The following is a 115,343-nucleotide window of genomic DNA, read 5'->3' as shown; positions in this document are numbered from 1 at the left end:
GTCAGCGAGCCCACCGCCGGGACGGTGATCTCGGCGTACGCGCTCGGCGTCGTGGTCGGTGCGCCACTCATCGCCGCCCTGACCGCCCGGATGTCGCGGCGCACCTTGCTGATCGGCCTGATGGTCGCCTTCACCGTCGGCAACGTCGCGACGGTGCTCGCGCCGTCCTTCGGCCTGCTGGTCGCGGCGCGGTTCGTGGCCGGTCTGCCGCACGGCGCGTATTTCGGGGTCGCCGCTCTGGTGGCAGCGCATATCGCGGGTCCGGGCAGGCGCGCCAAGGCGATCGGGCAGGTCATGCTCGGCCTGGCGGTGGCCAACGTCGCAGGCGTGCCGATGGCTGCCTGGCTCGGTGAGCATTTCGGTTGGCGCAGTGCGTTTCTGGTGGTTGTCGTCGTCGGCGTGGCGACCGTCGCCGCCCTGATCCGCAGCCTGCCGTCGTTGCGTGACATGCGCGTCACCAACCCGGTCACCGAACTCGGTGCCCTGCGCCGCTCGCAGGTGTGGTTCACCCTGTTCATCGGAATCGTGGGTTTCGGGGGGATGTTCGCGTTCTACACCTACCTGAACACCACGTTGACCACACTCGGTGGCCTGCCGGTGGGGCTGGTCCCGCTCGCGCTGATGCTGTTCGGGCTGGGCATGGTCGTCGGCAACATCATCGGGGGGATCGCCGCCGACCGCAGCGTGTCGCGCTCGATCCTGGTGGGACTCGTCGGGCTCGCCGCGGTCTTGCTCTGCTTTGCCCTCTTCGTTCAGATCACTTGGGCTGCACTGGCGTTGACCTTCTTGGTGGGTGTCGCCGGCACCTCGATGGTGCCCGCGTTGCAGACCCGTTTGATGGATGTCGCCGAGGACGCCCAGACGCTGGCGGCGGCGCTGAACCATTCGGCCCTCAACATCGCCAATGCCGCCGGCGCATGGCTCGGCGGCATCGTGATCGCGGCAGGTCACGGCTATCGCGCACCATCGGTGCTCGGGGCCGCGCTGGCCGTGGCGGGAGTCGTGGTCCTGGGCGTCGCCCTGGCGGCGGCGCGCCGGACCCGACGACCCGATCAGCCCACGTCGGGTGGCGTGGCGACCGTCTTGGACATGTAGAGCTGCTCCCCGAGGCGGTCCATCAGCTCCAGCTGGGTCTCGAGGTAGTCGATGTGGTGCTCTTCGTCCTTGAGGATCTCTTCGAAGAGTTTGGCCGAGGTGATGTCACCCTTGCCGCGGCACATCGCGATTCCCGGCTTGAGGCGCTCGACGACCTCGATCTCGATGGCCAGGTCGCATTCGAATTGCTCACGCAGGGTCTGGCCGATGCGCAACGGGAGGATCTGCTGATAGTTGGGCAGGCCCTCGAGGAACAGGATCCGGTCGGTGAGGATCTCCGCGTGGGTCATCTCCTCGATGGATTCGGCGCGCGTCTTGGAGGCCACCTCGGTCAGCCCCCAGTTGTCCTGCATCTTGGAGTGCAGAAAGTACTGGTTGATCGCCGTCAATTCGCTGGTCAGCTGCTCATTGAGCAGGGCGATGACCTCGTCATCTCCACGCATGCCACAACTCCATTCGGTCCAGGGACTGGTGAATCGAACGGTAGCACGAGCAATAACCCCACGCGCGTAATTCGCATGGGGTGACCTCGCGTGAGTCAGGCTGCGGTGGTGACGGAAGTCCTTTCGCTCACGATCTGCTGTAGCCGTTCGAGGCAGGTGCCACATCCTTCGCCGGCACCACAGCGGTCGCTGATCGCGTCGACGGTTCGAGCGCCCGCGGTGCAGTGCTCATGGACCTCGTCCTCGGTCACCGCGCGGCAGATACAAACGAACATGGAACTCACCTCATCTGGCTGTTAGGTGAGGATTACATAAAGTGCCGCGTCGGCGCAAGGGTTGCCTTACCTTTGGAATCACTCCAGATAACGTGTCGGTGGCCGCACGTAGGGTGGGGCACCGTGACCACGTCGATCACCACCATCAACGTCAACGGCATCCGCGCCGCCACCAAGCAGCGTTCGGAGATCAATCCCGGCTTTCTGAGCTGGCTCGATGCTTCGGGCACCGACATCGTCCTGATGCAGGAGATCCGGGCCGACACCGAGCAGACAGAAGCTGCACTGGGTCCGGCTCTCGAGGCCGGCTGGCATCTGTCGATGACCGAGTCGGTCGTCAAGGGCCACGCCGGGGTCGGTGTGCTGAGCCGGTCCGCCCCGAAAGCCGTGCGCGTCGGATTCGGCAGCGAGGAATTCGACGCGACCGGGCGCTACCTCGAGGCCGACTTCGACGTCCCCGATCTCGGAGCGCTGACCGCGGCCAGCCTGTATCTGCCAAAGGGCGCAGCCGAACCGACACCGTCGGCCACCGAGAAGGAGACCGCCAAGTTCGCCGAGAAGAAGCGCTTCCTCGACGAATTCGGCGAGTATCTCGCCGGAGCGGCCCGGCGCCGGCGGCACGTGGTCGTGGGCGGGGACTGGAACATCGCGCCCGCCGAGCTCGACATCAAGAACTGGAAGGGCAATCTGAAGAATCCCGGTTTCCTGCCCCACGAGCGCGAATGGGTGGGCGCGCGCCTCGAGTCGGGCTGGACCGACGTCGTGCGCGACCTGCACCCCGCTGTCGACGGCCCGTACAGCTGGTGGTCGTGGCGCGGCAAGGCATTCGACAACGACTCCGGCTGGCGCATCGACTACCAACTCGCCAACCGGTCATTGAGCCGACGGGCGGTGAAGGCCTTCGTCGATCGCGCCGACTCCTACGATCGCCGGTGGTCCGATCATGCCCCGGTCACCGTGGTCTACGGGTGATCCGCGGCGTCCGATCGCACCGTCGGGCTCCCGCGGTTGATCACTCGACCCGTCTGAAAGAATCGACCCATGAGTGACGTCTCCGGGTCGGTGTCCGCGCCGCGTCAACGTGTGTTGTCGGGCATTCAGCCCACCAGCGATTCCTTTCACCTCGGCAACTACCTCGGTGCCGTGCGGCAGTGGGTGGCCCTACAGGACGACTTCGACGCGTTCTACTTCATCCCCGACATGCACGCCCTCACCGCGGAATTCGATCCCGCGACATTGGCGCACCGCACCCGGGTGTCGGTGGCGCAGTTGCTCGCCGTCGGCGTCGACCCGACCCGGGCGACCGTCTATGTGCAGTCACACATCCCCGAGATCGCGCAACTGACCTGGGTTCTGCAGTGCATCACCGGATTCGGCGAGGCCAACCGGATGACGCAGTTCAAGGACAAGAGTGCCAAACAGGGCGCCGACGCCGCCGGGGTCGGACTGTTCACCTATCCGATCCTGATGGCCGCGGACATCCTCGCCTTCGACGTCGACCTCGTCCCGGTCGGTGAGGACCAGCGCCAGCACCTCGAGCTGACCCGAGACCTCGCCCAGCGCTTCAACAAACGCTTCGGCGGCGTCCTGCGGGTGCCACGTGCGCACATCGTCTCCGAATTCGCGAAGATCTATGACCTGCAGAACCCGACGGCCAAGATGAGCAAGTCCGCCGAGACCGACAAGGGTCTGATCAATCTGCTCGACGACCCGAAGCGTTCGGCCAAGAAGATTCGCTCCGCGGTCACCGACGCCGGCTCGCAGATCTCCTTCGATCCCGCCGACAAACCGGGCGTGAGTAACCTGCTCACGATCCAGTCGGCGTTGTCCGGGGTGGGCATCGACGATCTCGTCGCCAAGTACGAGGGCAAGGGGTACGGCGACCTCAAGGTGGACACCGCCGAGATCCTCACCGAATTCGTGACACCCCTGCGCGGTCGCGTCTCCGAATACCTTGACGACCCCGCCGAACTCGATGCCATCCTGGCCTCGGGCGCGGCCCGGGCCCGTGAGATCGCATCCGCCACGCTGAAGTCGGTATACGACAAAGTCGGGTTCCTGGCACCTACGGTAGGGGCGTGAGGCCCGTGCCCGGTTGATCCGGGTCGGCGGGTACCGACGCGGAGCGTCAGTAGGCGTACCGACGCGGACCGCTGTCGGGCGCACCCACGCGGAGCCCGGGCGCTTCGCCGACAGGGAGGTGAGGCGACGATGGGTTCGGTGATCGCGTGGTTCAAGAATCTGCTTGCACGCGCCAAAGAATGGTTCGCTGCCGCTCGTGAGCGCTGGCCGTGGCTTGGTCACGCCCTGCGCACCCAGGAGCGCTACACCAATCGGCGCGGCAACGTCCATGCCGCGAGCATCAGTTTCAACGGAATCCTCGCGCTCGTCCCGATCCTGATGGTTGCGTTCGCCATCGCGGCATTCGTCCTGGCGAGCAACCCCGATCTGATCGAACAACTCAAGGACGCCGTGGTCAAGCAATTGCCCGGCGGCATGGGCGACCAGATCGGCTCCGTGATCGACTCGGCGATCTCCTCACGCGCCACGGTCGGCATCATCGGTCTCGTCGGTGCCGCGCTGACCGGTGTCGGCTGGATCGCCGGTGTGCGAGCCGGGATGACCGAGATGTTCGGGGGCCGGCTGTCGCGCAATGCTCTCGTCTCGAAGGTGACCGATCTGCTCACCTTCGTGGTGCTCGGGCTGGCCTTCGCTGCGACGATGGCACTGACGACGCTGGCCAACGGCGGTGGCATCGTCAGGAAGGTCCTCGAGTGGGTCGGCGTGGACCACACCTCATGGGCTCCGGTGCTGCTGCGGGTGGTGGCGATCGCGATCTCGGTCTTCGCCAGCTGGATGCTCTTCACCCTCGTGCTGGCTCGTCTTCCCCTGGTGCCGTTGCCTTTCCGTAACTGCCTCAGCGCCGGCCTGATCACCGCGATCGCGTTCGAGATCATCAAGAACCTCGGCGGGCTCTACCTCAAGTCGGTGCTCGGCAGCCCGGCCGGAGCCGCGTTCGGGCCGATTCTGGGCATCATGGTCTTCGCCTACCTCGCGTCGCGGATCATCCTGTACGCCACCGCGTGGTGCGCCACCGATCCGATCAACGAGGATTTCCAGGTCGACGACGAGATCGACGAGACGCAGCAGCGACCGGTGGTGATGCGTCCGACCGTGGAGGTCAGTCCGATGCCGAAGGTCGGTGCACTCGCCGGTGCCGCCGCGGTCGGAGCTGCGGTGGGTATGGTGATCCGGCGCGTCCGCGGCGACTGACGATCCGCGTCGCTGCGGCGCCGGTCAACGGCGGCGCCGCCCGACGAGGCGGGTGGCCGCGGCCAGCAGGATCACGACGACGAGGGCGACGACCAGCCCGACGAGAATGCGGGTGGCGGTCGAGTGATCGGCGGCGCTCGACGGACGAGCGGTATCCGCCTGCGTCGTCATCGCCGATGACCCTGATGACGCCGGTGACCCCGATGCCGTGGTGGCCGATGTCGATGCCGATGTGTTCGGGCCCGCCACGAGCTCACCCACCCGCGTATCCGACGGTGCGTGGAATCCGTACTCCAGCAACGATTGTGCCTGGGTCCAGTAATTGTCGTCGCCGGTCGAGAGACCGTACATCTGCACGATCAGGACGGTCTTGTCGCCGTGGCGGGCGGCTCCCACGAAGGTCTTCAGTGCGTCGTCGGTGTACCCGGTCTTGCCGCCGAGCATTCCTGGATAGCCTTGCAGCAGTAGCTGATCCGAGGTCTGCATCTCGTATCCGGGGTGCGGTGTGTCGCTGGGTACGTCCGAGCGGGGTGGGTATCCGGGGAAGTGGTAGGTGGGTGTGGAGATGATCTCCCGGAACGTTGAATTGCCCATCGCGGCACGGAAGATCAGCGCCAGGTCGTAGGGCGAGGTGGACATGCCTGCGGCGTCGAGACCCGATGGCGTGGTCGCCCGGGTGTCCAGCGCGTGCAGGTGCGCGGCGAGCGAGTTCATCTTGGTGAGCGTGCTCGATACCCCGCCCAGTTCACGCGCGAGCGCGTGCGCGCAATCGTTGCCGGAGACGATCAGCAGCCCGCTGAGCATGTCGCGCACGGTGTAGTGCCCGCCCGGTCCCATGCCACACGAATCGCCCTCCTGACTCCAGTCCTCGGCGGTCGGCACGACCATCTTGTCGAGGTCGAGTCCGGCATCGAGGACGGTCAGGGCCAGCAGCACCTTGATCGTCGACGCCGGGCGGTAGCGCCCGTGCGGGTCCTTGGCGGCGATGATCGCGCCGGTGTCCAGGTCGGCGACCAGCCAGGCCGCCGAGGTGAGACGTTCGGGGATCGGGCCGGCGCCGGGATCGGCGATCACCCCGCATGCCGAGAGGCGCTCGCCGCCGACGGCCGGTGTGGGGACCGGGAGTGCAGTGGGCGTCGTCGAGCCGGGTGCGACGACCTCGGAGGTGTCGACCGGGGGTGGCGGGGTCTGCCGATGCGGGCACTGATCGGTGACCGGTGTCGCCGGCGGAACGGCGACGGCGGCCCCGGGTGCGCTCACCAGGGCCGCCGCACACACCGCTGCCAGGATCGTGCCGATCCGTCGGCCAAGGTGCGTATTCCCCCACGTCACTGCACGGACGTTACCAGCGGCGTCATCTCTCGGTGTCATGTCGTGTGGGCGACGCCGAGACCGGATGTCGGCCGGTCAGAGCAGTGTGTAGGCCTCGGTCAGCACCGAGCGCAGGATCTGTTCGATCTCGTCGAACTCGGCCTGTCCGGCGATCAGCGGCGGGGCCAGCTGGACCACCGGATCGCCGCGGTCGTCGGCGCGGCAGTACAGACCGGCGTCGAAGAGCGCCGTGGACAGGAATCCCCGCAGGATGCGTTCGGCCTCGGCGTCGCTGAACGACTCCTTGGTGGTCTTGTCCTTCACGAGTTCAATGCCGTAGAAGTAACCCTCGCCGCGGACATCGCCGACGATCGGGAGATCGTGCAACTTCTCCAGCGTTGCGCGGAACGCGGGGGCGTTGGTCTTGACGTGGTCGTTGATGCCTTCGCGTTCGAAGAGGTCGAGGTTGGCCAGCGCCACCGCCGCCGACACCGGATGCCCACCGAAGGTGTAGCCGTGCGGGAAGGTGGTCGATCCGTCGTTGAACGGCTCGAAGAGCCGGTCGCTGGCGATCATGGCACCGATAGGGGAGTAGCCGGAGGTCATACCCTTGGCGCAGGTGATGATGTCGGGCTGGTAGCCGAAGTCCTCACAAGCGAACATCGAGCCGATGCGGCCGAATGCGCAGATCACCTCGTCGGAGACGAGCAGGACGTCGTACTGATCGCAGATCTCGCGGACCCGCTCGAAGTATCCCGGCGGCGGCGGGAAGCACCCGCCGGCGTTCTGCACCGGCTCGAGGAATACCGCCGCAACGGTCTCGGGGCCCTCGAATTCGATGGCCTCGGCGATGCGGTCGGCGGCCCAGCGTCCGAACTTCTTGGGATCGGCGGCCAGATCCTCGTCGGGCGCGCGGTAGATGTTGGTGTTGGGCGCGCGGAATCCGCCGGGGGTCAGTGGCTCGAACATCTGCTTGAGCGCCGGTACGCCGGTGATCGCCAACGCGCCCTGCGGGGTGCCGTGGTAGGCGACCGCACGCGAGATCACCTTGTGCTTCATCGGTTTTCCGGTCAGCTTGAAGTACTGCTTGGCCAGCTTCCATGCGCTCTCGACCGCCTCGCCGCCGCCGGTGGTGAAGAAGACCCGGTTGAGATCACCGGGTGCGTAGGCGGCCAGGCGCTCGGCCAGCTCGATGGCCGGTGGTGTCGCGTACGACCACACCGGGAAGAAGGCGAGCTCCTTGGCCTGGCGAGCGGCCGCTTCGGCCAGCTCGACGCGACCGTGGCCGGCCTGCACCACGAACAGACCGGCGAGGCCGTCGAGGTAGCTGCGCCCGCGGTCGTCGAAGATGCGGACACCCTCGCCGCGGGTGATCACCGGCGGGGTGATGCCCTCGCCGTGTCGGGCGAAGTGGCCCCACAGGTGCGCGGCGCTGCGTGCTCCGAGAGAGGTTCCGTCGATGGACGGTTGGGTGGTTGTGGTCATCGTGTTCCCCAATTGTATTGCTGTTTGACGAGTTTCAGATAGACGAGGGTCTCCGTGCCGGTGACCTCGGGATGTTTGCGGACGGTCCGGTTGAGGATCGAGAGGAGGTGATCGTCGTCCTCGCAGACCACCTCGATGAGGATGTCGAACGAGCCGGCGGTCAGCACCACATAGTCGATCTCCGGATTCCCGGCGAGTGCCGTGGCCAGTTCCTCGGTGTCACCGGTACATCGGATGCCGATGAGGGCCTGGCGGGCGAACCCCAACTTGAGGGGATCGGTGACGGCGACGATCTGCAGTAGTCCGCTCTCGCTCAGCTTCTGTACGCGATTGCGTACCGCCGCCTCCGAGAGTCCGACCTCCTTGCCGATCGACGCATACGAACTGCGCCCGTCGGCTTGCAGTAGCTCGATGATTCTCTTCGCGGTGCCGTCGAGATGAGGGTGAGAGGCTTCAGGCACCCCCCGATCTTGACGGATTCAGTGGTAAAGCGCAACCGATACTTCTGATTTCGTCATAAAAATCCGGAAAAGAATCGCGAATCCGCATTATCGACGGTAGTATCGCAGCCGTGTTGACCACCAGCGTCCCGTCCGGATGGATCGCCGGCGCGCCGATCGACGGTGCCGGGCCGGACCATACTGTTCTCGATCCTGCCACCGGCGAGCCCGTCGCGGAGATGGCATTGGCCGGATCGGCCGATGTCGATGCCGCCATATCGGCAGCACGCGCTGCCCAAAGTGATTGGGGTGCAACCACTCCCGCGCAGCGCTCCGAGGTACTCGGGGCGCTCGCGGCCGCTCTCGGAACCCAAGCCGATCTGCTTGCCGAGCAGGAGACCGCGCACACCGGCAAGGCGATCCGGCTCTCCCGCGAGTTCGATGTGCCGGGCAGCATCGACAACGTGCGCTTCTTCGCCGGTGCCGCCCGCATCCTGGAGGGCAAGGCCAGCGGCGAGTACTCCGGTGACCACACCAGTTCGATCCGCCGTGAACCGGTGGGTGTCGTCGGGTCGATCACCCCGTGGAACTACCCGCTGCAGATGGCGGTCTGGAAGGTGTTGCCCGCGTTGGCCGCCGGGTGTGCCGTCGTGCTCAAACCGGCCGAACTGACACCGCTGACCACGCTGACCCTGGCGCGACTGGCCACCGAGGCGGGCCTGCCCGACGGTGTGCTCAACGTGGTGGTCGGCACCGGCGCCGACGTCGGTGCCGCGATCGCCGGTCATCCCGACGTGGACATGGTCACCTTCACGGGCTCGACCGCGGTCGGCCGGATGGTGATGGGTCAGGCCGCCACCCACGGCACCCGCGTGCAACTCGAACTCGGCGGCAAGGCCCCGTTCGTGGTCTTCGACGACGCCGACCTCGATGCCGCCATCGCCGGTGCCGTCGCCGGATCGCTCATCAACGCCGGTCAGGACTGCACGGCGGCCACCCGGGCGATCGTGGCCGCCGACCTCTACGACGACTTCGTCGCCGGGGTCGCCGAGGTGATGGGATCGGTGGTGATGGGCGATCCACGGGATCCGGCCACCGACATGGGGTCGCTGATCTCGACCGACCACCGCGACAAGGTTGCGCAGATGGTGGCGCGCGCCCCGGCGCAGGGCGCCCGGGTGGTCGTCGGCGGGCAGGTGCCCGACGGTCCTGGCGCGTTCTATCCACCGACGCTGATCGCCGACGTCGCCGAGTCGTCGGAGATCTATCGGGACGAGGTCTTCGGCCCGGTACTGACCGTTTCGGCGTTCACCGACGACGACGATGCCATCCGCCGCGCCAACGACACCGTCTACGGTCTCGCGGCCTCGGCGTGGACCCGCGACGTCTACCGTGCCGGCCGTGCCTCCCGGGAGATCCACGCCGGGTGCGTGTGGATCAACGACCACATCCCGATCATCAGCGAGATGCCGCACGGTGGCGTCGGTGCCTCGGGCTTCGGCAAGGACATGTCGATGTACTCGCTCGAGGAGTACCTCACCGTCAAACACGTCATGAGCGACAATACCGGTGTCGCGCAGAAGGATTGGCACCGAACGGTGTTCGCCGATCCGGGTCGGGGATCGCGATGACGTGGGCACGCACACCCGGACGCCGGGCCGTCGAGATGGTGGCACAGGCCGCGCCGACGTCGTATTGGCTCGACCGGGCAGACCGTCCCGCCCCGCGTGCACGGCTGTCGGAGGAGATCGACGCCGACCTGCTGGTCGTCGGCGGTGGCTTCACCGGACTGTGGACCGCGGTGACCGCCGCCGAACGGGACCCGGGCCGGCGGATCGTGCTGGTCGAACGTGATCGCATCGCCGAGCACGCCTCCGGCCGCAACGGCGGATTCTGCTCGTCGAGTATCACCCACGGACTCGGTAACGGCATCGACCGCTTCGAGGACGAGATGGACACACTGTTGCGTCTGGGAAGTGAGACGCTCGACGAGATCGAGGCAGCGCTGGCGCGTCTGGGCATCGACGCCGACGCCGAGCGCACCGGTGAACTCGACATCGCCAACGCCGACTGGCAGGTCGACGACCTTCGGGAGATGTCTTCGGCGGCAGCATTTCTCGGCAAGGAGATGCCGTTGCTGCCGGGGCCGCAGGCGCGTGCGCGGGTGAACTCGCCGATGGTCAAGGCCGCGCTCTTCGACCCCGAGGTGATCATGCTCGACCCCGCGAAACTCGCCTGGGGGCTGGCTGCGGCCGCCGAGCGGCTAGGGGTACGCATCTACGAACACACCGAGGTGTCCGGGCTGCGTCGCGAGAACGACCGCATGCGCGCGCGAACCGGATTCGGTGACGTCGTCGCCGATCGCGTCGTCCTGGCGACCTCGGCGAGTCCGTCTCTTGTGCGCCGACTTCGGCCCTACACGGTTCCGGTATGGGATTACGCCCTGATGACCGAGCCCCTCGACGCCGAGCGTCGGGCAGCGCTGGGTTGGGCCGGGCGCGAGGGTCTGGCCGACTGTGGTCCACGCTTCCATTACTTCCGCTTGACCGCCGACGATCGGATTCTGTTCGGCGGCTGGGACGCGCTCTACCACTACGGTTCCGATGACTCGCGACGTCATGAATACGAGCCCGCCGAGTTCGCGTTGCTCGCCGAACACCTGCTGCAGATGTTCCCGCAGCTCGAGGGCGTCCGCGCCAGTCACACCTGGGGTGGTGTGATCGACACCTGCTCACGATTCTGTGCTTTCTGGGACCGCTCACACGGTGGTCGGGTGGTCACCACGGTCGGCTTCACCGGGCTCGGCGTCGGGGCCTCACACTTCGCCGCGGCGACCGCACTCGATCTCGTCGACGGTCTGGCGACCGAGCGGACATCTCTGAAGATGGTGCGCTCCAAGCCGATTCCGTTCCCGCCGGAACCGCTGCGATGGACCGGGATCACGCTGACCCGCCACCAACTGGCCCGCAGCGAGCGTCGCGAGGGCAAGCGAGGTGCATGGTTGGCCGCGATGGACAAGGTCGGGCTCGGCTTCGACAGCTGATACATGGACGCCGATCAACCGATCTGATAGGTCCCGGTCGCTCGCGCCACGAGTGTGCCGCTGGTGGCTCCGAGCAGGTCGACGGTGCAGTGGCACAGCCGTTTTCCGTTGTGAAGACGGTCGGCGACAATGCGGAGATCCTCGGCCTGTAGGGGCCGCAGGAAGTTGACCGACATCGAGGTCGTCACGCCACGCAGCTTGTCCGGAATCTCGCGACCGGCCCATGCCGCCGCCATGATGCCGACATCGGCGCATGCGCCCAGCGCGCCGCCGTGCACCATCTCGCCGACGGTGGTCAGTTCGTGCCGAAAGGGCATCCGGAGCTCTGCTCGGCCGTCGCCGATCGACTCGAGGGTGATGCCGAGGACGACGACGAACGGTGAGGTCGGGATCAGCTCCCGCATCACCGCTGAGCCGTCGGTCGGCGCAGGCTCGGGGTGTCTCGGTCCCGGGTGTCTCGGTCCTGGGTGTGTCGGATCGGTGGGTGTGGCCGGATCGGTGGTGGTCATGAATCCTCCAGGTAACACTAGTCTGACTACGATTGCGTAGTAGTACTACAATTAGCACATGACCTCGCTCCTGGACGAGCCCCGCGATCGCCGACGACGCCGCACTCGCGCCGCCATTCTCGATGCCGCCGCAGAGTTGTTCGCGCAGAACGGTTTCCGGGCGACCTCGGTCGATGGGATCGCCGAGCGTGCCGACATCGCACTGACCACCCTCTACGGCAACTTCGGCGACGGAAAGGCGCAGGTGTACGCGGTACTCGCGGTCCGGATGGCTCACGTCCACGACGAGCGGATGCGTGCGGTGCTCGCCGATCGGATCGGCAGCTCGGCCGCGCAGGCGGCTCTCGAGGAGTACGTGCGGTTCCACCGGGACGAGCCGCTGGCGTTCCGGCTGCTCGGGCTCAGCGACGTCGACGAGTCGGCGGCGCCCGCGGTGGCGGTGGCGCGCACCGAGATCGCCGACCGGCTGCGTGCTGTCGTCGAGATGGTCATCGACGCGATCGACGGCCGGCCGGGTGGCGGCGCCGCACGCCGGTCACCGGCACGGCGCACCCGGATTCGGCGGGCGGTGGTGATCGCGTGGGCCGGGCTCAACGGACTGCTCGCGCTCGGCGGGCGGGGGCTGGTCGAGGAATCGGAGGCCGGCGACCTGATCGACGAGGCGGTGCGCCTGTACCTCGCTCGGATCGACGAGGTGCTCGACGCGTGAGGGTTATCCGATGACGAAGGAGTCGAACCAACGTCGGATCAGCGTCGCCGCGAGTGGCGCGGTGATCGTCTGTGCGGCAGCGACATCGGCGGCGACGGAGGCCGGTGCCCCGGGACCGAGGGCGGCGACGAGTTCACCGCGGTAGTCCTCGACGTCGAGCCATGCGCGCAGCAGATCGGTGTCGACCTCGAGGTGGAACTGGACCCCGTAATGCGGTCCGTGGCGGTACAGCTGATTCTCGTATCGCTGCGAGCCGGCCAGTCGGGTCGCCCCGTCGGGGAGTGTGAACGTGTCGTAATGCCAGTGCATCGCCGGGAACGTCGATTCGGTGATCGCCGAGAACACCGGGTCGGTGCGAGCGTCGTCGGTGAGCGTCACCTCGGCGACACCGACCTCGCCGGCCGGCCCGGTGAACACGCGCGCCCCCAGCGCGCGGGCGAGTAGCTGTGATCCGAGGCAGACACCCCAGATCGGGACGTCGGCGGCCACCGCCGCGGTGAGGAAGGCGATCTCGGTGTCGATCCACGGCAGTGTGGCGCCGTCGTTGGCACCCATCGGGCCGCCCATCACGAGGATGCCGGCGAAGTCCCGGGGATCGGTCGGCAACTCCTCTCGCCAGGTGCGCACGGTACGGACGTCGGCGAGGCCGGCCAGTCCGGCGCCGTAGGTTCCCGGCGATTCGCATTCGGCATGGCGCAGTTCGAGAATCGTCGGCCGGGTCATGACGAGGCGGACGTGGTGTCGCCCGAGCGCGGCACCACGAGTACGGGCGCTGTGGTCCAGCGCAGGATGCGGGCTGCGGTACTGCCCAGGAACACCCGGTTCTCGGCGCCGAGGTGACCCGAGCCGACCGCCACGAGATCGTTGTCATCCCACTGCAGATTGTCGAGGGCCTCGTCGAGCGTGGGTCCGTCGGCGACGAGCACCTCGATGTCGAGGTCGGAGTCGACGGTGGCCCGCGTCTTCTCCAGCAGATCCCGGACCACCTCGACGCGACGCGCACGCGCGCTGCGCGAGACGTCGTCGTCGAAGGGCGACTCCAGCGAGACCAGGGAGACCAGACGCAGATCCAGGTGCGCCTGTTCGGCGAATGCCAGCGCGAAGGGCAGGGGATTGCTGGTGGTGGGCTTGACCGGCACCGCAACGGTGACCATGTCGAGGGCGACCCCGGTTCGGTCGGCGTACCCGCGTGGGGCGAGCGCCACCGGTAGCGGTGCCGAGTGCAGCAATTCGGTGCTGACCGTACCCAGCGTGTGCCGGCTGATCAGCCCATCCCCGGTACCGCCGACCACGATCATCTCGGCGCGGGCCTGCTGGGCCAGACCGATGAGACCGTCGGTGAACGACTCGTCGACCACCACCACCGTGCGTGTCTCGATGTCGTCGGGGATGCGTGCGGCACCTGCGGCCAGCCAGGTAGCGGCCTGGTTCTCCAGTCGAGCCTGATACTGCTCGACGCCGGGGTGTCCGTCGTAGGGGACGGGGTGGACCACGCACACGAGATCGATGGCCGCACCGGTCTTCCGGGCGATCGCGACCGCGAGGGCGATACCGTCATCGCCCGACGGCGTGGCGAGATAGCCGACGGTCAGCCTCGGGCGTGCGGGGGAGTCAGTAGACATCGGGAACCTTCACTTCGGTCGTGGCGGTCAGTGTCTTGCCCTGGAAGAACTCTCGGCGTTGGGCGAAGCAGGCCAACATGAGCGGGATGCCGAGCACCAGCATGCCGACGCCGAGGATGAACACGCCGCCGACCGGGCCGACCGAGGTGTAGCCGTAGTCGGGGTTGAACATGTCGATGGCGCTCTTGAGAAACGCCCATGTCATCGCGATGCCGCCGAGGAGCGGGAACAGACCGCGCATGAAGAAGTTGCGGGCGGAGTCGAACAGCGTCCGCCGGAAGTACCAGACCGAGGAGTAGGCGGTGATGCCGTAGTAGAACGCCACAGCGAGTCCGAGCGAGGCGATCGAGTCGGCCAATGTGTTCTGGCTTGCGATGGACAGGACGAGGTAGAAGGCCAACGCCGAGATGCCCATCACCGCGGTGCCGAACGCCGGCGTCATGTAGCGCGGGTGGATCTTCGCGAAGCGATCCGGGATCGCCTTGTACACCGCCATCGACAGGCTGCCCCGGGCGGTCGGCAGGATCGTCGACTGGGTCGAGGAGATGGCCGAGACGCTCACCGTCAGCAGCAGTGCGGCGGCGAGGATGCCGCCGGCCACCGGTTTGCCGAGAATCGTCAGCACGTCGTCGGCGTTCTCGGGGTTGTTGAGTCCGATACCGGTGTCGCCGAAGCCGGCGAAAGCCTGGACCGCATAGGCCACGAGTACATACGTCGCGACAAGGATCAGGCAGGTGATCACCGCGGCCCGGCCGGGCGTCTTCTCCGGATCCTTGGTCTCCTCGCCCACGGCCAGGCAGGCATCCCACCCCCAGTAGATGAAGATGCACAGGATCACCGCGGCCGCGATCTCGGATTGGCTCAGTCCGCTGGGCCAGAGCCAGCTCCACTCCGGTGAGATCGCTTGCGGGCCGGCATGTCCCGTGCCGACCTTGACCAGCGCGATGACACTCGCGAGGATCAGGACGCCGAACTGGATGAACATCAGGGCCGAGAGCAATCGCTCGCTGATGACGATGCCCCGGATACTCACCCAGGTCATCCCTGCGATGAACACACAACCGAGCAGCACCTTGACCCATAAGGTGTCGGCGAGGGTCTCCAGGCCGAGGAATTTGAGCAGATACACCGCGGCGATCTCGGCGACGTTGGCCAGCACGATGATGGCCGACACGGCCAGCCCCCATCCGCCGATCCAACCGACCCACGGGCCGAACGCCTTGGTTCCCCAGGTGAAGGTCGTTCCGCAGTCCGGGGTGTCCTTCGCCAGTTCGCGGTAGGCGAACGCCACCAGCAGCATCGGGATGAAGGCGACGACGAACATCGCCGGCGCCTTGGTGTGGACCGCGGCCACCACATACCCCAACGTGGCCGCCAGGCTGTAGGCCGGCGCCACCGCCGACAGCCCGATGATCACATTGCCGACGAGGCCGATGGAACCGGCTCGTAAACCCTTGTCGCCCTGGATCTCGGCGTGAACGCTTTCGGTCAATGTCTTGCTCCCACTCATGTCCGTGTGCTGGAGACAGAGTAGGGTTTCCGTCATCAGCGCGCAGCGTGATGACGGAATTAGTGACAACAATCCAGAATTATCATGGAATCCGTCGTGAACGGGATGTTTGTCGGATGTTTCACCACTCGCAGACCGCCATCGCCGCAGGCCCCTCGGCGTCGTCGGTCGCCACCGCCCGGGTGCCGGAGGTGACGGTGCAGTGTGCGACCTCGCCGCCGGAGATGAACACCACACGGTGCGTGTGCCGGCGGTCGTCGGTGGGGGTCAGGGTCAACGAGCCTGTCCATTGATCGGCCTGCGAGTCGTGATCGGTGAGCTTCACGTCGAACTGATGTCGTGGTCGGCCGTTCGCGTCGTACCAGAGCAACTGCTCGTTGACCTCCTCGTCGGAGGCGATTGTGATGGTCAGGGGTGTCGAAGGAGATTGGGGCGAAGGAGATTGGGGCGCAGGGGATCGGGGCGCAGACGGATTCGTGAGATCCGTCGATGCCGCCACCGGCGGCGGGGTGAGGCCCGCGGCTAGGCACGCCACCGATACGACGGCGAGGACGAGTAGGACGAGCGGATGCGGGCGGGCGATCAGGTGAGTCATGATCGATTGGACGCAGCGGACGCCGGATCGGTTCCGGCGGGTCGCGGGTTGTCCACAGGCAGTTGCGGTGCGGTCGGCGCGGACCGGTTGTGCATCATGCTTGTCGCCGTGAACCGGGAGGCGACTTACCATGACAACCGTGACCACCGAGATCCTGGGCCTGCCGCACGGCAGCGGTCTGACGTACGCGGACCTGGAGTCCATGCCCGATGACGGCTGGCGCTACGAGCTTCTCGACGGGGTCCTGATCGTGAGTCCGGCCCCTACGCCTCGGCACCAGCGAGTCGTGGCGAGGCTGCACCTGCTGCTACATGCCGCGTGTCCGCCGGACCTCGAGGTGTTGTTCGCCCCGCTGGATGTGGTGCTCGCCGAGGACACCTGCCTGCAGCCGGATCTCCTCGTGGCGCCCCGGTCGGCGTTCGCCGAGACCAACCTCCCACAGGCGCCGACGCTCGCGATCGAGGTCGCGTCGCCGTCGACGCGAGGAGTGGACATGCTGCTCAAGAAGGACAGGCTCCGGCGGGGCGGGTGCGCGCACTATTGGGTCGTCGATCCCGCTGTACCGACCTCGATCACCACCTGGTCGCTGGTCGACGGGGCCTACGTCGATTCCGGAACGGCCGTCGGCGAGGAATGTCTCGCGGTGACCGCGCCGTTCGCCGTCGACATCGTGCCGGCCGACCTCGTCGACTGAATCGGCACCCCGGCCTCGTCCGACAATTCAGGCCCGCACCGGAAGGGTGCGGGCCTGAATCGGGGCTGCAGAGGTGGCTTGTGTCCCGCTGCGAAACGGTCAGCTGCGAAAAGGTCAGCGCGAGAACATGAGTGCGCGCTTGACCTCCTGGATCGCCTGGGTGACCTGGATGCCACGCGGGCAGGCGTCGGTGCAGTTGAAGGTGGTGCGGCAGCGCCACACGCCGTCGATGTCGTTGAGGATGTCGAGACGCTCGACGGCGCCCTCGTCACGACTGTCGAAGATGAAGCGGTGTGCGTTGACGATCGCTGCCGGGCCGTAATAGCTGCCCTCGTTCCAGAACACCGGGCAGCTGGTGGTGCAGCACGCGCACAGGATGCACTTGGTGGTGTCGTCGAAACGGGCGCGGTCGGCCGCGGACTGGATGCGCTCACGGGTCGGCTCGTTGCCGCTGGTGATCAGGAACGGTTTGATCGCCCGGTAGGCGTCGAAGAACGGCTCCATGTTGACCACGAGATCCTTCTCCACCGGAAGCCCCTTGATGGGCTCGATGGTGATGGTGATCTCCTTGTTCTTGTCCTTCGGGAGCAAGTCCTTCATCAGCAGCTTGCAGGCGAGCCGGTTCACGCCGTTGATGCGCATGGCGTCCGAGCCGCACACCCCGTGGGCACAACTGCGCCGGAAGGTGAGCGTGCCGTCGAGGTAGCCCTTCACATAGAGCAACAGGTTCAGGAGGCGGTCGGTCGGCAGGGCCGGGACGCGGAAGCTCTCGAAACCCTGTGCGTCGGGGTTCTCCGGGTTGAACCGGTAGATCTTCAGCGTCACCATCGTCGCCTCGTCCGGAACCGCGGGCAATGGCGGATCGTCGGACGAGGGAGCCGGATTCTCCATGGTCACTGTCATCAGTACTTACGCTCCATCGGCTCGTAGCGGGTCTGGATGACGGGCTTCCAATCCAGCTCGATGTCGCTGAGCAGATCGTCGCCCTTCTTGTAGGCCATCGTGTGCCGCATGTAGTTGACGTCGTCGCGGTTGGGATAGTCCTCGCGGGCGTGGCCGCCACGCGACTCCTTGCGGTTCAGCGCGCCGACCACGGTGACCTCGGCCATCTCCAGCAGGAAGCCGAGTTCGATGGCCTCGAGCAGATCGGAGTTGAACCGCTTGCCCTTGTCGTGCACACGGATGTGGGCGTAGCGCTCCTTGAGCGCATGGATGTCGGTGAGCGCCTGCTTGAGGGTCTCCTCGGTGCGGAACACCGACGCATTGGCGTCCATCGAGGCCTGCAACTCGGTCCGGATGTCGGCGACCCGCTCGTGTCCGTGCTCGGACAGGATCGTCTCGAGCCACGCGTCGACCATCGCGGTCGGGTTCTCCGGCAGCTCGGTGAGCTCGGCGGAGTTGGCGTACTCCGCGGCGGCGATCCCGGCCCGACGACCGAAGACGTTGATGTCGAGCAGCGAGTTGGTGCCCAGGCGGTTGGCGCCGTGCACCGACACGCACGCGCACTCACCGGCGGCATAGAGGCCATGGACCACATCGGTCGCGTTGCGCAGGACCTGACCTTCGATGGTGGTGGGGATGCCGCCCATCACGTAGTGGCAGGTCGGGAACACCGGCACCCATTCGGTCACCGGGTCGACGCCGAGGTAGGTGCGGGCGAACTCGGTGATGTCGGGGAGCTTCTCGTTGAGGACGTCCTCGCCGAGGTGCGTCACGTCGATGTAGACGTAGTCCTTGTTCGGGCCGGCGCCCCGGCCTTCGAGGACCTCGAGGACCATCGAGCGCGCGACGATGTCGCGAGGCGCAAGGTCCTTGATGGTGGGGGCGTAGCGCTCCATGAAGCGTTCGCCGTCCACGTTGCGCAGGATGCCGCCCTCGCCGCGGACCGCCTCGGAGATGAGGATGCCCAGCCCGGCCAGGCCGGTCGGATGGAACTGGTGGAACTCCATGTCCTCCAACGGAAGTCCCTTGCGGAACACGATGCCCATGCCGTCACCGGTGAGGGTGTGGGCGTTGGAGGTTGTCTTGTACATACGACCCGAACCGCCGGTCGCGAAGATGATCGACTTGGCGTGGAAGACGTGGATCTCGCCGGTGGCGAGCTCGTAGGCGACGATCCCGGTGGCGACGGGCTCGCCGGCCTCGTTCTCGCTGAGGCAGAGATCGAGCGCGTAGTACTCGTTGAAGAACTCGACGTCGTGCTTGACGCAGTTCTGATACAGCGTCTGCAGGATCATGTGGCCGGTGCGGTCGGCGGCGTAACACGCACGCCGGACCGGTGCCTTGCCGTGATCGCGGGTGTGGCCACCGAAACGTCGCTGATCGATGCGGCCCTCGGGGGTGCGGTTGAAAGGCAGACCCATCTTCTCCAGGTCGAGCACCGCGTCGATGGCCTCCTTGGCCATGATCTCGGCGGCGTCCTGATCGACGATGTAGTCACCACCCTTGACGGTGTCGAAGGTGTGCCACTCCCAGTTGTCCTCCTCGACGTTGGCCAGCGCGGCACACATGCCGCCCTGCGCCGCGCCGGTGTGGCTGCGGGTGGGATAGAGCTTTGTGAGCACAGCGGTGCGGGCGCGGGGGGCGGCCTCGATCGCCGCGCGCATCCCGGCGCCGCCGGCACCGACGATCAGGACGTCGTAGCGGTGTTCCTGCATGTGTTTCGAATCTCCTGGAGTCGACGAGGGCGGGGCGTCAGAGACGAGAGTCCGTGGCGTCAGTTGACGCTGTTGACGTCAAAGGTCAGAAGCGCGTAGGTACCGAGCACCAGCACGAGGATCATCGAGATCCCGAGCAGCACGTTGAGCCAGAACCGGGTGGAGTCCTTGCGCGAGTAGTCGGCGATGACGGTGCGCACACCGTTGCCGCCGTGCAACTGGGCCAGCCACAGCATCGTCAGGTCCCAGATCTGCCAGAAGGGTTCCTTCCACCGCGCCGCCACGAAGGAGGCGTCGATGCGGTGCACACCGTTGTCCCAGGCCAACATGATGAACATGTGCCCGATGGTCAGGATGATCAGCGCCAGGCCGGAGAAGCGCATGAACAGCCACGCGTACTTCTCGAAGTTGCCGCCCTTGCGGGCACGCGGCGCGCGCGGATTGTCGAGGCTGGCCGGCCGGTCGTAGTCGGTGCCGAGCGTCTTGGCCAGGTGTGGGGAGGATGCGGTCATCGGTGATCTCTCCTAGAACGAGTGCTCGATGAGAATCTGCAGGAGCCGCACCGCCGCGGCGGCGAAGACGATCACGAACAGCGTGAGGATCGTCCACAGCATCTGCCGCTGGTACTTGGCGCCCTTCGACCAGAAGTCGACGAGGATGATGCGCACGCCGTTGAGGGCGTGGTACAGCACACAGGCGACGAGACCGATCTCCATGAGGCCGATGATCGGCGTCTTGTAGGTCTCGATGATCTCGGAATACTTGTTCGGATCGATCCGGATGACCGCGGTGTCCAGAACGTGGACGAACAGGAAGAAGAAGATGGTGACACCGGTGATCCGGTGGAGCACCCACGACCACATCCCGGGGTCGCCTCGATAAAGAGATCGCTTGCGCACCGGGTCGGGTGCGGTGTCGGTCGGGGTGCTCATTGCGAAATCGGCCTCCAACATCGTCGATGGACTCTGGTGGCAGCCTGCATCTTCAGGCTCCACCACGGACCCATGCAACAGACTCTAAACCTATGCTGAGGGTGGTCGAAAACTGCCCGAACAGATTTGGGCGACAAGAGATTCCGACTTAGGTTTGCCTTACCATTGCTTCGACGATGTGCCGGTGAGTGTGATCCGGCCCCGCACTGTTCACCGGGAGTTTGCCCTGTCTGCTGAAATCGATTGGAAGATGTTGCGCCACAAGGCGAATGAGATGATCGCCCGCGCCTATGCGCCCTACTCCCGCTTCCCGGTCGGTGCTGCCGGGCTCACCGTCGAGGGCGATATGGTGGCCGGTGGCAATGTGGAAAATGTCTCATACGGACTCGGTGTCTGCGCCGAGGTCTCGTTGGTGTCGGCACTGATCGGATCGGGCCGATCACGACTGCGTGCGGTGAGCGTCTGCGACTCGCGTGGGGTGGTGCTGATGCCGTGCGGACGGTGCCGACAGGTGCTCTGGGAGTTCGGCGGGGCGGATCTGCTCGTCGACCATGCCGACGGGCCCCTGCGGCTCGCCGAATTGTTGCCGTACGCATTCGGGCCCGACGATCTCGGCGCCGGAACCCTCGACAGCGCCGGAACCCTCGACAGCGACGGAACCCTCGACAGCGACGGAGGGCGGCGATGAACCCCGAGATCATCGATCCGATCTCGGTGATCGCCACCAAACGCGACGGCGGTTCGCTGAGCGACGGCCAGATCCGGTGGGTCGTCGACGGCTACACGCGGGGATCGGTCGCGCCGGAGCAGATGTCGGCGTTGCTGATGGCGATCGTGCTGCGCGGCATGGACCGTCGTGAGATCGCCACCTGGACGCAGGCGATGATCGACAGCGGGCGGCGCGCGGACTTCGGCGATCTGCGCCGCGACGGTCGGCCGCTTCGCACCGTCGACAAGCATTCCACCGGCGGGTGGGGGACAAGATCACCCTGCCGCTCGCGCCCCTGGTGGCCTCGTATGGTGTTGCGGTGCCCCAACTGTCGGGCCGAGGCCTCGGGCACACCGGCGGCACGCTGGACAAGCTGGAGTCCATCTCGGGATGGCGTGCGGACCTGTCGATGGACGAGATACTCAGCCAGCTCGAGGCGGTGGGTGCGGTGGTCTGCGCGGCGAGTCCCGACCTTGCACCCGCCGATCGTCTGCTCTATGCGTTGCGGGACATCACCGGCACCGTCGCATCGATCCCGTTGATCGCCAGCTCGATCATGAGCAAGAAGATCGCCGAGGGCACCGGCGCGCTGGTGCTCGACGTCAAGGTCGGCTCGGGGGCGTTCCTCCCCGAACTCGACTCCGCCCGCGAACTCGCGACCACCATGGTCGAGCTCGGGCATCGCGCCGGGGTGGCGACCTCGGCGCTGCTGACCGACATGGACACCCCGCTCGGACGCTGCGCGGGCAACGCCGTCGAGGTCGCCGAATCGCTCGAGGTGCTCGCCGGCGGCGGGCCCGCCGACGTCGTCGAGCTGACGGTGGCCCTGGCGCGGGAGATGCTCGCCGCAGCCGGGATCTCCGACGTCGACCCTGCCGACCATCTGCGCAACGGCCGCGCCATGGACTCCTGGCGCGCGATGATCGCCGCGCAGGGCGGCGACCCGGATGCACCGCTGCCGCGGGCCCGGCACACCGATGTCGTCGTCGCCGAGACGTCGGGTCGTGTGCGACGGCTGGATGCGCGAGCGGTCGGCGACGCCGCCTGGCGACTGGGTGCCGGGCGGTCGGTGCCCGGTGAGGCCGTGCAGTCCGAGGCCGGGGTGCAGTGGCACACGCGTCCCGGAGAGTTCGTCGAGGCGGGTGCGGCGCTGTTCACGCTGCACACCGCAACACCGGAACGGTTCGGTCCCGCGCGGGCGGCGTTGGTCGGGGCGGTCGACATTGCCGCCGAGCCGAACTCCGGCGGCCCCGGTGCCGAACTCGATCTCGCTGATGTCGCCCGGCCGCTGGTGATCGAACACGTTAGGTTCGGATCATGACGTCGATGCCGCCGCGTTCCCCGCTCGATCCCGCTGCCCTGGCCCTCGCGCCCAAGGTGCTGTTGCACGATCACCTCGACGGCGGCCTGCGGCCGTCGACCGTGTTGGAGTTGGCCCGTGAGACCGGTTACGACGAGCTACCGGCGGAGACGGCCGACGACCTCGCGGTGTGGTTCCGTGACGCGGCAGACAGTGGTTCGTTGGAGCGCTATCTGGAGACCTTCGCCCACACCGTGGGCGTCATGCAGACAGTCGGTGCGCTCGAGCGGGTCGCGGCCGAATGCGTGGAGGACCTCGCCGCCGACGGCGTCGTCTACGCCGAGGTCCGCTACGCACCCGAACAGCACCTCGAGCGTGGGCTGGAGCTCGACGAGGTCGTCGAGGCGGTGTTGCGCGGGTTCGCCCAGGGCGAGCGGACCGCCGCGGGGTCCGGTCGCCCGATCGCCGTGCGGTGCCTGGTCACCGCGATGCGCCACGCTGCGCGCTCCCGTGAGATCGCCGAACTGGCTGTGCGGTATCGCGATCGCGGGGTGGTGGGGTTCGACATCGCCGGTGCCGAGGCCGGTCACCCGCCGAGTCGCCATCTCGACGCCTTCGAGTACATGCGGGCAAACTGCGCACCGTTCACCATCCATGCGGGCGAGGCGTTCGGGCTGCCGTCGATCCACGAGGCGATCGGTTTCTGTGGTACCGACCGGCTCGGACACGGGGTGCGGGTGATCGACGACATCACCCTGCCGCCCGGCGCGCGACCCGATGATGATTCGTTTCCCGGTGCCGAACTAGGTTTGATCGCGAATATCGTGCGCGACAAGCGGATTCCGCTCGAGCTGTGCCCGAGTTCGAACGTGCAGACCGGTGCGGTGGCGTCGCTGGCGCAGCATCCGTTCAACGTTCTGGCCCGGCTGCGTTTCCGCGTCACCGTCAACACCGACAACCGGCTCATGAGCGACACCACCATGAGCAAGGAGTTCGCGAAACTCTCCGACCAATTCGGTTACGGCTGGGCCGATTTCGAGCGATTCACGGTCAATGCGATGAAATCGGCGTTCATCCACTTCGACGAGCGGCTGGCGTTCATCGACGACGTCATCAAGCCCGGCTACGCGGTGCTGCTGCAGGGCTGAGGCCCGCGGCAGCCCTTCCGGGTGATGTTGTGCCCGCAGTCCGGGCACAAGATCACCCGGAACCGGCGCCGACGGGGATCGGTCACCGCTTCTTGACGAGCCGATCCTCGAACTCGTGCTCGAGGGCCCGCCACGCCTCGGCCTCGTTGTCGAACGGGGGGCTCGGCGCCATCCGCTTGGGGTCGGGGTTGGTGGCGTAGTCGACGAACCAGCCCAGTGGGGTCGTCGAGCCCAGCGCTTCGGCCACCGAGTCGTCACCGGCGTAATCGGCTGCGTCGGTAAACAATTCGACCGCCAACTCCAGTTGATTGCGATCGATGCGCCGGGGACCGTCGGTGATGTCCTCGACGAGGCCGGGCAGCACGTAGACGTTGTCGTCGATGACGTCGAACTCCAGGGAGCCGTCGGTCGCGGCGACGCGGACCTCGTCGAACGTCGACACACCCGAGAGGTCATGAGAGTTGTCCTCGGCGAGGAACTTCGACAGCGCGCGCGGGGAGGCGAAAACGAAGATCTTGCCGTCGTCACCGAGGAACACCGGATCGTCACCGAGGTAGCACCGCAACGAGAGGAACTCACCGGTGCCGGTCACGATACGAATCGGGTCGATGCCCACCGACGCCCAGAAATCGTCGTCGTCGATTTCGTCGTCGGTGTCCTCTTCTTCCTCGTCGTCGGTGCCGTCGGCGAGATCGGTCTCGGAATCGTCCGACTCGGTGTCGGCGTCGCCGACGAGGTCCAGATCCTCGTCGGGCTCGTCCTCGTCCTCGGCGGAGGCGGCGGCCTCGAGTTCGGCCTCGGCGGTGGTCACCGCTGCCTTGTCGACCTCGGGTGTGCTGATCACCTCGTCGATCGCGTCGAGCACGTTGTCCCAGTGCTTGGCGATGAGCCGGCCGATGCGCACCCACAGGTCGGTGCCGTCGCGGCCCTCGAAGTTGCGGGTGCCGGTGGTCACCGCACCGAGGATCGGGTTGCCATTGAAGAACTTGGTGATGACGGTCAGCTCGCAGACCTCGCCGAGGATGCGCACGATCTCCAGTGCGTCCTCGAGTTCGGCGATCACCTCCGGTGTCGGGTCCTCGGCGGCCAGTTCGGGGACGCCCACCAGGTCATAGGAATGGCGGTCGTCGGGGACCAGCTCGTCGGCCTGCAGACCCTTGACGGTCTCCCAGGCAGGGTGCTCGACGAGATCGTTGTCGTCGTCGGTGCGGATGAAGGCGACCAGCTCGGCAACGCTGCCGAAGACGTAGAGGTCCTCGTCGAGTCCGAGGAATGCCTCCCACTCGTCGTCGCCCTCCCGCCAGCGGGGTGCCCACAGCGTGAAGCTGTTTCCGTCGGTCAGTCCGAGCTCGATGGGGACAATGTCTCCGGCCATGACGTCACAGCGTAGCGATCGCGCCTGTGAGCGCCATACCGGCCCCACGACGGGCAGGTGAACTTCTGCATCGACACTCATCGCGGACGGTAGAACCCCTGAAATCCCTGGCCGGCATTCGTCGTCCGCAGCGGTGAGACCTGTACGGGATCCCCGGCCTCCACGAGCTGATTGTTACCCACGTACATCGCGACGTGTCCGTCCCAGACCGCGAGGTCACCGGGCATCAGATCGGCTTGGGCCACCGCGAATCCGGCGGTGTCCTGCTCCTGGGCCAGGCGCGGCAGTTCCAGGCCGGCCTGCCGATAGGCCCACTGGGTCAGGCCGCTGCAGTCGAAACCACTGGGATCGGTGCCGCCCCACACGTAGGGCACGCCCTGCTGGCTCAATGCCGCACGCACCGCTGCGGCGGCGCGCTCGTTCGGGGCGTAGGCGATCGACCCATCGGGCAGGGTGATCGCGACCCCGCCGTCGGGGACCCCACCCTCGGCGGGTCGTCCACCGGGGCCGCCCGTACGGGCGACCGGGGCGGGCGCGTCGTGGCGAGCGAGTTCGGCCAGCGCGGCGGTGTCGGCGGCGAGTTCCGCCCGGGTCCGTTCGACGACCGCCACGCCACGGCCGACGTGATCGATCGCCAGCGGTAGCAGTACCGCGAGTCCGGTGGGGGTGAACAGATCGGCACCGAGGGCGCGGGCAGCCCGATCGAACGAGTCCATCAGCGACTCGAGCTGACGGGCGGCGCCGTGCACCCGCTGGGCTGCGGACTGCGTCAACGTCACGATCTGCGCGTCGTCACCGCTGATCGCGGTGGTGCGTCCGGCGGTCACCGCCGACGCCGCCTGGGCGGCCTCGGCGCCGCGCCCCTGCCATTCGGTGCCGAGTCTGACTACGGCGGCGATTGCGTCGTCGCGGGTCGATGCCAGATCCGGAGCGAGGGCGGCGATGGCACTGACCGGATCGTCACCCGGCAGCACACCGGTTCCCAACGCCGTCACCAGGATTCGTAGCGGAGCGATCAACAGGTCGGCCGATGTCATCAGGCGTCCACCTCCGCGACGGGCCCACCGGCGATCGACAAGGTCGCGGCCGACATGTCGTCGATGCCGGTGTACGCGGCCGCCGCAGCGGCACTTTCGTCGGACAGGGCCAGGTGCCGGCCGGCGACGGCGTTCAGTCGGGCGCGCCTGCTGTCGAGGACCCGACCCAGCGTGGTGAGGAAGTCCGCGCCGATCAGCCCGAAGGTCAGCGCGAGGGGTGTGAGGTCGGTGGCGACCGCGTGGGCGCCGATCCGGGCCGCGGTACCCGCCTCGCCGGCGGCATGGGCGGACAGCGCCGCGGGGGATACGGAGAGTTGTTCGATCATGCAGATTTGGACGCAACGGCCGGCGCTCTGGTTCCATCGAATCGCCGACCCGTGCGGCGAGGCCCGATGAGTCCGGTCACGAGGCCGCAGCAACCGCCGCCCACTATGGTTTCCCCATGCCGGTTCACCCCCAGCCCGAACACCCTGTGCCCGAACAATCCGAACCCGAACGACCCGGGTCCGAGAGCGCCCAGGCCGGGCGAACGTTGCCCGTGCAGGTCGTCGATCATCCATTGGCCGCAGCGCGACTGACGACGATGCGCGACAAGGGCACCGACAACGCGGCCTTCCGAGCCGCGCTGTCGGACCTGACGCAGATGCTCGTGTACGAGGCGTTGGCGGATGCGCCGAGCGAGCAGGTGACCATCCAGACACCCATCACCACGTGCCCCGGCTCGCGACTTGCCAAGCCGCCGTTGCTCGTTCCGGTGCTGCGGGCAGGCTTGGGCATGGTCGAGCAGGCGCATGCGATGGTGCCCGAGGCGCTCGTCGGATTCGTCGGCGTGGCCCGCGACGAGGCGACCGCCAAACCGGTGCCCTACCTCGAATCGCTGCCCGACGATCTCGCCGGTCAGCCGGTGTTCGTGCTCGACCCGATGTTGGCGACCGGCGGGTCGATGTTGCACACCATCGAACTCCTGGTTGCACGCAACGCCACCGACATCACCGTGCTGTGTGTGGTGGCCGCACCCGAAGGTGTTGCGGCGCTGGAGAAGTCGGGCCATCCGGTGCGCCTGGTGGTGGGGGCCGTCGACGACGGTCTCAACGAGGCGTCCTACATCGTGCCGGGCCTGGGCGACGCCGGCGACCGCCAGTTCGGTCCGCGCTGACCGCGCCCCGCGCAGGACTCAGGTGGCCACCGCCGACCACCGGCCCTGGTGGCGGCGCACCGTGACCGGGTGATCGAAGCAGGTGCTGATCGTCGCCGACGTCAGGGTCGCCTCCACGGTGCCCGCGGCAACCACCTTCCCCTCCCGCAGCAGCATCGCGTGCGTGGTGCTCGCAGGAAGATCCTCGAGGTGATGGGTGACCAGCACGCTGGCGAGATCGGCGACGTCGCCGCGCAGCCGATCGATCGCCGACAGCAGTTTCTCGCGGGCTGCGAGATCGAGGCCGGTGGCCGGCTCGTCGAGCAGCAGCAACGCCGGACGCGGCATCAGCGCCCGCGCGATCAGCGTGCGACCACGTTCGCCCTGACTCATGACCGGCCACAACGAATCCCGGCGCTCGCTCATCCCCAGCATCTCCAACAATTCGTCGGCGCGGGCATGTTCGTCGTCGGTGTAGTCGTGGCGCCGGTCCAGTTCGGGGGTGTTGGTCAGCCCGGTCAGGACCACATCGTGCGCCGAGATCGGCACGTCGATGCGCCAGCGCGGATCGACATGCCCGATGTGGGTGCGCAATTCGCGCATGTCGACGCGACCCAGGCGTTTACCGAGCACGTCGACGACCCCGGTGGTCGGGTGCGAGCGGGCCCCGAGGATCGCCATCAACGTCGACTTGCCCGCGCCATTGGGGCCGAGTAGCGCCCAGTGCTCACCGGGCTGCACGACGAGGTCGACATCGTGCAGCAGGGCCCGGGAACTCCGGATGACATCGATGTGGGAGGCGTCGAGAACGGCGGACATTCGTTCAGTTGTAGACCTCGACCGACGAACCCGGTACGCGGGGGCGTCAGTTCGACGACCAGTACTCCAGCATCGGCTCGGTGGCCAGCGTCGCGCCGTTCTCGGAGATGACCAGCGCCGACGGCGAAACGGTGTAGGTGACCGCGCCGTTGCGCGCCACGTAGGTGGCGCCCACCATCTGCGGATACCCGATCTCGATGGGATTGCCGTCGGCGAGACCCTTGTAATACCAACGCCCGGTCTGGTTGCCGACCTGACAGATCACCACCTGTGATCGGCTGGTGCGGCCGATGACGATCGCCGGATCGTCGGCGGCGTTGCATCGCGGGCCGGACAGGAAGCCCTGCCAGTCGGCGCCCGAGACGGTGGGGTTGGGTCGCACCTGCGGCTGTGTCGTCGTGGTCGGTACGCCCGTCGGACCCGAGGCGCCCCCGGGACCGGTGACCGTACTGGTGACGGTCTGCGTCGAGGCGCTCGCAACCGACGTCGACGCCGAATCGGCCGCCGAATCAGAGGAGTCCGAACCCCGGGTCAGCCAGTACGCGCCGACCCCAGCACCGATCACCACGAGCACACCCACCACGATGGCAGCGATCACCAGCGGCGACGACCACGGTGACCGCGGCGGCGGATAGCCCGGCCCGTATCCCTGCGGAGGCGGCGTCGGGTACCCACCGCCCGACGGGTAACCCTCGCCAGGCGGATAACCACCTGGATCTCCCGGCGGATAGCTCATGGGAACCTCCCTGGGATGCGCGGTGACGATTGGTGCGAACGGTACCGCAGTGACAACCCCGACATTTGTGACCGCGCGGATGTCGGGGCTTTGTCGAATAACAGGGCTTGTCGAAGGTCCGCGATTGTTGGCGGTCAGAGCCTGCCGACGACTGTCGCCAGCAACTCACCCATGTGCGCGGCCGACGCGCGACCCACGTCGAGGACCTCGGCATGATCGAGCGGCTCGCCGGTGATGCCGGCCGCCAGGTTCGTCACCAGTGACACCCCGAGCACCTCGAGTCCGGCGGCGCGTGCGGCGATCGTCTCGTGCACAGTGGACATTCCGACGAGGTCGGCGCCGAGGGTGCGCAGCATGCGGATCTCCGCCGGCGTCTCGTAGTGCGGGCCGGGCAGCCCTGCATAGACGCCGTCGGCGAGCGTGGGGTCGACCTCGCGTGCCACCTCGCGCAACCTCGGCGAGTAGGCGTCGACGAGGTCGACGAACTGAGCGCCGACAAGTGGCGAGCGGGCAGTGAGGTTCAGATGATCGGCGATCAGGACCGGTTGGCCGACCGACATGCCGTCGCGGAGCCCGCCCGCTGCGTTGGTGAGCACGATGGTGTGCACACCGGCCGCCGCCGCGGTGCGCACCGGATGAACCACACGCGCGAGGTCATGGCCCTCATAGGCGTGGATGCGTCCGAGCATCAGTAGGACCCGGCGGTCACCGATGTGCACCGACCGGATCGTCCCGCCGTGCCCGGCGGCCTTGGGTGCGGTGAAACCGGGCACCGCCGACATCGGCAGCGTCGCGATCGGTGTGCCGAAGGCATCGGCGGCCGGCGCCCACCCGGATCCCAGGACCAGTGCGACATCGTGTGCGGCACAATCGGTTTCGGTGGCGATGGTGGCGGCCGCCGCGATCGCGGCGGCGTCGGGGTCAAGAGTGGGATCCATATGTCTCACCCTATGACCTCCGATCCGCGCCTGCCCGGCGCCCGGAGAGCGCGTGTGCGCAGGCGATAAGGTCTGCTCATGCCTTTCCTGAGCGCGGAGCCCACCGCCGCCGACGTCGCCGAACTGTTCCTCGGTGCCCCGGGGGTCGAACTCGACGAGACGAATCCGGAGAACCGGTTTGCCCCCGCGTGGATCGAGAAGACGAGCGCGTTGCTCGACGACGCCGTCGCCGGTGGCGCCAAGGCCCTGGTCATCACTGCGACCGGAAAGTTCTTCACCAACGGACTGGATACCGACCACATCGCCGCGCACGCCGCGGAGTTGCCCGCCTATCTGGATTCGGTTCACGCGCTCTACACCAAGGTGCTGACGTTGCCGGTGCCCACCGTGGCCGCGATCAACGGACACGCCTTCGGTGCGGGCGCGATGCTCGCCCTGTGCGCCGACCACCTGATCATGCGCACCGAACGCGGCTACTGGTCGCTCCCGGAAGCGGCGCTCAACATGCCGTTCACCCGGGGGATGGCCGCGCTGCTGCGTACGCGGTTGCCCGAGCGTACGGCCACCGAGGCGATGCTGACGGCCCGCCGCTACGGCGCCGATGACGCCGTCACCGCCGGCATCGTCGACGAGGCCGTGGCCGTCGACGAACTGCTCAACCGGGCCGTCGAGGTCGCGGTGCAGCGGGCCCCGCTGGCCGGGCCCACGCAGACCTTGATCAAGCGTGGGCTGCGATGGCCGCTCTTGGACGACCTCGCGGTGCCGACGCCGCCCGAACTGCTCTGAGCCGACGCAGCGGTGGATTTCCCGGTGGATGGAAGGAGAAATGTGGTGACGCAGGCCGAGATCGGTGATCCGTCCGGCGGTGTGATCGACACCTGGCTGGCCAGCCACCGCGATCAACTGGTCGGCTGGCGCAGACACATCCACGCCCATCCCGAATTGTCCAGGCAGGAGGTCGCGACCACCGAACTGGTGATGGCCGAACTGACCGCGCTCGGCCTTGCCCCGCGTCGGCTCCCGTTGGGTACCGGCGTGGTCTGTGATCTGGGCCCGAACACCGGTCAACGGATAGCCCTGCGCGCCGACATGGACGCGTTGCCGATCACCGAGCACACCGGGCTGGCGTTCAGTTCCACGGTCGACGGGGTGTCGCACTCGTGCGGTCACGACGCGCACACCGCAATCCTGCTGGGGACCGCGGCTGCGCTGGCCTCGGCGCCCGAGCTGCCCGTCGGGGTCCGGCTGGTGTTCCAGCCGGCCGAAGAGGTGATGCCCGGCGGTGCCCTCGACGCGGTGGCCGCCGGAGTCACCGAAGGGGTGAGCCGGATCTACGCGCTGCACTGCGATCCGCGCCTGCCGGTCGGTTCGGTCGGACTGCGCGAGGGCGCACTCACCTCCGCCGCCGACCACATCGAACTCCAACTGCGCTCACCCGGCGGGCACACCTCACGCCCGCATCTGACCGGCGATCTGGTCTACGCGATGGGCGCCGTCATCACCGGGCTGCCGGGCATCCTGTCGCGGCGGATCGATCCGCGATCGGGCACCGTGATGGCATGGGGGGCAGCGCATGCCGGCAACGCCCCCAACGCGATCCCGCAAGAAGGGATGCTGCGCGGAACCGTACGCACCGGAGAGCACGGCACCTGGGCCGACATGGAGCCGTTGGTGCGTAGCGTCATCGGCGAAATCCTTGCGCCGCTACGAGTTTCGTATGACCTGTCGTACTTTCGTGGCGTACCGCCGGTCGTCAACGACCCGCTCGCGGTGGAGGTGCTGGCCGCATCGGTGGCCACCCTCGGTCCCACCGCCGTCGCCGACACCCCGCAATCACCGGGCGGCGAGGACTTCTCGTGGTACCTCGAGCAGGTGCCCGGAGCGATGGGTCGGCTCGGCGTGTGGAATGGTCTCGGACCGCAACTCGATCTGCACCAGCCCACCTTCGACATCGACGAACGGGCCCTCGACGTCGGCGTGCGCACACTTGCCGGCGTGGTGTTCGTCGGATCGCCGGGCCCGCCGACCTGAGATCGCCGGTGTCGGGCTCGGGGGTCTCAGCCTTCGGGACGCTCAGCCTTCGGGACTCTCAACCTTCGGGGGCGCCCGGACCGGGGCCGACGTTGCGGGCTTCGCGCAGGCGTAGATCCTGCACGTAGTCGGCCGGCGCGCCGGCCACCTCGGCGGCGTCGGCCATCACACCGAGATAGCGGGCCGAGGGCAGGCCGCCCTCGTAGGCGTCGAGGACGTACATCCACGCCAGGACCCCGCCGTCGGCGGTCTTCACCCGTGCCCGGATCTTGCGGTGGATGCCGAGTTCGGAGCCTTCCCACCGGTCGAGGTTGTCCTCGTCCTCGGTCGGGACGTCGTAGAGGACGACGAAGACCTTCGCGTCGGGATCGTCGCGGTCCTCGGTGACGGTGGCCAGTGATCCTTCCCACCCGATGTCGCCGCCACCGAAGGTCAGTCGCCAGCCGTGCAGCCATCCGGTTCCCGACATCGGCGAGTGTGGGGCGCGCAGCGCCATCTGCTCGGGATCCATGTTCGAACCGTACGCTGCGTAGATCGGCATAGTCGCCTCTGACCTGCACTTTCCCGCCGGGATGGAGCCCGACCTCATCGATTTGCCGCCACCGGTGCACCTGCGGCCACGACGATCGTATTACGCCGGACGCCGCCGCACGATGCACGCGGTGATCGCCGACCGCGGTACGACGCGGAAATCGGTAACGGTGCGCACGAGGAATGATCGTCGATGGCCTAGGTTGGTCAGCGGAGGCGACAAGTGTCTTTTGGCCCGAACAGGAGTGATGGACGTGACCAGGATCGTGATCATGGGCGGAGGCCCCGCAGGCTATGAGGCGGCTCTGGCCGCGGCCGCGTACGGCGCCGACACCACCGTGATCGACTCCGACGGCATCGGCGGTGCCTGCGTGCTGTGGGACTGCGTGCCGTCCAAGACGTTCATCGCGTCCACCGGCATTCGCACCGAGGTCCGACGCGCCGTCGACCTCGGTATCAATTTGCGCACCGATGACACGTTGGTGACGCTGCCGTCGATCCATCAGCGAGTCCGTGATCTGGCATTCGCCCAGTCCGCCGACATCCGATCGCGACTCATCAGCGAGGGCGTCACGCTGGTCTCCGGCACCGCGGCCCTGGAGGGGCCGCAGGTCGGGGTGTCCACACACGCCGTCACCGCCACCCTCGCCGACGGCTCCACCCAGCGATTCGAGGGTGACGTCGTCCTGATCGCGACGGGTGCCTCGCCGCGTGTGCTGCCCGACGCGCAGCCCGACGGCGAACGCATCCTCACCTGGCGGCAGCTCTACGATCTCGAGGCGTTGCCCGAACACCTGGTCGTGATCGGATCGGGTGTGACGGGTGCCGAATTCGTGCACGCCTACACCGAACTCGGGGTGAAGGTGACGCTGATCTCCAGCCGTGACCGCGTGTTGCCGCACGAGGACGAGGACGCCGCACTCGTGCTGGAGGAGGCGCTCGCCGAACGTGGCGTCGAATTGGTCAAGCACGCGCGCGCCGACAAGGTCGTGCGGACCGGCGACTCGGTGACCGCGTACCTCGCCGACGGCCGCAGCGTCACCGGATCGCATGTGCTGATGACCGTCGGATCGGTTCCCAACACCGACGACCTCGGCCTCGACCGCGCCGGTGTCGAGACCCATCGCGGCGGTTACATCACCGTCGACCGCGTCTCGCGGACGTCTGTGACCGGTATCTACGCGGCCGGTGACTGCACCGGACTGTTCCCGCTCGCGTCGGTCGCGGCCATGCAGGGCCGGATCGCGATGTACCACGCCCTCGGCGAGGGCGTGAGCCCGATCAAACTCAAGACCGTCGCCTCGGCGATCTTCACCCGGCCCGAGATCGCCACCGTTGGTGTGTCCCAGAACGCCATCGATTCCGGTGAGTATCCGGCACGCACGGTGATGCTGCCGTTGGCCACCAACCCGCGCGCCAAGATGAGCGGCCTGCGCCGTGGCTTCGTGAAGATCTTCTGTCGGCCCGCCACCGGTGTGGTGATCGGCGGTGTGGTGGTCGCCCCCAACGCCTCGGAACTCATCCTGCCGATAGCACTGGCGGTGCAGAACAAACTGACCGTTTCCGATCTGGCACAGACGTTTTCGGTGTACCCGTCACTCTCGGGGTCGGTGACCGAGGCGGCCCGGCAGCTCGTGCGACACGACGATCTGGACTGACCTGTTCCCACGGGTCCTGTCTCTGTGCGCCATCGGCTCCGATCCATGCACAGGTGTCCGATTCGTCCTGCTCGGTTGCTCGGGGGCCGGTAGGGTCGCTCACGATGCCGACGAGGTGATGGGGGAGACAGTGCTGGGGGAGACAGGGTGACCGGTGACGGCGATCGCAATGCCCGGCGCAGTGGTGAGCGCCCGGCGGACTGCGGCAGCACCGACTGGGGGTCGATGTCGATCACCGAGATCCTCACCATCATCGCCTCGATGAAGCAGGGTGCCGCTCAGGGCGACGCCGACGCGGTGCTCGTCGCCATCGAGAAAGTGGAAGGGATCGCCCACGCCCTGTTGAACGGCTTCACCGACGACGGGGTGCTGATGGGTCAGGCCGCACGGGGTGCGGTCGACGCCGCGCTCCGTCTCGAGGGCGAGATGTCGGCCAGTGTTGCCGACGCGCGCGGTAGCGCGGCGGCAATGACCGAGGCGGCGGGCATCCTCGGCGCGACACATGGTCAGAAGCCGCTGCTCGAGGCATACCGGATCCGGTTGCAGGATCATCCCGAGGATGCCGCTGCGGTCCGTTCACAGGTGCGCAGCATCATGCGGGGCACCTACGGCGGACCGATTGTCGGTGCGGCGGCCGCATTGCCCGGTCCCGCAGGACCAATCGGCACCGATTCGTACTCAGGTGTGCGCGGTGGTTCCAGCTCTGCGGATGGCACGTCGACATCCGGATCGGGACCGTCGGGCACCCAGCAGTCGGCATCACTCACCGACATCGACGACACCGGACCATCAGGCCCCGGAGGCGGACCCGATGGCGGTGGCGGCCCGACGGGTGGTGACACCCCGACCACTGCCGTTCCCACAGCCGGCCCGGCGTCGACGGCGGGCGGCGGCGGTGGGTCGGGACCATCGGGATACCGCGGTGGCGGCAACGATCCGTCGACGTTGACCCGCGGGGGCCTCGGTAGCCCGGTCACACCGGGAGCGGCGGTACCGGTCTCGGGGCGCGGCACCGCGAGTGCAGCGGGTGGTCCCGAGGGCGCCACTGCGGGCGGAACCGGACTTCCCGAGGGCGTGATCTCCCTTCCGCCAACCGCTTTCGCTCCACCATCGACCTTGGCGGGTACTCCCGCGGCCGGCGCGGCCGGGGCCGGAACACCGGGATCTCCCGGCGGTGCGATGCGGCCGACGACCGGGCCCGGGGCCGGCCCGGGTGCCGGCGGGGCCCGTTCGCGCGATACCCGTCATCGACCGGCCCACTATCTCAGCGACGGCGAGAACGGGCGTGAGATCGTCGGTGATCTGCCGCTGGTCGGTCCGCCGGTGATCGGCGACTGGTCTCCGCAGGCGCTTCCGCCGACCGTGGACGATTCCGGATTCGGGGCGGTCGCATTACCGATCAGTGACCGCGGCTCGGCGTCGCCGGTGGCCGGTCAGCCCGCCGACGTCGCCGGTGGATCGGAGTCGACTGATGTCGATTCGGTTGTCCCGCAGACTGATTCGTCAAAATCACCGGAGCGCTGAGCCGATGGCGGTTCCGGGAGCGGCGCGGCGTGTCGACCGACTCAGTGGCGGGGCAGTGGCCGAACTCGTCGGTCGCGTCGCAGCGGGTGAGGTCGAGGACTGTCTGCGGATGCTGACGGTGACCGTCATCGACGTCGTCGACCTGGGTGGTGAGTCGGTCGTCCATGACGTGTTGACGCAGTGGCGTGAGCAGGGACGGGTCTCGCCGGCGACGCGCTCACAGCTCGCCGCGGTGATGACACGACACGAGGTCGACGCAGCCTTCGCCCATCGCTCGTCCGACATCGACGCCCAGCGGCTCTCGTTCGTCAAAGCGCGTGCTCTGCAGTGTCTTTCGATCGCGATCGACTCGGCGGTCGGACCCACCGAACGGCTCGGCGAAGCCGCTTACGAGGCGGCTGCGGCGATGGGTGGGACGGCTGGGGTGGTGGCCGTGCTCGTCGAGTTCGCGGGGTGATCACCCACGTCCGGCACGCTCACGCCAGGCCGTAGCTGTGTTCCACCGCGCGATTCCATTCGCCGTACAGGCGGTCGCGTTCGGGGGCGTCCATCGCCGGATTCCACCGGGTGTGTTCGTTCCAGTTCTCCCGGATCTCGTCCTCGCCGTCCCAGTATCCGACAGCCAGGCCGGCCGCGTAGGCCGCACCGAGGGCGGTGGTCTCGTTGACCACGGGCCGGATGACGGGGACGTCGAGGATGTCGGCCTGGAACTGCATCAACAGATTGTTGACCACCATTCCGCCGTCGACCTTGAGTGTCGACAACCGCACCCCGGAATCGGCCTGCATCGCCTCGATGACCTCTCGTGTTTGAAAGGCGCTGGCCTCCAGCGCAGCTCGCGCGATATGACGCTTGTCGGCAAAGCGGGTCAGGCCGGTGATGATGCCCCGCGCGTCGGGCCGCCAGCGGGGTGCGAACAGACCGGAGAATGCCGGCACGAAGTAGACACCACCGTTGTCGTCGGCCTGAGCTGCGAGCTTCTCGACGTCCGCGGCCTCGCTGAACAGCCCGAGATTGTCCCGAAGCCACTGCACCAGTGACCCGGTCACCGCGATCGACCCCTCGAGTGCGTAGCGCGGCGCGTCCTCGCCGAGCCGATAGCACACCGTCGTCAGAAGCCCGTGATCGGAGAACACCGCTTCGGTTCCGGTGTTGAGCAACAAGAAGTTTCCCGTGCCGTAGGTGTTCTTCGCCTCGCCCGGCGACAGACATGCCTGCCCAAAGGTTGCCGCCTGCTGGTCGCCGAGAATGCCCGCGAACTGCACGCCCGGCAGGGAACCGTGTTCGCGCAGTGAACCATAGACCTCCGAGGAACTGCGGATGTCGGGCAACGACTCGACGGGGATACCCATGTCCGCGCAGATGGACTCGTCCCAGGTCAGGGATTCGAGGTCCATGAGCATCGTGCGTGAGGCGTTGGTGACGTCGGTGATGTGCTGCCCGCCGGCCGGTCCGCCGGTCATGTTCCACGCGATCCAGGAATCCATTGTGCCGAAGCAGAGTTCGCCGTTGCGTGCACGCTCGGCCACGGCGTCGACGTTGTCGATGAGCCACCGCATCTTCGGTCCGGCGAAATAGGTCGACAACGGCAGGCCGGTGCGGGTGCGGTAGCGGTCGACGCCGGCGTCGCCACCGAGTTCCTCACACAGCGCGCCGGTACGGGTGTCCTGCCAGACGATGGCATTGTGCAAGGGTTCGCCGGTGGAGCGATCCCAGGCGACGGTGGTCTCGCGCTGATTGGTCAGTCCGCAGGCGACGATGTCGTCGACATTGAGGTCGGCCGACGCCAGGGCCGCGGCCACCACGCGTCGCGTGTTGCGCCAGATCTCCGCGGGATCGTGCTCGACCCACCCGGCTCGAGGGAAGATCTGGCGGTGTTCGAGTTGCTCGACGGACACGACTCGGCCGCGGCGGTCGAAGACCATTGCGCGTGTGGAGGTCGTGCCCTGGTCGATGGATGCGACATATCCCGAGGTGCTGGCCACGCCGCCAGTGTCGCACGCGGTGCCCCACGCCGAGATCAATTACGCTGACGGACTATGAACTCCGAGTTCAATCCCGATCGACCTGCCGATATGGGCCCGCTGTACCGCGCCGAGGCGTGGCGGCGGTTGTCCGAGGAGCAATTCGACATCGTCGTGATCGGCGGTGGCGTCGTCGGGGTGGGAGCTGCGCTCGATGCGGCGACCCGAGGACTGCGGGTTGCGCTCGTCGAGGCCCGCGACATCGCCTCGGGTACATCGAGCCGGTCGTCGAAGATGTTTCATGGTGGGTTGCGCTACCTCGAACAACTCGAATTCGGTCTCGTTCGTGAGGCCCTGGCCGAGCGTGAATTGTCGTTGCGACTTCTTGCACCGCACCTGGTGAAGCCGCTTCCGTTCTTGTATCCGCTGACGCGGCGGGTGTGGGAACGGCCGTATGTTGCTGCCGGGATCTTTCTGTATGACCGGATGGGTGGTGCCAAGTCCGTTCCAGGACAACGACATGTGACCCGGTCGGGTGCGCTGCGGGTTGCGCCGGCCCTCAAGCGCGACTCGTTGATCGGTGGCATCCGTTATTACGACACCGTCGTCGACGACGCCCGCCACAGCCTCACGGTGGCACGTACGGCGGCGAACTACGGTGCGGTGATCCGCACGTCGACGCAGGTGGTCGGGTTCCTGCGGGAGGCCGATCGGGTGATGGGAGTGCGTGTTCGCGACAGCGAGACCGGTGATACCGCGGAGGTGCGCGCGCACTGCGTCATCAATGCCGCCGGGGTCTGGACCGATGAAGTGCAGGCACTGTCCCATCAACGCGGCCACTTCCGGGTGCGCGCCTCCAAGGGTGTACACATCGTCGTTCCCCGGGACCGGATCGTCAGTGAAACGGCGATCATCTTGCGTACCGAGAAATCGGTGCTGTTCGTCATCCCGTGGGAGACGCACTGGATCATCGGCACCACCGACACCGACTGGAATCTCGACCTCGCGCATCCGGCCGCTACCCGGGCCGACATCGACTACATCATCGATCGGGTCAACGAGGTGCTGGTGACCAAGCTCACCCACAACGACATCGAGGGTGTCTATGCGGGTCTGCGGCCGCTGCTCGCCGGTGAGGACGAGTCGACGTCGACGTTGTCGCGGGAGCATGCGGTCGCGCGGGTGGCGCCCGGACTGGTGTCGATCGCGGGGGGCAAGTACACCACCTATCGGGTGATGGCCGCCGACGCGGTGGACGCGTGCGACGACTACATCCCGACACGGGTGGCGCCGTCGATCACCGAGCGCGTCCCGTTGCTCGGTGCCGACGGATACTTTGCGCTGATCAATCAGTGCGAACATCTCGGGAAGCGTTTCGGCCTGCATCCCTACCGAGTTCGGCGGCTGCTGAATCGGTACGGATCGCTGATCGATGACGTGCTCTATTACGCCGACGCCGATCCGTCGTTGTTGCGCCCGTTGGCGGCCGCGCCACAGTATCTGCGAGTAGAGGTCGTCTATGCGGCGATCGACGAGGCGGCACTGCATCTCGAGGACGTCCTTGCCCGCCGTACGCGGATTGCCATCGAGTATTCGCACCGCGGTGTCGGTTGTGCCCAGGAGGTTGCCGAACTCCTGGCGCCGATACTCGACTGGGACGCGGAGCGTATCGCCTTCGAGGTGGAGACCTACAACGCGCGCGTGGCCGCCGAGATCGCCTCGCAGCAGCAGCCCGACGATGCCTCGGCCGATGCGTTGCGCGCTGCGGCGCCCGAGTCCCGCCAAGAGATTCTCGAACCGGTGCCGGTGCCCGACAATTGATTGTGCGACTGCTTTGCCTGGGACCTTTGCCCCTGTGACCGGTGATGTCGCCGAGGGACAATGGGTTATGGGAAAAGGAGAGGTCATGGTGGACAACCCGGTTCAGGAGCTTCCCGTCGACGAGGCCTGGGCATTGCTCGCCTCCAAGGAAGTAGGACGTCTTGCGGTGAGTGTCGGGGGACAGCCCGACATCTTCCCGGTGAACTACTACGCCGGCGAGAAACGCATTCTTTTCCGCACCGGTGAGGGAACCAAACTGTCGGAGCTCGTCGTCAATTCCCACGTGGCTTTCGAGTCCGATTTCTACGGCGACGGAGCGACCGGATGGAGCGTCGTCGCCAAGGGCTCGGCACGGATTCTGTCCCGCGGTGACGAAATCGCCGCCGCCGACGAGTTGCCGCTGCAGCCGTGGATTCCGACGATCAAGTACAACTACGTCGAAATCACCGTCGACGAGATCTCTGCTCGCCGATTCCAATTCGGCCCCGAACCGGAGCGCTACCCGGTCTGAATCACACCATCGGGCGATGACGACTGGCCGTCGAAGGATGTTTCGGTCCTTCCCACCCGATGCCCTTCTCATCCGGTGGTCGAGGTGCCGAGGAGCGCCAGTGACGAGGCCTGTTGTGCCGACAGTTATCCGGGTGACGGTGGTCCGGTTCCAGCTCTGCTGCATGCGGTCTCGAGGCTCGCCGCACGCGGCTCGCACCTCGACCGGCGGAGGGGAGCCGTCCATCCGGTGGTCGAAGCCTTCCCGTGCGGGAATGCCCAGCCCTTCTCATCCGGTGGTCGAGGTGCCGAGGAGCGCCAGCGACGAGCCTCGAGACCCTCTGTGCCGAAAGGATTCCGGGCCACGGGCACGACACCACGACCATCGGGGGTGGGGAATTCTCTATGGAGTTCTCAAACAACAGATGCGGTCCCGGCCGGGCCGGGTGCAGGGAATCAGGTTGTGGGGCAGCGTGGGTCAGGCTGCGGTGTCGTCGAGTCGCATGGTCCGTCGGTGATACGACGGCACCGGCCGGCGTTTCGGGTCGATGCTGGCGGGTGGGATCAGCCAGGGGTGTCGGTCGAATCCCATGATGATGTCCCAGCCGTGGTGGTGGACGTCGTCGTGGCAGCTGCTGCAGAGGAGGCAGCCGTTGTCGAGGTCGGTGGGACCACCATCGCTCCAATGCTCGAGGTGGTGTCCTTGGCAGCGTCCGGCGTGTGCACCGCATTTGATGCATCCGCGATCTCGCACCAGGAGTGCTTTGCGTTGGCCGGGTGTGAAGAAGCGTTTCTCTTCACCAACACTGAGTGGTACACCGTTGGGATCGAGGATGATCTTGGTGATCGTGGTGTCGCACGACAGCATTTTCGCGGTGGCTTCGGTGATGGCGCCCATGTTCTGCAAGTTCCCGCCGAGTGCCGGGTTGTCCGCTGACCAGGTCCACAACAGGCCGTTGGTGGGTTTGGCTGAGAAGGTGGTGTCGGCCAGGCCTTGTGCTGCCAACTCCACGATCGTTTCGAATGCGGCGGCGCAGATTTGTTCGGGTGTCCGCGGATCCGGGGATCCGTCGGGGTTGGGGCTTGGGCGTCGACAAGGTTTCCATCAGAGTTCGGGTTTTCTCCCCGGCGATGATGTCGAGGTTCGCGGAGATCTCCAACCGGCCGTCGTCGGTGATGCGGTCGGTGTAGGAGTTGATCGACTTGTCTTCGGCGGCCGGTAACCCACCTGGTGTTTCGGCCGCCAACTCGTTACCCAACTGCCGCGCGTAGAGATTGATCTCGGCGGGGGTGAATCCGGCGAAGTAGTGCGACAGCAGTTTCCGCAGGTATTCGCAGCGTTGGACGGTGTCCATAGGTTCGGGGCAGCGAGTGTCGATGTGCGCCAACCCGCGCACGATGGCATCGGCGTGTTCTGAGGAGATGGGACCCGTCCGCGGCATGCGCGAGCAGCAGATCCACATCGGTGGTGCCGGCGAACCGCACATATCGACTTGCGACGGCGGGTGCGAAACCCATGCTGATCAACAGCTCTCGAAGCCGGGTGGTCTTGTGATCGGCCACCCCTAATCGATCCATCTCACCGGTGAGGGTGGTGGCGTGGTGATCGACCAGGTTCCGCAACAACAGGACTTGTTTCATCGCGCCGAAGGCCTGCGGTCCGGTCATCTGCGGGTTCCACTGCAGGCCGCTGAGTCGGCTGACGATGTCGGCGAAAACCGCTTCGGCGTCGACAGTTCCAGCGTCGAGAGCTTCAGTGGATTCGATCATGGACCCCTCCCCAGTGGCTGATCGGTGTATGGCTCCAATCTACATCGCCAGTGTGTGTCGACGCAAGAGGTATTTTGATCAATTCTGCTTGTGGACAACGTATTTCGGCGCCGGTTCTCTGTCGGTGGGGTGCGGTAGGGGGTGTGGTTTTCGTTTGTCTTGCTTTCGATGTGGTTGGGGGGCTGGTTCTCTCGCCGGGTCTCGAGGCCCGGCGCCTGGGGCGCCGTGCACCTCGACCATCGGGGGAAGGGTCTCGGCCATCGGGGTGGGGTGCTCGTCGATCGGGGAACCTGCCTACACGGTCGGGAGCACTGCGTCCGCGGCTCCAATGTGCAGACGCGGCTGGTGCAGCGCGGGCGTGTGCGAGTTCGGGTGGCGTTCGGGTCGTGGGACGGTGGATGTGGTTGGGAGGCGTGTTGTCTCACCGGGTCTCGAGGCCCGGCGCCTGGGGCGCCGTGCACCTCGACCACCGAGGGAAGAGGTCTCTACGGTCGGGTAGGGCTGGTTGCTCGACCATCGGGGGAAGAGTTCTCTACGGTCGGGTAGGGCGGGTTGCGCGACCATCGGGGAGGGCGCACCGACGTCGGGAGGGCGCACCGACGTCAGGGGGATAGCCGGGTCATTGAGTGGCGAGAGTCCTCGGTGGAACGACGGTCAGGACTGGCAGTGGGGGCACCAGTAGATGACGCGGTCCTCTCCGGGAGGGCCGAGAAAGCCTCGGCGGATGAGGGTTCCGCATCGGCGGCACGGGCGACCGCGTCGGCCGTAGACGTAGACCCGGGCGTGTGGACCGGTGGCGCCGGTGGTGGTTCGCGCGGTGCGCATCCGGTTGGCCCAGAGGACGCGATGGGCGAGATCGACCATCGCGGGAACGTCGACCTCGGCGACCGGACGTTCGGGGAGAACGCCTCGGAGGAAACACAATTCGCAGCGATACTCGTTGCCGACGCCGGCCAACAGGTGTTGGTCCAGTAGTGCGAGGCCGATGGGTGTGTCGGGGTGTGCTTCGATGCGGCGTACGGCTTCGGCGGCATCCCACTCCGCGCCGAGCAGGTCGGGGCCGAGGTAGGCGAGGTCGGACTCCGGCGTGGTGAGGAGTTCGAGGATGCCGAGCGAGAAGCCGACTGCTTCGGTTGTCTCGCTGCGCAACACGACCCGTGCCTCATGGCCGGGCCGACGCCATTTCGCGCCACGGGCGTGCACATCCCAGATCCCCTCCATCTTGAGGTGCGAGTGGATGCTGACGGGAACGTCCAGGTCGTCGCGGGACACGTCGATCAACAGGTGCTTGCCACGCGAGCGAACGCCGGTGACCACGCCACCGGACAGATCCCGGGTCGCCAGCCGAGGAACCCGGAAGTCGGTGTGGGTGAGTACCTTTCCGGCGAGGGCGCCGCGCAGACGCGCGGCGGCACGAAAGACGGTGTCACCTTCGGGCATGGTGTCCGTACCGTAGGCGTAGACCGCGTGGTGTGGTCGAGAAGCCGGCGTCGACGAGGATGGCAGCGAGGTCGGACCGCAACGATTCGGCGCCGTCGATCTGATCGATCGCCAGCCGCGACACCCGGCCGTCGTGCACGACTCCGGCCAGAGCCGTTGCTGCCGAACGCAATACACTCTCGCTGTCCTCGAAGGTCAGGACGGTCTTCCCGCCGCGCTCGACGTAGATCGTGAGAACGCCGTCCACCAATACCACCAGCGCACCAGGCTTACGCCCGGGCCGATGACCGCTCTCGGGGCGGTCGGGCCACGACAGAGCGGCACCGTAGGGATTCGCCGGATCGGTGGCGGCGAGGACGACTGCGGTGTGCGTGGACGTGTCCCGATGATCGAGGGTGTGTCGGCGCAACTCGTCGACGGTCGCCGGGGCGGCGAACTGCGCTCCGCCGAGTCCGTCCACGTAGTACCCGCGGCGGACGAATCCGTTGTCCTCGAAGATGTTGAGGGCCTTGTAGATCCGTGCGAATCCGCCGACCACACCTTCGGCGACCACCGCGCCGCGGGTCACCACGCCGTACCGGGTGAGCAGTTGATCGCAGAGAACCTGGGTGGACACGGTCGGGTCCGTGGCGCGACCGGGCAGGGTGAACCAGCGCCCCGCCACGGTCGGCGGGGTCGATACCGGCGGAGTCGTCGAGATCAGATGGCGGGTCGTGAGTCGCGACGAGCGCAGCCGGGGCGCGCGGGCACGAGATCGGTGTGCCGGGGCCGTGCGGGATCCGCCGGACGATCGTGGCGTGAGCAGGGCCCGGACCGGCGCGAACGAGTCGTTCGACAGACGACCCGACCAGACCAGGTCCCACAGTCCTGATTCCACTTCCGCGGTGATCGCGGTCATCGACGCGGTGGCCGGTGCGTCGAGGTCGGCGAAGTCGCCCACGAACTGCGCGAAGCGCAAGCCGCCGGAACCGGTGAATCTCTCCAGCAGTCGGCGATGCACCTCGGTCGTGTCGATCTCGTCGGGCTCGGGCAGCAGCACCTCGGTGAGATCGGCCGGGCACAACCGGATCCAACCGTCCGCACCGCCGATCCGCCCCGCGCCCGACCAGACCACCTCACCGGAACCGAGGAGCTCGTCGAGCATGGCGGGGCTGTAGTCGGCGACGCGCGACGGCAGGATCAAGGATTCCCATGCCGACGCCGGAAGCGGTAGTCCGGCAAGCTGATCGATCGCCACCGACACCCCGTCCACCCCCGTCAGCCGATCGTCGTGGTCGCCACGGCCGGCCGTGCGGGGTGTGACGTGCTGCCATCCCATGAGAAAGCGTGACAGGGTGGCGTCGTCGACCGGCTCGATCTCGGCGCGGCTCGCGGCGAGCGACCCGCGCCGGATCTGCCCGAGCACGTCGCTGTGACACCACTGGGTACCGGTTGCCTCGGGCAGGAAGTCGCCCTCGATCACCTTGCGTTCGCCGGCCATCCGTACCAGCACGTCGCGGATGACGGCGACGCCGAGCCCGAGCGAATCGGCTGCCTCGTCGACGGTGAACGGGCCGTGGGTACGGGCGTAACGGTGTACGAGGTCGCCGACCGGGTCGGCGACCGGTTCGAGGAACGCTGCGGGCACCCCGAGCGGTGCGGGTACGCCCAACGCATCACGGAGCCGCGCGGTGTCCTCGATCGCGGCCCAGAGCGCGCGCCCCCGCTGACTCACCGAGATGATCGTCCCGTCGCGATGCAGAGCAGCGAGAACCGTTGCCGCATCGACCGGTTGGGCACCGGCGGATACGGCATCGGGATCGTCGCCGCGGTATCGGGCGTCGACCTCCTCGGTGGTCAGCGGCCCGAGCCAGCGCAACAGATCGACCACGTCCTGGGCATCGCGGGCCTGCCTCGACGGCTCGAATCGTTGGAGGCGGTTGGTCACCTCCGTGATCACCGCGGGGTCGAGGAGTTCGCGCAGATCGACACGGCCGAGGAGTTGGGCGAGCAGAGCGGTGTCGAGAGACAGTGCCGCGGCCCGCCTTTCGGCGATCGGCGCGTCGTCGTCGTACATGAAGGCACCGACGTAGCCGAAGAGCAACGATGCCGCGAACGGCGACGGTGACTCCGTCTCGGTCTCGACGACCCGCACCCGGCGGGTGGCCACACTGCGCAGCAGATCGATCAGCGCGGGCAGGTCGTAGACATCTTGCAGGCACTCCCGGACGGCTTCGAGCACGATCGGAAAGTCCGGGAATTGCGAGGCCACGGCCAGCAATTGGGCACTGCGCTGACGCTGTTGCCACAGGGGGGCACGCCGACCGGGATCGCGACGCGGTAACAGCAATGCGCGGGCGGCGCATTCACGGAATCGCGAGGCGAACATCGACGACTCGGCGAGCGCATCGGTGACGAGTTGCTCGATGTCGTCGGGGTCGATGGTGAAGACCGCAGCGCCCGGCGGGTTGTCGTCGGTGTCGGGGAGTCGCACGATGATGCCGTCGTCGGAGGCCGTGACGGCGCCGTCGAGACCGAGCGTCGTCTTCAGGCGCGCTGAGATGGCCGACGCCCATGGCGCATGAACTCGTAACCCATACGGGGAGTGCAGGATCAGCCGCCAGTCGCCGAGTTCGTCGCGGAACCGCTCGACGACCAGCGTGCGGTCGGTGGGCAGATGGGTGGTGGCGTCGCGCTGTTCGGCGATGAGCGCACCGAGGTTGTCGCGGGCGTAAGTGGTCAGGCCGAGCTCGTCGGCGCGGCGATCGAGTTCGGCGCGGTCGGCGATCTCACCGGTGAACCGGCCGATGGCGGCCCCGAGTTCGGCCGGCCGGCCCACCGCGTCACCGATCCAGAACGGCAGGCGTCCCGGCTGCCCGAACGCCGGCGTGACCAGCACCCGATCGTGGGTGATGTCCTCGATCCGCCAGCTGGTGGCTCCGAGCGCGAAGACGTCGCCGACGCGTGATTCGTAGACCATCTCCTCGTCGAGTTCGCCGACGCGCGTCTGTTTCTCGCCGACCATGAACACACCGAACAGGCCACGGTCCGGAATGGTGCCACCGGAGGTGACGGCGAGCCGCTGGGCGCCGCGGCGTCCGATGAGCACATTGCGTTCTCGGTCCCAGGTGACGCGCGGACGCAGTTCGGCGAATTCGTCGGACGGGAATCGTCCGGAGATGAGATCGAGGGTGGCCTCGTACACGCCGCGGCCGAGCTCCCGATACGGTGCACTGCGGCGTACTACCTCGAACCACTCGTCGACGTGGAGCTCGTCGATGGAGGCTGCGGCGATCGTCTGTTGGGCCAGGACGTCGAGGGGGTTGGTGGGTACCCGCAGCTCCTCGATCTCGCCCTCCCGCATGCGCGATACCGCGACGGCGCAATGAATGAGGTCGGTGCGGTGTTTGGGGAACAGTACGCCCTGACTGATCTCGCCGACCTGATGCCCGGCCCGGCCGATGCGTTGCAGACCACTGGCCACCGACGGCGGCGCTTCGACCTGGACGACGAGATCTACTGCGCCCATGTCGATTCCGAGCTCGAGGGAGCTGGTGGCCACCACACATCGCAACCGGCCGGTCTTGAGTTCGTCCTCGATTTCGGCGCGCTGCTCCTTGCTGACCGACCCGTGGTGTGCCCGGGCCAGTAGGGTCGTGGCCGCCGAGGACGCTCCGCTACCCATCACCATCGCCGGAGCGCCCCCGGCGACCCGCGGGTTGGCCGCAGCGGTCACCGCGGCGGGCGCGATGCGGGATTCGGCGATCTCGTTGAGCCGTGCGGTCAGTCGCTCGGCGAGGCGACGGGAGTTGGCGAACACGATGGTCGTGCGATTGGCCTCGATGAGATCGACGATCGCCGATTCGACGTAGGGCCACAGCGATCCCGCGGACGGGGAGAACGCGTCGTCGAGATCCTCGGAACCGGGTGCGTCCGGTGGCGGCGGGATGTTGGCCATGTCTTCCACGGGCACGTCGACGCGAAGATCGAAGGTCTTTCTCGCGGGTGGCCGCACGATCGTGCACGGCGCGGCACCGGCCAGGAAGCCCGCGACCACCTCGGGTGGGCGGACCGTCGCCGACAATCCGATGCGCTGTGCGGGTGCCTCCAACAACTCGTCGAGACGTTCGAGGGACAGCGCCAGATGGGTGCCGCGTTTGGTGCCGGCCACCGCGTGGACCTCGTCGATGATGACGGCCTCGACGCCGGTCAGCGTCTCCCGCGCCGACGACGTCAGCATCAGGTACAGCGACTCCGGGGTGGTGATGAGGATGTCCGGGGGTGTGCGGACCAGACTGCGGCGGGTCGCGGCGGGGGTGTCCCCGGAGCGCAGGCCGACGGTGATCGCCGGCTCGGGATCGCCGAGTTCCTGCGCCGCGCGGGTGATGCCGGTCAGCGGTGCACGCAGGTTGCGTTCGACGTCGACGGCGAGGGCCTTGAGTGGCGAGATGTAGACGACGCGGGTGCCGCGCGGCCGATCCGGGCGAGCGGCGAGGCGGTCGAGGGCCCACAAGAATGCCGAGAGGGTCTTACCCGAACCGGTGGGGGCAATGACCAGCGTGTGGTTGCCGTCGGCGATCGAGGACCACGCCCCGGTCTGTGCGGCGGTCGGCTCGGCGAAGGTGCCGCTGAACCACCGCCGGGTGGGGGCGGTGAAGCGATCGAGGACCGACGGCGAAGCCATCCACCCATCATCCATGCTCCCTCCGACAAATCGCCGCGGCGGCGTTCTGCTCGTTTTGTCCGATGGGTCGCGCCGGTCACATTTGCCGGGTATACAGTTCTCGCCAGATGCTGACGGAAACCCGGTGCGAATCCGGGGCGGTCGCGCCACTGTGAGCCGGGTCGGGGAGTCGCCCCCGCCCGACGAGTCAGGATTCCGCCGAGCATCGATCCGACAAGCGCTGGGACGCGTCATCCCACGAAAGGACCTTCCGATGGTTGCAAGCACACACCAGAACAAGGCGCGGGCCCTCGCGGTACCCGACCTCTCCGTCGCATCGGCAGCCCTGTGGCTGACCGCCACCTTCATCCTCGCCGCGATGGCCTACTACTTCATCGGCTACGACCAAGGTGCATGGTCGGTGTTCGGCAACGACACCCACATCCACGAATTCGTGCACGACTCGCGGCACTTCCTCGGCTTCCCCTGCCACTGATCGAACGAGCACGGAGACAACCGAACATGGAGAAGAAATTCATCGGTGCCGGTCTGCTGTCGGGACTCGTCGCCGGGATCGTTGCCTACGTTTTCGCTCGGATCTTCATCGAGCCGCAGGTGGCCAAGGCCATCGATTACGAGGACGGTCGCAGTGAGGCCGAAGAGGCCCTGATGGCTCGCAAGGGCACGGCGGCCACGAGCACGGCGCCGAGGTGTTCACCCGCTCGGTGCAGGAGAACATCGGTGCGGGCGTGGGGACCATCGTTTTCGCGGTGTCGATGGGCGCGTTCTTCGCAATCGCGTTCACGGTTCTGTGGACCTACCTGGCGCATCACCGCGCCGGAGCCGACCCACGCTGGGCGGCGGCCCTGATCGGGCTCCTCGGCTTCGTCGCGGTCTTCGGGGTGCCGTTCTTCGCATACCCGGCCAACCCGCCGGCCGTCGGCGACGACGACACCATCGGTGCGCGATCGACGGCGTACCTCACCCTCACGGTCATCTCGGTGGTCGCGGTGATCGCGGTGATCGCGGCGGTCGTTGTGGCGCTGTGGCTCCGGCAACGCTGGGGAGGGCTCGCGGCCTCGGTGGTCGCCGCCGTCGGTTACCTGGTGGTCGTGACCATTGCGATCGCGCTGCTGCCCGAGTTCCATGAGGTTCCCGACCCGGTCATGAACGGCGACGCGATCGTCTTCCCCGGATTCCCGGGCGCGGTGATCGGCGACTTCCGGGTGTATGTGATCGCCAACCAGGTGATCCTGTGGACCGTTCTGACCACGACCTTCGCGGGAATCATGACCTGGCTCAGCCGTTCTGATCCTGCGCGCCGGGCGACGACACCGGCCGCGGCACACAGTAACTGATCGCTGCTCCACGTCCGCCCTGCACGCTCGTGGGGCGGACGTGGTGCGTTCGTGGGGTCTGCCGAGAAGGTGGGTGGGTCAGATGAGTACGCAGTCGCCGCAGACGGCGCCCCGATCGCCGCTGACCCGATAGATCAAACAGCAACTGCGCCGGCGGAATCCCGGTCCCGCGCGTAACCGCCCGTCCTCGACATGGGGCTCGGCGAGAACACGGTCGGCCGCGGCGACGGCGAGATCGCCGTGTTCGGGGCGCGCCGTCGCGATGAGTCTGGCGGCGCTGTTGGTCGCCGAGGCGACGTTGCCCCACAGCGTTCGCCCACTCACCCCGAATGCGTCGCCGACGGCGTCGGTGAGTGCGCCGATGATCCCGTCGGCCAGGTTGGGCCGGGCGTCGGTCGCCGCGGTGGTGACCGAGAGCGGATAGGGCCCACCCAATTCGTCCTGCCACCAGAGGTCCGCGGCCGTGAACGATATCGGCGGTTCGTCGAGCGCCTCCACAGCGATCATCGGAGCGATGAGACGAGCGACGAGCCCGAGGTGGGTGACCGACGCAGCCACCCTCTGCTCGACACGTGACGTGCCGCCCACCCCGAGTGCGGCACGCACACGGTCCACGCGCGACTCCAGCATGCGCGCGTCCTCGAGTAGGTCGGCCATCGTGAGCCACGGTGCATCACCCCGCTGCCCGCGGGCGTGCGTGGCGACTCCGAAAAAGGGGCCGAGGTCGTCGAGGGAGGAGGTCACTGCCGGACGAGCGTAGCCTGCTCGCCGATGGTCTGTGGGGTCGACGGATGCATCCGGTTCATCAGGGCACCGAAGACCATTCCGATGACCAACCACACCAGAGCCTGGTTCAGGATCGAATACCACCGGAACTTCCAGAGGACGTCGGCGTCGAAGCCCGGATAGACGATCTGCCCTGGCGCATAGACCCTTCCGTCGATCGTGAGTGGGCGATCGAGGATGTTGGTGATGGGTTGCGGTGTCTCGGTGGCGGCGCGTGCGAAGCCGAACTCGCTGGTGTGGTCGACGTTTGCCGACAGGTCACCGAGAGACGGCAGCACGGCCAGAACGATGCCGAACAGTATGAGGAAGCCGACTCCGGCCACGAGGATCGCGCGTTGCGTACCGATCCGGGAATGCAGACGATGTACGACGTAGACCGCGAGACCGAGTAGGACGAGTGAGATCGCGACCATTGCGAGGTAGAGCTGACCGCGGGTTTCGATCGTGAAGGTGTGCCCGATCGCCGGTGGATTGGCCGGGTACTTCACGAACGGCAGCAGGTAGATACCGAGAAAGCCGAAGCCTGCGATGAGCCAGGACAGATACTGCGCGCGCAGTGCGGTCCGGCCCATGAGGATCAGGTAGGCGACGGCCACCAGAGCGCCCATCGCGACCGAGAAGCCGATGATGCCGGTGGCGATGCCGACGGTCGACTGGATCGTCCGGCTGAAGATCTCCGGACCATCGGGTTCGGTCGCCCGACCGGCTGCCTGGTTGAGTGCGTTGAGGACGTCGTCGCGGCCTGATTCGTAGTCGATGGCCTTGTTGATGACGGGTTCGGCGAAGACACGAGCAAAGACGAAGCCCAGGATGCCGGCGATCAGTCCGGCGAGGGCTCCGCGCCCGATGACGCGGAGTTCGGTCATGAATCCGGCTCAGTGGCAGGGGAAGCCGAGGAAGTGGCGAGCGTCATGAACCCACTCGTGCACGACCATGGTGTGCCCGAATACCGAGGTCATGCCTTCGTCGACACCGATGAAGTAGTAGGCGAGCAGGGCCAACAGGACGGTGATCCCCAAGATCAGCGCCACGCGCGTGCGCGACAGGGCTTCGGGGGAGACGGCGACACCGGGCTGCGGCGTGGCGACATGGGTACTCATCGGGACCTCCTCGGGGTGACGCGCCCCGGTTGTCGGGCTATGGCTCGACGGCGACGTGTCTGACTGACCCGCGGGCGCGAGTTCACAGTGGCGCAACCGTCCCGGAATCGCACCGGGTTCCATACGCCGTCTGTCATAAGCAGACCAGTTGCGAAAGCGCAGGTTAAGCGCGTGTCCGTATTGAGTCGATTGTCCTTACCCGACTGTCTGGCCCATGAAGACACAATTGTGCCTTTCTGTGTCTTGACGCTGATCGTGACGACTGACACAGTTGGACTGAAACAAGTTCTCATGGCAGCCGACGGGCGCTGTCCGATGATTCTGCGAGGTGTCGATGTTCGAGTGGTCCGATGAAGATCTGATGGTGCGCGACGCCTTGCGGGCGTTCATCGACAAGGAGATCCGGCCGCACATCGACGAGCTCGAGACCGGCCAGCTCCCGCCCTACGACATCACCCGAAAACTGTTGTCCACCTTCGGTGTCGACGCCATGGCCAAGGACGCGCTGGAGAAGGAACTCGAGGCCGAGGCGGCCGGCGAGAAGCCTGCGGGCGGCGGCGGAGCCGGCATGGCCGGGTCGATGTTCATGATCGTCAACATCGAACTGGCCGGGGTCTGTCTCGGTCTGGTCGGCTCGATGGGCGTCAGCATGGGCCTGACGGCGTCGGCGATCCGGGGTAAGGGCACCCTCGCGCAGAAGAAGCGGTGGCTGCCCGAGCTGGTCACCATGGAAAAGGTCGGGGCCTGGGCGATCACCGAACCCGACTCCGGCTCCGACGCCCTTGGCGGCATGAAGACCACCGTGCGCCGCGATGGTGACGAGTATCTGTTGAACGGACAGAAGACGTTCATCACCAACGGCCCGTACGCCGACACCATCGTGGTCTTCGCCAAACTCGACGACGGCTCGGATACCCCCATGCGCGATCGCAAGGTGCTCTCGTTCGTTCTGGACAAGGGGATGCCCGGACTCACCCAGGGCAAGGCGTTCAAGAAGATGGGCATGATGAGTTCGCCCACCGGCGAGCTGTTCTTCGACAACGTCCGCCTCGGTCGGGACCGGCTGCTCGGCGAGACCGAGGACACCGGGTCCGACGCGCGCGGCGCCGAGGGGGCGAAATCCGGTTTCACCGCCGAGCGTATCGGGATCGCGGCGCTGTCGATGGGCATCATCAACGAATGTCTGCGCCTGAGTGTCGATTACGCGAAGAACCGCAAGCTGTGGGGCCAGGAGATCGGGCGCTTCCAGCTGATCCAGCTCAAACTCGCCGAGATGGAGGTGGCGCGGATCAACGTGCAGAACATGCTCTTCAGTGCGATCGAGCGGGCCAAGGCCGGTAAGCCGCTGAGTCTGGCCGAGGCGTCGGCGATGAAGCTCTACTCGTCGAAGGCGGCCACCGATGTCGCGATGGAGGCCGTGCAGCTCTTCGGCGGCAACGGTTACATGGCCGAGTACCGCGTCGAACAACTTGCGCGCGATGCCAAGTCGCTGATGATCTATGCCGGCAGCAACGAGATCCAGGTGACCCACGTCGCCAAGGGGCTCCTGGCCTGACGGGCGGTGGACGGGCCACCGGGATACCTCCGGGGGTTCGACGCCGTCGGCCGCGAATCGCCCCGGCGATCGGTGGACCGAGACGATCCGTGTGGTACTGCGAGTCGTTCTCGGTCACCTCACGCGCCGGTGAACACCAGCACGATCAACGCGATGTTGAGTAGCACGATCATTGCCGACGCAACGGTTGCCAGGATGCGCAGCGGCCAGCCGTCGGCGAACTCGCCCATGATCGAGCGGTCGGACGTCAGCCGGCCCAGCGGGATGATCGCGAACGGGATGCCGAAGCTCAGCACCACCTGTGAGAGCACCAGTGCCCATGTGGGATCGACCCCGACAGCGAGAACGACCAGGGCGGGGATCAGCGTGACCAGTCGGCGAACCAGCAGCGGCACCCGCTTGTGCAGAAGCCCGGCCATGATCGCCGCACCCGCCGACGATCCCACCGAGGTGGCGGCCAGGCCGCTCGCGAGCAGACCGATCGCGAAGATGGTCGCCATCGCCGGCCCCATCGAGTCGGCCACGGCATGGTAGGCGCCCTCGATGGTGTCGGTGCCCTGCTTGCCCAGCAAGTTCTGCGCGGCCAGAAGCAGCAAGGCGATGTTGACGGCGCCGGCGACGGTCAGGGCGATCACCACATCCCACCGGGTCACGCGTACGAGTTTGCGTCGCCGGGGCAGACTTTCGGTGACCCCGTGGCGATCGATGACCAGCGCCGAATGGACATAGATGGCGTGCGGCATGACCGTCGCACCCAGCATCGATGCCGCGAGTAACACCGTCTCGGGTCCCTCGAGACGGGGGATCATCCCGCCGAGCACATCGCCGGCGGTCGGCGGGTTCACCACGAGCCCCGCGAGGAAGCCGACCACGATGATGGCCAGCATGCCCACGATCACCGTCTCGAAGACGCGTTGGCGGCGAGGGTTCTGCAGCAACAACATCAGCGTCGAGATGATGCCCACGATCACCCCACCCAGGACGAGGGGCAGGTCGAACAGCAACTGCAGGGCTATCGCGCCGCCGAGGACCTCGGCGAGGTCGGTGGCGATCGCCACCACCTCGGCCTGAACCCAGAATACTTGGCGTTTGCGGCGACTCAGCCGCTCTCCGAGGAGACCGGGCAGGCTGCGGCCGGTGACGATGCCGAGTTTGGCCGACTGATACTGGATGAGCATCGCGATGAGATTGGCGACGACGAGCACCCACACCAGCAGGAAGCCGTAGCGCGCGCCCGCGGTGATGTTGGCGGCGACGTTGCCGGGATCGACGTAGGCGATGGCTGCGACGAAGGCCGGGCCGAACAGCGCCACGTGACGCAACGAGCGCATCCGGCGGCCGTGTATGCGGCCGCGCGTCGATCCGGCCTCCGATCCGCTCCCGCGGGTGTCCACCTGGCTCACCAGCTCAATGTGGCACACCGGCGGCCAGTGATCAAGTCGTGCGAAACAAAAAGTTCGGGTAGCCGAAAACTCATGTCCGGCCGAGTCGCCAGATCCGGTCACGGGACATGGGGGTCTCGTACGGACGGGTGCCGATGGCGCGCCGAATGGCATTGGCCAGAGCTGCCGCCACCGGGTTGAACGGCGATTCGCTCATCGACTTCGCGCCGTAGGGTCCGAGGCGGTCGGAGGTCTCGGCGAACATCACCTCGGTGACCGGGATGTCGGCCATCTGCGGTACCCGATAGGTCCGCAGAACCGGTGTCAGCGGTACGCCCTTGCCGTCGAGCATGATCTCCTCGTACAGCGCCGAGCCGATGCCTTGCGCCACACCGCCTTCCACCTGGCCGAGACATTGCTGGGGATTCATCACCGTGCCCGCGTCGGCGGCGTGCACCGACTGCAGGATCGCCACCGCACCGGTCTCGGTGTTCACCGCGACCCGAAAAGCCTGGACGTTGAACGCGATCGAGCGCAGATCGCCCCGTTCGATGCCGGTCGCCACGACGCGCGGTCCGGTCGCCGACTCCTGCCGGTGCTCGGCGTCGACAGCAGCGATCAGATCGCCGAAACCGATCACCGTGGCATCGACGAGTGCTCCGTCCGGGCACAGGCGCACGTCGGCGGCATCGCGTCCCGACAGCCTCGTGGCCGCCTCGACCAGCAGTTCGCGCAACCGCAGGGCCGCGCCGTGGACGGCCTTGCCGGCCACCGTGGTGCCGGCCGAGGCGAACGCTCCGGTGTCGTAGGCGGCGGCATCGGTGTCGCCGTGGCGCAACGACACCCGGGACAACTCGGTCGACATCGCGCTGGCCACGATCTGGGCTTGTACGGTGGTGGTGCCGTTGCCGAATTCGGCTGTGCCCGAGCCGATGTGGTAGGTGCCGTCGGCGTCGACGGCCACCGTGACGGTCGCATGATGCCCGCGGGGGGCCATCGTCGCGATGGCGGCCAGCGCCATACCCTCGCCGACCCGCCAGCGCGGGCCGGCCGGCGGGGCCACACCGTTGCCGCGTGCCAGGGCGGCCTGCGCGAGGTCGAGGCACTGGTCGAGACCGTAGCTGCCGTACACCAGGTCGTCTTCGGGCTCGGGGTGGGCGATGAGCAATGGATCACCGTCGGCCACCGCATTGCGTCTGCGCAACTCGAACGGATCGATGTCGAGCGTCAGCGCCAACTCGTCCATCGCACTCTCGATCGCGAAGATCACCTGTCCCAACCCGTAACCACGGAACGCACCCGACGGCGGATTGTTGGTGTAGACGACCTCGGCGTCGATCCGCTTCACCGGGCAGTTGTAGACCGACACCGACTCGGCGCACGCATGGAACATCACCCCGATCGCGTGGTTGCCGTACGCGCCGGTGTCGGACAGGACGTCGACCTTCATCGCGGTCAGTCGCCCCGTCTCGTCCGCACCGAGTTCGACGCCCACCCGGAACGGATGCCGGTAGGTGGTGCGCGTCATCTCCTCGGTGCGCGTCATCTCATAGGCCACCGGCCGGCCGGTACGGAGGACGGCCAGGGCGACGATATCCTCGGTGAGCAATTCCTGCTTGCCGCCGAAACCGCCACCGACGCGCGCCGCGAAGACCCGAATCCGCTCCGGTGGCAATTCGAGCAACAACGCGAGCTCGTCGCGCACCAGGAACGGCACCTGGGTGCTGGTTCGCAGCACCAGACGACCGTCGTCATCGATCCAGCCGAGGGTTCCGTGGGTTTCCAACTGGGCGTGCGACACCCGCCCGGTTTTCCATGTACCCCCGACCCGAACCGCCGAGTCCTCCAGTGCGGCAACCACATCACCGCCGAATCCCTCGTGGAATGCCGCGATCACATTACGGTCGGCGTCGACGACACGATCCTCGGGAGTGCGGTCGGGGTGCACGAGTGCCGCGCCCGGCAGCCGGGCTTCCTCCGGATCGAACACGGCGGGCAACAGCTCGTAGGTCACCTCGATGAGGCGACACGCCTCCTCGGCGGCCGCAGCGGTGTCGGCGACGACGGCGGCCACGCGCTGACCGACGAATCGCACCACCGGATCGAGGACGAGGGTGTCGTCGGGATCGTCGTCGCGGGACTCGTGCCGGGCGGTGGAGAACCGTCGGGTGCTCACGTTCTCGTGGGTCAGGATGAGCGAGACGCCGGGCACCGACGATGCCGCCGCGGTGTCGATGGCGGTGATCCGGGCGTGCGGATGCGGGGAGCCGAGTACGCGCAGGAACTGCGTACCGGGCACGTCGATGTCGAAGGTGTAGGGCTCGGTGCCGGTGACGACGCGCTGCGCGGCAAGGGGATTGGCGGACGCTCCGACGCCGCACGAGCTCGCGGCGGAGTCGGCGCGGGTCGTGGCGTCCGGGCAATGGGTGCGCTCGGCTCGTGCCATCCCGTCCCGGATGGCGGCGTCGACGGCCCGATAGCCGGTGCAGCGGCACAGGTTTCCCTTCATCCGCCGCGGTAGGTCGTCGAGGTCGGCGGCCTCGAGGGTGGACGCGGTGAGGATCATCCCCGCGGTGCAGAAACCGCACTGGAACCCGAAGTTGTCGACGAAGGACTGCTGCATGGGATGCAGAGCGCCCGGGGTGCCCAGGCCGGACACGGTGGTCACCGACGCGCCGTCGGCGCGCACCGCCGGAAAGATGCACGAGTGCACGGGTGTGCCGTCGACCAGCACCGAGCATGCGCCGCAGTCGCCGGCGTCGCAGCCCTTCTTGACCTCGAAATGACCGTTGTCGCGCAACAGCGTTCGTAGGCATTGGCCCGGACGGGGCTGGGTATCGACGGATTCGCCGTTGATCTCCATGTGCACGGTCACCACCCCCGACCGGGGTCGGCGGCGAGTTCTGCCCGGATCTCGTCGGCGAGCACCGCGCTGACTGCGCGGCGCCAGTCCGCAGAGCCGAGCGGATCGGTGTAATAGCCGGGCGCGGAGTCGATGTCGGCGCGCAGTACCTCCGCATCGGGCAGCGTCGGGTAGCGCAGCACCGTCGGCCACCCGGTGGCCGCGGTGATGCCGAACACCGCGGTGCCGTCCTCGTCGACGCGCCCGGTGACCACCGCACCGGAGCGCCCGAGCTCGGCAAGTGCGATTTTGCGCATACCGGTCCGGGCGCGCAGCGCATAACCCGGAAAGTCGATGGCGCGCAGCACCTCTGCCGGTCCCAGGGTGTTGGTGCCGTTGCCGGTGACCAGTTCGGCCACCGGCACGCGGCGCTCACCCCCGGCGGGGGGCCAGATCAGCGCCTCGGCATCGAGGGCGACGGCCAACGACACCATCGACGCGGCCGCGAACGAGCGGCAGATGTTGCCACCGACGGTGGCCACGTTCCAGATCTTGAACGACGCCAACAACGCTGTCGCACACTGGAAGAACAGGGGGTGGGCGCGCCACTCGGGCCGCTCGGGCAACGAGGCGAGAGTCGCGATCGGACAGGTGGCCGCGACACGAAGACCGCCATCGGGCAGATCCTCGACGTCGGACCACCCCATCCCGGTGATGTCGACGACGCCGGTCGCGTCCACCTGCGGCTCGCTGAAGAACCATGTTCCGCCCGCGACGATCCGCTCGCCCGGCGCGAGCGCCAGGTCGTCGCGTGTGTGCGCGTGGCGATACGAGCTGATGGTGTTGAGGTCCACGACTCCTCCTATCCGGCCTTGTCCAGCAGGCGACGATGCTCGGCGGCGCAGTCGGCGGCCACCGCGTCGAGGTCGGCGGTCACCAGGTCGTTGTCGGTGACGATACGGCGCCCGCCCACCCAGGTGCCGCGAATCGGTGGGATGGCGCCCAGTACCAGGGCGGCGACCGGATCGTCGATGCCCGCGTGCGCTGGTCCACTCAGATCCCACAGCACGAGATCGGCGAGTTTGCCGACCTCGATCGACCCGATCTCCTTGTCGCGCCCGAGGACCCGGGCACCACCGAGGGTGGCCAACTCGATCGCGGTGCGGGTGGTCAGAGCGGTCGGACCACCACGGGCGCGCGCCATCAGCACCGCTTGATGCGCCTCCTCGAGCAGTCGCGCCGACTCGTTGGAGGCCGCGCCGTCGACACCGAGTCCGACGGGTACACCGGCATCGACGAGCTCGCGGGTGCGGCAGATCCGGTTGCCCAGACGGGCATTGGAGGTCGGGCAGTGCGCGACCCCGGTCGAGGTGGCGGCCAGACGTGCGATCTCGTCGTCGGCGAATTCGATGCCGTGGGCGAACCACACGTCGTCGCCGACCCATCCCACCGACTCCATGTACTGCAGCGGCGTGCAACCGAAATGCTGGTCGCAGTAGGTGTTCTCGTCCGGCGACTCGGCCAGATGGGTGTGCATCCGCACGCCGAGTTCGCGTGCCAGCGAGGCGGACTCGCGGAGCAGGTCGGTGGTGACCGAGAACGGGGAGCACGGAGCGAGAGCGATCTGCAGCAGGGAACCGGGGCGCGGGTCGTGCCAGCGCGCGACGGCGTCGGAGCAGGCTTCGAGGATCTCGTCGATGCCCTGCACCACCGAATCGGGTGGCAGGCCACCGTCCTTCTCCGAGAGGTCCATCGACCCGCGGGTCGGATGGAATCGGACGCCGATGGTGGCCGCGGCACCGATCTCGGCGCCGAGGAGATCGCCGCCCTCACGGGGAAAGACGTAGTGGTGGTCGGTGGTGGTCGTACAGCCCGACATCACCAGCTGGCCGATCCCGCCCAGCGCGGCGGTGTGGACTGCGGTCTCGTCGATCCCGGCCCAGATCGGGTAGAGCGTCGTCAGCCACTGGAACAGCGTGTGATCGGCGGCGAGTCCCCGGGTGATCCATTGGTAGAGGTGGTGATGGGTGTTCACCAGGCCCGGGGTCAGCACACAGCCCCTGCCGTCGACGTGGGTCACCTCGGTGGGAAGGTCGTCGATCGGGTCGGTGGACACCGCGGCGATGGTGGCGCCGTCGATCAGCACCCACGCCGACGACAGCTCGCGGCGGTGCTCGTCAACGGTGATGACCTGTGCGTCGTGAATGAGGGTTCCAGCCACCGCCACACGCTACGACGATTCCGTTACGGCGATATTTCGCCGCGGATCTCATGGGCACGGTCGGTCTCATCGGTGCCAATGGTGCCTTCCGGGTCATCACGGCTCGACGGATCGCGACCACCGAGCGTGTCGATCGTTTCGATCTCGAGTCGACGCGATGTGGGGATGGCCATCGCCAGCGCTGCGGCGACGACACAGGCGACCAGCGAGACGATCGACGCGATGAGGTAGCCGTTGGTGTCGGGGACGACGATCGCGCCACCGGGTACCGAGATCTGCACCGCCGACCAGGTCAGCACCATGCCCACCACCGCGGCCGAGGTGGACGTACCGACCACACGCATGAGTGCGTTGACCCCGTTGGCCTCGCCGGTCTGTGCGACCGGTACCGCGCGCATGATCAGCGCGGGCATCGCCGAGTAAGCGATGCCGAGGCCCGCTCCGGTGAGGCAGGCGACGATGAGCATGATCCACCACGTGAATCCGCCGGTGAGCAGCAGGACGAGGAACACGACGTAGCCGAGGCCGATCACCAGGCCGCCGACGGCCAGCGAGACCCGCGGGCCCGCGCGGTCGGTCAGCCAGGCGCTGACATGGGAGAACACGAACATGAGGATGCCGCTGGGGGCGAGGACGAGGCTGGCCATCAGCATGTCGAAGCCCAGACCGATGGGTGCGCCGGCTGGGGCCATGAGGAGTTGGATGGGCATCAACTGCATGGAGTAGAACGCGAAACCGGTGGCCACCGACGCGGTATTGGTCAGCAGGACCGGCCTGTCGAGAGCGACCCGCAGGTCGATCAGCGGGGTGTTGCGGCGCCGCTCCCAGCGCCACCAGGTGGCGGCGACGATCAGGAAGGTGATCAACACGCCGAGCGTCGTCGGCGAGGCCCAGCCCCAGCTCGCGCCCTTGGAGAGCGGAAGGAGCAGACACACGAGCATCGCCGCCAGACCGACGGCGCCGAGGAGATCGAAACGGCCACCGGCCCGGCCGCGACTCTCCGGGACGGTCAGGGCTATCCCGACCGCGGCCATGCCCGCGGCGCCGGCGCACAACCAGAACAGAGCGTGCCACCCGATGTTCTGGGCGATGAACGCACTCACCGGCAGTCCCAGCGCCCCGCCGATGCCCAACGATGCGCTCATCGTGCCGACCGAGGAGCCGAGGTGGCGGGCCGGCACGATATCGCGCATCACGCTGATACCCAGTGCGATGGTGCCGAATCCGAGTCCCTGCAGGCCGCGTCCGATGAGGAAGGGCAGCAGTGCACTCGACAGTGCGCACAGGATCGATCCGGCGGCAACGCATCCCATGCTGGCGAGCAGCATCCGCCGCTTGCCGTACATGTCACCGAGTCGTCCGCCGATGGGGGTGATGACCGCCCCGGCCAGCAATGTCATCGTGAGCGCCCAGGTGGTGTCCGACGGCGCGGCGTGTAAGAGGTCGGGCAATTGCGGGATCAGCGGCACGATGATCGTCTGCATCAACGCCACCACGATCCCGGCCGCGCACAGCACCGCGACGGCTGCGCGCGGGTGGGTCTGCGGATGGCCCGCGGACTCAGGACCCGCTGACCCAGATCTTCCTGACTCGTATCCCCCTGCGCGATTCGTCGCCGACACCAGCATCAACCTCCGCCGCTCACGCTATCCGACGCCGCCGAGCGAGCGATCGGTGGCATCGCCGGAGGAGTCACATGGGCGCCGGGCGGTAGGGGACGGCGTCGCCGATGGTGGCATCGACGTGGATGGCCCGGCCGAGCTGTGGGAAGGCCCGCTGCGGGCAGGCCGGGCGGTCGCAGACCTTGCATCCCGCGCCGATCGGCACGGTCATCCGGGTGTCGGTCACATCGACGCCGGTCGAGTACACCAGTCGATCGGCGTGGGCGAGGTCGCAGCCCAGGCCGATCGAGAAGCCGGTGCGCGGGGCGAGGAAGCCGTGATGGTCGCCCGTGGTACGGGCGAGCCAGAAGTACGAACGGCCGTCGGGCATCTGCGACACCTGGGTCACGATGCGCCCCGGCGTGGCGAAGGCGTCATGCACCACCCACAGCGGGCAGCTCCCGCCGACGCGGGAGAAGTGAAACGCCGTGGCCGACTGCCGTTTCGAGATGTTTCCGGCCCGGTCGGTACGGACGAAGATGAACGGTATGCCGCGGCTGCCGGGGCGCTGCAGGGTCGAGAGCCGATGACAGATCGTCTCGAAGCCGACCTCGAAGCCCAGGCTCAGCAGTTCGATGTCGTAGCGGGCGTTCTCCGCGGCGGAGCGGAAGCGCTCGTAGGGCAGCAGTAGCGCTCCGGCGAAGTAGTTGGCGAGACCGATGCGTGCGACCGGAATCGTTGCAGTACTGAGGTTCTCGGCGCCGGCGAGGATGTCGTCGATGGTGGCGCCCTGATCCAGCAGCGCCAGCTGGGTGGCGAGCTGGAATGCGCGTTGCCCGGCGCTCAGGCGGCCGGCGAGATGAATCACCTTCTCGCCCGCGTCGAATCGGCGTTTGGGTACCGTGACGGCCGAATGCGGGTCGGCGTCATGGGTGATCGACACGCGGATGTCGAAGCGCCGCCGCATCACCTGCGCCAGTTGCAGATCGAGCCCGCCGATGTGCAGGTCCTCGTCGTCGAAGAGTCGCTCGGCGGCCTCGTCGAGTGCGCCGATGTAGTTCTTGCGGTCGTAGAAGAAGTCGCGCACCTCCTCGAACGGCATGGGCTCGTTCGCGATTCCCGGGTCGGTGATCCGGCCGCCGTAGGTTTCGAGTTCGGTTGTCGCGGCGGTGAGTCTGCGGTGCAGCGCCACCAGTGTTCGTCCGACCGCGGGCATGCGTCCGACGAGTTCGGTGATCTCCGCTCGCGTCACCTCGGCGGAATCGCTGTGTGCGCCGAGCGCCTCGGCGAGGTCGGCGACGAGCCGCGCATCGGTGTCGGTGGCGAAGTAGTCGGCGTCGAGTTCGAACTCGCGGGTGAGTGCGAGCAGGACGGGCACGGTGATGGGGCGCTGGTCGTTCTCGAGTTGGTTCACGTAGCTCGTCGATATCTCGATGCGCCGGGCCAGCGCGGCCTGCGAGAGGCCGCGCTCGTCGCGTAGTCGGCGCAGTCGTGCGCCCACGAACATCTTCGCCATGGCAGGCACAGTACCCGCCGTGGCGTTCACAACATTCGCAAGAACCCACCGAGATATCCACCTAATTACACATCTGCCAGGTCTTTCGCGTACCTGTCCCGTCTGCGTACGGTGCGAACATGATCAATCACGACGTGCGGACCCACCGCAGCTCCGAGGACTTCCCGCAAGCCGAGCATCTCGCGCAGAAGATCGCCGAGGTCGCCACCGACCCGGTCGCGGTGCCCGCCGAGACCGCGGAGATGGTCGTGAACCGCATCATCGACAATGCCGCGGTCAGCGCCGCCTCGGTGATCCGCCGCCCGGTCACCAGTGCTCGTGCACAGGCGTTGGCACACCCGCCTGCCGAAGGCGCCGCGGGTGCGGCCGTCTTCGGCGTCGACGGCCGGTATTCGCCGGAGTGGGCGGCCTGGGCCAATGGTGTGGCGGTGCGCGAACTCGACTTCCACGACACCTTCCTCGCCGCGGAGTATTCGCATCCCGGTGACAACATCCCGGCGCTGGTCGCGGTGGCCCAACACGTGGGTGCCTCGGGTGCCGATCTCATTCGAGGATTGGCCACGGCCTACGAGATCCAGATCGACCTGGTCCGCGGAATGTGCTTGCACGAGCACAAGATCGACCACGTCGCCCATCTCGGACCGTCCGTCGCGGCAGGTCTGGGGACCATGCTCGAGCTCGACGAGGAGACGATCTACCAGGCGATCGGACAGGCACTACATCTCACCACCGCGACGCGTCAGTCCCGCAAGGGCCTGATCTCCAGTTGGAAGGCGTATGCACCGGCACACGCCGGAAAGATCGCCATCGAGGCGGTGGACCGCGCGATGCGCGGCGAGGGTGCACCGGCGCCGATCTGGGAAGGAGAGGACGGCGTCATCGCGTGGCTGCTGGGCGGTCCCGACAAGACCTACCGGATCCCGCTTCCCGGCCCGGGGGAACCCAAGCGCGCCATTCTGGACAGCTACACCAAGGAGCATTCCGCGGAATATCAGAGCCAGGCTCCGATCGACCTGGCGCGGCGTATGCGTGAGCGCATCGGCAACCTCGACGACATCGAGTCGATCGTCCTGCACACCAGCCATCACACGCACTACGTGATCGGTACGGGCTCGGGGGATCCCCAGAAATTCGATCCGGCTGCCAGCCGGGAGACCCTCGATCACTCGGTGATGTACATCTTCGCGGTCGCATTGCAGGACGGCACGTGGCATCACGAGGCGTCCTACGCTCCCGAACGCGCCGCCCGCCCGGACACGGTTGCGCTGTGGCGCAAGATCTCCACGGTCGAGGACCCCGAGTGGACTCGCCGATACCATTCCACCGATCCGGCCGAGAAGGCGTTCGGCGCCAAGGCTGTGATCACTCTGACCAACGGTGAGGTGATCACCGATGAACTCGCGGTCGCCGACGCCCACCCGCTCGGCGCTGCGCCGTTCGCGCGAGCTGCCTACGAGGCGAAGTTCGCGGCGATGGCGCAGGGGGTGGTCGACGCGGAGGAGCAGCAGCGATTCCTGGTGGCTGCTGCCGGGCTCGGCGACCTCGGGGCGGGCGAGCTCGGCGCGCTGAATGTGCGCGTCGAGCCGACCGTTCTGGACAAGGCGCCGACCATCGGTTCGGGGATCTTCTGATGAGCGAGTCGACATCGGGACTGTTCTCGGCCCGCACGTGCGCGGGGGACAAGCGCAAGGCCCTGCGTGCCGCCCTGGCATCCGGCGAGTTGCAGCGCTGGCCCGGTGCCTTCTCGCCACTGGTGGCGAAACTGATCGCCGACATCGGCTTCGAGGGCATCTACATCTCCGGGGCGGTCCTCTCGGCGGACCTCGGTCTCCCCGACATCGGACTCACCACCCTGACGGAGGTCGCGGGGCGCGGTGCGCAGATCGCGCGTTCCACCGACCTGCCGAGTCTGATCGACGCCGACACCGGATTCGGTGAGCCCATGAGCGCGGCCCGCACCATCGCCACGCTCGAGGACGCCGGGCTGGCCGGGTGCCATCTCGAGGACCAGGTCAACCCCAAACGGTGCGGTCACCTCGACGGCAAAGACGTGGTGCCCACCGGCGAGATGCTGCGCCGGCTGCGGGCAGCGGTGTCGGCGCGCCGCGACGACGACTTCGTCATCTGTGCCCGCACCGACGCCGCGGGCATCGAGGGTCTCGATGCCGCGATCGAGCGGGCCAAGGCCTACGCCGACGCCGGCGCCGATCTGATCTTCACCGAGGCGCTGACCGATCTCGCTGAATTCGAGAAGTTCCGTGCCGCCGTCGACGTGCCGCTGCTGGCGAACATGACCGAGTTCGGCAAGTCCCGGTTGCTCACCACCGAGCAGTTGCGCGACGTCGGCTACAACGCGGTGATCTACCCGGTGACCACCTTGCGGATCGCGATGGGCGCAGTCGAGCGCGGACTGCGGGAGATCGACTCCGCGGGAACGCAATCCGGGCTGCTCGACGACATGCAACATCGCAGCCGACTCTACGAGTTGCTTCGTTACGCCGACTACAACGCCTTCGACTCCGAACTGTTCAACTTCACCTTGGAAGGAACCCGGCCGTGAGCCCGACCAGCAAGACCGCTTCCGCGTCTCCCCAGTCCGCGTCTCCCCAGTCCACGTCCACCCAGCCCACGTCCACCCAGCCCACGTCCACTCAGTCCACTTCGACTCGGTCCGCCCCCGATCGATCAGCCCCGACGATCCACAAGGGCCTCGCCGGCGTCGTCGTCGACACCACCGCCATCTCGAAGGTGGTGCCCGAGACCAATTCCCTGACCTACCGTGGCTACGCGGTCCAGGAGCTCGCACAGCACTGTTCGTTCGAGCAGGTCGCTTATCTGCTCTGGCACGGTGAGTTGCCGACCGACGCCGAACTGGCGGCCTTCACCCAGCGGGAGCGAGCGCTCCGTCGGCTCGACCGTTCGACACAGGCTGTGCTGGCCCGCATTCCGGAGAACTGCCATCCGATGGATGTGGTGCGCACCGCGATCAGCTTCCTGGGCACCGAGGACCCCGACGAGGACAACGCGTCGCCGTCGGCGAATCTCGAGAAGGCACAACGCATGTTCGCGGTCCTGCCGACCATCGTCGCCGCCGACATGCGACGTCGCCGCGGCCTCGATCCGATTGCGCCGCATCACGGACTGGGCTATTCGGAGAACTTCCTGAATATGTGCTTCGGCGAGGTGCCCGATCCCGTGATCGTCCGGGCATTCGAGAAGTCGATGGTGCTCTACGCCGAACACAGCTTCAATGCTTCCACGTTCGCCGCGCGTGTGGTCACCTCCACGCAGTCCGACATCTACAGCGCGGTCACCGCGGCGATCGGAGCACTCAAGGGATCGCTGCACGGCGGGGCGAATGAGGCGGTCATGTACGACATGATCGAGATCGATCGTCCCGAACGTGCACGGGAATGGTTGGAGGCCAAACTGTCTCGAAAAGAGAAAATCATGGGATTCGGCCATCGGGTGTACAAGAATGGTGATTCCCGCGTGCCGACGATGCAGGCTGCGCTCGAGGAGATCTCGCACCATCTCGGCGATACCCGGTGGCTCGCGATCTATCACGAGCTCGCCGACGAGATGTCGAGTCGCACCGGCATCAAGCCCAATCTGGACTTCCCGACCGGACCGGCCTATCACCTGATGGGCTTCGACATCGCTTCGTTCACACCGATCTTCGTGATGAGCCGGATCACCGGCTGGACGGCGCACATCGTCGAGCAGACCGCGGCCAATGCCCTGATCCGTCCGCTGTCGTCCTACGACGGACCGCCGCAACGCGTTCTCATTGCTTAGGACTGGTTGCCCTGCTGCTGGGCTCCGCGGGATAAGGTCACCGTGGGGGCATGTGCATCGGGTCCATTTGTAGCGGGACAACGACAGAAACGGATGAGCAGCATGTTCGACAAGGTTCTGGTGGCCAACCGCGGTGAGATCGCGATCCGGGCGTTTCGTGCGGCGTACGAACTCGGCGCCCGCACGGTCGCGATCTTCCCCTACGAGGATCGCAACTCCCTGCATCGGTTGAAGGCCGACGAGTCCTACCAGATCGGCGTCCCCGGGCATCCGGTACGCGCGTATCTCTCGGTCGACGAGGTGGTGGGCGCGGCGCAGCGATGCGGCGCGGATGCGGTGTATCCCGGCTACGGGTTCCTTTCGGAGAACGCCGGTCTCGCGCGGGCATGCGCGGCGGCCGGCATCACCTTCGTCGGCCCCAGGGCCGAAGTGCTCGACCTGACCGGCAACAAGGCGCAGGCGATCGCGGCGGCACGGGCCGCGGGTCTTCCGGTGCTGTCCTCCTCGGAGCCGTCGTCGGATGTCGACGAGTTGGTGACGGCCTCGGAACAGATGCAGTTCCCGGTGTTCGTCAAGGCGGTGGCCGGTGGCGGTGGCCGCGGGATGCGGCGCGTCGACGACCCGTCGACTCTGCGGGAATCGATCGAGGCGGCCTCGCGCGAGGCGGAAGCGGCCTTCGGAGACGCGACGGTGTTCCTCGAGCAGGCCGTCATCAATCCGCGTCATATCGAGGTGCAGATCCTCGCCGACACCCACGGCGACGTCATCCATCTGTTCGAACGGGACTGCAGTGTGCAGCGGCGTCATCAGAAGGTGGTGGAGCTGGCCCCGGCACCCAATCTCGATCCGGTGCTGCGCGAACGGATCTGCGCCGACGCGGTCGCCTTCGCCCGGCAGATCGGCTACTCGTGTGCGGGCACGGTCGAATTCCTCGTCGACGAGCAGGGCAGACATGTCTTCATCGAGATGAATCCGCGAATCCAGGTGGAGCACACGGTGACCGAGGAGATCACCGATGTGGACCTGGTGGGTGCGCAGCTGCGGGTGGCCTCGGGTGAATCGCTGGCCGACCTCGGTCTGACGCAGGACGCGATCACCGTGCACGGCGCGGCGATGCAGTGCCGGATCACCACCGAGGACCCGGCCGCCGGTTTCCGGCCCGATGTCGGGCGGATCACCGCCTACCGCACGCCCGGTGGTGCCGGTATCCGCCTGGACGGCGGAGCCAACCTCGGCGGTGAGGTCAGCGGCCACTTCGATTCCATGCTGGTCAAACTGACCTGCCGCGGCCGGGACTTCGCGACCGCTGCGCGCCGGGCCCGACGGGCATTGGCAGAGTTCCGGATTCGTGGTGTGGCCACCAATATCCCGTTCCTGCAGGCGGTTCTCGACGACCCGGATTTCCGGGCCGGGCGGGTGACGACGTCGTTCATCGACGAGCGTCCCTGGTTGCTGACCACCGGCGGATCGGCCGATCGCGGTACCCGCATCCTGGAGTACCTCGCCGACGTGACCGTCAACAAGCCGCACGGTGAGCGGCCGTCGACGGTGTACCCGCGGGACAAGCTGCCCACCGTGGAGCGTTCGGTGCTCGGAGCGCCGCCTGCCGGTTCCAAGCAGCGGCTGACCGAGCTGGGCCCGGAGGGATTCGCCCGGGCACTGCGTGATTCGCCGGCCGTCGGGGTCACCGACACGACCTTCCGCGACGCCCACCAGTCGCTGCTGGCGACACGGTTGCGGACCTCGGCGCTGATCACCGTGGCCCCGTATGTGGCGGCGCTGACCCCGCAGCTGCTGTCGGTGGAGTGCTGGGGTGGCGCAACCTACGATGTGGCGCTGCGCTTTCTGAAGGAAGATCCGTGGGATCGGTTGGCGCAGCTGCGCGAAGCGATGCCCAATATCTGCCTGCAGATGCTGCTGCGCGGCGCGAACACCGTCGGCTACACCCCGTATCCGACGAAGGTGACCACCGCCTTCGTCGCCGAGGCCACCGCCACCGGCGTGGACATCTTCCGGATCTTCGACGCGCTCAACAACATCGAGCAGATGCGCCCGGCGATCGACGCGGTCCGCGAGACCGGCACAGCGGTCGCCGAGGTGGCGATGAGCTACACCGGTGACCTGGCGAACCCGGCCGAGGACCTCTACACCCTGGACTACTACCTGCGGCTGGCCGAGCAGATCGTCGACGCCGGAGCGCACATCCTGGCCATCAAGGACATGGCGGGCCTGCTGCGTGCGCCCGCGGCGACCAAGCTGATCACCGCCCTGCGCAACGAATTCGATCTGCCGATCCACGTGCACACCCACGACACCCCGGGTGGTCAGCTTGCCACCTATCTGGCGGCGGTCACTGCCGGTGCCGACGCGGTCGACGGGGCATCGGCGGCGCTGGCGGGCACGACCAGTCAGCCTCCGCTGTCGGCGATCGTCGCCGCCTTCGCGCATTCCGAGCACGACACCGGTCTGGATCTGGCGGCGGTGTGCGACCTCGAGCCCTACTGGGAGGCGATCCGAAAGGTCTACGCGCCCTTTGAGTCCGGGATTCCCGGGCCCACCGGGCGGGTGTACTCGCATGAGATCCCGGGCGGTCAGCTCAGCAACCTGCGGCAGCAGGCGATCGCCCTCGGTCTCGGTAATCGCTTCGAGGCCGTGGAGGAGGCCTACGCGTCGGCCGATGCGATGCTGGGCCGTCTGGTGAAGGTGACGCCGTCCTCGAAGGTGGTCGGTGACCTCGCCTTGGCGCTGGTCGGCCAGGGCATCGAACCGCGTGACTTCGCGAACGATCCGGCCGCCTACGACATTCCGGATTCGGTGATCGGGTTCTTGCGCGGCGAGTTGGGCGACCCGCCCGGTGGATGGCCGGAACCGTTGCGCACCAAGGCACTCGAGGGTCGCCGCCCCGCCGAGCCGGTGGTCGAACTCGCCGCCGAGGACTCCGCGGCGCTCGACGTCGCGGGGCGGACACGGCAGGAAACGTTGAACCGCTTGCTGTTCCCCGGCCCCACCAAGGAGTTCACCGAACACCAGGAGGCCTACGGCGACACCTCACGGCTCTCGGCGAACCAGTTCTTCTACGGGTTGCGGTACGGCGAAGAACACCACGTCGAACTCGAACCCGGTGTGGTGCTGCTCATCGGCCTCGAGGCGATCAGCGACGCCGACGAGCGCGGCATGCGGACCGTGATGTGTGTGATCAACGGCCAGCTCCGCCCGATCGCGGTGCGAGACCGTTCGATCGACTCCGCGGTGGAGGCTGCCGAGAAGGCCGACCGGGCCAATCCGGGTTCGGTCGGGGCGCCGTTCGCAGGTGTGGTGTCGATCTCGGTGGAGGTCGGCGACGAGGTGGCCGCCGGTGCGGCGATCGGCACCATCGAGGCCATGAAGATGGAGGCCACCATCACCGCGCCCGTCGGTGGCAAGGTCACCCGCGTGGCCGTCGGGTCGGTCACCTCCGTGGCGCCCGGGGACCTGCTCATCGAGATCGGTTAGGCCCGCCGGCCGCGGTCGCCGGGTGTTCCGATCTCGGCGACCAGCGCGCCGATCTTGATGCCGATGCACAGGCTCGCGAAGGTGGCGGGCGTGGTCTGCAATGCGTGCGTGTCGAAGGAGGCGAGGGCGACCAGACCGACGGTGCCGGGCACGAGCAGTAGGAATGCGGGCTGAAAGGAGATGGTCGCGGGTACGGCGACGGTGAGTCGTTCGATCGTCCGGGCCGCGACGAACAGCACCGCGGCGCTCACCCCGGTGGCCACCACATTGCCGACCCAGGCGGACGCCGCGGTGAGCACCGCGTAGGTGCACACCATCACGCCGACACTGAGCACGGTGAGCTTCATTCCGGAGCCGAAGGCGCAGCCGACACCGACGGCGAGTGCGACGACGCCGATCCACGACAGCCACAGCGGTGGTAGCGCTTGCCACCCGCCGCTGCCCGCCACCGAGGAGATCTGCCCGAGCAGCGCTGCGGAATCCGGATCGATCCGAAGGCCGGTCACCGCGGCGCCCGCGGCGATCCCGCCGGCCATGAACCCGAGCATGATCAGCCCGTAGAGCAGCCGCGCAGAACCGGTCACGATGTCGGTGGCCGTCAGTTCCAGCAAGGCGTTGGTGATCAGTGCGCCGGGCACGAGGATCGCGATCGGTGCACACACCCCGAACAACGGCACCGAGCCGGCACCCACCGCCGATGCGACGGAGGCGACGACGAGGGTCGAGACGAAGGCGGCGACGAACGGCACGATGGCGGCACCACTCTCGATCCGATCGAGGATCGTCTTGAGGATCCCGACCAGTCCACCCGCGGCCATCGCGATGAGGATCGCCCACCACGGGCAGCGGAACACCGTGGCCAGCCCGCCGGCGACCAGTGCGCTGCCGAGGATCCAGGACAGCTGCGGATGGGTGCGCGGCATCGCACGAATCCGGTCGATTCGTTCGGGCAGACCGTCGAGCGGCACCGCCGCCGAGGTCGTCTCGTGGACCAGTCTGCTCGCGTGGGCCGACTGCCGGAAGGAGAGTTCGGTGGCGTCGGAGTGGAACATTCGGACCGTGCCGGTCTCGGGCTTGGTGACGAGAACGGCTTCGGGCAGAACCGAGAATGTCAACGCCGGGGCCGTGCGGGGGTGCGTGTCGGCCGCCTGCTCGAGTGCGGCGCGGACGTCGGTGACCGACAGACCCGCGTCGAGCAGCAGTGCACCGAGGTGGCCCAGATGGCGTGCTGCGGCGGTCTCGTCCTGATCGGACGGCTGTGGATCGGTCACCCGGGATCGGCCTCCTGATGTCGGCGGTGTGGTCTCAGCGCACGACGCTGCGCGCGAATCGGGTGACCTCGTCGGCGGCATTGAGATAGCGGTACGGCTGCGAACTCGGGAAGCTGATGCTCTCGCCGGGGCCGAGTTCGGTTGCCGAGGAATCGAATTCGATCCGTAGTCGGCCGGTGGCCACGATGATGATCTCCCACCAGCCGGGTGGATCGGGTTCGGCGTCGTACCGATCACCGGGGCCGAGGGTCCACGCCCACAACTGTGATTCCTGGGAGGCGGGGACGCTGGCGAGCAGCCGGCCGACGCTCGCCTCGTGGTCGCCGCGCCAGGCGAGGACGTCGAGGTCGGTCGGGCCGTCGCCGAGGGTGTCGGGGTCGCGCACCATGTCGACGAAGGTGACCTCGAGTGCCTCGGCGAGCCGGTCGAGGCTGGCCAGACTGATGTTGGTGTCCCCGCCCTCGACCTTGACGATCATCCGGCGACTGATGCCCGATGCGTCGGCGAGCGCCGCCTGGCTCAGGCCCGACTCCTGACGGAAGTGTCGAAGGTTGTGAGACACATGCGCCAACACGTCCGCCCGATTTGCCATGCGCACTATAGTACCGATAGCTTGTCGACCATGGTCAGGTGCACTATGTTGCGCAAGCCGGAGCTGGTGCTCCGGCCGGAGTCGGCGCTGCTCGCGGTCACCGCGGTGTGGGGAGGAACCTTCCTCGTCGTCCACACCGCTGTTGCGCACAGCGGGCCGTTGTTCTTCGTCGGACTCCGGTTCGTGCTCGCCGGGCTCCTCGGCCTGGTGGTGTTCGGGCGGAGGTTGCGGGGGATCACCCGCGCGGATATGGGGGCGGGGCTGGCCATCGGGGCGATGATGGCCGTCGCCTACAGTCTGCAGACCTTCGGCCTGCAAACCATCAGCTCGAGTGCCTCGGCGTTCATCACCGCGCTGTACGTCCCGCTGGTGCCGGTGGCGCAATGGGCGATCTTCCGCAAGGCCCCGGGCGTGATGAGTTGGGTGGGGGTGGTGCTGGCCTTCGTCGGATTGATGCTGCTCGCCGGTGGGACCGGTGGCGGGATCGGCTTCGGCACTGGAGAACTGGCGACCGTGATCGGAGCGGTGGCGTGTGCCGGTGAGATCGTGCTGATCGGGTTCTTCGCGGGCAGGGTCGACATCGCCCGCGTCACCATCATCCAGTTGCTCGCCGGTGGCGTCTTCTGCTTTGCCGCCATGCCCGTTGCCGGAGAAGCTGTTCCGTCGTTCTCCTGGGTCTGGCTGGGTGCGGCGCTGGCGATGGCGTCGGCGAGCATCGTCATCCAGTTGACCATGAACTGGGCCCAGCGCCACGTCAGCCCGACGCGGGCGACCGTGATCTATGCCGGAGAACCGGTGTGGGCGGGGATCTTCGGGCGTCTCGCAGGCGATCGGCTCCCGCCGGCGGCTTTGCTCGGCGGCGTGTTGATCGTTCTCGGCGTGCTGGTCAGTGAATGGCGACCGCGGTCACGACGTGCAGTCGAGAAGGGCGTCACACCGGTCACGGCAGCTGCGAATGAGCCTGGCATTGGGGTCGTCGACCGACTCGATCCACCGCCGGGCGTTCTCGGCGCTGCGGCCGGCTGCGATGTGGCGAACCGATAGCCGTTCCCGCCGAACATCATCGGGGACGTCGACGAACCACAGGCGGTCGATGAGGTCGCGTACCGGCGACCACTCACCGTCGAGGGCGAGGTAATTGCCCTCGACGACAAGCACCTTCGCGGTGGCCGGGATGATCAGCGCCGCCGCGATGGGCTCGGCGGCGCCGCCGATGACCCCACGATGATCGAAATCCGGTGCGTAGATGTCTTTTCCGGGGACGGCCGCGCGGCGGAGCAGCGAGACGAATCCGTCGACGTCGAAGGTGTCGGGGGCACCGCGACGATCGGTCCGGCCCAGACGCTGCAGCATGGTGGTCGACAGATGGAACCCGTCCATCGGCAGATATCCGACCGCGTCGTCGCCGAGCCTCTCGGTGAGGTCGGCGACGACGCGGCGGGCGATGGTGGTCTTGCCCGCGCCCGGGGCCCCGGTGAAGCCGGCCACGAATCGTGGTGTGTCCGCGGCCGCCTCGATGATCTCCGTCGTCGGCGTCATGTGCCGCGACTCTAGACCATCGAGAACGGAGTGGTCACCGGGACGGCCGCGGGGGCACCGGGCATGGGGAGATCAGTGACCCGGGCCGAAGAAGCTGACGTCGTCGTTGCCGATGAGGTCGGGAACGGTCCAGCCGTCGAGGTCGTATTCGGCCAGGCAGGCCTCGGCGAGCCCCTTCATCTGATCGACCCCGCCGCGGTTCTGTGCGGCGAAGAGCAACTCGGCCTTGACGTTCTCGTGGTTGCCCGAGTAGTTGCGCTCGTAGAGTTCGTGGCGGCCGCCGAATTCGGAGCCGATCGAATCCCACAGTGCCTTCATGACCTTCACGCGGTCCACGGCGGTGATGCCGTTGGAGCCGCGGACGTACTTGTCGAGGTAGGGGCGCACGGTGGGGCTCTTGAAGTCGGCGGCGCTCGAGGGCAGATAGATCAGCCCCGACGCGACGTCCTGTTCGATGATCTCCTTGATGCGCGGATAGCCCTGCATCATGAACATGCGGTAGGTCAGGCCGTACTCCAGGCGTGGGATGACGGTGTCGCCGATCCATGGTTCGGGGTTGTGGGCCATCGCGTCGGTGAGGGTCCAGAAGAGATTGCGCCAGCCGATCACCTCGCCGACGCGGGTCTGCACGCCGCGGAACCCGCCCGAGCCGGTGCAGTCGAGGGCCTTCATCAGCAGGCCGGCGATGAAGTCGAGCTTCACCGCGAGACGGGTGCAGCCCTGGAAGGTGAAGCGCGGCAGGAAACCCGACTGCGGGAAGAACGCGTTGATGCGTTCGACGTCGCCGTACATGAAGACGTTCTCCCACGGCACGAGCACCTTGTCGAAGACGAAGATGGTGTCGTTCTCGTCCATCCGGCTCGAGAGCGGGTAGTCGAACGGCGAGCCCATCACCGCGGCCTGCTGGGTGTAGGACGAGCGGCAGATCAGTTTGATGCCGGGCGAGTCCATCGGCACCGTGCAGATGAGTGCGAATTCCTTCTTCTTGATCGGCAGGCCGTAGTGGGCGATGAAGTTGTAGTTGGTGATCGCCGAGCCGGTCGCGACCACCTTCGCGCCGGACACCACGAGCCCGGCGTCGGTTTCCTTTTCCACCTTCATGAACACGTCACCGACCTCGTCGGGTGGCAACTGACGATCGACGGGCGGGTTGATGATCGCGTGATTCCAGTAGAGAACCTTCTCCTGCGACTCGCGGTACCAGCGCTCGGCGTTGGCCTCGAACGGTGCGTAGAGATCCTTGTTGGCGTGCAGGGTGCCGAGGAAGCTGGCCTTGTAGTCGGGGGAGCGGCCCATCCAGCCGTAGGTCATGCGTGCCCACTCGGCGATCGCGTCGCGTTCCTTGATGAGATCGGCCGAGCTGGTGGAGGCCTTGAAGAACGGCATCGTCACGCCGCCGTTGCCGGTGTCGGTCGGTGCGGTCACCTTGTCGCGGGTGGCCGGGTCGTGCATCGAGTCGTAGAGGCGCGCGGTCATGCGGATGGGGTTGCGGAACGCCGGATGGGTGGTGACGTCCTCCACGCGCTCACCGTGCAACCAGATCTCCCGACCGTCCTTGAGCGACTCGATGTATTCGTCACCGGTCATCGGCCGGGTCGCGAAATTCTTCGTGTTGTTGGCGGGGGCGTCGGCAGCCGGGTTGGTCTGCGGGGTGCCGGTGGCGGCCGGGTCGCCTGCGGGACGTTCGATCGTGGTCATGATTGATACCTCTTTCTGATGGATGGGTCGAAAACCGTGATGAATCAGGCGGATGCGGTGGTGTGCTCGGGATCGTCGGTGTGGGCCAGGTGAAATGGGGTGAACGTGGTCGTCGAGTCGAACCAGCCCGAGTGCGGGTCGTCGGCGCACAGCGTCCACAGCGAATTCACGCTCGGCTCACCGAGATCATGAAAAGTGCTGCGGTAGTACAGCAGTGGGGGCTTCCCCGAGGTATGGGCATCGACGATCTCGCCGATGTAGATGATGTGGTCGCCGCCGTCGTAGCTGCGCCACGGCACGCAGCTGAGTACCGCGGCGCTGCCGGACAGGATGGGGGCCGTCGGGCCGTCGACCCAGGTGGGGCCGGGTTGCGCCGGACGCCCGGCGAAGTGCATCGCGATGTCGAGCTGGTCGGCGGCCATGATGTTGACCGCGAACGGCGCATCGGTCAAGTAGTTGCACGCCTTGGACTTTCGCGTCAACGTCACCTGACACAGGCGCGGTTCGAGGGACACCGCGGTGAAGGCCGTGACCGTTGCACCGTGCGGCTCGCCGTCGGAATTCGCACACGTGATGACGGTGACGCCACTCGCGAACTGGCCGAAGACATTCTGTAGGGCTTTGCGTTCCACGTGACCTCTCCTTTCGATGAGGCAAGATGTGAGGTAGAACATAAGGCGACGGCCGCGGTGTCCACGATCCGCTGAACGCGATGACGATCCACATTGCGCGGCGAAGTCGTGAGGAGTGTCCGATGAGCCAGATCGAGCGGCTTCGCATCCCGGGGGATCCCGAGTGGGAAGCGGCGTCGGCGGCGGTGTCCGACGCGTATTTCCCGCATGAATTGAGTCCACGGGACGCGGGTGGGAACGCACTCGACGTTGACGTCGCGGTCACCGTGCTCGGACCGTTGCGTATCGCGCGGATCGGGTGGGGAGCCGAGGTGGCCATTCATTCCGACCATCCCGGCGCCTACGGCATCAACGTGCCGCTCGGAGGGGTCCTGGAAACCAGCGTCGCCGGGACCTCGGTGGTTTCCACGAGTGGTCTCGCGACGATCAACCCGCCCGACACGCCCGCCGAGATCACCCGCTGGTCGAGTACCTGCACGATCGTCGGGGTCAAGATCGACCGTGACTTCCTGCAGCGCGAGGCCTGCCGGGTGACCGGGCGTCCGGACACGACGATCCCCGAACAGCTCGACCTGCACTCGCCGGAGGGGGCGAGCTGGTTCCGGCTGGTCCGGTCGATCGCCGGCCAACCCGCCGACGACCCGCTGCTGGCGAACCCGCTTATCGCCGAGCAACTCGCCGGCTCGTTGACCGACGCCTTCTTGTTGGCCGCGGTTCCCGACGACCCGGCCGAGCACACCCGCCCGCAACCGCGGATCGTCACCCGGGTGCTCGATGCGATGCGGGCCGATCCGGCTCGGCCGTGGACGGCGGCCGACATGGCGGAGGTGGCCGGGATCAGCGTGCGCCGCCTGCAGGAGGGGTTTCGTGACTACGTCGGCAAATCGCCGCGAGAATGCCTCACCGACATCCGATTACACCGTGTGCACGACGAATTGTGTTGCGAGGACGCGGATTCGGTGACCACCGTCGCGATGCGCTGGGGATTCACCCACACCGGCCGGTTCGCGTCGGCATTCCGCAAGAGGTACGGCGTGGCACCGTCCGATATCGCCCGCACGCGCGGGCGGTAGTTACCAGCCGAGGTCGGTCGTTCAGGACGCCGGGGCGCCGCATCGTCGTACCATGTGAGGCATGACCGCTGCACACGCCCAGCTCGGCTTGATGTCGCTGGATCAGTGGCGTGCGTTGCCCGAGGAACCCGAGTACCGGGTCGAACTCCAGGAGGGCGTGCGCATCGTGTCGCCACGACCGACGAAGGCACGCGCGCGCGCCGTCTTCCGGCTGTGTGCCCAGGTCGACGAGGCGCTTCCGACTGGTTGGGAAGCGCTCCCGGAGGTCGAGGTGGTCATCGATCCTGCGACGCCGGCCACGGTCCGAGTCCCCGATATCGTCGTGTGTCGTAGCGATGCACCCGAACCTCTGGTCGCGGCGGACGTGGCGATCGCCATCGACATCGTGTCGCCAGGCTCTGGACGGACTGATCACGTCACCAAGCGCAGCGAGTACGCCGATGCCGGGATTGCCCACTACTGGATCGTCGACCTGGGGCGGCCGACCACGCTCACCCCACTCACCCTCACCGACCACGGCTACTCCGGCGTTCCGGTGACCGGGCATCACACGTCGACCACGCCCTTTCCCCTGACCATCTCGCTCACCTTCTGACGTCGAATCACGAGCGTGCGAGCCGCTCCACACTCTCCGGTAAGGTGTGCCGGGTTGCGTGCCACCTGGTGATCCCGCGGTGACACCGGATGTCCATGTCCCGGCGCGCCGGAACGGAGTCCGAGCACATGTCCCCGCACGTGTCACTGTCCACGACGACCTCGCCCGCGCACGACCGGTCGGTATGGGCGGCCTTGCGTTCACCGCGACGGCTGCGCACCGAGGTTCTGGCCGGGCTGGTGGTTGCGCTCGCGCTCATCCCGGAGGCGATCTCGTTCTCGATCATCGCCGGTGTCGATCCGCGCGTCGGTCTGTTCGCCTCGTTCACCATGGCGGTCACGATCGCGATCGTCGGCGGCCGCCCGGCGATGATCTCCGCGGCCACCGGTGCGGTGGCCCTCGTCGTGGCACCACTGGTGAAAAGCCATGGGCTGCACTACCTCATCGCCGCCGTCATCCTGGCCGGGGTGTTCCAGCTCATCCTCGGCGGCCTCGGCGTCGCCCGGCTGATGCGGTTCATTCCGCGCAGCGTCATGGTGGGATTCGTCAACGCGCTGGCCATCTTGATCTTCGCTGCCCAGTTGCCCCATCTGATCGGCGTGCCGTGGCTGGTGTATCCGCTTGTCGCCGTGGGTGTTCTGATCATCGTCGGGTTGCCGAGACTGACGAGCGTCATCCCGGCGCCGCTCGTCGCGATCGTGGCGCTGACCGCGGTGACGCTCGCGGTCGGCTGGTCGGTGCCCGATGTCGGCGACGAGGGCAAACTGCCCGAGCACCTACCCTCACTGGTCCTGCCGGACGTGCCACTGACCTGGCACACGTTGTCGGTGATCGCGCCGTACGCGTTCACCATGGCGCTGGTCGGGTTGCTCGAATCGTTGATGACCGCGAAATTCGTCGACGACCTCACCGACACCCACTCCAACAAGTCACGCGAGGCGATGGGGCAGGGCGTGGCGAACGTGGTCACCGGATTCTTCGGCGGCATGGGCGGCTGCGCGATGATCGGACAGACCATGATCAACGTCAAGGGTTCCGGTGCGCGCACCCGGATCTCGACCTTTCTCGCCGGTGTCTTCCTGCTGATCCTGGTCGTCGGTCTCGGCGATATCGTCGCGCTGATCCCGATGGCCGCACTCGTCGCCGTGATGATCATGGTGTCGGTCGGCACCATGGACTGGCACAGCATCAACCCGACGACGTTGCGGCGCATGCCCAAGAGCGAAACCGCGGTCATGCTCGTCACCGTCGCCGTCACGGTGGCCACGCACAACCTGGCCTACGGCGTCGTCGTCGGTGTGCTCACCGCGATGGTGCTCTTCGCGCGACGGGTCGCCCACGTCACTGAGGTCGTCGTGGTGGATCACCCGGATCCCGAAACGCGCGTCTATCAGGTGCGCGGAGAACTCTTCTTCGCGTCCAGCAACGACCTGGTCTACCAGTTCGATTACGCGGACGACCCGACGACCGTGATCATCGACATGAGCGAATCGCATATCTGGGATGCGTCCACCGTTGCGGCACTCGACGCGATCGTCACCAAGTACGCGGCAAAGGGTAAGAGCGCCACCATCATCGGGCTGAACCCCGACAGCGCCGAGCGGCTCGAGCGCCTCAGCGGGCACCTCGCGGGCGCCCACTGAGGCAGGCAAGCAGGGCGCGGGGAGCTCACTGGTGTCTCCTTGTGGTGTGGTCTGCCGGGGTGGCGGACGTCGAAGGGCTGGGGACCGGGCGAGGGTGGGGTGTCCGCCCCGTAGGGGCGGGCGTCGCCGGAGGCCAATTGTGCTGCGAGCGTGGCGAGTACAGGTTGCAGGACACGCGCAGCCGCCCGGTGTGGGTGGACGCCTCGGGCCCTCGGTCGGTCACCATCGGTCGACGTGCGCGCGTAGAAGGCGAGTGGGCTGCTGACCAGATGAGGAATTGAGGCGCCGAAGTGAACCGTCCTGGGTCTGGTGGAGACCGTGTGGACTTCGGATCTCCACGGCGGTTCGTTAGTCTTCTGGTATGGCACGGCACGCCGCAGGAGCGCTGCGTGGAATCACGCTGCAGCAGTTGCGCTACTTCGTGGAGGTGGCAGCGGAGGGATCGATCAGTGCCGCGGCGGACGTGCTCTATGTGGCTCAACCGACCATGTCCGCCGCGCTCAAGGACCTCGAAAGCCGGCTCGAACGTTCACTGTTCGTCCGCTCGAACCGGGGAGTCACCCTCACCGACGACGGGGCGGAGTTCCTCAGCTACGCGCGCCAGGTCGTCGAGCAAGCGGAACTACTGGAACAGCGGTACCTCGGGCGCGGCCCCTCGCGCCGACTCCTCGCCGTTTCCACTCAGCACTACTCCTTCGTCGTCGACGCCTTTGCTCGTATGGTGAAAGCCTCTGAGGCTGCCGAATACGCGTTCAGTCTTCGCGAGACCCGGACTTGGGACATCATCGAAGATGTCCGCACTCTGCGAAGTGAAGTCGGCGTGCTCTATCGCAACGGTTTCAACGCAAACGTGATCAACAAGCTGCTCCGCGAAGCGGGGCTGACCTTTACGCCGCTGTTCTTCACGACACCGCACATTTTCATCGCCCGCACGAACCACCTCGCAGGCAAGAAGAGTGTCACGCTGAAGGATCTCGACGACCTCCCGCGGCTCACGTTCGACCAGGGCGGGAACAACTCGTTCTATCTCGCCGAAGAGATCCTCTCCACGCGTTCATCCAAGCAAGACATCCGAGTGAGCGACCGAGCAACCATCTTCAACCTGATGATCGGTCTCGGCGGGTACACCATCTCGACCGGCATCATCTCCGACGATCTGGATCCGTCGATAGTCGCTGTTCCGCTCGAGGTGGACGAGCGCATCGAGATCGGCTGGATCGGACATGCCTCGGTCTCGTTGACCGCCCAGGCCGAGCGATTCGTGGCGGAGATGCGCGATGTGGTATCGAGTTTCGGAGTCGATCTGCTGGCATAGCTGATTCCTATCCCCAGGTATCGTGAAGTGTAATTAGGCTATGGAGAGGCGCCTGCATACACTGCTGTCAACGCCGCTTCGGGCCACCGGCTCCCGAGTGCCATCGGTCGCGCCGATGGGCCCTCGACCATGGGAAGTCAGATCGAAGTGCTGCGTAACTCAGGCAGTGAATCGTGCGATGGCGACCGTCGTTGAGCGCGGTGCAAGTGAATGGGGCATCTGATCACCATGACAAACGAATGTGTCTTCAGCATCGGTACGACGCGCTTCGACGAGGGCTACACCCCGTCGAGCAGCTCACGTGGAACGACGAACTTCGCGAATCTCGCACGCGGCGACGACCGTGAGCAGAATCTTCGCAACGCCGTGACGATGATGAACACCCGGGTCAATGAACTGCTCCACTGGGACAATCCGCGCGGTGACCGCTACGAACTCGAACTCGACATCGTCTCGGTGGACCTACATCTCGCCTCGGTAGGGGACGACGCCGCATTTCCGGTGATCGAGGTGCTCGACGTGGACATCGTCGAGACCGCCACGGGGACCCGTACCAAGGGCATCGTCGGAAACAACTTCTCCTCCTACATTCGCGACTACGACTTCAGCGTTCGGCTCCCCGGACACCAGGCGACGGGTGTCCCCAGCGACTTCGGCGATCTGCACGGGCAGGTCTTTCAGCGCTTCCTCGAATCGGACGAGTACCGCCAACGGTTCTCCCAGCCGCCGGTCATCTGCATCAGCGTCTCGACGTCGCGGACCTACACCCGCCTCACGAACCACCACCCGATTCTGGGGGTGGAGTATGTGTCGGACGCGCTGTCGCTCACCGATGAGTACTTTGGCAAGATGGGGCTCACGGTCCGCTACTTCATGCCTCCGGGTTCCGTTGCCCCGCTGGCCTTCTACCACCGCGGCGACCTACTCAACGACTACTCGTTCATCGCGCTTGCGGGAACGGTCGCGACGATGGAGACGTTCCAGAAGATCTACCGTCCCGAGATCTACAGCGCGAACACAGCGGCGGCACAGGTGTACCGGCCGAGTCTCGACTACGGCAACTACTCACTCCCGCAGGTGACTTACGACCGGGTCGAACGCACCCAGCTCGCGGCCACCCAGGGAAAATTCACCGAGGTGAGGCTCATGAAACCGTACGGCGATGTCCTTGCGCGTTGGGCGACAAAGCAATCGGCCTGATCGGCGCGAGAACTGAGGTATCCGAGATGAATGAACTCCTGCCCGCCACGATCGTCGGCAGCCTGCCCAAGCCCGCGTGGCTCTCCGAGCCGGAGAAGCTCTGGTCCCCGTGGAAGTTACACGACGACGAACTGCGGCAGGGGAAGCTCGACGCCCAGACACTCGCGGCACACGATCAGAGTCGAGCCGGGCTCGACATCATCAGCGATGGTGAACAGACACGTCAGCACTTCGTGACCACGTTCATCGAGCACCTCAGTGGCGTCGATTTCGACCGCCGTGAGACCGTGCGCATTCGTGACCGCTATGACGCGAGTGTCCCGACGGTTGTCGGCGCGGTGAGTCGCGAAGAGTCGGTCTTCGCAGAGGATGCGAAGCGTCTTCGGGTCGAAACCGATCAGCCGATCAAATGGGCCCTCCCCGGCCCGATGACAATGATCGACACCCTCTACGACGACCACTACCGGAGCCGCGAGCAGCTCGCGTGGGAGTTCGCAACCATCCTGAACCAAGAAGCAAAGGACTTGCAGGCGGCCGGCGTCGACATCATCCAGATCGACGAGCCCGCATTCAACGTGTTCTTCGACGAACTCAAGGACTGGGGTATCGCGGCACTCGAGCGGGCCACCGAAGGACTGAGCTGCCGAACCGCCGTCCACATCTGTTACGGCTACGGCATCAAGGCCAACACCGACTGGAAGGCAACGCTGGGGCCCGAATGGCGCCAGTACGAAGAGTCGTTCCCACTATTGCAACAATCATCGATCGACATCGTGTCCCTGGAGAGCCACAACTCGCGGGTTCCTGTCGAGGTGATCGAACTACTCCGTGGCAAGACGGTCATGCTGGGAGCGATCGACGTGGCCAGCGACACCATCGAGACGCCGGCGGAAGTGGCAGCGACACTGCGCAAAGCACTCCCCTTCGTCGACAAGGACAAGCTCTACGCCAGCGGGAACTGCGGCATGGCACCGCTCGCACGTGGTGTCGCACGGCAGAAGATGGTCGCGCTCGCCCAGGGCGCCGCCATTCTTCGCAAAGAGCTCTCCTAACCTCGGGCGTTCCGCGCAGTACGTGACCAGCGTCTGCACGGGATCGATCGCACTCGCCGCCGCGGGACTCCTCGACGGCCGACAAGCGACCTCACACTGGTCGGTGCGAGATCTGCCGACCGACCACGGAGCGAACCCGGGGTCGCACACCCGGGTCCTCCCGACCGGCCTCCGCAATCGGCTCAGCTGACTGTCCGGCTCAGTTGGCCAGTGCGCGTGCCGCTTTGGCCGCAGAGACCAGATTCGTCAGCGCCGCGGTCACCTCGGTGGTGCCGCGAGTCTTCAGACCGCAGTCCGGATTCACCCACAGGCGCTGCGGCCCGACGGCATCGAGCGCCGCGCGCAACGACGATTCGATCTCGGTGACGTCGGGGACACGCGGTGAGTGGATGTCGTACACACCCGGCCCGACGCCGTTGGCGAATCCGATGGCGTTGAGGTCGTCGAGGACCTCCATGCTCGACCGTGCCGCCTCGATCGAGGTGACATCGGCGTCGAGTTCGGCGATCGCACCGATGACCTCGCCGAACTCCGAGTAGCACAGATGGGTGTGGACCTGCGTGGCGTCGGCGACGCCCGAGGTGGCCAGCCGGAATGCCCGGACCGCCCAGTCGAGGTACGCGGGCTTGTCGGCGTCCCGCAGCGGGAGCAGCTCACGCAGGGCCGGCTCGTCGACCTGGATGATGCCGATGCCGATCCGCTCGAGATCGATCGTCTCGTCCCGGATCGCGAGGGCGATCTGGTCGGCCGAGTCGGACAGGGGTTGATCGTCACGCACGAATGACCACGCGAGGATCGTGACGGGCCCGGTGAGCATGCCCTTGACCGGCTTGCCGGTCAGCGATTGGGCGTAGGCGATCCAGTCGACGGTCATCGGCGCCGGGCGGGAGACGTCGCCGAACAGAATCGGCGGACGCACGCACCGGGTCCCGTAGGACTGCACCCAGGCATGGGCGGTGGCGAAGAAGCCGTCGAGTTGCTCGGCGAAATACTGCACCATGTCGTTGCGCTCCGGCTCGCCGTGGACGAGTACATCGAGTCCGATCTCCTCTTGCAGCGCAACCACATCGGCGATTTCTGCCTGCATCCGACGGACGTACTCGGCGTCATCGATCTCACCGGAGCGCAGCGCGGCGCGGGCCAGCCGGATCGCCGAGGTCTGCGGATAGGAGCCGATCGTCGTGGTGGGCAACGGCGGGAGATTCAGTCGCTCGGATTGCGCAGCCGAGCGGGTCGCGGCATCGCCTCGCTTGCGGTCGGCGTCGGTGATGGCGGCCAGACGCTCACGCACGGCCGGGTTGTGCACTCGCGGATCGGATTCGCGGGTGGCCAACGCGGCGGCGGCGGCGTCGAACGCGTCGGCCTGGGACTCCCGACCGTGGCGCAACGCCTCGGACAGGATCGCGACCTCGCGGTACTTCTCCGCGGCAAAGGCCAGCCAACCGCGCAGGTTGTCGTCGAGCCCGGTTTCGGGTTCGACGGAATACGGCACGTGCAGCGTCGAACACGAGGTGGACACCGCCAACGACCCCGCCGACCCGAGCAGGGTGCCCAGGGTGGCCAGGGCTTTCTCGAGATCGGTACGCCAGATGTTGCGCCCATTGACCACGCCGGCCACGACGAGCATGTCGGCCAGTTCGGGTACGTCGGCCACCGACTCGAGGGAGCCCTCGATCACATCGACGGCCACCGCCTCGATGCCGGTGCGCGCAAGGGCTCGCACACTGTCCCGGGCGTCGCCGAAGTACGTGGCGACACAGAGTGCCGGTCGCGAGCTCGCTTGCGCGAGGGTCGAGTACACCGAGCCGGCCAGCGCGGGGAGGCGCTCTGCGGCATCGGTGACCAGGATCGGTTCGTCGATCTGTACCCACTCGACTCCGGTGTCGGCCAGGCGGGCCAACAGATCCAGATACAGCGGCAGCAACTCGTTGAGGCGATCGAGCGGGGAGCCACCGCCTGCGGTGTCATGAGCGGATTTCGACAACGCCAGAAAGGTGATCGGCCCGATGACGACCGGACGTGCGCTCACACCGGCGGCCTGCGCCTCGGCCACCTCCGCGAGCACCTTCTCCGGGTGCAGGGAGAAGGCTGTCGCGTCGCCGATCTCGGGCACGAGGTAGTGGTAGTTGGTGTCGAACCACTTGGTCATCTCCAGCGGCGTGACGTCGGCGGTGCCGCGGGCCGCTGCGAAGTAGCGGTCGAGGGGATCGGTGATGTGTGCGACCCGCTCGGGCAGGGCGCCGAGCAGCACGGCGGTGTCGAGCATCTGATCGTAATAGGAGAAGGTGTTGACCGGGATCGAGTCGAGGCCGGCCGCCGCCAGCGTCGCGATGGTGTCGCGCCGCAGCCCGGCGGCCACGGTCTCGAGGCCGGCGGCGTCGATGCGCCCGGCCCAGTAGCTCTCGATCGCGCGCTTGAGCTCACGGTGTGGCCCGATGCGTGGTGTGCCGAGTACGGTGGCGGAAAACGGGGTCGTCCGTTGGGACATGGGTGGTGCACTCCTGCAATGGTTTCCGACGGTCCGTCGCCGTTGCAGGGCGTGCCGAAGGGGGACGCCGGAGGGAACGTGCACGGCATCCGCGCATCACCTGGCACTCGCTTCGACCTGCGCCCATTCCACGAGGCGACGAGCCACCGGCCGCGGCGCGGCCGGTACAGCAGGCAGGTCTTCGGACTCGTCGGCGGGCGACCATCAGGTCGCGGTCCTAGTGGCCGTCGCTTCCCGGACGCGTGCGTCCAGTGCTCGATGACGGCGGTCGTTCCGACATACCGCTGCGGGACAGTTCCGGATTCGCACCGGATTCCCTCTTACGACGCCGGACCCGGACGCGGGGCCTCCATGACATCGGAGGCCACGACGGACGGGGCGGCGAACCAACTGCACCGCCGAGCATAGAGGATGCCCCCGGATATCGGTGTGCGCGCCCGGTCAGCTACCGCGATAGGTGGAGTACGAGTACGGGCTCAGCAGCAGCGGGACGTGGTGATGCCGTTCGGGATCGTCGACGGTGAAGCAGATGTCGACCTCCGGGTAGAACCCCCGGATGTCGTTGTCGGCGAACCACTCTCCGGTGTCGAACACCAGATGGTAGATGCCGGGCACGAGTGGGTCGGTGTTCACCTGCGCGATGCGACCGTCGGAATCGGTGACGCCGGAGGCGACTTCGCCGCCCGCGGCATCCTGTAGGGATACGCCGACGCCCACCGCGGGTGCGCCGGAGACCGCGTCGAGGACATGGGTGGACAGACCGGTCATCTCGGTGGCTCGCTCCTCGTGGGTCGCCTGCGGTGCTCAGTCGTCAACATACTGGATCGCCGGGGTGAGCATGCGCTGCAGTCGGCTTCGGTTGATCTTGGCCAACTCCATCCGTAATACCCGGCGCTCGGTCGCCGGGTCGTTGCGCATGCGTTCCTTGAGGATGGCCAGCAACTCTGCCGCGGGCCGCCCGTTGGCGAAGACGAGGTACACGTGTCCGAACTTCTCCTCGTAGGTCTTGTTGAGCTCCTTGAGTTCGGCCAACACCAGCGGATCGGCGCCGGTCACCCCGGACTGCTCACGGGTGGAGGACGCGTTGTCCGGGCGGTCGCCGATGCGGGGATGACCGGCGAGGGCCTCGTCGAGGTCGGCGTCGGTGAGCTCGGCCAGGATGAGATCGGCATAGGAGAGCAGTGCCTCGTCGTCGGAGAACGGTCGGGCCCTGGCCACACGCAGCGCCCAGATCGACGAGCTACAACATTCGTAGAGCGTGCCGATGGCCTGCCGTTCGGTCAGCTCGTTGAAACTGGGCAACCCTCGCCAGTCGACTCGTCGCACGCCGATCAGCCTAGGAGAGTTCGGGCTGACGGCCGAATCGCACCGACGTCAGCGGGTTGGCGTCGGCAACCAGATCGTCGAAGCGATGGTTGACGATCTTGGCGATCTCGATGAGCGCGAACGACTTCTCGGAGGTTTCCGAGTTGTCCATGCGGGACCAGCCGTTGCGCAGCACGCGGTCGTAGCGTTCGGTCTCACGGGCGCAGATCACCAACGGGAACCCGAAGTGCTCCCGATAGGCGGCAGCGAGATTCACGACGTTCTCGTGCTCGGTCTCCTCGAGGTGCGACAGACCCTTGTGGTCGACCGCGATCAGCTCGCCGGTTTCCTCGTCCTCGGCGCCGAGGTCGGGGAAGGCCCGGATCAGGTCGAGCTGCTGGGTGTCGCTGCCGGTCAGCATCGCCTCCTGGAAGGCGCTGCGCAGATCGTGTACGTCGTCGAAAGGCCGCTGCTCCCAAGCTCTGTCGAGAACCCAGTCGACGCCCTGCACAACCTCGCCGAAGGTCTCGCGGAACTTCTCCTTGCTCATGGTGTTCACCTCGTCGAGCGTGATCGAACCGCCTCCGGCGACGGCCGGTCCCTTGCTGCCGATGTGGAAGAACAGGATGTTCATCAGGATGGCGGTGATCGCGCCCATGGTGATGCCGGTGGAGAAGGGGATCTGCAGGATGCCCGGCACGGCGATGTCGACGCCGGGCAGTTCCGGGACCTTCACCTCCGCGCCCTTGTCCAGGATGGTCGTCGGAGCCGACGACTGTGAGAACTGGACGTAGAGGGCCACGGCGATGGAGGTCGCGGCGATCGACAGGTTGCGGTGGTCGGTGAAGTCGACGGTCGTCAGCGTCTGGATGCCGACGATGGCGACCGTCGCGAACATGATGAGTGCGGCGCCGCCGAGAACCGGGGAGGGAATCGACCCGACGATGTTCGCGGTCTTGGGCAGGACGCCCAGGATGATCATGATGCCGCCGGCGCAGGCGACGACGAACCGGCTCTTGACCCCGGTCATCCGGACCAGGCCGACATTCTCGGAGAACGCCGTGTACGGGAACGAGTTGAAGCTGCCGCCGATGATGGTGGCGATGCCGTCGGCGCGGACGGTGGCGGCGATGTCCTCCTTGCGGATGCGTTTGCCGACGATCTCTCCGGTCGCGAAGACCGAGCCCGTCGATTCCACCGCGGTCACCATGAGCACCACGATCAGTGACACGATCGCGATGAGATCGAATCGGGGCCATCCGAAGGCGAACGGCGGGGTGAAGCCGACCCAGCTCGCCTCGGCGACCCGGTCGAAGTGGGCGTCGCCGAAACACCATGCGACGAAGGTCATGACGCCGAGGCCGAGCAGGATCGAGATGGTCGCCCAGAAGCCTCGGAAGAATCGCTGCATCAGCACGATCAGCGCGATGGTGCAGATGCAGTAGACAACCCACCGGCCGTTCCCGGCGTCGTGCGCGCCGGTGGCGCTGTTGGGGTCGGTGACCGCGTCGCCCGCACCGACCGGGATCAGGCTGATGCCGATGATCGTGATGACGGTGCCGGTGACCACCGGTGGGAAGAAGCGGATCAGTTTGGCGAAGAACGGTGCGATCAGGAAGGTGAACACGCCGGCCGAGATCACCGCGCCGTACACCGTCAGCAGGCCGACCCGACCGCCACCGTGATCGTTGGCGATCTTGATGACAGGAGCGAGCGTCGCGAAGGTGATGCCCTGCAGCAGTGGTAGGCGGACGCCGATCTTCCAGATGCCGACCGCCTGCAGCAGCGAGGCGATGCCGCAGGTGAACAGGTCGGCGGTGATGAGCATGGTGAGTGCCTGATCGTCGAGCCCGATGGCGTTCGCGATCAGCAGCGGGACGAGGACGGCTCCGGCGTAGAAGGCGACCACGTGCTGGAACCCGAGGGTGACGAGTTTGCCGAACGGTGGCACCTGATCGACCGGGTGAACGCGCTTGCGGCGTCCCTGTGGGGCGGCGGCCGGAGCCGAATCCGTGGCCATCGACATACTCCTCGTGACGGTGAGATCATGGCTGCCGGTGGGCCGACGGCATAGCGCACGTCAGGCCCACCGGCAGCTAAATAGTGGACCCCCACAACCGATTCGGCGACCGCGAGATCGTATATTGCGGCGGGGTAAATCGGGCATGGCCGACACCGGGACCTCGTTGGTTCGCCCGGCCGACTACAGCGGTGGGCGGGTGTATGGAGCCGAGTGGCGGAGGTGGATGCGATGGTGGTGGGAGCGGTGCTCGCCGCCGGATCCGGCCGGCGGTACGGAAAGCCGAAAATACTTGCCGAACAAGGTCTTTGGCTCGACAACGCTGTGCATGCACTGAGTGAGGGAGGGTGCCGGGAGGTGGTCGTCGCGATGGGTGCGGCGATCGTCACGCCGCCGAGTGGGGCGAAGGCGATTGTCGTCGAGGACTGGGTCGTCGGTCTGTCGGCAAGCGTGCGCGCGGTGCTGTGCGCGCCGGTGGTTCGCGAGGATTCGGGCGGTGTGGTTTTACATGTTGTTGACATGCCCGATGTCACCGCGGCAGTGGTTTCCCGGATCGTGAAAACCGCGGCGGGCGCACCGGGGAAGATCGTGCGCGCGGTCTACCACGGCCGGCCGGGCCACCCGGTCCATCTCGACGCCGGTCACCTCGACGGCGTCCTCGCCTCGCTCGACGGGGACGTCGGTGCCGCACGCTATCTCCGCGCGCATCCCGAGATCGTGGAATCGGTCGAATGCGGTGATCTGGCCTCCGGCGTCGACCGGGACGAACCGTAGCGGGCTCAGGGGGTCGGAATGGCGTCGGTGATCACCCCGTCGGCGACCGGATCGTCGTCGGAGGCGAGATCATCGACGACGAGATCCAGTGCGCCGCGCGCGAATCGGGCAACCGGCCCGACTGCGGCACCCAACACCGCACGATGACCGGTGCGGCAGCGGCCGACGATCGACGCCGACCCCGCCGTCGGGAGGACGCCGATGACGGCCAGGAGTTCACCGGTGGTCGGTTCGCATACCGCCCACACGAAACCGGTGTCGTCGCGCCACGCGGCATCGGTGGCGGCGACATAGGCCGCGGGATCGGCGATCCCCAGATCGGACAACGCCGGGACGTCGGTGATCCGCTCGTCGGCACGAAGCCCACGCAGATACCACGCCCCGGCGTTGATCTCGACGGGTTCCATTCGGAGGAGGTGACTACTTCAGTTCGAGCAGCACGGTGCCCTGGGTGACGGCGGCACCCGGCTCGATGCTCAAACCGGTCACCACGCCGTCCTTGTGGGCGGTGACCGGGTTCTCCATCTTCATCGCCTCGAGAACGACGACGAGTTCGCCCGCGGCGACCGTCTGACCCTCCTCGACGGCGACCTTGACCACGGTGCCCTGCATCGGCGCGGCCACGGCGTCACCGGAGACGGCGGCGCCGCCGCCCTTCTTGCGCGAGCGGGCCTTGGGCTTACGGCGGATGACGCCGTTGGCCGAACCACCACCGCCGCCGAGGGCCAGATCGCCGGGCAGCGCGACCTCGACGCGGCGTCCGCCGACCTCGACGACCACCTTCTGGCGGGGAGTGGCCTCGTCGTCCTCGATCGGCTCGCCACCGGTGTACGGCTCGATCGGGTTCTCCCAATCGGTTTCGATCCACTTGGTGTAGACATCGAAGGTCTCCACGCCGTTGTCGTCGGTGTGCCCGATGAACGCCGGATTGCTCACGATGTGCCGGTGGAACGGCAGCACCGTGGCCAGACCCTCGACCTCGTATTCGGCGAGTGCACGGCGAGCACGCTCGAGCGCTTGCTCGCGGTTCTCGCCGACGACGATCAGCTTGGCCAGCATCGAGTCGAACTGGCCGCCGATCACATCACCTTCGACGACGCCGGAATCGACGCGGACGCCCGGCCCCGCGGGCTCACGGTACTTGGTGATCGGCCCGGGTGCGGGCAGGAAATTACGGCCCGGATCCTCGCCGTTGATCCGGAACTCGAAGGCGTGTCCGCGCGGGGTGGGGTCCTCGGAGAATTCCAGCTTCTCGCCGTTGGCGATGCGGAACTGCTGACGGACGAGGTCGATCCCCGCGGTCTCCTCGGTCACCGGGTGCTCGACCTGCAGTCGGGTGTTGACCTCGAGGAAGGAGACGAGGCCGTCGGCGCCGACGAGGAACTCCACGGTGCCTGCGCCGTAGTAGCCGGCCTCGCGGCAGATCGCCTTGGCCGATTCGTGGATCTTGGTGCGCTGTTCGTCGGTCAGGAAGGGCGCGGGGGCCTCCTCGACCAGCTTCTGGAAGCGGCGCTGCAGCGAGCAGTCGCGCGTACCGGCGACCACGACGTTGCCATGGGTGTCGGCGATGACCTGGGCCTCGACGTGGCGGGCCTTGTCGAGGTAGCGCTCGACGAAGCACTCGCCACGGCCGAAGGCGGCGACGGCCTCGCGGGTCGCCGACTCGAACAGGTGCGGGATCTCCTCGATGGTGTAGGCGACCTTCATGCCGCGACCACCACCGCCGAAGGCGGCCTTGATCGCGACCGGCACACCGTACTCCTTCGCGAAGGCTACGACCTCGTCGGCGTCCTTCACCGGATCCTTGGTGCCCGGTGCCATCGGCGCGTCGGCCTTGAGGGCGATGTGGCGTGCGGTGACCTTGTCGCCCAGATCGCGGATGGACTGCGGCGACGGGCCGATCCAGATGAGCCCGGCGTCGAGGACGGCCTGGGCGAAGTCGGCGTTCTCCGAGAGGAAGCCGTAGCCGGGGTGCACGGCGTTGGCGCCGGACTTGGCGGCCGCGTCGAGGATCTTGTCGAACACCAGATAGGACTCGGCGGAGGTCTGTCCACCGAGGGCGAAGGCCTCATCGGCGAGCTTCACGAACAGCGCGTCGGCGTCGGGCTCGGCGTAGACGGCGACACTGGGGATGCCGGCGTCACGGGCTGCGCGAATGACACGTACCGCGATCTCGCCACGATTGGCGATGAGGACCTTGCTGATAGTGGGCACTGTTGTTCTCCTGGGCCATACATCGAGGTGCACCGCGCCCCCCGGGGTGCGGCACACACGGTGTTCGTCGGCGACCGTGTGCGGCGCCGTGGGATTGAACTGCCGCTCGCGGAGGGTGGTTCCGCGGGCGACATCGCGCACACCCCCTGGAGGTTAGGGGGCGTGCTCCGGGCTTCACACTAACGCACCGAGCAATCGTTCGGTGGAGGTGGTTGTCACAACCGCGCGTTGAATGTGCTCTCGTCGGCAAGAGCGTGCACGATACCGGCGAAACCGCGGAGCAACTCGGGCACCGGCCCGTTGCGGTCGAGGGGGTCCCGGTCCGGGTGGGCGCCGTCGAATCGTGTGCCGTCGGGCCCGGCCGGCTCCTGATCGGCCGGATCGGCCGGGAAGCGGGCCGAATACCGCAATCCCGACGGGGTCCGGTTGATCCAGATGAGGACTTCCTCCGCGGAGTAGGAATGGCTGCGCAGCACCGTGGCCCGGCCCGCGTCGGCCTCGGCGGCACCCGGCGCGTACCGGGTGTCGATGAAGGAGATCACGAAGCGCGGTTCGCCACGGTAGCCGATCAGATCGGCCACTCGTAGGAAGGGCAGAGACGCGCCCTGCCGCGAGCGCTTGAGCTCGCTGGTCGCGCGGGCGACGGTCTGGTCGAAGGTCGGTGAGCCCGTCATGTCGAGCCAGAAGGGGGCGACCGCGACGTACCAGCCCAGCGAGGTCAGCCAGCGGGCCTCGTCGCGGGTGTGTCGCGGCAGGACGCACCGGAACTCGGGGTCGCCGGTCAGGCTGTGATGGACCATCGCGAACGCCGCCAGCACCCCCGCGGTCAGCGAGCCACCCGCCTCCGAACACACCGCGGTGAACTTGTTGGCGGTGGCGTCGTCGGCGATCACGCCCGACACAGACTCCTGGGGTAGCAACGGTGACTGGTCATCTGTCTCCCCGGACTCCGGGGTGGGCGCCGTGGCCATGCGCAGCGCACGCGGCATGTCGCCGGGCCCGGCCTGGAGAAAACCGTGCCAGGTGGCCACCGCCGGATGATCGGCCCCGGTCTGATCTGCCTGTCGCCGCTCGGCGGCACTGAAATCGACGTAACTGCCGACCTCGGGCAGCACGAGCTCGGTGTGATCGCGCGCCGAGCGATAGAACGCGGTCAACTCGTGCTGGGCCATGATCAGCGAATAGCCGTCGACGAGCGAATGGTCGGCGGCGAACAGCAGCGTGAACGACGACTCCCGTCCGACGGTGGCGAACATGTACGCCGGCCAGTGCAGTGGCGCGGTCGCGCGGTCGAAGGAGCCCGCGATCTGTTCGACGAGTGGCCCGGACTCGTTGTACCACCCGATGCGACCCATCTTGAGTTGGACGGTGCCCGGCGGCGTCGACAGGCGCGCCAGCCCGTCGTGCTTGATGACCACGTGGCTGCGCAGCACCTCGTGACGATCGATCCAGCGCCGCAACGCCGTTCGCAACGCCGGGATCGACAGGGGCTCGTCGAAGTGGATCTGCAGACCCAGCCACGACTCGCGCCCGCCCTCCCGCCGGGTGCGGACGCGATACTCGAAGGCCCCCCGCAGGTGTTGCTCGTGGTTGTGCGAGGTCAGCCGTGGGTCGCGATTCCAACTGCCCAGGCCGCCGGGCACATAGGGGGTCCACTCCACGAGGCCACCTGGTTCGATCGGCTCCTCGAGGATCTGGATGAACTTCATCCCGTCGGCCCGGCCGGGGCTTGCGGCCCCGTTCCGGTCTGGCGGCGGACCTGGGCCTTGATACGTCCGAGCATTCCGGCCATGCCGCGTAATCGCAACGGACTCACCGCTTTACCGAGGCCGAGGTCGTAGTAGAAGTCGCCCGGGACGTCGAGGATCGTCTGCGCCGACTCGCCGTCGAGCCCCTGATGCAGGATCGAGGCGAAACCGCGCGTCGTCGGCGCCTCGCGGGGTGCACTGAAATACAGTCGGACGGCGTCGGGATCGTGGGCATCGACCGACAAGAAGACCGGGGATTGGCACTCCGGTACCGGTTCCATCGCCTCGGTCGTCAGTTCGGCGGGCAGCTCCGGCAACTCTCCCGCGAACTCCAGGAGCAAGGTGACCTTGTCCGAATCACCCAGTGCGGCAAAGTCATCGACGATCTCGGCGAGGGACGCGGGCACGCTCATGACAGTTCGGGCCGCTCGCCGGGAGTCGTCATGCGCTCGCCGGCGGGTCGCCGGGTTCCTCGCCGACAGAGATCGGGACCCGCACCGCGTTGCCCCACTCGGTCCACGAGCCGTCGTAATTGCGGACGTGATCGAAACCGAGCAGATGGGTCAGCACGAACCAGGTGTGGCTGGAGCGCTCGCCGATGCGGCAGTAGGCGATCGTCGGGGTGTGCGGGTCGAGCCCGCCGTAGATCTCGTCGAGTTCGGCGCGACTGCGGAACCGCCCGTCCGAAGCGGCGGCCTTGGCCCACGGAATGGAGCGCGCGGTGGGGATGTGACCGCCGCGCAATGCCCCTTCTTCGGGATAGTCGGGCATGTGGGTGCGCTCGCCGGTGTACTCCTGCGGCGACCGCACGTCGATGAGCGGCTCGGTGCCCAGCGCCGCGCGCACCTGGTCGGCGAAGGCACGGATGCGGGTGTCGTCACGCTCGACGACCGGATAGTCCGACCGCGGGTACTCCGGGACATCGAAGGAGGTGTCGCGGTCCTCCGACATCCACGCGTCGCGGCCGCCGTCGAGCAACCGCACGTCCTCATGGCCGAACAGGGTGAACACCCACAGCGCGTAGGCGGCCCACCAGTTGCTCTTGTCGCCGTATATGACGATCGTGTCATCGCGTTCGATTCCCTTGCTGCGCATCAATTCTGCGAACTGCTCGCCGTTGATGTAGTCGCGGGTCACCGGATCGTTGAGATGCAGGTGCCAGTCGACCTTCTGCGCGGTGGGGATGTGGCCGATGTCGTAGAGCAGGACGTCCTCGTCGCTCTCGATGATCTTGAGCCCCTTGGTACCCAGGTGGGCCGACAGCCACTGCGTGCTGACGAGCCGTTCGGGGTGGGCGTAGCCGGCGAACTTGGGATTCGGGTCGGTCTCGACGCTCAACTGAAGAACCCCTCCCAGGGTGGTGGCTGATCAGGGCGTGTCCACACCAGACACATCCCGGAGGCCTGCGCGGTCTCCGTGGAGAGCCTACCCAGTGGCGACGACACGCGTGCGCACAAGCCGGGTGTCATTCGTCTGGTGACAAGAACGTGGCGTCCCACGCCGGAATTGCTACGTTCGTCGCCATGATCCGCCCTGGGGTGTCACGGAGCCGGCTGCGCGCCATCGTGACCGTGTTGCTCGTCGCCGCGTCGATCGTCGCGTTCGCTTCCTGCTCGGGGGACCGGGGTCCACGGGGCACGACGACCTCGACCCCGGAGTCGTCGAGGTCCGGCAGTCCCACGGCCTCGTCGCCGGCGAGTACCCCGTCGGCGAGCGGAGCCGTCCCCGGGCGCTGCACGCCGAGCCGGTGTCCGGGTCTGCCGGTGCCCACGGCTGAGCTGATGACCGGTGCCATCACCCGCGACAACGCGCCACAGAAGGTCTCCGGCTACCTGACCTCGGTCCTCGACGATCTCGACAGCACGTGGACACCGTGGTTCCGCGAACTCGGGTGGGGTGACCCCGCACCGGGGCGCGTGCTGGTCGAGGCCGGTGACACCTACCGGTCCGGCTGCGAGGACGCCGACGGCGCGATCGTCGTGACCTCCGATACGCCCAACGCATTCTTCTGTGGTGTGGACAAGGCCCGTGACGGTGGCGGAACGCGGGTCGAGGGATCGGTGATCCTGCCCGTCGAGGCGTTCGTCGGGATCTGGACCGGCACGTTCCTGGTTCAGGGGCCGCTGGATTCGATCGGTGGGTTCCAGGGTGAGTTCACCGCGGCGACGGTGGTCGCACACGAGTACGGACATACGGTCGTCGATCGGATCGTTCGCGCCGGTCACCTGCCGGACTCGCGGGGGCCGCGGGGGGAGAACTCCGAACTCATCGCCGACTGTCTCGCCGGGAACTGGGCGGCGACGGTACTGCGGCGAGATGAGCTGTCGGTCACCGACATCGTGCAGGCGGTGACCCTGATCCAGAAGATCGGCGATCCGGAACCGGGACAGGGTCACGGCACCTCGACGCAGCGGATCGCGGCGATCTCGCGAGGGTTCTTCGGTCGGTCGGTCAACGGTGGCGGTCAGGGACAACCGATCGGGTGCCTGACCGAGTACTGGCCGGAGGAGTTCGGCTGAGGCCTCGGCGAGAGCCGGTCGCCGGTACTCACCAGAGTTCCGCGACGCCGATCCCGACCCGTCGTAACAGTCGGCGCACCGTGGGCAGTCCGATTCCGATCACCGAGGACGGATCGCCGTCGATGGCGTCGACAAACCAGCCGCCGAGGCCGTCGAGGGTGAAACCACCGGCGACCTCCAGCGGCTCGCCGGTGGCCACATAGGAGTCGATCTCCGCGTCGTCGACATCGGCGAAATCGATGGTGGTCGAGGCGGTTTCCGACGCCGATGCGACGACGTCGAGTCCGCTCACCACGGCGAGGTGGTGTCCGGTGAGCAACTGCGCGGATTGGCCGCGGACCCGCTTCCACTGGTCGATCGCCACGTCGGGCGTATGCGGTTTGCCGGTGAGCGCACCTCGGAACAGCAGCATCGAGTCGCAGGTCAGCACCACCGTGTCGGGTATTGAACCATCCTGTGCCGCAGCCGATTCCGGGCCGCCGCGTTCGGCGATCAGGGTGGCGACGACCGCGTCGGACTTGGCCATCGCCAGACGTGCGACGACGTCGGTCGGCGGTACCCCGGCCAGGTCCTCGAGTACGGCGTCCTCGTCGACGTCGGAGACCAGCACGCGCGGATGCACTCCGGCGCGGGTCAGGACCGCCAGGCGGGCAGGAGAGGCCGAACCGAGGACGACGTCGAATCGACGAGTGCTACCGGCGGGGTTCACCCGATCAGTATCGCAAGTTGGTGAAGCTGCCCGGCCCACCCCACTGCGGGCGGAGCCGATCGATCGCGCTGCCCCAGTCGTCGCGGATCGCGGGGGTCTGCTCCCCGCCGCCACTGCCGGAGGCCGCGGCGGCGAGAACGGCGACCAACGCGGCCACGTCCTCGTCGGTCGGGTTGCCGCGCACGACGGTGAGGAACGGCTTCGCCGGGGCTCCCGCGTTCTGTGCTCCGGTCTGCTCTGCGCCGCTCACAGCGGGATGTTCCCGTGCTTCTTGGGCGGCAGGGTGACCATCTTGCGCTCGAGCAGGCGCAGTGCGGTGGCGATCTGACCGCGGGTGTGGCTCGGCGGGATCACCGCGTCGACGTAGCCGCGTTCGGCCGCGACGTACGGGTTCACCAGGGTGTCCTCGTATTCCTGCTGGAGTTCGAGGCGCAACGCGTCGACGTCCTCGCCGTTGGCCTCGGCCTCCTTGAGGCGGCCGCGATAGACGAAGCCGACGGCGCCGGAGGCACCCATCACGGCGATCTGCGCGGTGGGCCAGGCGAGATTGACGTCAGCGCCCATGTGCTTGGACCCCATCACGTCGTAGGCGCCGCCGTAGGCCTTGCGGGTGATGATCGTGATCTTGCCGACGGTGGCCTCACCGTAGGCGTAGAGCAGTTTGGCGCCGCGGCGGATGATGCCGTTGTATTCCTGATCGGTGCCGGGCAGGAAGCCCGGAACGTCGACGAGGGTGACGATCGGGATGTTGAAGGCGTCGCAGGTCCGCACGAACCGGGCGGCCTTCTCCGAGGCATTGATGTCGAGGCAGCCGGCGAACTGGGTCGGCTGGTTGGCCACGATGCCGACGCTGCGTCCGTCGACGCGTCCGAAACCGATGATGATGTTCGTCGCGCGCTCGGCCTGGACCTCGAGGAACTCGTCGTCGTCGAGGATGCGGCGGATGACCTCGTGCATGTCGTAGGGCTGATTCGGCGAATCCGGGATCAGCGTGTCGAGTTCGAGGTCCTCGTCGGTGAGGGTGTCCTCGATGGACCCGGCGGCCGGCGCGGCGACCGGCAGTCGGGGTGCGTCGGCCCGGTTGTTGCTCGGCAGGTAGCCCAGCAACTCCTTGACGTAATCGAGCGCGTCCTCCTCGTCGGAGGCGACGTAGTGGGCCACACCGGATTTCGTCATGTGGGTGTTGGCTCCACCGAGATCCTCCATGGTGACGTCCTCGCCGGTGACGGTCTTGATGACGTCGGGGCCGGTGACGAACATCTGGCTGGTCTGGTCGACCATCACCACGAAGTCGGTCAGCGCCGGGGAGTACACGTGGCCGCCCGCCGCGGCGCCCATGATCAGTGAGATCTGCGGGATGACCCCCGAGGCACGCACGTTGCGGTGGAAGATCTCGCCGTAGAGACCGAGCGAGACCACGCCCTCCTGGATGCGGGCGCCCGCACCCTCGTTGATGCCGATCAGCGGACGACCGGTCTTGATCGCGAGATCCATCACCTTGACGATCTTCTCGCCGTACACCTCGCCGAGGCTCCCGCCGAAAACGGTGACGTCCTGGGAGAACACGCAGACCTCGCGGCCGTCGATGGTGCCGTAACCGGTGACCACGCCGTCGCCGAGCGGTCGGCGTTCGGCGAGCCCGAAGTTGGTGCTGCGGTGGCGGGCGAGTGCGTCGAGTTCGACGAACGAGCCGTCGTCGAGCAGATGGGTGATGCGCTCGCGGGCGGTGAGCTTGCCCCGCGAGTGGATCTTCTCGACCGCGGCCTCGCCGACCGGATGCTGGGTCTCGGAGAGTCGCTGACGCAGATCGGCGAGCTTTCCGGCCGTCGTGTGAATGTCTGGCGCGGCGCCGGAATCGGACGAAGCAGTGGTCATGAACGTCGATGCTAGCCAGATCGTGGCGCGCTCCGTCAACTGCCCCAATGTGAGAGATTCCTCATGTTTCCGAGCGATCGGTCGGCTACCTGCGGTGATGTGCGTCTCAGTCGTAGGCTCAGTGGTCATGAACACTCCAGCGACGTCTCCCGTGCACGGTCTGCAGTCGGCCATCGACGCCCGGACCCCCGATCTCGCCCACACCATCTGGCGACGCGTCGAGGTGGTCGATTCGACCGGTTCGACCAATGCCGACCTCGCCGCGCGCGCCGACGAGTCCGATCTCGTGGGCACGGTGCGCATCACCACCGACCAGACCGCCGGGCGCGGACGTCGGGCGCGGACCTGGTCGGCGCCCGCCGGAGCTCAGCTCGCCATCTCGGCGGTGGTGCCGGTGGGTGCGCACACCGAACAGTTGGGCTGGCTGTCGCTGACGACCGGGATCGCGACCGCAACCGCGATCGAACGGCACAGCGGTCTGCGACCGGTGCTCAAGTGGCCCAACGACGTCCTGATCGACGACCGCAAGATCGCGGGCATCCTCGCCGAGTACGTGACCTCCACCGACGGTGGCGTCGTCGTCGTGGGCACCGGACTCAACACCAACCTGACCTCCGATGACCTGCCCGTTCCGACGGCAACCAGCCTGCGGATCGAAACCGGACGCGAACTCGCCGCCGACGACCTGGCCGGTCTGGCCATCGAGTACCTGCGCGCCCTGGACGAGCAGGGGTGGCCCGACCGACTCGACGCGATCGCCGAGACCTACCGGCAGCGCTGCGACACCCTGGGGCGTCGGGTGCGGCTTCTGCTACCCGGCGACACCGAGATCGTCGGTCAGGCCGTCGATGTCGACGACAACGGGCGCATCGTGATCGAACGCGATGGGGGAGAACGCTTCACCGCGGCGGCGGGCGACGTGGTGCATCTGCGGCCCGTCGCGGACTGAGCGCGTGCGCCGGCGTACACGCAGTCAGCGGGTACTACGGGATTTGTGGCCCATCGCCGGTACGAGCGAGAAGATCGGCAACCCGATCACCAGGTGCATCACCGCGGTTCCCAGGCCCACCGAGAACTGCGCCGAGAGCACGAGCGGAATGATCACCGCGGCGGCGATCAGCAGGCCGACCACCCACCGGAAGAACTGGTCCGGCGACGGCGTGATGACCTGCAGCACGTACCACAGGGCGCCGGCGGCCAGAGCGGTGAGGAAGCCGACGATCGCGAACCAGAACTCGTCCTGCGCGACCGGATTCCACACCCCGAACTTGCCCGCGGCATTCACCCGCTCGACGATCGCCCGAATGATCCAGGCGACCAGCCAGGCGGCCAGGCCGGTGACGACGCCGGTCATCACGATGCCGCCGACGAACATCCCGACGTTGATGTCGGGGCCGATGGTGCGGCGCGGGCGCGCGGGCCGGCCCGGGGGCTGCTGCGCGTAGCCGGGGTCCTGGTAGCCGCTGTTCTGATAGCCCGGCCCCGCATGGCCCGGGTCCTGGTAGTACGTCGGATCCTGTTGGCTGTAGGCACGCGACTCCGGCGCGTATCCGGGTTCGTACTTCGCGGTGCGGGGATCCCGGGGATCGCGATAGGTCATGAAAGCTCCTGAACCTCTCGTCGCTGTGGTCTGCGTCATTCTACCGAGATCGGACAGGGCTCGAGCATGACCGCGTCGAGCGGGCCGGGTCAACAGGCGGCGCCGGGAGCGCCGGCGAGCGGGCCGGGTCAACAGCCGCTCGGCCTATGCTTGCTGCCATGGCATATCCGCGGGAGAACCTCGCACCCGGTGAGCGGATCGTCCTGCACCGACATCCGCACTGGAAGTGTCTGCTCGGTCCGTTCCTGTTGTTCATCCTCGCGACCGCGATCGGCGGCCTGCTCGCCGGGCTGGTGAGTGCGTCGTCGTTGACCGGGACCGGTGCCCTGATCGCCTACGTCGCCGTGGCGGTGCTCTGGGCGGCCGCGACGATCTGGTTCTTCCTGCGGCCCTTGATCTCCTGGAAGACCACGCATTTCGTGCTGACCGACCGCCGGGTGATCTTCCGGCACGGCATCCTCACACGATCGGGGATCGACATCCCGATCCGACGGATCAACACCGTCGAGTTCCGGCACGGGCCGATCGACCGGTTGTTGCGCACCGGGACATTGCTCATCGAATCGGCCTCCGACGAGCCGTTGGCGTTCGACGACATCCCCCAGGTCGAGCGTGTGCACGCGCTGCTCTACCACGAGGTGCTCGAGGTGACCGACGATCCGGATCCCGACGACGAACGCTTCGATCACGACGATCGGGTGGGCGCCGCCGATGCGGGCGCGACCCACGGCAACGAGGCCGGACATGGCAGATGGGGGCGACGGCGATGACCGATGTGTTGTTGGCCGAGGACGATGCGGCCATCGCCGAACCGTTGGCCCGGGCGCTGGCGCGCGAGGGATACGGCTGCGAGGTCGTGGGCACCGGAACGCAGGCCCTCGAACGGGTCGCCGACGGCCGGTTCGAACTACTCATCCTCGATCTCGGTCTGCCCGAGATCGACGGACTCGAGGTGTGCCGGCGGGTACGGGTCGAACAGCCCGAACTCGCGGTACTGATGTTGACCGCCCGGACCGACGAGGTGGACTTCGTGGTGGGGCTCGACGCCGGCGCCGACGACTACGTCGGCAAACCCTTCCGGCTCGCCGAGTTGCTCGCGAGGGTGCGAGCACTGTTGCGCCGCAGCCAGACTCCCGACGACGTCGTCCTCGAGGGTGGCGATCTACGGTTGGATGCCCGGGCGCGTCGGGCGACGCTCAACGGCACCGACCTGGTGTTGGCGAACCGCGAGTTCGACCTGCTTCGGTTCCTGATGGAACGAGCCGGTCAGGTCGTCGGCCGCGACGAGATCCTCACGGAGGTATGGGGTTCGGCGGATCTGCGGTCGTCGAAGACCCTCGACATGCACATCTCCTGGCTGCGTCGCAAGATCGGCGACGACCGGCACGACCGCCCGCGCCACATCGTCACCGTGCGTGGTGTCGGTTTCCGTTTCGATCCGTAGCCCGCGATCGATCCATGCGCCGTCGCATCCTGTACACGATGATCGCCATGTTGTTGGCGGTCGGTGCCGCACTGGGCATTCCGCTGTCGGTGATCGCGTGGTGGTGGGTCGCCGACAGCGCCCACCAGACCCTCGACAGCCGGCTCAAGTCGATCTCGGATCAACTCATCCGGACCGACGACGGGCGCGACGCGACGCTCGATCCCGCGCTGCTGGATTCGCCGCCGCTGCGGTCGCTGATCCCCGATCAGGGCCGTCTGATCCTGACCTACGTGGCTCCCGACGGGCACTCGGCCACCCGCGCCGTGGGGGCCGAGATCGACGGTGCGACGATCTCGGACTCCATCGGGCTCGGTGATGCCGGATCGCTGATCCTGGAGATCCCCCGCAACGACGTCCGCGGTGATCAGCTCGCCGCGGTCGGCATCGTCACGATCGTGGTGGCCTCGTCGCTGGCCGCGGGCACCGTCGTCGCGGCGGTCACCGCGGGACGAATCGCCGACCCGGTCATCGACCTCGCCCATCGGGCCACGGCGATGGCGCGCGGCGATTTCCGCTCGGAATGGCGGACGTACGGGATCGTCGAACTCGACCGGGTCTCGCGAGCGCTCGGCGACGCGAACACCGAGATCGCGTTGCGTCTCGAACGCGAGGGCGAGATCGTCGGCGACGTGTCCCATCAGCTGCGCAGCCGGCTCACCGCGATCCAATTGCGTCTCGACGAGCTGTCGTTGCACGACGATCCGGCGGTCGTCGGGGAGGCCGAGGCCGCCCTCGATCAGGTCGAGCGGCTCTCCGGTGAGCTCGACGAGATGGTCGCGGCATCCCGTGACGACCCGGCCCCGATGCAGTCGATCGATGTCACCGAGTTGCTGACGCGGCTCGTCGGTGACTTCGAGAATGCCTTCGCCGCCCAGGGCCGCGAGGTGACCGTCGCCTTCAGCGGGCCGGTGTGCGCGTTGAGCGCCCAGCCCGGGCGGCTGCGTGAGGCGGTCAGCGTCCTGGTAGACAATGCCCTGCAGCACGGCGCCGGGCAATGCCGGATCGACGTCGGAGAGCTCGCCGGCGACATGGTGCGCATCACGGTCGCCGACGAGGGCAAGGGCGTCGCCGACGACATCGCCCAGTCGATCTTCCGACGCGGTTTCTCCGCGGGCAGCGGCACCGGCCGGGCGGGAACGGGCGTGGGGCTGTCGCTGGCGCGGGCGTTGGTCGAGGCCGACGGCGGACGCCTCGAACTCGCGCATCGCCGTCCGCCGGTGTTCTCGATCGTGGTGCCCTCGGCGGCACAGGGGTCGGAGACCGCCGACGGATCAGGCGGTCACCTCAGGCATGACCGAGTTCCTCATCGTTGAGTTCCTCGGCGTTCGGATGCAGGTCGGTGGATCCGGCGTCGCCGCCGCGGAGGTTCTCCTCGGGAAAGGCGAATCGTCGCAGCGCCCAGAAGCGGAACGCCATCTGCAGCACGTTGCCGATGAGGAAGCCGAGGACGAAGTCGACGACGACGAGTTCGGTGGTCGACAGATTGGCCCGGATGTCGAAGAGGTTGTTGGCCACCCACAGTGGCGCGGCCTGCAGGACGACGCCGATGCCGCTGATGACGAAGAACAGGAAGGCCTCGTGCGCGCGTTCACGCCCGCCGCGGTTCTTGAATGCCCATTCACGGTTGAGGATGTAGCTGAGGATGGTGGCGAGTACGCCCGAGATGATCTTGGCGATGACGGGCTTGGTCTCGAGGATGGTGAGCGTCAGGGTGTAGAAGATGGCCGCATCGAACACGAAGGTGGTGCCACCGACGAGCGCGAACTTGATGAGTTCGTGGTGTCGCATGAGCTGGTGCCGGACGGGCTCGGGCAGGCGGGCCACCACGTCATCGATGAACGGCACAAGAGTCGAGTGTAGGACTCGGGGCGGCCGGTGACTTCTCCCGGTCGGTCATGCATCGGACATGGCAGGCGTGCCACGATGGACCGCGTGAGCTCATCCGACGGTGGCGCTGCCGACGATCTCGGCGCGCCGAGGACCCCTCCCGCTCCTGGTTCCGCGCGTGCCGGCGGCACCTTCGCCGGTATGCCGACGGTCACCATGATCGGCGGTGGACAGCTGGCACGGATGACCCATCAGGCGGCCATCGCGCTCGGTCAGTGCCTGCGTGTCCTCGCGGCCGGTCCCGACGATCCGGCCGCGCAGGTCAGTGCCGACGTGGTGCTGGGATCGCACGACGACCTCGACGATCTGCGCCGCGCCGCCGCGGGTGCGGTGGCGTTGACCTTCGACCACGAGGGCGTCCCGCTGGCACACCTGCAGGCGCTCGAGGCCGATGGCGTGTCGGTGCTGCCGCCGTCGAAGGCGCTGCATTTCGCCCAGGACAAGCAGGCGATGCGCGTCCGGCTGTCGGAGCTGGGACTGCCGGTACCCGACTTCGCGGATCTGGCAGGCGATCTCGGGTTGGCGCGTGGCCGTCTCATCGACTTCGGTGACCGGCACGACTGGTCGATCGTGCTCAAGGCGGTCCGTGGTGGATACGACGGTCGCGGGGTGTGGATTCTCGACGACCGGGACGCCGCGTTGGCGGTCTTCGACGAGCAGTTCGATGCCGGGGTGGATCTGATCGCCGAGCAGAAGGTGGCCATGCGTCGCGAGTTGTCGGCGATGATCGCCCGATCGCCGTTCGGCCAGGGCGCTGCGTGGCCGGTGGTGGAGACCATCCAGCGCAAGGGGCAGTGCGCGGTGGTGCTGGCGCCCGCACCAGATCTCGACCCCGACCTCGCCGCGGCGGCGCAGGAGATGGCGCTGCGGCTGGCACGCGAACTCGGGGTGGTCGGGGTGATGGCGATGGAGTTGTTCGAGACCACCGAAGGCACGCTGCTGGTCAACGAACTCGCGATGCGTCCGCACAACAGCGGCCACTGGACCATGGACGGGGCGGTCACCTCGCAGTTCGAACAGCATCTGCGCGCGGTGTGTGACTATCCGCTCGGCGACACCGCCCCGAGCGCGCCGTTGACCGTGATGGCCAACATTCTCGGCGCGCCGGATGCGCCGTCGATGTCGATGGACGAGCGGCTTCATCACCTGATGGCGCGGATGCCGGACGCGAAGGTGCACCTGTACGGCAAGGGGGAGCGGGCGGATCGCAAGATCGGGCATGTGAATATCGTCGGGGCACGCGACGACGACCTCGCGACGGTTCGGGAGCGTGCCGAGCGGGCGGCGCACTGGATGTCGCACGCGGTGTGGACCGACGGATGGGAAGGGCACTGATGAGCGAGCAGACCGAGAGCGGGGCGCAGGTCGACGACACCCGGGCCGACGACGCCCGGGCGGATGTGCACCGCGCCCGGGTGGGCCTGATCATGGGCAGCGACTCCGATTGGCCGACAATGCAACTCGCTGCCGAAGCGCTCGCCGAGTTCGACGTGCCGTTCGAGGTGGGCGTGGTCTCGGCGCACCGCACCCCGCAGCGGATGCTCGACTATGCGACCGGTGCCGCCGACGCCGGCATCGAGGTGATCATCGCCGGCGCCGGTGGTGCCGCGCACCTGCCGGGCATGGTCGCCGCCGCGACCCCGCTGCCGGTGATCGGTGTGCCGGTGCCGCTGCGTCATCTCGACGGACTCGATTCGTTGCTGTCGATCGTGCAGATGCCGGCGGGTGTGCCGGTGGCGACGGTGTCGATCGGCGGCGCCCGTAATGCGGGGCTGCTCGCGGTCCGCATCCTCGGGGCCGCCGATGCCGCCCTGCGCGCACGGATGTCGGCGTTCCAGTCCGGTCTCGAGCAAATGGTCCTCGACAAGGACGCCGCCCTGCGTCAGAAGCTGCTGGGCGACTGATACGCGGGGTCCGGGCGTCTCAGCCCGGGGATTCCGGACCCCGCTCGAGTTGCAGTCGGCGGGTGAGGAAGTCGAGAACCTGGTCGAGGGCATCGCGGGTCGGCGCTCCGGGTTCGTCGACGAGATCGATGGTGAGTGCCGCGTGCGGCGTCGGCATCGGCGACTCCGGGTTGGCCGCGGAGTCCGGCAATTCGATCGAGATGAACGCATCGCCGAGTAGGCGTCGCAGGTTCTCGAATCGTGATGGTGGGGACATCCGGTCGCCCTCGAAACGCACCCCCATCACCTGTAGTCCGGCCGCACAGCGGGTGGCGACGGTGGCGAGGTCGGCGTCGGAGACGTCGATCGAGCGAGCCCGGCGGGGCGTGATCGCGAACGGCAGTGACGGTTGGGCCAGCACCGGGGCGAGCAGTCGCTCGTCGGTGGCCATGCCGAGGGCGAATCCGCCGGTGAAACACATCCCGATCGCGCCGACCCCGACGCCGCCGCAGCGCCGGTGCTCGTCGGCGGCGAGCGCGCGGAGCCAGTCGACGATCGGTGAGGTCTTTCCGGTCGCGAGGACCGAGAACTCCCGGGAGATGCACGCCTTGGCGATGGTCCCGACCATTTCCGTTGCGGCCCTGAGGGTTCCGCGTGCGTCGGGGGAGGGGTCCCGACCGTCGACGCCGTACACCGACGGCATCACCGCGGTCGCACCGATGTTGGCGACGCGCCGCGCGAAATCTGCCACATCCGGGGAGATGCCCGGGATCTCGGCGATGATGATCACCGCCGGACCGGTGCCCTTGCGATACACCCGCCGCGTCGTGCCGAGGTAGGTCTCGTCGGCTACCGAGAAGTCGTCGAGCGAATCGTCGGTCATGCCGGCTCCAGGGTGCCGATGAGGACCCACGCGAACGCCGACGCGAACGGACGCGCACCACGGACGACGTCGGGGGAATCCGCCGGGATGATCCGGGGCCGCACCAGATGGAAATGCTTCCCGCGCCGGGTGATGTCGCAGCCGCCGGCGGCGAGGACGTTACGCACCCAGTCGGTATCGCGTCCGTAGGCCAGCACGACGGCGAGGGTGTCGCCGCCGGCCCAGGCAAGCACCGGCGTTCGATAGCGACGCCCGGAGCTCCGTCCGGTGTGCTCGACCATTGCCCACGGCGCCAGGTGCGGCGCCCACAGGCGCTGGATCGGGTTGGTGAGGCGTTTGTTGACACGGGCCAGGGTGGCGGGCAGCTCCATGAGACCACTGTGCCGTATGGCATGAGAACGCTGTGCCGTATGGCATGAGAACGCTGTGCCGTATGGCGGGCACGCGTGTGTCAGGTCAGGACGACCCCGGCGCGTTCGGTGGTGGCGCGCGCAGACTGGTCGCCGTCCGGGTTGGCCACCCACACGAGCCCGGCGCCCACCGACAGCGGTGCCAGGAAATGGTCGACGATGCCGGTGGCGCTGGCCCATTCGAGGGTGGAGAGCACCCGGCCGCCGGGCGTGATGCCGGCGCCGGCGGCGGCCGCGTGCGCGGCGTCGAGCACCTCGGTTGTGGTGCGGCCGTCCAGGGCGCCACCGGCATGAGCCGGTCCGGCGAACTGATCGCCGTGGATGCGTACGCGGGTGCCGTAGTCGGACACACCGGGCGGGAGGCCGGGGACCGGCATGGCGAACGGGTCGAGTGGCGCGACGATCAGGTCTTCGACATCGGGATGGGCGTCGACGTGGTCTCGATCGGTGAAGCCGACCGTGGCATCGCCGAACAGGTCGGCCTCGGCGCGGGTGTGCACCTCGGCGCCGGCCCACCAGCAGCCGAGCAGGATGCCCGCGGTCTGCCAATGTTCGGGAAGGTCGACGATGACGGGATCGCCGGGCTCGAGCAGCACTTCGTCGACGAGGAGGTTGGCGGTCTTGGCCGCCCAGTTACCCAGGGTCGCCCAGCTGAGCTCGGTGCGTTCGCCGGTGGCGTCGTCGTAGAAGGTCAGTGCGGGACGCGAGTGGTCGTCGATACCACCGAAGACGGCGGCGGTGATGGTGGCGGTCATCGGTTCATTGTCTCGTCGGGCGCGGCCGACGAGATCGACGGGTCACCGACGGCCGGTCAGTTGACACACATCGGGCCGTCGGAGCCGGCGGTGATCGCCGAACTCGGTGCCGGCGTCGCGGTGCCGCCACCCGCGGATCCGCCGGAGTCGTCGCCGCCCGAGCCGCCGCCGATGTCGGAGACCGAGCCGGGACCGCTGTAGGTGTTGGTGAGCACGGCCCGCAACTCGTGGTCGCCGAGCGTCGGATCGGCTGCGACGGTCAGTCCGCCGAGATCCTTGGCGAGCAGACGCGCACCGGGATCGTCGGCCGACTTCGCGAAGATCACCGAATCGCGCTCGTTGCCCGGATCGCTGAGGAGCTTGCCCGCCTGATAACCCTTGGCGGTCAGGATGCCCGAGACGTTCTTGGCCAGTCCGTCCACCGTGCCGGCGTTGTTGACGTCGACGGTGTACTCGGGGCGTCCGGTATTGCGGGAGGGATCGAGCAGAGAACTGGTGTAGGCCCGGACCTTCGCCGGGTCGACGGTGACCACACTCTGCTGCCCGTCGTCGCTCCACCCGTGGTCGTCGACGATGGGGATCGTCGCGAACTTCACCCGACCGCCGCTGAGATCCTTGAGTTGCTCGGCGAAGGTCAGGACATCCCAGTCATCGTCGATGACCACCGACCGCGATACCGCGGCCTGCAACTGGTTGAGCTTGGTCGGGTCGGTCAGGGTGCCGGCCGACAAGATCTTCTGGGTCAGTGAGGCCATGTACGCCTGCTGGCGGGTGATCCGGTCGAGGTCGCCGCGCGGGAGGTCGTGGCGCTGCCGGACGAAGCTCAATGCCTGTGGGCCGTTGAGGGTTTGGCGTCCGGCGGGGAAGTGGGCGCCCGAGAACGGTTCGTTCACCGGGTTCTTGAGGCAGACGTCCACGCCGCCGACGGCGTTGGTGAGCAGCACGAAGCCGAGCAGGCCGACCTCGGCGTAGTGGTCGACGTGCACGCCGGTGAGATTTGCGACGGTGTCGATCAGTGCCTCACGGCCGGCCTGGGTGCCCTCCCGTTCGGCCTGCGCCTCGCTCTGCCCGGCCTCGACGGCCTTGCGCCGCACGCCTTCTCGGGTGGTGCCGTAGGCCGCGTTGATCTTGCTCATCCCGATTCCCGGGACGTCGACGTAGGAGTCGCGGGGAATGGAGATCGCCGTTGCCGACGACCCGTCGTTGGGGACCCGGATCAGCAGGATGGTGTCGGTGTTGGTGGAGATGTCGTCGCCCGAGCGCAGCCACCGTAATTCCTGGGCCGAGAGCGGGTTGCCCTTGGCGTCGGTGCGCGAGTCGGTGCCGACCAGCAGGATGTCGGTGGCGCCGTCGTCGGCGCCACCGAGCGCGAGGCCGCCGAGTCGGGTGATGTCGGACTCGAGGTTGTTGATGCTGCTCCAGGCGTATCCGGTGCACACCAGCACGATCACCGAGAGCACCGCGATCAGCCCGCGGGCCGCCGCGCGTCCACCCCGCCAGCCCGACAGCACCCCGCCCCCGCGCGGAGGCGCCGGCGGCGGCCCGGGTGTCTCCGGTTCGACCAATGCGTCGGGTGCGGCAGCGGCGGTTGTCCTCGCGGACGGCTTGGGGGCGGGTCGGTCGGCACCGGTCGGGCGGGGCTTGCGTCGGACCGGTTGCTTGGGTGCGGATCCCTTGTTGTGAGCGGAGTCCTTCTTGGGTGCGGGGTTCCCGGGTGCCGCGGCCGCCGACGCATCACCGGCCGCGCGTTGCGCGTTCGGCTTCGGCTGTGCATTCGGCTTCGCCGCCGGGCGCCCCTGCGCCGGGCGCTGTCCCGGTGGACGCCGCCGACGCGGCCGTTCAGCGGACCCGCTGTGGTTGCCGTCGACCGAATCGTTTGCGCGCGTGTGGATCTCGCCGGATGACCGTTGCTGCGGGCCCCGTACGCGATCCGGATCCGCCGGGCGCCTGCGTCGCGTGCCCTCGGCTCGCGGTGCGCGTTCGGCGTGCTCGCCACGCGGAGGTCGGGGACGTTCGGACGCCGACTCGTCGGTCCGGGGGCGGCGCGCGCGGGCCTCGTCGCCACGCGTGTGACCGGCCGGTCGTCTACGCGCACCATCGGGGCGGGAGTCCACGAGTGGGCAGTCCTTTACGGTCGTGGCTGCCGTCGTGCGGGGCAGCAGTTGCCTGAGTGCCAGGCGTTTCTGATGTGGTTTACGTCCGCCAAGGCTACTGAAGGTGGTGGTGAACTCGGCGTCGCACACGCCGAGCGATCGCGGACGGTCGAGCGTTCTCGCCGGACACCGAACGAGTGGTGATCGCCACACTCACCGCCGGTGCGCGTGCGCCGGAGTGGTGGCACGAGCGCGAGCCGGGCACACTGACCGCGTGCGCAGCGATTCCGGGATAGATCCGCGGCCGGCCGAACCGATCGGTACGGTCTGGCTGCTCGGCGCCGCGGGACAACTCGGCACCGCGCTGCGCGCGCAGGCCGGTGCGGACATCGCGCTTGTGCCGCTCACCTCCGCCGACGTCGACCTCGCGGATGCCTCCTCGATCCGCTCCGCACTCGCCGGGGTTCGCGAAGGTGACGTCGTCCTCAATACCGCGGCCTACACCGCCGTCGATCAGGCCGAATCCGAACCCGAGAAGGCCGCAGCGGTCAACGCCGTCGCACCCGGGATCCTCGCCGAGATCACCGCGGCCTCCTCTGCGTGGCTCATCCACGTCTCCACCGACTACGTGTTCGCCGGCACCGGCATGCGTGCGCAACCCCTCGAGCCCGACGACACCGAGCCCGACGACACCGAGCCCGACGACACCGAGCCCGACGACACCGAGCCCGACGACACCGGCCCCGAGTCCACGCCGCCGAGCGTGTACGGCGCCACCAAACTCGCCGGTGAACGCGCCGTGCTCGCTGCCGACCCGTCGTCGACGATCGTGCGGACCGCGTGGGTCTACACCGGCGGCCCCGACAGCCCGGACTTCGTCGGCACGATGCGTCGCCTTGAGCAGAGCCGCGACACGGTCTCCGTCGTCGACGATCAGGTCGGCTCGCCCACCTACGCTCCCGACCTCGCCGCCGGACTCTGGGAGCTGACACGCCACGGCCACCGCACGCCCGTCGCCGGGGCGATCCTGCACGCCACCAATGCCGGCGCCGTCACCTGGTACGCGGTGGCGCGCGCGGTGTTCGCAGGTGTCGGCGCCGACCCGGACCGGGTCCGGCCGTGCACCACCGCCGAATTCCCGCGGCCCGCACCGCGCCCCGCCTACTCGGTGCTCTCACCGCGCTCGTGGCGCCACGCCGGGCTCACCCCGCTGCGCGAGTGGTCGGTCGCCCTGGCCGATGCCCTGGACGTCGACGCCGCTCGAACCGGCACTGTGCAGGCGCGGTGACCTCGACCACAGCGGGCGCCGCACAGCCCGGACGAATGGGACGGACCCCGACGGTTGGCTACGCTGACCCGGTGACCTCGAAGCTGGCCGTGGTGACGGTGACCTATTGGTCGGGCGACCACCTGCAGACCTTCCTGCGGAGTCTGGCGCACGCCACCTCCTCTTCGCCGCGGGTGGTGATCGCCGACAACGGGTCCGGCGACGGCGCCCCCGAGGCCGCCGAGCGCGAGCACGCCAACGTCACCCTGATCCACAGCGGCGGCAACGTCGGGTACGGGGGAGGCATCAACCGAGCGGTCGCCGAACTCGACGACGACGTCGAATTCGTGATGATCGCCAACCCGGACGTCGAATGGTCACCGGGATCGATCGACGAGCTCGTCGCCGCGGCGGCGCGGTGGCCGCGCGCGGGTGCACTCGGTCCCCTCATCCGTGAGCCCGACGGCTCGGTTTACCCGTCCGCGCGGCGCGTCCCCGACCTCGTCTCGGGCACCGGGCACGCACTCCTCGGTGGCATCTGGAAGTCCAACCCGTGGACCGCTGCCTATCGCGCCGACGACATCGAGCCCAGTGAACGTCCGGTCGGCTGGCTGTCCGGATCGTGCCTACTGGTGCGCCGCACCGCTTTCGACGAGATCTCCGGATTCGACGAGCGCTATTTCATGTACATGGAAGACGTCGACCTCGGCGACCGACTCGGTCGCGCCGGCTGGCTCAACGTCTACGTGCCCGGGGCAGAGGTCGTCCACACCAAGGGCCACAGCGCCGACAAACGTCCCGAGGCGATGCTGCCCGCCCACCATCGCAGTGCCTACCGCTTCCAGGCCGACCGTCATCCAGGGGTGTTGCAGGCGCCGCTGCGATGGGCATTACGGGCCGGGCTGGCGGTGCGGTCACGTCTGGCCGTACGCGCCGCAGCGCGCACCACGTCGTCCCACGATCATCCACATTCGGAGAGGAACACCCCGTGATGCAGTTCTCGGTGAACAACCCCGCGGTCAGCGCCGACGATGTGCCCGACATCGACATGTCCGATGTGCAGGCTGTCGTACTCGTCGGCGGCAAGGGCACACGCCTGCGTCCGCTCACCCTCTCGGCGCCCAAGCCGATGCTGCCGACGGCGGGACTGCCGTTCCTCACCCACCTGCTCTCGCGCATCCGCAAGGCCGGCATCCGCGACGTCGTGCTCGGGACGTCGTTCAAGGCCCACGTGTTCTCCGAGTACTACGGTGACGGCTCCAAACTCGACCTCAACATGCGGTACGTCACCGAAGAGGAGCCGCTGGGCACCGGTGGCGGTATCCGCAACGTGCTCCCCGAACTGACGGCGTCGACGATCGTGGTGTTCAACGGTGACGTCCTCGGCGGCACCGACGTCCGCCACGTCGTGGCCACCCACCGCGAGTCCGACGCCGACGTCACCCTGCACCTCGTGCGGGTCTCCGACCCCCGCGCCTTCGGATCCGTGCCCACCGACGAGACCGGCCGCGTCACCGCCTTCCTGGAGAAGACCCAGGACCCGCCGACCGACCAGATCAACGCGGGCACCTACGTTTTCCGCCGCTCGGTCATCGAGGACATCCCCGCCGGTCGCGAGGTGTCGGTCGAACGCGAGGTGTTTCCCGGCCTGCTCGCCGAGGGCCGGCACATCCACGCCTACGTCGACCACGCCTACTGGCGCGACATGGGAACCCCCGAGGACTTCGTCCGCGGCTCGGCCGACCTCGTCCGCGGCATCGCGCCGTCACCGGCCCTCGGTGATCGCCACGGCGAATCCCTGGTCCACGAGGGTGCCGGCGTCGCGCCGGGAGCAGTGCTCATCGGCGGAACGGTCGTCGGCCGCGGCGCCGAGATCGGTCCCCGCGCCCGACTCGACGGTGCCGTCGTCTTCGACGGAGCCGTCATCGAGGCCGGCGCGGTCGTCGAACGCAGCATCGTCGGCTTCGGTGCCCGCATCGGCCCCCGCGCCCTCATCCGCGACACCGTCATCGGCGACGGCGCCGAGGTCGGCGCCCGCTGCGAATTGCTGCGCGGAGCGCGGGTATGGCCCGGCGTCCAGATCCCCGACGGCGGTCTGCGCTTCTCGACCGACGTCTGACAACCCGCCGCGGTCATCTCATCGCGACTTCGCCGCGGTCATGTCATCGCGACTTCGCCGCGGTCATGTCATCGCGACTTCGCCGCGGTCACATTCATCGCGACTTCGCCGCGGCGAGCACCCCGGGGCCCAACGGGATCACCACCGGCAACAACCGGTCGTCGTCGGCCACCAACATCGCGGCCTCGCGGGCCGCAGCGGTCATCGGGTCGGTGCGCGCCGGATCGGCGACCGCACCCTGGGCTGCCGCGTCGTGGATGACCAGCATCCCGCCGGGCCGCAGCATCCGCACCGACTCGGTCACGAACCGGGGCATGTCCAGCCGCGGTCCGTCGATGAACACCAGGTCGTAAGAGCTGTCCGACAGTCGCGGCAACACATCACGCGGCGTGCCGTTGATCAGCCGCGTCCGACCCGGCGCGATGTCGGCGCCGGCGAACGACGCCCGCGCGGCCTGATGGTGTTCGAGCTCGGGGTCGATCGTGGTCAGCACCCCGTCGGTGGCCATTCCGGCCAACAACCACAGCCCGCTCACCCCGGTACCGGTGCCGATCTCGGCGACCGCATGCGCATCGACTGCTCGGGCGAGTACCGCAAGCAATGCGCCGACCGACGGACTCACCGGAATCGCGCCGAGTTCGATCCCGCGGGCACGCGCGGCGACCAGTGCGTCGTCCTCCACGATCGCCGACTCGGCGTAGTCGATCAGTGCCACCCGCGGGTCGCTCGGCTGGGTATCGGTCATGCTCGCAAGGTTAGACATGCCCGGTGCAAAGAGCCGACGGCACGCCCGGATTGCCGTATCGCACCTCGGGGTTTGCTTCCTCAGACAACACTCAGGGCCCTCATACGGCGACCACACCACGATGGGAGAGGGTGAGGGCATCGAATCGGATACAGGGGGGAATACCACCACCCGGTGTCCGGTTCAGTATGGTGAATCCATCCGGCGTCACCGCGATGATGGTTTGTGAGAAGGGAACCGGCCACCCACGATGAGCGACCACGAGGCGTCCGCAGACATTGCCCCCGGCGGAACCGCGGGATTCGATGCCACCGGAAACGACATGCTCATGCCGTCCTGGGACGAGTTGGTCCGCGAGCATGCCGACCGCGTCTACCGGCTCGCCTACCGGCTGTCCGGTAATCAGCACGACGCCGAGGACCTCACCCAGGAGACCTTCATCCGGGTCTTCCGGTCGCTGTCGAACTATCGCCCGGGAACGTTCGAGGGCTGGCTGCACCGCATCACCACCAATCTCTTCCTCGACATGGTGCGCCGGCGCAACAAGATCCGCATGGAGGCACTGCCCGAGGAATACGATCGCGTGCCCGCCGACACACCCGACCCGCAGCAGATCTACGCGGATGCGAACCTCGACGGCGATCTGCAGGCCGCCCTGGACTCGTTGAGTCCCGAGTTCCGTGCCGCCGTCGTCCTGTGTGACATCGAAGGGTTGTCGTACGAGGAGATCGCCGCGACCCTCGGGGTCAAGCTCGGCACCGTGCGCAGTCGCATCCACCGCGGACGTCAGACCATCCGCGACTTCCTCCTCGCCCGTGGCCACAGCGACCGCCGCTCGGTCGCGGTCGGTCACTGAGTCCAACGTCGACATCGGCCGCACCGAGGACCATCGAGGACCCACATCGACGTGACGTCCGCCGGGAACCCCACCGACCGCGCAATCGTTGGGACTTTCGGTAGGCTGGGGCGTCGTCCCCGCCGAAAGCCGGGGTCACGACGGGGGAGAAGGGGTGATGAACACGATGATGGACGGCTCACAACGACGGCCGGACGCGAGTGCCGCGACCGATCGGCTCGAGCACCCGGACAATCTCCGCCGACGCCGCGCCTGGAATCCGGCGGCCTGGACGCCCGCGCGATCCTCCTTCACCCCGAACCGCCGGCCGAGCGCTCCGCGGGACCGGCGATTCGCCCCCACCGAGCACCTCGCACCCGAGGCGGTCGCCGCCTACGTCGACGAAGAACTCGGTATGACCGCCCACATGCGTGCCACCCACCACCTGGCCCTGTGCCCGGAATGCGTCGCCGCCGTCGAGGCCCAGACCGCAGCCCGTACCCGCTTGCGCTCCTCGGGCACCATGCCCATCCCGACCGGTTTGTTGGGCCAACTCAGTCAGATCCCGACTCGCGAGTTCGACATGACCGATCATCGCGACCCGACACGACCGGTCGACGGCGCCGAGCGCGGCGCTTCCCGCCGCACTCAACCCGGCCGCGTGCCCACCGGTGAGCCGACGCCCATGCCCGGCCACAACTCGCCCGGTCACGACTCGAACCGGGGTCGCATGCAGCGCTGGCGGGGCCGCTGACACGTGGATTCCGACGCCTCTCAGCCAGACGCCTCCCAGCCCAAGTCCTCCCAGCCCGACTCCTCCCCGACACCCGAATCCCCGACACCCGCAGCCCCGAGAACCGAAGCACGTCCGAGCACGCCCGCCACGCAGTGGTCGGCGCCGGCGGCCGACGAGGCCGGTGGCGCGCCCGGTAGCGGCCCCGGGAGTGACAAGGCCTCGCGCGTTGTCCGGCATGCACCGGTCTCACCGGCGACGGCCCAGGTCTTCGGTCGCCCCTCCGGCGTAGCAGGCTCCTTCGCGCCCGGCGCGGCGGTACCCGACCGTCCCGCACCCGCCGTCGGTCCGCCGGATCCGGTTCTCGCCGAGGCCTTCGGACGTCCTGACGGTAGTGACGAGACCTTGCAGCGCGACCCGCTGGCCACCTACGGCACTCCCGACGAACCCGCACCGCCGGCCGACCCGTGGCGCGATCCGGAGAGCCCGGCGACGCTGGCCCGGCCTGCGGTCGCCGAATCCGCACCCGCGAATCCCAGCGCCCCCGGCCCCAAGCTGGGCATCCGCGAGGTCCTGCTCGGCCGTCGGATCGCGTGGCACGCGCTGGCGGCGCTGGCCGTGATCGCGCTGCTGATCGGCGTCGTCGGTGGACTGATGGGCAGGTTCACCGCGGAGGTCGCGGCCCCGCTCAACAGCAATACCGTCGAACTGTCGACCCAGGGTGACGACAACGGCGACGCACCGCGGTCGTCGGTGGCCCGGGTGGCGCAGGCCGTGGAGAAGTCGGTCGTCGCCGTCGACGTGCGACTGTCCAATGGATCGGCCACCGGGTCGGGCTTCGTCATCGATCGCAACGGCTACATCCTCACCAACAACCACGTCATCTCACTCGCCGCGTCCGACCGGACCGCCAAACTCGAGGTCGTCTTCTCCGACCGCAACCGGGTGCCCGCCCGCATCGTCGGACGTGACCCGAAGACCGATGTGGCCGTGCTCAAGGTCGACAACGTCGACAACCTCACCGTCGCCCAACTCGGCGATTCCAACGACCTCCAGATCGGCGAGGAGGTCGTG

The 115,343-nt window shown here is 67.5% G+C and carries 103 protein-coding genes, 4 pseudogenes and 2 riboswitches (1 of these 109 running past the window's edge); of the genes and pseudogenes, 48 read left to right on the top strand and 59 right to left on the bottom strand.

What is annotated here, in order from left to right:
- Positions 1-1,095: the 3' portion of an MFS transporter gene (locus GOPIP_RS00525; protein ID WP_006367525.1), read on the top strand. The gene continues 234 nt to the left of window position 1, outside the view; only the last 1,095 of its 1,329 coding nucleotides appear in the window; its start codon lies off the left edge, out of view; it ends in the stop codon at positions 1,093-1,095.
- Here GOPIP_RS00525 and bfr read toward each other — a convergent pair.
- Both bfr and GOPIP_RS00515 read right to left on the bottom strand, forming a co-directional pair.
- On the bottom strand, positions 1,053-1,538 hold the full coding sequence (gene bfr / locus GOPIP_RS00520; protein ID WP_006367524.1) for a bacterioferritin: 486 nt from the start codon (positions 1,536-1,538) through the stop codon (positions 1,053-1,055). The genes GOPIP_RS00525 and bfr overlap by 43 nt on opposite strands.
- A gap of 95 nt (positions 1,539-1,633) precedes the next feature.
- Complete coding sequence (locus GOPIP_RS00515; protein WP_014359516.1) at positions 1,634-1,813, bottom strand: (2Fe-2S)-binding protein; 180 nt, start codon at positions 1,811-1,813, stop codon at positions 1,634-1,636.
- 123 nt (positions 1,814-1,936) lie between these two features.
- Here GOPIP_RS00515 and GOPIP_RS00510 point away from each other — a divergent pair, with 123 nt between their 5' ends.
- The 3 genes from GOPIP_RS00510 (at position 1,937) to GOPIP_RS00500 (ending at position 5,086) form a co-directional block, all read left to right on the top strand.
- The gene (locus tag GOPIP_RS00510) at positions 1,937-2,785 is read left to right on the top strand and encodes an exodeoxyribonuclease III (RefSeq protein WP_006367523.1); all 849 of its coding nucleotides are present in this window, start codon (positions 1,937-1,939) and stop codon (positions 2,783-2,785) included.
- Between the two features lie 69 nt (positions 2,786-2,854).
- Entirely contained in the window at positions 2,855-3,895 is a 1,041-nt protein-coding gene (gene trpS / locus GOPIP_RS00505; RefSeq protein WP_006367522.1) for a tryptophan--tRNA ligase, read from the top strand.
- 129 nt (positions 3,896-4,024) lie between these two features.
- Positions 4,025-5,086: a YhjD/YihY/BrkB family envelope integrity protein gene (locus GOPIP_RS00500; protein ID WP_006367521.1), complete on the top strand. Its 1,062-nt coding sequence runs from the start codon at positions 4,025-4,027 to the stop codon at positions 5,084-5,086.
- A gap of 24 nt (positions 5,087-5,110) precedes the next feature.
- Here the strand turns inward: GOPIP_RS00500 and GOPIP_RS00495 are convergent, their stop codons facing one another.
- From GOPIP_RS00495 to GOPIP_RS00485, 3 genes are all read right to left on the bottom strand, one after another.
- Positions 5,111-6,418, bottom strand: coding sequence for a D-alanyl-D-alanine carboxypeptidase family protein (locus GOPIP_RS00495; protein ID WP_006367520.1), 1,308 nt, complete (start codon positions 6,416-6,418; stop codon positions 5,111-5,113).
- A 75-nt stretch (positions 6,419-6,493) separates the two neighbouring features.
- A complete protein-coding gene (locus GOPIP_RS00490; protein WP_006367519.1) occupies positions 6,494-7,882 on the bottom strand; it encodes an aspartate aminotransferase family protein in 1,389 nt (462 codons plus the stop codon).
- Complete coding sequence (locus GOPIP_RS00485; RefSeq protein WP_006367518.1) at positions 7,879-8,343, bottom strand: Lrp/AsnC family transcriptional regulator; 465 nt, start codon at positions 8,341-8,343, stop codon at positions 7,879-7,881. Before GOPIP_RS00485 ends, GOPIP_RS00490 begins: the two co-directional genes overlap by 4 nt.
- A 110-nt stretch (positions 8,344-8,453) precedes the next feature.
- On the opposite strand from GOPIP_RS00485, the gene GOPIP_RS00480 reads away from it, so the two are divergent.
- A complete protein-coding gene (locus GOPIP_RS00480; protein WP_006367517.1) occupies positions 8,454-9,953 on the top strand; it encodes a gamma-aminobutyraldehyde dehydrogenase in 1,500 nt (499 codons plus the stop codon).
- Positions 9,950-11,365 carry an NAD(P)/FAD-dependent oxidoreductase gene (locus GOPIP_RS00475; protein WP_006367516.1) on the top strand — a complete coding sequence of 472 codons (1,416 nt, stop codon included), beginning with the start codon at positions 9,950-9,952 and terminating at the stop codon, positions 11,363-11,365. The genes GOPIP_RS00480 and GOPIP_RS00475 overlap by 4 nt, the downstream gene beginning before the upstream one ends.
- A 14-nt stretch (positions 11,366-11,379) precedes the next feature.
- On the opposite strand, the gene GOPIP_RS00470 is transcribed toward GOPIP_RS00475, so the two are convergent.
- Positions 11,380-11,874, bottom strand: a complete 495-nt coding sequence (locus GOPIP_RS00470; RefSeq protein ID WP_035726755.1) for a PaaI family thioesterase — start codon at positions 11,872-11,874, stop codon at positions 11,380-11,382.
- A gap of 58 nt (positions 11,875-11,932) precedes the next feature.
- Here GOPIP_RS00470 and GOPIP_RS00465 point away from each other — a divergent pair, with 58 nt between their 5' ends.
- Positions 11,933-12,583, top strand: coding sequence for a TetR/AcrR family transcriptional regulator (locus GOPIP_RS00465; RefSeq protein ID WP_006367514.1), 651 nt, complete (start codon positions 11,933-11,935; stop codon positions 12,581-12,583).
- Positions 12,584-12,586: 3 nt separating this feature from the next.
- On the opposite strand, the gene GOPIP_RS00460 is transcribed toward GOPIP_RS00465, so the two are convergent.
- The 4 genes from GOPIP_RS00460 to GOPIP_RS00445 form a co-directional block, all read right to left on the bottom strand.
- Positions 12,587-13,306 carry a type 1 glutamine amidotransferase gene (locus GOPIP_RS00460; RefSeq protein ID WP_006367513.1) on the bottom strand — a complete coding sequence of 240 codons (720 nt, stop codon included), beginning with the start codon at positions 13,304-13,306 and terminating at the stop codon, positions 12,587-12,589.
- On the bottom strand, positions 13,303-14,205 hold the full coding sequence (locus GOPIP_RS00455) for a universal stress protein (RefSeq protein ID WP_006367512.1): 903 nt from the start codon (positions 14,203-14,205) through the stop codon (positions 13,303-13,305). Before GOPIP_RS00455 ends, GOPIP_RS00460 begins: the two co-directional genes overlap by 4 nt.
- Positions 14,195-15,715, bottom strand: a complete 1,521-nt coding sequence (locus GOPIP_RS00450; RefSeq protein WP_006367511.1) for an APC family permease — start codon at positions 15,713-15,715, stop codon at positions 14,195-14,197. The genes GOPIP_RS00455 and GOPIP_RS00450 overlap by 11 nt, the downstream gene beginning before the upstream one ends.
- 121 nt (positions 15,716-15,836) lie before the next feature.
- Entirely contained in the window at positions 15,837-16,310 is a 474-nt protein-coding gene (locus GOPIP_RS00445) for a hypothetical protein (RefSeq protein ID WP_035726754.1), read from the bottom strand.
- Positions 16,311-16,440: 130 nt separating this feature from the next.
- Between GOPIP_RS00445 and GOPIP_RS00440 the strand changes: the two genes are divergently transcribed.
- Positions 16,441-17,004, top strand: a complete 564-nt coding sequence (locus GOPIP_RS00440; protein WP_006367509.1) for a Uma2 family endonuclease — start codon at positions 16,441-16,443, stop codon at positions 17,002-17,004.
- A 114-nt stretch (positions 17,005-17,118) separates the two neighbouring features.
- Here the strand turns inward: GOPIP_RS00440 and GOPIP_RS00435 are convergent, their stop codons facing one another.
- The 4 genes from GOPIP_RS00435 to sdhC are packed head-to-tail and all read right to left on the bottom strand — an operon-like array spanning position 17,119 to position 20,593.
- Entirely contained in the window at positions 17,119-17,907 is a 789-nt protein-coding gene (locus tag GOPIP_RS00435) for a succinate dehydrogenase iron-sulfur subunit (RefSeq protein WP_006367508.1), read from the bottom strand.
- On the bottom strand, positions 17,907-19,661 hold the full coding sequence (gene sdhA / locus GOPIP_RS00430; RefSeq protein ID WP_006367507.1) for a succinate dehydrogenase flavoprotein subunit: 1,755 nt from the start codon (positions 19,659-19,661) through the stop codon (positions 17,907-17,909). Before sdhA ends, GOPIP_RS00435 begins: the two co-directional genes overlap by 1 nt.
- Positions 19,662-19,720: 59 nt before the next feature.
- A complete protein-coding gene (locus tag GOPIP_RS00425; RefSeq protein ID WP_006367506.1) occupies positions 19,721-20,173 on the bottom strand; it encodes a succinate dehydrogenase hydrophobic membrane anchor subunit in 453 nt (150 codons plus the stop codon).
- 12 nt (positions 20,174-20,185) lie between these two features.
- Positions 20,186-20,593, bottom strand: a complete 408-nt coding sequence (sdhC, locus tag GOPIP_RS00420) for a succinate dehydrogenase, cytochrome b556 subunit (protein ID WP_014359531.1) — start codon at positions 20,591-20,593, stop codon at positions 20,186-20,188.
- A gap of 226 nt (positions 20,594-20,819) precedes the next feature.
- Here sdhC and GOPIP_RS00415 point away from each other — a divergent pair, with 226 nt between their 5' ends.
- From GOPIP_RS00415 to GOPIP_RS00405, 3 genes and pseudogenes are all read left to right on the top strand, one after another.
- The gene (locus tag GOPIP_RS00415; protein WP_240524199.1) at positions 20,820-21,281 is read left to right on the top strand and encodes a cytidine deaminase; all 462 of its coding nucleotides are present in this window, start codon (positions 20,820-20,822) and stop codon (positions 21,279-21,281) included.
- Positions 21,278-22,623, top strand: a pseudogene (locus GOPIP_RS00410) (thymidine phosphorylase). The gene GOPIP_RS00415 and the pseudogene GOPIP_RS00410 overlap by 4 nt, the downstream one beginning before the upstream one ends.
- On the top strand, positions 22,620-23,750 hold the full coding sequence (locus tag GOPIP_RS00405; protein ID WP_006367502.1) for an adenosine deaminase: 1,131 nt from the start codon (positions 22,620-22,622) through the stop codon (positions 23,748-23,750). The pseudogene GOPIP_RS00410 and the gene GOPIP_RS00405 overlap by 4 nt, the downstream one beginning before the upstream one ends.
- Positions 23,751-23,832: 82 nt before the next feature.
- Here GOPIP_RS00405 and GOPIP_RS00400 read toward each other — a convergent pair whose 3' ends face one another.
- The 3 genes from GOPIP_RS00400 to GOPIP_RS00390 form a co-directional block, all read right to left on the bottom strand.
- Entirely contained in the window at positions 23,833-25,125 is a 1,293-nt protein-coding gene (locus GOPIP_RS00400) for a SatS C-terminal domain-containing protein (RefSeq protein WP_014359535.1), read from the bottom strand.
- 77 nt (positions 25,126-25,202) lie between these two features.
- Positions 25,203-26,162: a C40 family peptidase gene (locus GOPIP_RS00395; protein WP_006367500.1), complete on the bottom strand. Its 960-nt coding sequence runs from the start codon at positions 26,160-26,162 to the stop codon at positions 25,203-25,205.
- Positions 26,162-26,488, bottom strand: coding sequence for a type VII secretion target (locus GOPIP_RS00390; protein ID WP_006367499.1), 327 nt, complete (start codon positions 26,486-26,488; stop codon positions 26,162-26,164). The genes GOPIP_RS00395 and GOPIP_RS00390 overlap by 1 nt, the downstream gene beginning before the upstream one ends.
- Before the next feature lie 206 nt (positions 26,489-26,694).
- Here GOPIP_RS00390 and upp point away from each other — a divergent pair, with 206 nt between their 5' ends.
- Entirely contained in the window at positions 26,695-27,318 is a 624-nt protein-coding gene (upp, locus tag GOPIP_RS00385) for a uracil phosphoribosyltransferase (protein WP_014359538.1), read from the top strand.
- An 18-nt stretch (positions 27,319-27,336) separates the two neighbouring features.
- On the opposite strand, the gene GOPIP_RS00380 is transcribed toward upp, so the two are convergent.
- The 3 genes from GOPIP_RS00380 to GOPIP_RS00370 form a co-directional block, all read right to left on the bottom strand.
- On the bottom strand, positions 27,337-28,116 hold the full coding sequence (locus GOPIP_RS00380) for an ABC transporter ATP-binding protein (protein WP_006367497.1): 780 nt from the start codon (positions 28,114-28,116) through the stop codon (positions 27,337-27,339).
- A 46-nt stretch (positions 28,117-28,162) separates the two neighbouring features.
- Complete coding sequence (locus GOPIP_RS00375) at positions 28,163-28,852, bottom strand: hypothetical protein (RefSeq protein ID WP_006367496.1); 690 nt, start codon at positions 28,850-28,852, stop codon at positions 28,163-28,165.
- 134 nt (positions 28,853-28,986) lie between these two features.
- Positions 28,987-29,790, bottom strand: a complete 804-nt coding sequence (locus GOPIP_RS00370) for a purine-nucleoside phosphorylase (RefSeq protein WP_006367495.1) — start codon at positions 29,788-29,790, stop codon at positions 28,987-28,989.
- A gap of 78 nt (positions 29,791-29,868) precedes the next feature.
- Between GOPIP_RS00370 and GOPIP_RS00365 the strand changes: the two genes are divergently transcribed.
- Positions 29,869-30,576: an enoyl-CoA hydratase/isomerase family protein gene (locus GOPIP_RS00365; RefSeq protein WP_006367494.1), complete on the top strand. Its 708-nt coding sequence runs from the start codon at positions 29,869-29,871 to the stop codon at positions 30,574-30,576.
- Positions 30,577-30,621: 45 nt separating this feature from the next.
- Positions 30,622-31,821 (top strand): amidohydrolase, encoded by a 1,200-nt coding sequence (locus GOPIP_RS00360; RefSeq protein ID WP_006367493.1) that lies wholly within the window; start codon positions 30,622-30,624, stop codon positions 31,819-31,821.
- A gap of 58 nt (positions 31,822-31,879) precedes the next feature.
- Here the strand turns inward: GOPIP_RS00360 and GOPIP_RS00355 are convergent, their stop codons facing one another.
- Complete coding sequence (locus GOPIP_RS00355) at positions 31,880-32,362, bottom strand: gamma-glutamylcyclotransferase family protein (protein WP_006367492.1); 483 nt, start codon at positions 32,360-32,362, stop codon at positions 31,880-31,882.
- Positions 32,363-32,606: 244 nt separating this feature from the next.
- Between GOPIP_RS00355 and GOPIP_RS00350 the strand changes: the two genes are divergently transcribed.
- The 3 genes from GOPIP_RS00350 to GOPIP_RS00340 all read left to right on the top strand — a co-directional run bounded on the left by GOPIP_RS00350 (position 32,607) and on the right by GOPIP_RS00340 (position 35,991).
- Complete coding sequence (locus GOPIP_RS00350; RefSeq protein ID WP_035726770.1) at positions 32,607-34,010, top strand: NAD(P)H-quinone dehydrogenase; 1,404 nt, start codon at positions 32,607-32,609, stop codon at positions 34,008-34,010.
- 147 nt (positions 34,011-34,157) lie between these two features.
- Positions 34,158-35,534: a hypothetical protein gene (locus tag GOPIP_RS00345; protein WP_035726753.1), complete on the top strand. Its 1,377-nt coding sequence runs from the start codon at positions 34,158-34,160 to the stop codon at positions 35,532-35,534.
- Between the two features lie 4 nt (positions 35,535-35,538).
- Positions 35,539-35,991 (top strand): hypothetical protein, encoded by a 453-nt coding sequence (locus GOPIP_RS00340; RefSeq protein ID WP_006367488.1) that lies wholly within the window; start codon positions 35,539-35,541, stop codon positions 35,989-35,991.
- A 19-nt stretch (positions 35,992-36,010) separates the two neighbouring features.
- Here GOPIP_RS00340 and glpK read toward each other — a convergent pair whose 3' ends face one another.
- On the bottom strand, positions 36,011-37,519 hold the full coding sequence (gene glpK / locus GOPIP_RS00335) for a glycerol kinase GlpK (protein ID WP_035726752.1): 1,509 nt from the start codon (positions 37,517-37,519) through the stop codon (positions 36,011-36,013).
- A 54-nt stretch (positions 37,520-37,573) separates the two neighbouring features.
- Here glpK and glpD point away from each other — a divergent pair, with 54 nt between their 5' ends.
- Together glpD and GOPIP_RS00325 are read left to right on the top strand one after the other, a co-directional pair.
- On the top strand, positions 37,574-39,319 hold the full coding sequence (glpD, locus tag GOPIP_RS00330) for a glycerol-3-phosphate dehydrogenase (RefSeq protein WP_006367486.1): 1,746 nt from the start codon (positions 37,574-37,576) through the stop codon (positions 39,317-39,319).
- A gap of 85 nt (positions 39,320-39,404) precedes the next feature.
- Positions 39,405-39,830 carry a pyridoxamine 5'-phosphate oxidase family protein gene (locus GOPIP_RS00325; RefSeq protein WP_006367485.1) on the top strand — a complete coding sequence of 142 codons (426 nt, stop codon included), beginning with the start codon at positions 39,405-39,407 and terminating at the stop codon, positions 39,828-39,830.
- A 456-nt stretch (positions 39,831-40,286) separates the two neighbouring features.
- Here the strand turns inward: GOPIP_RS00325 and GOPIP_RS00320 are convergent.
- The 3 genes and pseudogenes from GOPIP_RS00320 to GOPIP_RS00310 form a co-directional block, all read right to left on the bottom strand.
- Positions 40,287-41,578, bottom strand: a pseudogene (locus GOPIP_RS00320) (HNH endonuclease).
- A 654-nt stretch (positions 41,579-42,232) separates the two neighbouring features.
- Positions 42,233-43,018: a DNA-formamidopyrimidine glycosylase family protein gene (locus tag GOPIP_RS00315; protein ID WP_006367482.1), complete on the bottom strand. Its 786-nt coding sequence runs from the start codon at positions 43,016-43,018 to the stop codon at positions 42,233-42,235.
- Positions 43,005-47,681 (bottom strand): ATP-dependent helicase, encoded by a 4,677-nt coding sequence (locus tag GOPIP_RS00310; protein WP_020171707.1) that lies wholly within the window; start codon positions 47,679-47,681, stop codon positions 43,005-43,007. Before GOPIP_RS00310 ends, GOPIP_RS00315 begins: the two co-directional genes overlap by 14 nt.
- A 70-nt stretch (positions 47,682-47,751) precedes the next feature.
- A riboswitch (cobalamin riboswitch) is annotated at positions 47,752-47,898 on the top strand.
- A gap of 36 nt (positions 47,899-47,934) precedes the next feature.
- On the opposite strand from GOPIP_RS00310, the gene GOPIP_RS00305 reads away from it, so the two are divergent.
- Positions 47,935-48,156 (top strand): CbtB domain-containing protein, encoded by a 222-nt coding sequence (locus GOPIP_RS00305; RefSeq protein ID WP_006367480.1) that lies wholly within the window; start codon positions 47,935-47,937, stop codon positions 48,154-48,156.
- A gap of 26 nt (positions 48,157-48,182) precedes the next feature.
- Positions 48,183-49,018 (top strand): annotated as a pseudogene (locus tag GOPIP_RS00300) (CbtA family protein).
- 78 nt (positions 49,019-49,096) lie between these two features.
- Here the strand turns inward: GOPIP_RS00300 and GOPIP_RS00295 are convergent.
- From GOPIP_RS00295 to GOPIP_RS00285, 3 genes are read right to left on the bottom strand one after another with little or no spacing between them, the layout of a single operon-like run.
- Positions 49,097-49,762 (bottom strand): (2Fe-2S)-binding protein, encoded by a 666-nt coding sequence (locus GOPIP_RS00295; RefSeq protein ID WP_006367478.1) that lies wholly within the window; start codon positions 49,760-49,762, stop codon positions 49,097-49,099.
- The gene (locus tag GOPIP_RS00290) at positions 49,759-50,670 is read right to left on the bottom strand and encodes a CbtA family protein (protein ID WP_006367477.1); all 912 of its coding nucleotides are present in this window, start codon (positions 50,668-50,670) and stop codon (positions 49,759-49,761) included. Before GOPIP_RS00290 ends, GOPIP_RS00295 begins: the two co-directional genes overlap by 4 nt.
- Positions 50,671-50,679: 9 nt before the next feature.
- A complete protein-coding gene (locus GOPIP_RS00285; protein ID WP_014359555.1) occupies positions 50,680-50,904 on the bottom strand; it encodes a CbtB-domain containing protein in 225 nt (74 codons plus the stop codon).
- 334 nt (positions 50,905-51,238) lie between these two features.
- Here GOPIP_RS00285 and GOPIP_RS00280 point away from each other — a divergent pair, with 334 nt between their 5' ends.
- Positions 51,239-52,459, top strand: a complete 1,221-nt coding sequence (locus tag GOPIP_RS00280) for an acyl-CoA dehydrogenase family protein (protein WP_006367475.1) — start codon at positions 51,239-51,241, stop codon at positions 52,457-52,459.
- A gap of 119 nt (positions 52,460-52,578) precedes the next feature.
- Here the strand turns inward: GOPIP_RS00280 and GOPIP_RS00275 are convergent, their stop codons facing one another.
- The 6 genes from GOPIP_RS00275 to GOPIP_RS00250 form a co-directional block, all read right to left on the bottom strand.
- Positions 52,579-53,862, bottom strand: coding sequence for an Nramp family divalent metal transporter (locus GOPIP_RS00275; RefSeq protein ID WP_373278815.1), 1,284 nt, complete (start codon positions 53,860-53,862; stop codon positions 52,579-52,581).
- A 70-nt stretch (positions 53,863-53,932) separates the two neighbouring features.
- A complete protein-coding gene (locus GOPIP_RS00270; RefSeq protein WP_006367473.1) occupies positions 53,933-56,710 on the bottom strand; it encodes a molybdopterin-dependent oxidoreductase in 2,778 nt (925 codons plus the stop codon).
- A 2-nt stretch (positions 56,711-56,712) separates the two neighbouring features.
- Positions 56,713-57,537: an FAD binding domain-containing protein gene (locus GOPIP_RS00265; RefSeq protein WP_006367472.1), complete on the bottom strand. Its 825-nt coding sequence runs from the start codon at positions 57,535-57,537 to the stop codon at positions 56,713-56,715.
- Positions 57,538-57,545: 8 nt separating this feature from the next.
- Positions 57,546-58,910 carry an 8-oxoguanine deaminase gene (locus tag GOPIP_RS00260; protein WP_006367471.1) on the bottom strand — a complete coding sequence of 455 codons (1,365 nt, stop codon included), beginning with the start codon at positions 58,908-58,910 and terminating at the stop codon, positions 57,546-57,548.
- A 17-nt stretch (positions 58,911-58,927) separates the two neighbouring features.
- Positions 58,928-60,532 carry an MFS transporter gene (locus GOPIP_RS00255; RefSeq protein WP_210739044.1) on the bottom strand — a complete coding sequence of 535 codons (1,605 nt, stop codon included), beginning with the start codon at positions 60,530-60,532 and terminating at the stop codon, positions 58,928-58,930.
- 64 nt (positions 60,533-60,596) lie between these two features.
- Complete coding sequence (locus GOPIP_RS00250; RefSeq protein WP_006367469.1) at positions 60,597-62,021, bottom strand: short-chain fatty acyl-CoA regulator family protein; 1,425 nt, start codon at positions 62,019-62,021, stop codon at positions 60,597-60,599.
- Positions 62,022-62,140: 119 nt separating this feature from the next.
- Here GOPIP_RS00250 and prpD point away from each other — a divergent pair, with 119 nt between their 5' ends.
- The 4 genes from prpD (at position 62,141) to GOPIP_RS00230 (ending at position 69,311) form a co-directional block, all read left to right on the top strand.
- Positions 62,141-63,652, top strand: coding sequence for a 2-methylcitrate dehydratase PrpD (prpD, locus tag GOPIP_RS00245; protein ID WP_006367468.1), 1,512 nt, complete (start codon positions 62,141-62,143; stop codon positions 63,650-63,652).
- Entirely contained in the window at positions 63,652-64,581 is a 930-nt protein-coding gene (prpB, locus tag GOPIP_RS00240) for a methylisocitrate lyase (RefSeq protein ID WP_006367467.1), read from the top strand. The genes prpD and prpB overlap by 1 nt, the downstream gene beginning before the upstream one ends.
- Positions 64,578-65,819, top strand: a complete 1,242-nt coding sequence (locus GOPIP_RS00235; protein ID WP_006367466.1) for a bifunctional 2-methylcitrate synthase/citrate synthase — start codon at positions 64,578-64,580, stop codon at positions 65,817-65,819. The genes prpB and GOPIP_RS00235 overlap by 4 nt, the downstream gene beginning before the upstream one ends.
- A gap of 102 nt (positions 65,820-65,921) precedes the next feature.
- Complete coding sequence (locus GOPIP_RS00230) at positions 65,922-69,311, top strand: pyruvate carboxylase (protein ID WP_006367465.1); 3,390 nt, start codon at positions 65,922-65,924, stop codon at positions 69,309-69,311.
- Here the strand turns inward: GOPIP_RS00230 and GOPIP_RS00225 are convergent.
- Together GOPIP_RS00225 and GOPIP_RS00220 are read right to left on the bottom strand one after the other, a co-directional pair.
- Positions 69,308-70,582 (bottom strand): threonine/serine exporter family protein, encoded by a 1,275-nt coding sequence (locus GOPIP_RS00225; RefSeq protein ID WP_006367464.1) that lies wholly within the window; start codon positions 70,580-70,582, stop codon positions 69,308-69,310. The genes GOPIP_RS00230 and GOPIP_RS00225 overlap by 4 nt on opposite strands.
- Positions 70,583-70,616: 34 nt before the next feature.
- Complete coding sequence (locus GOPIP_RS00220) at positions 70,617-71,174, bottom strand: helix-turn-helix domain-containing protein (protein WP_020171700.1); 558 nt, start codon at positions 71,172-71,174, stop codon at positions 70,617-70,619.
- Between GOPIP_RS00220 and GOPIP_RS00215 the strand changes: the two are divergent.
- Positions 71,145-72,050: pseudogene (locus tag GOPIP_RS00215) on the top strand (DMT family transporter); the annotation flags it as partial. The gene GOPIP_RS00220 and the pseudogene GOPIP_RS00215 sit on opposite strands and share 30 nt — an antisense overlap.
- Positions 72,051-72,080: 30 nt before the next feature.
- Here GOPIP_RS00215 and GOPIP_RS28095 read toward each other — a convergent pair.
- From GOPIP_RS28095 to GOPIP_RS00205, 3 genes are all read right to left on the bottom strand, one after another.
- Positions 72,081-72,713: a nucleoside/nucleotide kinase family protein gene (locus GOPIP_RS28095; RefSeq protein ID WP_081482462.1), complete on the bottom strand. Its 633-nt coding sequence runs from the start codon at positions 72,711-72,713 to the stop codon at positions 72,081-72,083.
- Between the two features lie 72 nt (positions 72,714-72,785).
- Positions 72,786-74,411: a 4-hydroxyphenylacetate 3-hydroxylase family protein gene (locus GOPIP_RS00210; protein ID WP_006367460.1), complete on the bottom strand. Its 1,626-nt coding sequence runs from the start codon at positions 74,409-74,411 to the stop codon at positions 72,786-72,788.
- A gap of 44 nt (positions 74,412-74,455) precedes the next feature.
- Positions 74,456-75,085, bottom strand: coding sequence for a flavin reductase family protein (locus GOPIP_RS00205; protein ID WP_210739043.1), 630 nt, complete (start codon positions 75,083-75,085; stop codon positions 74,456-74,458).
- An 80-nt stretch (positions 75,086-75,165) separates the two neighbouring features.
- Between GOPIP_RS00205 and GOPIP_RS00200 the strand changes: the two genes are divergently transcribed.
- From GOPIP_RS00200 to GOPIP_RS29830, 7 genes are all read left to right on the top strand, one after another.
- Complete coding sequence (locus GOPIP_RS00200) at positions 75,166-76,116, top strand: AraC family transcriptional regulator (RefSeq protein ID WP_006367458.1); 951 nt, start codon at positions 75,166-75,168, stop codon at positions 76,114-76,116.
- A gap of 61 nt (positions 76,117-76,177) precedes the next feature.
- Positions 76,178-76,711 carry a Uma2 family endonuclease gene (locus GOPIP_RS00195; RefSeq protein WP_006367457.1) on the top strand — a complete coding sequence of 178 codons (534 nt, stop codon included), beginning with the start codon at positions 76,178-76,180 and terminating at the stop codon, positions 76,709-76,711.
- A 128-nt stretch (positions 76,712-76,839) separates the two neighbouring features.
- Complete coding sequence (locus tag GOPIP_RS00190; RefSeq protein WP_006367456.1) at positions 76,840-78,354, top strand: SulP family inorganic anion transporter; 1,515 nt, start codon at positions 76,840-76,842, stop codon at positions 78,352-78,354.
- 361 nt (positions 78,355-78,715) lie between these two features.
- On the top strand, positions 78,716-79,669 hold the full coding sequence (locus GOPIP_RS00185; protein WP_006367455.1) for a LysR family transcriptional regulator: 954 nt from the start codon (positions 78,716-78,718) through the stop codon (positions 79,667-79,669).
- 228 nt (positions 79,670-79,897) lie between these two features.
- Positions 79,898-80,869, top strand: a complete 972-nt coding sequence (locus tag GOPIP_RS00180; protein ID WP_026920212.1) for a putative oxygenase MesX — start codon at positions 79,898-79,900, stop codon at positions 80,867-80,869.
- 26 nt (positions 80,870-80,895) lie between these two features.
- The gene (locus GOPIP_RS00175) at positions 80,896-81,921 is read left to right on the top strand and encodes a methionine synthase (RefSeq protein ID WP_006367453.1); all 1,026 of its coding nucleotides are present in this window, start codon (positions 80,896-80,898) and stop codon (positions 81,919-81,921) included.
- Complete coding sequence (locus GOPIP_RS29830) at positions 81,851-82,111, top strand: DJ-1/PfpI family protein (RefSeq protein WP_079929290.1); 261 nt, start codon at positions 81,851-81,853, stop codon at positions 82,109-82,111. The genes GOPIP_RS00175 and GOPIP_RS29830 overlap by 71 nt, the downstream gene beginning before the upstream one ends.
- Positions 82,112-82,120: 9 nt before the next feature.
- On the opposite strand, the gene metE is transcribed toward GOPIP_RS29830, so the two are convergent.
- From metE to GOPIP_RS00155, 4 genes are all read right to left on the bottom strand, one after another.
- A complete protein-coding gene (gene metE / locus GOPIP_RS00170; RefSeq protein ID WP_006367452.1) occupies positions 82,121-84,409 on the bottom strand; it encodes a 5-methyltetrahydropteroyltriglutamate--homocysteine S-methyltransferase in 2,289 nt (762 codons plus the stop codon).
- 155 nt (positions 84,410-84,564) lie between these two features.
- Positions 84,565-84,775: riboswitch (cobalamin riboswitch) on the bottom strand.
- Between the two features lie 75 nt (positions 84,776-84,850).
- Entirely contained in the window at positions 84,851-85,177 is a 327-nt protein-coding gene (gene uraH / locus GOPIP_RS00165) for a hydroxyisourate hydrolase (protein WP_006367451.1), read from the bottom strand.
- Positions 85,178-85,213: 36 nt separating this feature from the next.
- Positions 85,214-85,735: a 2-oxo-4-hydroxy-4-carboxy-5-ureidoimidazoline decarboxylase gene (uraD, locus tag GOPIP_RS00160; RefSeq protein ID WP_006367450.1), complete on the bottom strand. Its 522-nt coding sequence runs from the start codon at positions 85,733-85,735 to the stop codon at positions 85,214-85,216.
- Positions 85,736-85,745: 10 nt separating this feature from the next.
- Positions 85,746-87,734: a solute carrier family 23 protein gene (locus GOPIP_RS00155; RefSeq protein WP_006367449.1), complete on the bottom strand. Its 1,989-nt coding sequence runs from the start codon at positions 87,732-87,734 to the stop codon at positions 85,746-85,748.
- Positions 87,735-87,947: 213 nt separating this feature from the next.
- On the opposite strand from GOPIP_RS00155, the gene GOPIP_RS00150 reads away from it, so the two are divergent.
- Positions 87,948-88,508: a nucleotidyltransferase family protein gene (locus GOPIP_RS00150; RefSeq protein ID WP_006367448.1), complete on the top strand. Its 561-nt coding sequence runs from the start codon at positions 87,948-87,950 to the stop codon at positions 88,506-88,508.
- Positions 88,509-88,513: 5 nt separating this feature from the next.
- Here the strand turns inward: GOPIP_RS00150 and GOPIP_RS00145 are convergent, their stop codons facing one another.
- The 6 genes from GOPIP_RS00145 to GOPIP_RS00120 all read right to left on the bottom strand — a co-directional run bounded on the left by GOPIP_RS00145 (position 88,514) and on the right by GOPIP_RS00120 (position 94,241).
- Positions 88,514-88,915: a hypothetical protein gene (locus GOPIP_RS00145; protein ID WP_006367447.1), complete on the bottom strand. Its 402-nt coding sequence runs from the start codon at positions 88,913-88,915 to the stop codon at positions 88,514-88,516.
- 13 nt (positions 88,916-88,928) lie between these two features.
- Entirely contained in the window at positions 88,929-90,722 is a 1,794-nt protein-coding gene (locus tag GOPIP_RS00140; protein WP_006367446.1) for an acetyl/propionyl/methylcrotonyl-CoA carboxylase subunit alpha, read from the bottom strand.
- Positions 90,723-90,937: 215 nt separating this feature from the next.
- The gene (locus GOPIP_RS00135; RefSeq protein ID WP_006367445.1) at positions 90,938-92,431 is read right to left on the bottom strand and encodes a condensation domain-containing protein; all 1,494 of its coding nucleotides are present in this window, start codon (positions 92,429-92,431) and stop codon (positions 90,938-90,940) included.
- Positions 92,428-92,883, bottom strand: coding sequence for a SufE family protein (locus tag GOPIP_RS00130; RefSeq protein WP_006367444.1), 456 nt, complete (start codon positions 92,881-92,883; stop codon positions 92,428-92,430). The genes GOPIP_RS00135 and GOPIP_RS00130 overlap by 4 nt, the downstream gene beginning before the upstream one ends.
- Positions 92,884-92,911: 28 nt before the next feature.
- Complete coding sequence (locus GOPIP_RS00125) at positions 92,912-93,808, bottom strand: sulfurtransferase (RefSeq protein WP_006367443.1); 897 nt, start codon at positions 93,806-93,808, stop codon at positions 92,912-92,914.
- 127 nt (positions 93,809-93,935) lie between these two features.
- Positions 93,936-94,241 (bottom strand): hypothetical protein, encoded by a 306-nt coding sequence (locus tag GOPIP_RS00120; RefSeq protein WP_035726750.1) that lies wholly within the window; start codon positions 94,239-94,241, stop codon positions 93,936-93,938.
- On the opposite strand from GOPIP_RS00120, the gene GOPIP_RS00115 reads away from it, so the two are divergent.
- A complete protein-coding gene (locus GOPIP_RS00115) occupies positions 94,234-94,989 on the top strand; it encodes a neutral zinc metallopeptidase (protein ID WP_006367441.1) in 756 nt (251 codons plus the stop codon). The genes GOPIP_RS00120 and GOPIP_RS00115 overlap by 8 nt on opposite strands.
- 28 nt (positions 94,990-95,017) lie before the next feature.
- Here the strand turns inward: GOPIP_RS00115 and GOPIP_RS00110 are convergent, their stop codons facing one another.
- From GOPIP_RS00110 to GOPIP_RS00100, 3 genes are read right to left on the bottom strand one after another with little or no spacing between them, the layout of a single operon-like run.
- Positions 95,018-95,698 carry a Maf family protein gene (locus tag GOPIP_RS00110; protein WP_006367440.1) on the bottom strand — a complete coding sequence of 227 codons (681 nt, stop codon included), beginning with the start codon at positions 95,696-95,698 and terminating at the stop codon, positions 95,018-95,020.
- A gap of 4 nt (positions 95,699-95,702) precedes the next feature.
- Positions 95,703-95,948: an acyl-CoA carboxylase subunit epsilon gene (locus tag GOPIP_RS00105; protein ID WP_006367439.1), complete on the bottom strand. Its 246-nt coding sequence runs from the start codon at positions 95,946-95,948 to the stop codon at positions 95,703-95,705.
- Positions 95,945-97,573 (bottom strand): acyl-CoA carboxylase subunit beta, encoded by a 1,629-nt coding sequence (locus GOPIP_RS00100; RefSeq protein ID WP_014359583.1) that lies wholly within the window; start codon positions 97,571-97,573, stop codon positions 95,945-95,947. Before GOPIP_RS00100 ends, GOPIP_RS00105 begins: the two co-directional genes overlap by 4 nt.
- Positions 97,574-97,694: 121 nt before the next feature.
- Here GOPIP_RS00100 and GOPIP_RS00095 point away from each other — a divergent pair, with 121 nt between their 5' ends.
- Positions 97,695-98,522, top strand: coding sequence for a biotin--[acetyl-CoA-carboxylase] ligase (locus GOPIP_RS00095; protein WP_014359584.1), 828 nt, complete (start codon positions 97,695-97,697; stop codon positions 98,520-98,522).
- A gap of 24 nt (positions 98,523-98,546) precedes the next feature.
- Here the strand turns inward: GOPIP_RS00095 and GOPIP_RS00090 are convergent, their stop codons facing one another.
- The gene (locus GOPIP_RS00090; RefSeq protein WP_006367436.1) at positions 98,547-99,173 is read right to left on the bottom strand and encodes a hypothetical protein; all 627 of its coding nucleotides are present in this window, start codon (positions 99,171-99,173) and stop codon (positions 98,547-98,549) included.
- Positions 99,174-99,331: 158 nt separating this feature from the next.
- Here GOPIP_RS00090 and GOPIP_RS00085 point away from each other — a divergent pair, with 158 nt between their 5' ends.
- Genes GOPIP_RS00085 through GOPIP_RS00075 form a run of 3 tightly spaced genes read left to right on the top strand, consistent with a single transcriptional unit; the run spans position 99,332 to position 101,972 of the window.
- A complete protein-coding gene (locus GOPIP_RS00085; RefSeq protein ID WP_014359586.1) occupies positions 99,332-99,943 on the top strand; it encodes a PH domain-containing protein in 612 nt (203 codons plus the stop codon).
- The gene (locus tag GOPIP_RS00080; RefSeq protein ID WP_026920209.1) at positions 99,940-100,617 is read left to right on the top strand and encodes a response regulator transcription factor; all 678 of its coding nucleotides are present in this window, start codon (positions 99,940-99,942) and stop codon (positions 100,615-100,617) included. The genes GOPIP_RS00085 and GOPIP_RS00080 overlap by 4 nt, the downstream gene beginning before the upstream one ends.
- Positions 100,618-100,631: 14 nt before the next feature.
- A complete protein-coding gene (locus tag GOPIP_RS00075; RefSeq protein ID WP_006367433.1) occupies positions 100,632-101,972 on the top strand; it encodes a sensor histidine kinase in 1,341 nt (446 codons plus the stop codon).
- On the opposite strand, the gene GOPIP_RS00070 is transcribed toward GOPIP_RS00075, so the two are convergent.
- Positions 101,944-102,504 carry a GtrA family protein gene (locus GOPIP_RS00070; protein ID WP_006367432.1) on the bottom strand — a complete coding sequence of 187 codons (561 nt, stop codon included), beginning with the start codon at positions 102,502-102,504 and terminating at the stop codon, positions 101,944-101,946. The genes GOPIP_RS00075 and GOPIP_RS00070 overlap by 29 nt on opposite strands.
- Positions 102,505-102,582: 78 nt before the next feature.
- Between GOPIP_RS00070 and GOPIP_RS00065 the strand changes: the two genes are divergently transcribed.
- Together GOPIP_RS00065 and purE are read left to right on the top strand one after the other, a co-directional pair.
- Entirely contained in the window at positions 102,583-103,881 is a 1,299-nt protein-coding gene (locus GOPIP_RS00065) for a 5-(carboxyamino)imidazole ribonucleotide synthase (protein ID WP_020171683.1), read from the top strand.
- Entirely contained in the window at positions 103,881-104,450 is a 570-nt protein-coding gene (purE, locus tag GOPIP_RS00060) for a 5-(carboxyamino)imidazole ribonucleotide mutase (RefSeq protein ID WP_006367430.1), read from the top strand. The genes GOPIP_RS00065 and purE overlap by 1 nt, the downstream gene beginning before the upstream one ends.
- Before the next feature lie 19 nt (positions 104,451-104,469).
- On the opposite strand, the gene GOPIP_RS00055 is transcribed toward purE, so the two are convergent.
- The 4 genes from GOPIP_RS00055 to GOPIP_RS00040 all read right to left on the bottom strand — a co-directional run bounded on the left by GOPIP_RS00055 (position 104,470) and on the right by GOPIP_RS00040 (position 108,591).
- A complete protein-coding gene (locus GOPIP_RS00055; protein WP_006367429.1) occupies positions 104,470-105,312 on the bottom strand; it encodes a dienelactone hydrolase family protein in 843 nt (280 codons plus the stop codon).
- Positions 105,309-105,683: a nitroreductase family deazaflavin-dependent oxidoreductase gene (locus GOPIP_RS00050; RefSeq protein WP_006367428.1), complete on the bottom strand. Its 375-nt coding sequence runs from the start codon at positions 105,681-105,683 to the stop codon at positions 105,309-105,311. Before GOPIP_RS00050 ends, GOPIP_RS00055 begins: the two co-directional genes overlap by 4 nt.
- Before the next feature lie 80 nt (positions 105,684-105,763).
- On the bottom strand, positions 105,764-106,477 hold the full coding sequence (locus GOPIP_RS00045; RefSeq protein WP_006367427.1) for a TIGR03089 family protein: 714 nt from the start codon (positions 106,475-106,477) through the stop codon (positions 105,764-105,766).
- 56 nt (positions 106,478-106,533) lie between these two features.
- Entirely contained in the window at positions 106,534-108,591 is a 2,058-nt protein-coding gene (locus tag GOPIP_RS00040; RefSeq protein WP_240524189.1) for an LCP family protein, read from the bottom strand.
- Between the two features lie 253 nt (positions 108,592-108,844).
- Here GOPIP_RS00040 and GOPIP_RS00035 point away from each other — a divergent pair, with 253 nt between their 5' ends.
- The 3 genes from GOPIP_RS00035 to manB all read left to right on the top strand — a co-directional run bounded on the left by GOPIP_RS00035 (position 108,845) and on the right by manB (position 111,956).
- Entirely contained in the window at positions 108,845-109,858 is a 1,014-nt protein-coding gene (locus tag GOPIP_RS00035; RefSeq protein ID WP_006367424.1) for an SDR family oxidoreductase, read from the top strand.
- A gap of 71 nt (positions 109,859-109,929) precedes the next feature.
- On the top strand, positions 109,930-110,829 hold the full coding sequence (locus tag GOPIP_RS00030) for a glycosyltransferase family 2 protein (protein WP_170320156.1): 900 nt from the start codon (positions 109,930-109,932) through the stop codon (positions 110,827-110,829).
- A gap of 56 nt (positions 110,830-110,885) precedes the next feature.
- Positions 110,886-111,956, top strand: coding sequence for a mannose-1-phosphate guanylyltransferase (gene manB, locus GOPIP_RS00025; RefSeq protein WP_231387033.1), 1,071 nt, complete (start codon positions 110,886-110,888; stop codon positions 111,954-111,956).
- Positions 111,957-112,050: 94 nt separating this feature from the next.
- Here the strand turns inward: manB and GOPIP_RS00020 are convergent, their stop codons facing one another.
- Positions 112,051-112,701 carry an O-methyltransferase gene (locus tag GOPIP_RS00020; protein WP_014359594.1) on the bottom strand — a complete coding sequence of 217 codons (651 nt, stop codon included), beginning with the start codon at positions 112,699-112,701 and terminating at the stop codon, positions 112,051-112,053.
- A 250-nt stretch (positions 112,702-112,951) separates the two neighbouring features.
- Between GOPIP_RS00020 and sigE the strand changes: the two genes are divergently transcribed.
- From sigE to GOPIP_RS00005, 3 genes are all read left to right on the top strand, one after another.
- On the top strand, positions 112,952-113,557 hold the full coding sequence (gene sigE / locus GOPIP_RS00015; RefSeq protein ID WP_006367420.1) for an RNA polymerase sigma factor SigE: 606 nt from the start codon (positions 112,952-112,954) through the stop codon (positions 113,555-113,557).
- 157 nt (positions 113,558-113,714) lie between these two features.
- Positions 113,715-114,290: a hypothetical protein gene (locus tag GOPIP_RS00010; RefSeq protein ID WP_006367419.1), complete on the top strand. Its 576-nt coding sequence runs from the start codon at positions 113,715-113,717 to the stop codon at positions 114,288-114,290.
- Positions 114,291-114,293: 3 nt separating this feature from the next.
- Positions 114,294-115,343: S1C family serine protease (locus tag GOPIP_RS00005; protein ID WP_006367418.1), on the top strand; the 1,050-nt coding region annotated here is incomplete at its 3' end.

It is taken from the genome of Gordonia polyisoprenivorans NBRC 16320 = JCM 10675 (genome assembly GCF_000241325.1).
GTDB classification, from domain to species: Bacteria; Actinomycetota; Actinomycetes; order Mycobacteriales; family Mycobacteriaceae; genus Gordonia; species Gordonia polyisoprenivorans.
This window is presented reverse-complemented; position numbering and strand designations above follow the sequence as displayed.

Bases quoted from the DNA above. Each gene is read 5' to 3' on its own strand.
- bfr (WP_006367524.1), bottom strand. From the start codon at position 1,538: ATGCGTGGAGATGACGAGGTCATCGCCCTGCTCAATGAGCAGCTGACC.
- GOPIP_RS00515 (WP_014359516.1), bottom strand. From the start codon at position 1,813: ATGTTCGTTTGTATCTGCCGCGCGGTGACCGAGGACGAGGTCCATGAG.
- trpS (WP_006367522.1), top strand. From the start codon at position 2,855: ATGAGTGACGTCTCCGGGTCGGTGTCCGCGCCGCGTCAACGTGTGTTG.
- GOPIP_RS00500 (WP_006367521.1), top strand. From the start codon at position 4,025: ATGGGTTCGGTGATCGCGTGGTTCAAGAATCTGCTTGCACGCGCCAAA.
- GOPIP_RS00490 (WP_006367519.1), bottom strand. From the start codon at position 7,882: ATGACCACAACCACCCAACCGTCCATCGACGGAACCTCTCTCGGAGCA.
- GOPIP_RS00475 (WP_006367516.1), top strand. From the start codon at position 9,950: ATGACGTGGGCACGCACACCCGGACGCCGGGCCGTCGAGATGGTGGCA.
- GOPIP_RS00470 (WP_035726755.1), bottom strand. From the start codon at position 11,874: ATGACCACCACCGATCCGGCCACACCCACCGATCCGACACACCCAGGA.
- GOPIP_RS00465 (WP_006367514.1), top strand. From the start codon at position 11,933: ATGACCTCGCTCCTGGACGAGCCCCGCGATCGCCGACGACGCCGCACT.
- GOPIP_RS00460 (WP_006367513.1), bottom strand. From the start codon at position 13,306: ATGACCCGGCCGACGATTCTCGAACTGCGCCATGCCGAATGCGAATCG.
- GOPIP_RS00455 (WP_006367512.1), bottom strand. From the start codon at position 14,205: ATGTCTACTGACTCCCCCGCACGCCCGAGGCTGACCGTCGGCTATCTC.
- GOPIP_RS00450 (WP_006367511.1), bottom strand. From the start codon at position 15,715: ATGAGTGGGAGCAAGACATTGACCGAAAGCGTTCACGCCGAGATCCAG.
- GOPIP_RS00445 (WP_035726754.1), bottom strand. From the start codon at position 16,310: ATGACTCACCTGATCGCCCGCCCGCATCCGCTCGTCCTACTCGTCCTC.
- GOPIP_RS00440 (WP_006367509.1), top strand. From the start codon at position 16,441: ATGACAACCGTGACCACCGAGATCCTGGGCCTGCCGCACGGCAGCGGT.
- GOPIP_RS00435 (WP_006367508.1), bottom strand. From the start codon at position 17,907: ATGACAGTGACCATGGAGAATCCGGCTCCCTCGTCCGACGATCCGCCA.
- sdhA (WP_006367507.1), bottom strand. From the start codon at position 19,661: ATGCAGGAACACCGCTACGACGTCCTGATCGTCGGTGCCGGCGGCGCC.
- GOPIP_RS00425 (WP_006367506.1), bottom strand. From the start codon at position 20,173: ATGACCGCATCCTCCCCACACCTGGCCAAGACGCTCGGCACCGACTAC.
- sdhC (WP_014359531.1), bottom strand. From the start codon at position 20,593: ATGAGCACCCCGACCGACACCGCACCCGACCCGGTGCGCAAGCGATCT.
- GOPIP_RS00405 (WP_006367502.1), top strand. From the start codon at position 22,620: ATGACGTCGATGCCGCCGCGTTCCCCGCTCGATCCCGCTGCCCTGGCC.
- GOPIP_RS00400 (WP_014359535.1), bottom strand. From the start codon at position 25,125: ATGGCCGGAGACATTGTCCCCATCGAGCTCGGACTGACCGACGGAAAC.
- GOPIP_RS00395 (WP_006367500.1), bottom strand. From the start codon at position 26,162: ATGACATCGGCCGACCTGTTGATCGCTCCGCTACGAATCCTGGTGACG.
- GOPIP_RS00390 (WP_006367499.1), bottom strand. From the start codon at position 26,488: ATGATCGAACAACTCTCCGTATCCCCCGCGGCGCTGTCCGCCCATGCC.
- GOPIP_RS00380 (WP_006367497.1), bottom strand. From the start codon at position 28,116: ATGTCCGCCGTTCTCGACGCCTCCCACATCGATGTCATCCGGAGTTCC.
- GOPIP_RS00375 (WP_006367496.1), bottom strand. From the start codon at position 28,852: ATGAGCTATCCGCCGGGAGATCCAGGTGGTTATCCGCCTGGCGAGGGT.
- GOPIP_RS00370 (WP_006367495.1), bottom strand. From the start codon at position 29,790: ATGGATCCCACTCTTGACCCCGACGCCGCCGCGATCGCGGCGGCCGCC.
- GOPIP_RS00365 (WP_006367494.1), top strand. From the start codon at position 29,869: ATGCCTTTCCTGAGCGCGGAGCCCACCGCCGCCGACGTCGCCGAACTG.
- GOPIP_RS00355 (WP_006367492.1), bottom strand. From the start codon at position 32,362: ATGCCGATCTACGCAGCGTACGGTTCGAACATGGATCCCGAGCAGATG.
- GOPIP_RS00340 (WP_006367488.1), top strand. From the start codon at position 35,539: ATGGCGGTTCCGGGAGCGGCGCGGCGTGTCGACCGACTCAGTGGCGGG.
- glpD (WP_006367486.1), top strand. From the start codon at position 37,574: ATGAACTCCGAGTTCAATCCCGATCGACCTGCCGATATGGGCCCGCTG.
- GOPIP_RS00325 (WP_006367485.1), top strand. From the start codon at position 39,405: ATGGTGGACAACCCGGTTCAGGAGCTTCCCGTCGACGAGGCCTGGGCA.
- GOPIP_RS00315 (WP_006367482.1), bottom strand. From the start codon at position 43,018: ATGCCCGAAGGTGACACCGTCTTTCGTGCCGCCGCGCGTCTGCGCGGC.
- GOPIP_RS00310 (WP_020171707.1), bottom strand. From the start codon at position 47,681: ATGGCTTCGCCGTCGGTCCTCGATCGCTTCACCGCCCCCACCCGGCGG.
- GOPIP_RS00305 (WP_006367480.1), top strand. From the start codon at position 47,935: ATGGTTGCAAGCACACACCAGAACAAGGCGCGGGCCCTCGCGGTACCC.
- GOPIP_RS00290 (WP_006367477.1), bottom strand. From the start codon at position 50,670: ATGACCGAACTCCGCGTCATCGGGCGCGGAGCCCTCGCCGGACTGATC.
- GOPIP_RS00285 (WP_014359555.1), bottom strand. From the start codon at position 50,904: ATGAGTACCCATGTCGCCACGCCGCAGCCCGGTGTCGCCGTCTCCCCC.
- GOPIP_RS00280 (WP_006367475.1), top strand. From the start codon at position 51,239: ATGTTCGAGTGGTCCGATGAAGATCTGATGGTGCGCGACGCCTTGCGG.
- GOPIP_RS00255 (WP_210739044.1), bottom strand. From the start codon at position 60,532: ATGCTGGTGTCGGCGACGAATCGCGCAGGGGGATACGAGTCAGGAAGA.
- GOPIP_RS00250 (WP_006367469.1), bottom strand. From the start codon at position 62,021: ATGGCGAAGATGTTCGTGGGCGCACGACTGCGCCGACTACGCGACGAG.
- prpD (WP_006367468.1), top strand. From the start codon at position 62,141: ATGATCAATCACGACGTGCGGACCCACCGCAGCTCCGAGGACTTCCCG.
- prpB (WP_006367467.1), top strand. From the start codon at position 63,652: ATGAGCGAGTCGACATCGGGACTGTTCTCGGCCCGCACGTGCGCGGGG.
- GOPIP_RS00230 (WP_006367465.1), top strand. From the start codon at position 65,922: ATGTTCGACAAGGTTCTGGTGGCCAACCGCGGTGAGATCGCGATCCGG.
- GOPIP_RS00220 (WP_020171700.1), bottom strand. From the start codon at position 71,174: ATGGCAAATCGGGCGGACGTGTTGGCGCATGTGTCTCACAACCTTCGA.
- GOPIP_RS28095 (WP_081482462.1), bottom strand. From the start codon at position 72,713: ATGACGCCGACGACGGAGATCATCGAGGCGGCCGCGGACACACCACGA.
- GOPIP_RS00210 (WP_006367460.1), bottom strand. From the start codon at position 74,411: ATGACCACGATCGAACGTCCCGCAGGCGACCCGGCCGCCACCGGCACC.
- GOPIP_RS00205 (WP_210739043.1), bottom strand. From the start codon at position 75,085: ATGTTCTACCTCACATCTTGCCTCATCGAAAGGAGAGGTCACGTGGAA.
- GOPIP_RS00200 (WP_006367458.1), top strand. From the start codon at position 75,166: ATGAGCCAGATCGAGCGGCTTCGCATCCCGGGGGATCCCGAGTGGGAA.
- GOPIP_RS00195 (WP_006367457.1), top strand. From the start codon at position 76,178: ATGACCGCTGCACACGCCCAGCTCGGCTTGATGTCGCTGGATCAGTGG.
- GOPIP_RS00190 (WP_006367456.1), top strand. From the start codon at position 76,840: ATGTCCCCGCACGTGTCACTGTCCACGACGACCTCGCCCGCGCACGAC.
- GOPIP_RS00185 (WP_006367455.1), top strand. From the start codon at position 78,716: ATGGCACGGCACGCCGCAGGAGCGCTGCGTGGAATCACGCTGCAGCAG.
- GOPIP_RS00180 (WP_026920212.1), top strand. From the start codon at position 79,898: ATGACAAACGAATGTGTCTTCAGCATCGGTACGACGCGCTTCGACGAG.
- GOPIP_RS00175 (WP_006367453.1), top strand. From the start codon at position 80,896: ATGAATGAACTCCTGCCCGCCACGATCGTCGGCAGCCTGCCCAAGCCC.
- metE (WP_006367452.1), bottom strand. From the start codon at position 84,409: ATGTCCCAACGGACGACCCCGTTTTCCGCCACCGTACTCGGCACACCA.
- uraH (WP_006367451.1), bottom strand. From the start codon at position 85,177: ATGACCGGTCTGTCCACCCATGTCCTCGACGCGGTCTCCGGCGCACCC.
- GOPIP_RS00155 (WP_006367449.1), bottom strand. From the start codon at position 87,734: ATGGCCACGGATTCGGCTCCGGCCGCCGCCCCACAGGGACGCCGCAAG.
- GOPIP_RS00145 (WP_006367447.1), bottom strand. From the start codon at position 88,915: ATGGAACCCGTCGAGATCAACGCCGGGGCGTGGTATCTGCGTGGGCTT.
- GOPIP_RS00135 (WP_006367445.1), bottom strand. From the start codon at position 92,431: ATGAAGTTCATCCAGATCCTCGAGGAGCCGATCGAACCAGGTGGCCTC.
- GOPIP_RS00130 (WP_006367444.1), bottom strand. From the start codon at position 92,883: ATGAGCGTGCCCGCGTCCCTCGCCGAGATCGTCGATGACTTTGCCGCA.
- GOPIP_RS00100 (WP_014359583.1), bottom strand. From the start codon at position 97,573: ATGACCACTGCTTCGTCCGATTCCGGCGCCGCGCCAGACATTCACACG.
- GOPIP_RS00090 (WP_006367436.1), bottom strand. From the start codon at position 99,173: ATGACCTATCGCGATCCCCGGGATCCCCGCACCGCGAAGTACGAACCC.
- GOPIP_RS00085 (WP_014359586.1), top strand. From the start codon at position 99,332: ATGGCATATCCGCGGGAGAACCTCGCACCCGGTGAGCGGATCGTCCTG.
- GOPIP_RS00080 (WP_026920209.1), top strand. From the start codon at position 99,940: ATGACCGATGTGTTGTTGGCCGAGGACGATGCGGCCATCGCCGAACCG.
- GOPIP_RS00075 (WP_006367433.1), top strand. From the start codon at position 100,632: ATGCGCCGTCGCATCCTGTACACGATGATCGCCATGTTGTTGGCGGTC.
- GOPIP_RS00065 (WP_020171683.1), top strand. From the start codon at position 102,583: ATGGACCGCGTGAGCTCATCCGACGGTGGCGCTGCCGACGATCTCGGC.
- purE (WP_006367430.1), top strand. From the start codon at position 103,881: ATGAGCGAGCAGACCGAGAGCGGGGCGCAGGTCGACGACACCCGGGCC.
- GOPIP_RS00055 (WP_006367429.1), bottom strand. From the start codon at position 105,312: ATGACCGACGATTCGCTCGACGACTTCTCGGTAGCCGACGAGACCTAC.
- GOPIP_RS00050 (WP_006367428.1), bottom strand. From the start codon at position 105,683: ATGGAGCTGCCCGCCACCCTGGCCCGTGTCAACAAACGCCTCACCAAC.
- GOPIP_RS00045 (WP_006367427.1), bottom strand. From the start codon at position 106,477: ATGACCGCCACCATCACCGCCGCCGTCTTCGGTGGTATCGACGACCAC.
- manB (WP_231387033.1), top strand. From the start codon at position 110,886: ATGTCCGATGTGCAGGCTGTCGTACTCGTCGGCGGCAAGGGCACACGC.
- GOPIP_RS00020 (WP_014359594.1), bottom strand. From the start codon at position 112,701: ATGACCGATACCCAGCCGAGCGACCCGCGGGTGGCACTGATCGACTAC.
- sigE (WP_006367420.1), top strand. From the start codon at position 112,952: ATGAGCGACCACGAGGCGTCCGCAGACATTGCCCCCGGCGGAACCGCG.
- GOPIP_RS00010 (WP_006367419.1), top strand. From the start codon at position 113,715: ATGAACACGATGATGGACGGCTCACAACGACGGCCGGACGCGAGTGCC.